114 protein-coding genes and 5 pseudogenes (1 of these 119 running past the window's edge) are annotated in these 115,343 nt (G+C 39.3%); 41 read left to right on the forward strand and 78 right to left on the reverse strand.

Translation table 11 applies throughout. The features are described 5' to 3' along the window. Positions 1-112: 112 nt before the first annotated feature. Positions 113-1,276: a tetratricopeptide repeat protein gene (locus B9T36_RS10290; RefSeq protein WP_086209397.1), complete on the reverse strand. Its 1,164-nt coding sequence runs from the start codon at positions 1,274-1,276 to the stop codon at positions 113-115. Positions 1,277-1,515: 239 nt separating this feature from the next. Continuing rightward, positions 1,516-2,460, reverse strand: coding sequence for a LysR family transcriptional regulator (locus B9T36_RS10295; protein ID WP_086209398.1), 945 nt, complete (start codon positions 2,458-2,460; stop codon positions 1,516-1,518). Between the two features lie 89 nt (positions 2,461-2,549). Between B9T36_RS10295 and B9T36_RS10300 the strand changes: the two genes are divergently transcribed. The 8 genes from B9T36_RS10300 to B9T36_RS10335 all read left to right on the forward strand — a co-directional run bounded on the left by B9T36_RS10300 (position 2,550) and on the right by B9T36_RS10335 (position 9,092). Continuing rightward, positions 2,550-3,191, forward strand: coding sequence for a hypothetical protein (locus tag B9T36_RS10300; protein ID WP_086209399.1), 642 nt, complete (start codon positions 2,550-2,552; stop codon positions 3,189-3,191). Between the two features lies 1 nt (position 3,192). Further along, on the forward strand, positions 3,193-3,828 hold the full coding sequence (locus B9T36_RS10305; RefSeq protein ID WP_086209400.1) for a LysE family translocator: 636 nt from the start codon (positions 3,193-3,195) through the stop codon (positions 3,826-3,828). A 268-nt stretch (positions 3,829-4,096) separates the two neighbouring features. Then, positions 4,097-4,852, forward strand: coding sequence for a hypothetical protein (locus B9T36_RS10310; protein ID WP_086209401.1), 756 nt, complete (start codon positions 4,097-4,099; stop codon positions 4,850-4,852). 12 nt (positions 4,853-4,864) lie between these two features. Further along, positions 4,865-5,914: a linear amide C-N hydrolase gene (locus B9T36_RS10315; protein WP_086209402.1), complete on the forward strand. Its 1,050-nt coding sequence runs from the start codon at positions 4,865-4,867 to the stop codon at positions 5,912-5,914. Positions 5,915-6,143: 229 nt separating this feature from the next. After that, positions 6,144-6,767: a LexA family protein gene (locus B9T36_RS10320; protein ID WP_086209403.1), complete on the forward strand. Its 624-nt coding sequence runs from the start codon at positions 6,144-6,146 to the stop codon at positions 6,765-6,767. Between the two features lie 19 nt (positions 6,768-6,786). After that, positions 6,787-8,082 (forward strand): Y-family DNA polymerase, encoded by a 1,296-nt coding sequence (locus B9T36_RS10325; protein ID WP_086209404.1) that lies wholly within the window; start codon positions 6,787-6,789, stop codon positions 8,080-8,082. Positions 8,083-8,152: 70 nt separating this feature from the next. After that, on the forward strand, positions 8,153-8,659 hold the full coding sequence (locus B9T36_RS10330) for a GNAT family N-acetyltransferase (protein ID WP_086209405.1): 507 nt from the start codon (positions 8,153-8,155) through the stop codon (positions 8,657-8,659). A gap of 85 nt (positions 8,660-8,744) precedes the next feature. After that, positions 8,745-9,092 (forward strand): hypothetical protein, encoded by a 348-nt coding sequence (locus B9T36_RS10335; RefSeq protein ID WP_086209406.1) that lies wholly within the window; start codon positions 8,745-8,747, stop codon positions 9,090-9,092. A 120-nt stretch (positions 9,093-9,212) separates the two neighbouring features. On the opposite strand, the gene B9T36_RS10340 is transcribed toward B9T36_RS10335, so the two are convergent. The 8 genes from B9T36_RS10340 to B9T36_RS10375 form a co-directional block, all read right to left on the reverse strand. After that, positions 9,213-9,755 carry a hypothetical protein gene (locus tag B9T36_RS10340; protein WP_086209407.1) on the reverse strand — a complete coding sequence of 181 codons (543 nt, stop codon included), beginning with the start codon at positions 9,753-9,755 and terminating at the stop codon, positions 9,213-9,215. Between the two features lie 264 nt (positions 9,756-10,019). Next, positions 10,020-10,334: a hypothetical protein gene (locus tag B9T36_RS10345; protein WP_086209408.1), complete on the reverse strand. Its 315-nt coding sequence runs from the start codon at positions 10,332-10,334 to the stop codon at positions 10,020-10,022. Positions 10,335-10,561: 227 nt separating this feature from the next. Continuing rightward, positions 10,562-12,544 (reverse strand): TonB-dependent receptor domain-containing protein, encoded by a 1,983-nt coding sequence (locus B9T36_RS10350; protein WP_086209409.1) that lies wholly within the window; start codon positions 12,542-12,544, stop codon positions 10,562-10,564. A 120-nt stretch (positions 12,545-12,664) separates the two neighbouring features. Then, positions 12,665-14,881, reverse strand: a complete 2,217-nt coding sequence (locus tag B9T36_RS10355; RefSeq protein WP_086209410.1) for a TonB-dependent siderophore receptor — start codon at positions 14,879-14,881, stop codon at positions 12,665-12,667. A gap of 515 nt (positions 14,882-15,396) precedes the next feature. After that, complete coding sequence (locus B9T36_RS10360) at positions 15,397-15,888, reverse strand: flavin reductase (protein WP_086209411.1); 492 nt, start codon at positions 15,886-15,888, stop codon at positions 15,397-15,399. Positions 15,889-16,066: 178 nt separating this feature from the next. Beyond that, positions 16,067-17,095: a methionine synthase gene (locus tag B9T36_RS10365; protein ID WP_086209412.1), complete on the reverse strand. Its 1,029-nt coding sequence runs from the start codon at positions 17,093-17,095 to the stop codon at positions 16,067-16,069. Positions 17,096-17,125: 30 nt separating this feature from the next. Beyond that, positions 17,126-18,118: a DUF1852 domain-containing protein gene (locus B9T36_RS10370; RefSeq protein ID WP_086209413.1), complete on the reverse strand. Its 993-nt coding sequence runs from the start codon at positions 18,116-18,118 to the stop codon at positions 17,126-17,128. 399 nt (positions 18,119-18,517) lie between these two features. Further along, entirely contained in the window at positions 18,518-18,949 is a 432-nt protein-coding gene (locus tag B9T36_RS10375) for a glyoxalase (RefSeq protein ID WP_086209414.1), read from the reverse strand. 302 nt (positions 18,950-19,251) lie between these two features. On the opposite strand from B9T36_RS10375, the gene B9T36_RS10380 reads away from it, so the two are divergent. Both B9T36_RS10380 and B9T36_RS10385 read left to right on the forward strand, forming a co-directional pair. Continuing rightward, positions 19,252-19,962: a hypothetical protein gene (locus B9T36_RS10380; protein ID WP_086209415.1), complete on the forward strand. Its 711-nt coding sequence runs from the start codon at positions 19,252-19,254 to the stop codon at positions 19,960-19,962. Between the two features lie 12 nt (positions 19,963-19,974). After that, a complete protein-coding gene (locus B9T36_RS10385; RefSeq protein WP_086209416.1) occupies positions 19,975-21,081 on the forward strand; it encodes an ImmA/IrrE family metallo-endopeptidase in 1,107 nt (368 codons plus the stop codon). Positions 21,082-21,121: 40 nt separating this feature from the next. Here B9T36_RS10385 and B9T36_RS10390 read toward each other — a convergent pair whose 3' ends face one another. The 4 genes from B9T36_RS10390 to B9T36_RS10405 all read right to left on the reverse strand — a co-directional run bounded on the left by B9T36_RS10390 (position 21,122) and on the right by B9T36_RS10405 (position 24,451). Then, positions 21,122-21,406, reverse strand: a complete 285-nt coding sequence (locus B9T36_RS10390) for a HigA family addiction module antitoxin (protein WP_086209417.1) — start codon at positions 21,404-21,406, stop codon at positions 21,122-21,124. 18 nt (positions 21,407-21,424) lie between these two features. Next, positions 21,425-21,706, reverse strand: a complete 282-nt coding sequence (locus B9T36_RS10395; RefSeq protein ID WP_086209418.1) for a type II toxin-antitoxin system RelE/ParE family toxin — start codon at positions 21,704-21,706, stop codon at positions 21,425-21,427. A gap of 109 nt (positions 21,707-21,815) precedes the next feature. Then, positions 21,816-24,005 (reverse strand): TonB-dependent receptor, encoded by a 2,190-nt coding sequence (locus B9T36_RS10400; RefSeq protein WP_086209419.1) that lies wholly within the window; start codon positions 24,003-24,005, stop codon positions 21,816-21,818. 152 nt (positions 24,006-24,157) lie between these two features. Next, positions 24,158-24,451, reverse strand: coding sequence for a hypothetical protein (locus tag B9T36_RS10405; protein ID WP_086209420.1), 294 nt, complete (start codon positions 24,449-24,451; stop codon positions 24,158-24,160). A gap of 27 nt (positions 24,452-24,478) precedes the next feature. Here B9T36_RS10405 and B9T36_RS10410 point away from each other — a divergent pair, with 27 nt between their 5' ends. Next, positions 24,479-25,009, forward strand: coding sequence for a hypothetical protein (locus B9T36_RS10410; RefSeq protein WP_228146995.1), 531 nt, complete (start codon positions 24,479-24,481; stop codon positions 25,007-25,009). Positions 25,010-25,094: 85 nt separating this feature from the next. Here the strand turns inward: B9T36_RS10410 and B9T36_RS10415 are convergent, their stop codons facing one another. Beyond that, complete coding sequence (locus B9T36_RS10415; RefSeq protein ID WP_228146996.1) at positions 25,095-25,499, reverse strand: hypothetical protein; 405 nt, start codon at positions 25,497-25,499, stop codon at positions 25,095-25,097. Between the two features lie 602 nt (positions 25,500-26,101). Here B9T36_RS10415 and B9T36_RS10420 point away from each other — a divergent pair. The 3 genes and pseudogenes from B9T36_RS10420 to B9T36_RS10430 all read left to right on the forward strand — a co-directional run. Beyond that, positions 26,102-26,388: pseudogene (locus B9T36_RS10420) on the forward strand (transposase); the annotation flags it as partial. A gap of 11 nt (positions 26,389-26,399) precedes the next feature. After that, positions 26,400-26,555: pseudogene (locus tag B9T36_RS19255) on the forward strand (IS982 family transposase); the annotation flags it as partial. A 522-nt stretch (positions 26,556-27,077) separates the two neighbouring features. Further along, the gene (locus B9T36_RS10430; RefSeq protein ID WP_086209421.1) at positions 27,078-28,376 is read left to right on the forward strand and encodes a dicarboxylate/amino acid:cation symporter; all 1,299 of its coding nucleotides are present in this window, start codon (positions 27,078-27,080) and stop codon (positions 28,374-28,376) included. Positions 28,377-28,431: 55 nt separating this feature from the next. Here B9T36_RS10430 and B9T36_RS10435 read toward each other — a convergent pair whose 3' ends face one another. Next, on the reverse strand, positions 28,432-28,932 hold the full coding sequence (locus B9T36_RS10435; RefSeq protein WP_086209422.1) for a Dps family protein: 501 nt from the start codon (positions 28,930-28,932) through the stop codon (positions 28,432-28,434). 409 nt (positions 28,933-29,341) lie between these two features. Here B9T36_RS10435 and ribA point away from each other — a divergent pair, with 409 nt between their 5' ends. Further along, on the forward strand, positions 29,342-29,944 hold the full coding sequence (ribA, locus tag B9T36_RS10440; RefSeq protein WP_086209423.1) for a GTP cyclohydrolase II: 603 nt from the start codon (positions 29,342-29,344) through the stop codon (positions 29,942-29,944). A 195-nt stretch (positions 29,945-30,139) separates the two neighbouring features. Here ribA and trpA read toward each other — a convergent pair whose 3' ends face one another. Together trpA and trpB are read right to left on the reverse strand one after the other, a co-directional pair. Beyond that, entirely contained in the window at positions 30,140-30,925 is a 786-nt protein-coding gene (gene trpA / locus B9T36_RS10445) for a tryptophan synthase subunit alpha (protein WP_086209424.1), read from the reverse strand. Then, positions 30,922-32,133, reverse strand: a complete 1,212-nt coding sequence (gene trpB, locus B9T36_RS10450; RefSeq protein ID WP_004981558.1) for a tryptophan synthase subunit beta — start codon at positions 32,131-32,133, stop codon at positions 30,922-30,924. The genes trpA and trpB overlap by 4 nt, the downstream gene beginning before the upstream one ends. 102 nt (positions 32,134-32,235) lie before the next feature. On the opposite strand from trpB, the gene B9T36_RS10455 reads away from it, so the two are divergent. The 4 genes from B9T36_RS10455 to B9T36_RS10470 all read left to right on the forward strand — a co-directional run bounded on the left by B9T36_RS10455 (position 32,236) and on the right by B9T36_RS10470 (position 34,983). Then, positions 32,236-33,117 carry a LysR family transcriptional regulator gene (locus B9T36_RS10455; protein WP_086209425.1) on the forward strand — a complete coding sequence of 294 codons (882 nt, stop codon included), beginning with the start codon at positions 32,236-32,238 and terminating at the stop codon, positions 33,115-33,117. 119 nt (positions 33,118-33,236) lie between these two features. Next, positions 33,237-33,809, forward strand: coding sequence for a nuclear transport factor 2 family protein (locus B9T36_RS10460; RefSeq protein ID WP_086209426.1), 573 nt, complete (start codon positions 33,237-33,239; stop codon positions 33,807-33,809). Beyond that, positions 33,785-34,285 carry a chalcone isomerase family protein gene (locus B9T36_RS10465; protein ID WP_032019161.1) on the forward strand — a complete coding sequence of 167 codons (501 nt, stop codon included), beginning with the start codon at positions 33,785-33,787 and terminating at the stop codon, positions 34,283-34,285. Before B9T36_RS10460 ends, B9T36_RS10465 begins: the two co-directional genes overlap by 25 nt. An 11-nt stretch (positions 34,286-34,296) precedes the next feature. Next, positions 34,297-34,983: a response regulator transcription factor gene (locus B9T36_RS10470; RefSeq protein ID WP_086209427.1), complete on the forward strand. Its 687-nt coding sequence runs from the start codon at positions 34,297-34,299 to the stop codon at positions 34,981-34,983. A 21-nt stretch (positions 34,984-35,004) separates the two neighbouring features. Here the strand turns inward: B9T36_RS10470 and B9T36_RS10475 are convergent, their stop codons facing one another. The 9 genes from B9T36_RS10475 to nudC all read right to left on the reverse strand — a co-directional run bounded on the left by B9T36_RS10475 (position 35,005) and on the right by nudC (position 44,116). Next, on the reverse strand, positions 35,005-36,327 hold the full coding sequence (locus B9T36_RS10475; RefSeq protein ID WP_086209428.1) for a sensor histidine kinase: 1,323 nt from the start codon (positions 36,325-36,327) through the stop codon (positions 35,005-35,007). Positions 36,328-36,361: 34 nt separating this feature from the next. Next, complete coding sequence (locus B9T36_RS10480) at positions 36,362-37,411, reverse strand: SAM-dependent methyltransferase (RefSeq protein WP_086209429.1); 1,050 nt, start codon at positions 37,409-37,411, stop codon at positions 36,362-36,364. 8 nt (positions 37,412-37,419) lie between these two features. Continuing rightward, positions 37,420-38,199, reverse strand: coding sequence for a DUF1295 domain-containing protein (locus tag B9T36_RS10485; RefSeq protein ID WP_086209430.1), 780 nt, complete (start codon positions 38,197-38,199; stop codon positions 37,420-37,422). A gap of 24 nt (positions 38,200-38,223) precedes the next feature. Beyond that, positions 38,224-39,429 (reverse strand): SAM-dependent methyltransferase, encoded by a 1,206-nt coding sequence (locus tag B9T36_RS10490; RefSeq protein ID WP_086209431.1) that lies wholly within the window; start codon positions 39,427-39,429, stop codon positions 38,224-38,226. Continuing rightward, complete coding sequence (locus B9T36_RS10495) at positions 39,426-40,214, reverse strand: DUF1365 domain-containing protein (RefSeq protein ID WP_086209432.1); 789 nt, start codon at positions 40,212-40,214, stop codon at positions 39,426-39,428. Before B9T36_RS10495 ends, B9T36_RS10490 begins: the two co-directional genes overlap by 4 nt. Positions 40,215-40,223: 9 nt before the next feature. Further along, complete coding sequence (locus B9T36_RS10500; RefSeq protein ID WP_086209433.1) at positions 40,224-41,507, reverse strand: NAD(P)/FAD-dependent oxidoreductase; 1,284 nt, start codon at positions 41,505-41,507, stop codon at positions 40,224-40,226. Then, positions 41,504-42,490, reverse strand: coding sequence for an acyl-CoA desaturase (locus B9T36_RS10505; RefSeq protein ID WP_086209434.1), 987 nt, complete (start codon positions 42,488-42,490; stop codon positions 41,504-41,506). The genes B9T36_RS10500 and B9T36_RS10505 overlap by 4 nt, the downstream gene beginning before the upstream one ends. A gap of 134 nt (positions 42,491-42,624) precedes the next feature. Continuing rightward, positions 42,625-43,173: a lipocalin family protein gene (locus B9T36_RS10510; protein WP_086209435.1), complete on the reverse strand. Its 549-nt coding sequence runs from the start codon at positions 43,171-43,173 to the stop codon at positions 42,625-42,627. 169 nt (positions 43,174-43,342) lie between these two features. Further along, on the reverse strand, positions 43,343-44,116 hold the full coding sequence (gene nudC, locus B9T36_RS10515) for an NAD(+) diphosphatase (protein ID WP_171264454.1): 774 nt from the start codon (positions 44,114-44,116) through the stop codon (positions 43,343-43,345). 375 nt (positions 44,117-44,491) lie between these two features. Between nudC and B9T36_RS10520 the strand changes: the two genes are divergently transcribed. Next, on the forward strand, positions 44,492-46,015 hold the full coding sequence (locus B9T36_RS10520; RefSeq protein ID WP_086209599.1) for a cryptochrome/photolyase family protein: 1,524 nt from the start codon (positions 44,492-44,494) through the stop codon (positions 46,013-46,015). A 3-nt stretch (positions 46,016-46,018) separates the two neighbouring features. Further along, a complete protein-coding gene (locus B9T36_RS10525; protein WP_086209436.1) occupies positions 46,019-46,153 on the forward strand; it encodes a DUF2256 domain-containing protein in 135 nt (44 codons plus the stop codon). 14 nt (positions 46,154-46,167) lie between these two features. Here B9T36_RS10525 and B9T36_RS10530 read toward each other — a convergent pair whose 3' ends face one another. From B9T36_RS10530 to arsC, 6 genes are all read right to left on the reverse strand, one after another. Continuing rightward, positions 46,168-46,422, reverse strand: a complete 255-nt coding sequence (locus tag B9T36_RS10530; RefSeq protein ID WP_058952279.1) for a TIGR03643 family protein — start codon at positions 46,420-46,422, stop codon at positions 46,168-46,170. Positions 46,423-46,770: 348 nt separating this feature from the next. Further along, on the reverse strand, positions 46,771-47,475 hold the full coding sequence (gene arsH, locus B9T36_RS10535) for an arsenical resistance protein ArsH (RefSeq protein WP_086209437.1): 705 nt from the start codon (positions 47,473-47,475) through the stop codon (positions 46,771-46,773). 5 nt (positions 47,476-47,480) lie between these two features. Further along, complete coding sequence (gene arsB, locus B9T36_RS10540; RefSeq protein WP_086209438.1) at positions 47,481-48,524, reverse strand: ACR3 family arsenite efflux transporter; 1,044 nt, start codon at positions 48,522-48,524, stop codon at positions 47,481-47,483. Positions 48,525-48,531: 7 nt separating this feature from the next. Continuing rightward, a complete protein-coding gene (locus tag B9T36_RS10545) occupies positions 48,532-49,005 on the reverse strand; it encodes an arsenate reductase ArsC (protein ID WP_086209439.1) in 474 nt (157 codons plus the stop codon). Positions 49,006-49,011: 6 nt separating this feature from the next. Next, a complete protein-coding gene (locus B9T36_RS10550) occupies positions 49,012-49,332 on the reverse strand; it encodes a metalloregulator ArsR/SmtB family transcription factor (protein WP_086209440.1) in 321 nt (106 codons plus the stop codon). A gap of 57 nt (positions 49,333-49,389) precedes the next feature. Continuing rightward, positions 49,390-49,824 carry an arsenate reductase (glutaredoxin) gene (gene arsC, locus B9T36_RS10555; RefSeq protein WP_086209441.1) on the reverse strand — a complete coding sequence of 145 codons (435 nt, stop codon included), beginning with the start codon at positions 49,822-49,824 and terminating at the stop codon, positions 49,390-49,392. A gap of 218 nt (positions 49,825-50,042) precedes the next feature. Here arsC and B9T36_RS10560 point away from each other — a divergent pair, with 218 nt between their 5' ends. Further along, positions 50,043-51,386, forward strand: coding sequence for a PepSY-associated TM helix domain-containing protein (locus B9T36_RS10560; RefSeq protein WP_086209442.1), 1,344 nt, complete (start codon positions 50,043-50,045; stop codon positions 51,384-51,386). Positions 51,387-51,433: 47 nt separating this feature from the next. On the opposite strand, the gene B9T36_RS10565 is transcribed toward B9T36_RS10560, so the two are convergent. From B9T36_RS10565 to B9T36_RS10580, 3 genes are all read right to left on the reverse strand, one after another. Continuing rightward, complete coding sequence (locus tag B9T36_RS10565) at positions 51,434-51,889, reverse strand: copper resistance protein NlpE N-terminal domain-containing protein (RefSeq protein ID WP_171264455.1); 456 nt, start codon at positions 51,887-51,889, stop codon at positions 51,434-51,436. A 71-nt stretch (positions 51,890-51,960) separates the two neighbouring features. Further along, on the reverse strand, positions 51,961-54,066 hold the full coding sequence (locus B9T36_RS10570; protein ID WP_086209443.1) for a TonB-dependent receptor: 2,106 nt from the start codon (positions 54,064-54,066) through the stop codon (positions 51,961-51,963). 287 nt (positions 54,067-54,353) lie between these two features. Further along, positions 54,354-54,737 carry a DUF2946 family protein gene (locus tag B9T36_RS10580; RefSeq protein ID WP_058952316.1) on the reverse strand — a complete coding sequence of 128 codons (384 nt, stop codon included), beginning with the start codon at positions 54,735-54,737 and terminating at the stop codon, positions 54,354-54,356. Between the two features lie 459 nt (positions 54,738-55,196). Between B9T36_RS10580 and B9T36_RS10585 the strand changes: the two genes are divergently transcribed. The 5 genes from B9T36_RS10585 to B9T36_RS10605 all read left to right on the forward strand — a co-directional run bounded on the left by B9T36_RS10585 (position 55,197) and on the right by B9T36_RS10605 (position 59,051). Further along, entirely contained in the window at positions 55,197-55,664 is a 468-nt protein-coding gene (locus tag B9T36_RS10585; RefSeq protein ID WP_086209445.1) for a DUF2946 domain-containing protein, read from the forward strand. A gap of 151 nt (positions 55,665-55,815) precedes the next feature. Continuing rightward, positions 55,816-57,249 (forward strand): cytochrome ubiquinol oxidase subunit I, encoded by a 1,434-nt coding sequence (locus B9T36_RS10590; RefSeq protein ID WP_086209446.1) that lies wholly within the window; start codon positions 55,816-55,818, stop codon positions 57,247-57,249. Continuing rightward, the gene (cydB, locus tag B9T36_RS10595; protein ID WP_086209447.1) at positions 57,246-58,250 is read left to right on the forward strand and encodes a cytochrome d ubiquinol oxidase subunit II; all 1,005 of its coding nucleotides are present in this window, start codon (positions 57,246-57,248) and stop codon (positions 58,248-58,250) included. The genes B9T36_RS10590 and cydB overlap by 4 nt, the downstream gene beginning before the upstream one ends. A 142-nt stretch (positions 58,251-58,392) precedes the next feature. Then, on the forward strand, positions 58,393-58,650 hold the full coding sequence (locus B9T36_RS10600) for a helix-turn-helix domain-containing protein (protein ID WP_078192112.1): 258 nt from the start codon (positions 58,393-58,395) through the stop codon (positions 58,648-58,650). Between the two features lie 92 nt (positions 58,651-58,742). Beyond that, positions 58,743-59,051, forward strand: coding sequence for a NifB/NifX family molybdenum-iron cluster-binding protein (locus tag B9T36_RS10605; RefSeq protein ID WP_004859482.1), 309 nt, complete (start codon positions 58,743-58,745; stop codon positions 59,049-59,051). Between the two features lie 78 nt (positions 59,052-59,129). Here B9T36_RS10605 and B9T36_RS10610 read toward each other — a convergent pair whose 3' ends face one another. The 8 genes from B9T36_RS10610 to B9T36_RS10645 form a co-directional block, all read right to left on the reverse strand. Continuing rightward, entirely contained in the window at positions 59,130-59,876 is a 747-nt protein-coding gene (locus B9T36_RS10610) for an SDR family NAD(P)-dependent oxidoreductase (RefSeq protein WP_228146997.1), read from the reverse strand. 62 nt (positions 59,877-59,938) lie between these two features. Further along, positions 59,939-60,559, reverse strand: coding sequence for a methyltransferase domain-containing protein (locus B9T36_RS10615; protein ID WP_086209448.1), 621 nt, complete (start codon positions 60,557-60,559; stop codon positions 59,939-59,941). Between the two features lie 24 nt (positions 60,560-60,583). After that, the gene (locus B9T36_RS10620) at positions 60,584-60,919 is read right to left on the reverse strand and encodes a carboxymuconolactone decarboxylase family protein (RefSeq protein WP_004988488.1); all 336 of its coding nucleotides are present in this window, start codon (positions 60,917-60,919) and stop codon (positions 60,584-60,586) included. Positions 60,920-60,974: 55 nt separating this feature from the next. Then, positions 60,975-61,370, reverse strand: coding sequence for a rhodanese-like domain-containing protein (locus tag B9T36_RS10625; protein WP_086209449.1), 396 nt, complete (start codon positions 61,368-61,370; stop codon positions 60,975-60,977). Positions 61,371-61,470: 100 nt separating this feature from the next. Continuing rightward, positions 61,471-62,253, reverse strand: coding sequence for a sulfite exporter TauE/SafE family protein (locus B9T36_RS10630; RefSeq protein ID WP_086209450.1), 783 nt, complete (start codon positions 62,251-62,253; stop codon positions 61,471-61,473). 65 nt (positions 62,254-62,318) lie between these two features. Beyond that, the gene (locus B9T36_RS10635; protein WP_086209451.1) at positions 62,319-63,191 is read right to left on the reverse strand and encodes an MBL fold metallo-hydrolase; all 873 of its coding nucleotides are present in this window, start codon (positions 63,189-63,191) and stop codon (positions 62,319-62,321) included. Between the two features lie 2 nt (positions 63,192-63,193). Continuing rightward, positions 63,194-63,610, reverse strand: coding sequence for a YeeE/YedE family protein (locus B9T36_RS10640; protein ID WP_004859462.1), 417 nt, complete (start codon positions 63,608-63,610; stop codon positions 63,194-63,196). Beyond that, on the reverse strand, positions 63,611-64,027 hold the full coding sequence (locus tag B9T36_RS10645) for a YeeE/YedE family protein (protein ID WP_086209452.1): 417 nt from the start codon (positions 64,025-64,027) through the stop codon (positions 63,611-63,613). Between the two features lie 110 nt (positions 64,028-64,137). Here B9T36_RS10645 and B9T36_RS10650 point away from each other — a divergent pair, with 110 nt between their 5' ends. After that, positions 64,138-64,464 (forward strand): ArsR/SmtB family transcription factor, encoded by a 327-nt coding sequence (locus B9T36_RS10650; RefSeq protein WP_086209453.1) that lies wholly within the window; start codon positions 64,138-64,140, stop codon positions 64,462-64,464. Between the two features lie 91 nt (positions 64,465-64,555). Here the strand turns inward: B9T36_RS10650 and zigA are convergent, their stop codons facing one another. Genes zigA through B9T36_RS10665 form a run of 3 tightly spaced genes read right to left on the reverse strand, consistent with a single transcriptional unit; the run spans position 64,556 to position 66,951 of the window. Beyond that, positions 64,556-65,788, reverse strand: coding sequence for a zinc metallochaperone GTPase ZigA (gene zigA / locus B9T36_RS10655; protein ID WP_086209454.1), 1,233 nt, complete (start codon positions 65,786-65,788; stop codon positions 64,556-64,558). Next, positions 65,781-66,212: a Fur family transcriptional regulator gene (locus B9T36_RS10660; RefSeq protein ID WP_086209455.1), complete on the reverse strand. Its 432-nt coding sequence runs from the start codon at positions 66,210-66,212 to the stop codon at positions 65,781-65,783. Before B9T36_RS10660 ends, zigA begins: the two co-directional genes overlap by 8 nt. After that, positions 66,205-66,951: a D-Ala-D-Ala carboxypeptidase family metallohydrolase gene (locus B9T36_RS10665; protein ID WP_086209456.1), complete on the reverse strand. Its 747-nt coding sequence runs from the start codon at positions 66,949-66,951 to the stop codon at positions 66,205-66,207. Before B9T36_RS10665 ends, B9T36_RS10660 begins: the two co-directional genes overlap by 8 nt. Positions 66,952-67,126: 175 nt before the next feature. Between B9T36_RS10665 and cysS the strand changes: the two genes are divergently transcribed. From cysS to B9T36_RS10705, 8 genes and pseudogenes are all read left to right on the forward strand, one after another. Then, the gene (cysS, locus tag B9T36_RS10670; RefSeq protein WP_086209457.1) at positions 67,127-68,560 is read left to right on the forward strand and encodes a cysteine--tRNA ligase; all 1,434 of its coding nucleotides are present in this window, start codon (positions 67,127-67,129) and stop codon (positions 68,558-68,560) included. Between the two features lie 61 nt (positions 68,561-68,621). Beyond that, positions 68,622-69,038 (forward strand): ferric iron uptake transcriptional regulator, encoded by a 417-nt coding sequence (fur, locus tag B9T36_RS10675; protein WP_086209458.1) that lies wholly within the window; start codon positions 68,622-68,624, stop codon positions 69,036-69,038. A gap of 101 nt (positions 69,039-69,139) precedes the next feature. After that, on the forward strand, positions 69,140-70,045 hold the full coding sequence (gene folE2, locus B9T36_RS10680) for a GTP cyclohydrolase FolE2 (protein ID WP_086209459.1): 906 nt from the start codon (positions 69,140-69,142) through the stop codon (positions 70,043-70,045). Further along, complete coding sequence (hisI, locus tag B9T36_RS10685) at positions 70,039-70,458, forward strand: phosphoribosyl-AMP cyclohydrolase (RefSeq protein ID WP_086209460.1); 420 nt, start codon at positions 70,039-70,041, stop codon at positions 70,456-70,458. Before folE2 ends, hisI begins: the two co-directional genes overlap by 7 nt. A 29-nt stretch (positions 70,459-70,487) precedes the next feature. After that, positions 70,488-71,048, forward strand: a complete 561-nt coding sequence (locus tag B9T36_RS10690; RefSeq protein ID WP_086209461.1) for a carbonate dehydratase — start codon at positions 70,488-70,490, stop codon at positions 71,046-71,048. Continuing rightward, positions 71,038-72,393, forward strand: a complete 1,356-nt coding sequence (locus B9T36_RS10695) for a dihydroorotase (protein WP_086209462.1) — start codon at positions 71,038-71,040, stop codon at positions 72,391-72,393. The genes B9T36_RS10690 and B9T36_RS10695 overlap by 11 nt, the downstream gene beginning before the upstream one ends. A 36-nt stretch (positions 72,394-72,429) precedes the next feature. Beyond that, positions 72,430-74,364 carry a threonine--tRNA ligase gene (gene thrS, locus B9T36_RS10700; RefSeq protein ID WP_086209463.1) on the forward strand — a complete coding sequence of 645 codons (1,935 nt, stop codon included), beginning with the start codon at positions 72,430-72,432 and terminating at the stop codon, positions 74,362-74,364. A 179-nt stretch (positions 74,365-74,543) separates the two neighbouring features. Next, positions 74,544-75,490: pseudogene (locus B9T36_RS10705) on the forward strand (IS5 family transposase). A 125-nt stretch (positions 75,491-75,615) separates the two neighbouring features. Here B9T36_RS10705 and B9T36_RS10710 read toward each other — a convergent pair. After that, complete coding sequence (locus tag B9T36_RS10710) at positions 75,616-76,248, reverse strand: haloacid dehalogenase-like hydrolase (RefSeq protein WP_086209464.1); 633 nt, start codon at positions 76,246-76,248, stop codon at positions 75,616-75,618. 279 nt (positions 76,249-76,527) lie between these two features. Between B9T36_RS10710 and B9T36_RS10715 the strand changes: the two are divergent. Beyond that, positions 76,528-76,803, forward strand: a pseudogene (locus B9T36_RS10715) (IS5/IS1182 family transposase); the annotation flags it as partial. An 89-nt stretch (positions 76,804-76,892) separates the two neighbouring features. On the opposite strand, the gene B9T36_RS10720 reads toward B9T36_RS10715, so the two are convergent. The 9 genes and pseudogenes from B9T36_RS10720 to B9T36_RS10760 form a co-directional block, all read right to left on the reverse strand. Beyond that, positions 76,893-77,762, reverse strand: coding sequence for an IS982 family transposase (locus B9T36_RS10720; RefSeq protein ID WP_139841362.1), 870 nt, complete (start codon positions 77,760-77,762; stop codon positions 76,893-76,895). A 183-nt stretch (positions 77,763-77,945) separates the two neighbouring features. Next, positions 77,946-78,691, reverse strand: a pseudogene (locus B9T36_RS10725) (IS5 family transposase). Positions 78,692-78,769: 78 nt separating this feature from the next. Next, positions 78,770-83,926, reverse strand: a complete 5,157-nt coding sequence (locus B9T36_RS10730; RefSeq protein ID WP_086209466.1) for a DUF4011 domain-containing protein — start codon at positions 83,924-83,926, stop codon at positions 78,770-78,772. A 156-nt stretch (positions 83,927-84,082) separates the two neighbouring features. Continuing rightward, positions 84,083-84,691, reverse strand: coding sequence for a DUF6088 family protein (locus B9T36_RS10735; protein WP_086209467.1), 609 nt, complete (start codon positions 84,689-84,691; stop codon positions 84,083-84,085). Positions 84,692-84,717: 26 nt separating this feature from the next. Then, a complete protein-coding gene (locus B9T36_RS10740) occupies positions 84,718-84,999 on the reverse strand; it encodes a hypothetical protein (RefSeq protein WP_086209468.1) in 282 nt (93 codons plus the stop codon). Between the two features lie 30 nt (positions 85,000-85,029). After that, positions 85,030-85,275, reverse strand: a complete 246-nt coding sequence (locus B9T36_RS10745; protein ID WP_086209469.1) for a type II toxin-antitoxin system HicB family antitoxin — start codon at positions 85,273-85,275, stop codon at positions 85,030-85,032. A 95-nt stretch (positions 85,276-85,370) separates the two neighbouring features. Continuing rightward, positions 85,371-85,754 carry a hypothetical protein gene (locus B9T36_RS10750; protein WP_086209470.1) on the reverse strand — a complete coding sequence of 128 codons (384 nt, stop codon included), beginning with the start codon at positions 85,752-85,754 and terminating at the stop codon, positions 85,371-85,373. 82 nt (positions 85,755-85,836) lie between these two features. Beyond that, positions 85,837-87,180: a CAP domain-containing protein gene (locus B9T36_RS10755; RefSeq protein ID WP_086209471.1), complete on the reverse strand. Its 1,344-nt coding sequence runs from the start codon at positions 87,178-87,180 to the stop codon at positions 85,837-85,839. Between the two features lie 26 nt (positions 87,181-87,206). After that, a complete protein-coding gene (locus tag B9T36_RS10760; protein ID WP_086209602.1) occupies positions 87,207-87,815 on the reverse strand; it encodes a hypothetical protein in 609 nt (202 codons plus the stop codon). A 1,110-nt stretch (positions 87,816-88,925) separates the two neighbouring features. Between B9T36_RS10760 and B9T36_RS10765 the strand changes: the two genes are divergently transcribed. Both B9T36_RS10765 and B9T36_RS10770 read left to right on the forward strand, forming a co-directional pair. After that, positions 88,926-89,267 (forward strand): hypothetical protein, encoded by a 342-nt coding sequence (locus B9T36_RS10765; RefSeq protein WP_086209472.1) that lies wholly within the window; start codon positions 88,926-88,928, stop codon positions 89,265-89,267. Continuing rightward, entirely contained in the window at positions 89,254-90,102 is an 849-nt protein-coding gene (locus tag B9T36_RS10770; RefSeq protein WP_086209473.1) for a hypothetical protein, read from the forward strand. The genes B9T36_RS10765 and B9T36_RS10770 overlap by 14 nt, the downstream gene beginning before the upstream one ends. 68 nt (positions 90,103-90,170) lie before the next feature. On the opposite strand, the gene B9T36_RS10775 is transcribed toward B9T36_RS10770, so the two are convergent. Continuing rightward, a complete protein-coding gene (locus B9T36_RS10775; protein WP_086209474.1) occupies positions 90,171-91,121 on the reverse strand; it encodes a MobA/MobL family protein in 951 nt (316 codons plus the stop codon). Positions 91,122-91,738: 617 nt separating this feature from the next. On the opposite strand from B9T36_RS10775, the gene B9T36_RS10780 reads away from it, so the two are divergent. Both B9T36_RS10780 and B9T36_RS10785 read left to right on the forward strand, forming a co-directional pair. Next, positions 91,739-92,437: a hypothetical protein gene (locus tag B9T36_RS10780; RefSeq protein WP_086209475.1), complete on the forward strand. Its 699-nt coding sequence runs from the start codon at positions 91,739-91,741 to the stop codon at positions 92,435-92,437. Between the two features lie 376 nt (positions 92,438-92,813). Next, a complete protein-coding gene (locus B9T36_RS10785) occupies positions 92,814-93,110 on the forward strand; it encodes a hypothetical protein (protein ID WP_086209603.1) in 297 nt (98 codons plus the stop codon). 22 nt (positions 93,111-93,132) lie between these two features. On the opposite strand, the gene B9T36_RS10790 is transcribed toward B9T36_RS10785, so the two are convergent. The 20 genes from B9T36_RS10790 to B9T36_RS10890 form a co-directional block, all read right to left on the reverse strand. Then, entirely contained in the window at positions 93,133-93,807 is a 675-nt protein-coding gene (locus B9T36_RS10790) for a phospholipase D-like domain-containing protein (protein WP_228146998.1), read from the reverse strand. A gap of 162 nt (positions 93,808-93,969) precedes the next feature. Next, positions 93,970-94,986 carry a tyrosine-type recombinase/integrase gene (locus tag B9T36_RS10795; protein ID WP_086209476.1) on the reverse strand — a complete coding sequence of 339 codons (1,017 nt, stop codon included), beginning with the start codon at positions 94,984-94,986 and terminating at the stop codon, positions 93,970-93,972. 502 nt (positions 94,987-95,488) lie between these two features. After that, entirely contained in the window at positions 95,489-95,986 is a 498-nt protein-coding gene (locus B9T36_RS10800) for a hypothetical protein (RefSeq protein ID WP_086209477.1), read from the reverse strand. Further along, positions 95,987-96,496, reverse strand: coding sequence for a lysozyme (locus B9T36_RS10805; RefSeq protein ID WP_086209478.1), 510 nt, complete (start codon positions 96,494-96,496; stop codon positions 95,987-95,989). Further along, entirely contained in the window at positions 96,486-96,764 is a 279-nt protein-coding gene (locus tag B9T36_RS10810; protein ID WP_086209479.1) for a holin, read from the reverse strand. Before B9T36_RS10810 ends, B9T36_RS10805 begins: the two co-directional genes overlap by 11 nt. Positions 96,765-96,841: 77 nt before the next feature. After that, complete coding sequence (locus B9T36_RS10815; protein ID WP_086209480.1) at positions 96,842-99,133, reverse strand: hypothetical protein; 2,292 nt, start codon at positions 99,131-99,133, stop codon at positions 96,842-96,844. A gap of 9 nt (positions 99,134-99,142) precedes the next feature. Further along, entirely contained in the window at positions 99,143-100,831 is a 1,689-nt protein-coding gene (terL, locus tag B9T36_RS10820; RefSeq protein ID WP_086209481.1) for a phage terminase large subunit, read from the reverse strand. Further along, positions 100,831-101,139, reverse strand: a complete 309-nt coding sequence (locus tag B9T36_RS10825; protein WP_086209482.1) for a hypothetical protein — start codon at positions 101,137-101,139, stop codon at positions 100,831-100,833. Before B9T36_RS10825 ends, terL begins: the two co-directional genes overlap by 1 nt. A 270-nt stretch (positions 101,140-101,409) precedes the next feature. Continuing rightward, a complete protein-coding gene (locus tag B9T36_RS10835; RefSeq protein WP_086209483.1) occupies positions 101,410-104,595 on the reverse strand; it encodes a hypothetical protein in 3,186 nt (1,061 codons plus the stop codon). Between the two features lie 70 nt (positions 104,596-104,665). Continuing rightward, entirely contained in the window at positions 104,666-104,935 is a 270-nt protein-coding gene (locus B9T36_RS10840; protein WP_086209484.1) for a hypothetical protein, read from the reverse strand. A 57-nt stretch (positions 104,936-104,992) separates the two neighbouring features. Continuing rightward, positions 104,993-107,800, reverse strand: coding sequence for a transglycosylase SLT domain-containing protein (locus tag B9T36_RS10845; protein WP_086209485.1), 2,808 nt, complete (start codon positions 107,798-107,800; stop codon positions 104,993-104,995). Then, positions 107,800-109,866: a methyl-coenzyme M reductase gene (locus B9T36_RS10850; RefSeq protein ID WP_086209486.1), complete on the reverse strand. Its 2,067-nt coding sequence runs from the start codon at positions 109,864-109,866 to the stop codon at positions 107,800-107,802. Before B9T36_RS10850 ends, B9T36_RS10845 begins: the two co-directional genes overlap by 1 nt. Further along, a complete protein-coding gene (locus B9T36_RS10855) occupies positions 109,866-110,294 on the reverse strand; it encodes a hypothetical protein (protein WP_086209487.1) in 429 nt (142 codons plus the stop codon). The genes B9T36_RS10850 and B9T36_RS10855 overlap by 1 nt, the downstream gene beginning before the upstream one ends. Continuing rightward, positions 110,294-110,779: a hypothetical protein gene (locus B9T36_RS10860; RefSeq protein ID WP_086209488.1), complete on the reverse strand. Its 486-nt coding sequence runs from the start codon at positions 110,777-110,779 to the stop codon at positions 110,294-110,296. The genes B9T36_RS10855 and B9T36_RS10860 overlap by 1 nt, the downstream gene beginning before the upstream one ends. A gap of 2 nt (positions 110,780-110,781) precedes the next feature. Then, on the reverse strand, positions 110,782-111,231 hold the full coding sequence (locus tag B9T36_RS10865) for a GNAT family N-acetyltransferase (RefSeq protein ID WP_086209489.1): 450 nt from the start codon (positions 111,229-111,231) through the stop codon (positions 110,782-110,784). A 2-nt stretch (positions 111,232-111,233) separates the two neighbouring features. Continuing rightward, positions 111,234-113,303, reverse strand: coding sequence for a carbohydrate-binding protein (locus B9T36_RS10870; protein ID WP_086209490.1), 2,070 nt, complete (start codon positions 113,301-113,303; stop codon positions 111,234-111,236). Continuing rightward, on the reverse strand, positions 113,303-113,866 hold the full coding sequence (locus B9T36_RS10875) for a hypothetical protein (RefSeq protein WP_086209491.1): 564 nt from the start codon (positions 113,864-113,866) through the stop codon (positions 113,303-113,305). The genes B9T36_RS10870 and B9T36_RS10875 overlap by 1 nt, the downstream gene beginning before the upstream one ends. Before the next feature lie 59 nt (positions 113,867-113,925). Further along, on the reverse strand, positions 113,926-114,288 hold the full coding sequence (locus tag B9T36_RS10880) for a Gp49 family protein (protein WP_086209492.1): 363 nt from the start codon (positions 114,286-114,288) through the stop codon (positions 113,926-113,928). Between the two features lie 71 nt (positions 114,289-114,359). Beyond that, complete coding sequence (locus B9T36_RS10885; RefSeq protein WP_086209493.1) at positions 114,360-115,262, reverse strand: phage capsid protein; 903 nt, start codon at positions 115,260-115,262, stop codon at positions 114,360-114,362. Positions 115,263-115,274: 12 nt separating this feature from the next. After that, positions 115,275-115,343 carry the 3' end of a hypothetical protein gene (locus B9T36_RS10890; RefSeq protein WP_086209494.1) on the reverse strand. The gene runs 612 nt beyond the window's last position, so only the last 69 of its 681 coding nucleotides appear in the window; its start codon lies off the right edge, out of view — the gene reads right to left on this strand; it ends in the stop codon at positions 115,275-115,277.

The raw sequence follows: 115,343 nt of genomic DNA on the forward strand, positions 1-115,343 counted from the left end.
AAATCTTAAATAAAAAAAGCACCCTTTGAATTAGACACAATGATCCAACTTCTGGGGTGCATTTCGTACTGGTACGGTTTATTCAGTTTAAGCCAATACGATGTTAAGAGACTTAGCGACTCACTCGCTGAATAGCCTCATCATAGGTCGCACTTGGCTTGTATTGATTTGCCAATTGGTAATGTTGTTTAGCTTGAGCATAGTCCTGATTATTTTCATAAATTTTACCAATATTGTAATGTGAATACGCTTTGGTATTGTCATTGGACGCTAAAGCAATCGCCTTTTGATTTGCCCATAATGCCTCAGATGAACGATTCAACTTTTGATAAGCAACAGCAAGATTGCTATAGGTCTGCCCGACATTCGGATTGTAGTCAATGGATTGTTGATAAATCAGTGCAGCTTGTTCAAATTGATTGTTTTTATACGCCTTATCTGCTCTCAAATTCAGTGCCTTAGCCCTTGCCTGTGCATTGGCTGAAACAGGAACATAATGCACCTGCATCGCTTGGCTTTGATAACTCGATACAGTTGAACCCACTTGGCTTGCCCCAATGGTTGTCCCCGAAATACGGTTAATATCTTGGATTTCACCCTCTGGACTAATGCGGAACAGAGTCCATAAGTTCCCTGTCAAACCCGTTGGAATATAGTAAGAGCGGATCAAAGACTCGCCTACATAAACCATAACTTTAGCTTGGCTATTCGACAAGTTCGCAGTATTGGGTTTCGCGCGGTCTGAATAATCATGCACTGAATAAACATAATATTGCCCATCTAAACGTTTATCAATCGTCACCGTTTCAGGGCCATAAGCGTCTGTGTCGTCAACATCTAAATTGACATCTTGCCCTTGTTTATTGTCCCAATACACATGTTGATTTGTATAACTTAAATGTGAGTCCAGATCTGAAGGACTCTGCCCCCAGTTTAAAACGATTCGCATACTGTTTAAGTCTTTCAATACAGGGCTTAAAGCATAGGTCATACCATCACAAGGACATTTTGCCACCAGTGTAGAATAGCCTGATTTTTTGATAATCAATAAATTGTCTGCGCCATTTGCACTGCTGCTGTTCACCGTTGCCCGACCGTCTGCGTTGGTTGAGGTTGATGCAGACTGTTCACCATTTTTTTGTAATATGACTTGTGCATCGGCAATATTTTGATCTTTTACCGTTGCACTTAAAACATGAATATTGGTTGTATCTGCATAGCTCAAAACAGGTATGCTTAAACCCAAGATAAAAGAATAGAGTAGATGTTTTTTCATTGCGTATCTCTTATTAAGATGCTTATCTCTTTTCAAAGTCTTTTTAAGCCTAGGACTTAAACGTTAAATTATACAAATTATGCGATACATTGGATGTATAGACGATGGCTTAAATCTTGATCTTCCGCTTAGGCTATTTTAAAAAATACTCTGCCCATTTTTATTGTTCAGCAACACTCTAGGTCAACACGAGTATTTATCATGCTCTCGCCATCTTTAAATAATCGTATATTAACAAATTAACTCTGTGTCTCTTCATTTTTCAAAACAGGTTCTAGGCTTAGTTTCTTTGCAATAAACTGGATAAAAACCTCGATTTTCGGTGCTAAGTAGCGTGTAGGCGGATAAAGCAACCAAGCATCCCCACTATAATAGGTCTTGAAATGCCAATCTGGTAATACTTGGATCAGTGCTTGGCTATTCAAAGCATGTCTCGCCATAAAATACGGCAAACTTGCAACGCCCATATGTTTTAAAGCTGCATCTAGACGGATACCCGTATGATTTGCTGAATAACGTCCTTTTACAGTTACACTGGTGGTTTTATTGCCTTTTTGAAATTTCCACTTTGAATCGCTGACTTGTTCACCTAAAAAAATACATTGATGTTGATTTAAATCACTCGGTTGCTGAGGCGTTCCATTCTTTTTTAAATACTCGGCTGTCGCCACTAAGACATGATCAATACGAATCAACTGTCGGCCCTTTAAGCCCAACGGCGGCTCATTAGTAATACGTATAGCTAGGTCAATTTCATCGTCAATAAAATCTATCAACCGATCTTCCAGTAACAGTTGAATATCTATTTGCGGATACAGTTCAAGAAACTCGGGGATATAGGGGTGAATCAGATAATGCCCTACGGCTTTTGGGACACTAATCCGAACGGTGCCACTCGGTTCAGTATTGAATTTGCCTGAATGCTCAATCACTGCTTGGGCGGCTCTGACCATCTCTAGACAATGATCATAAGTTTGTTTCCCACTCTCACTTAAACGCAGTTTTCGTGTTGTTCTTTCAAGTAGCCGTGTTCCTAAAGCCCGTTCCAATCGGCTAATGGCTTTACTCACTGCGGACGGTGTATTTCCAAGCTGTCGAGCCGTTTCTGAAAAACTGCCTGTCTCCACAACTTTGACAAAAATAGCCATTTCTTGGAGTAAAGCTATACTTTGATTTGTGCTCATGAGGAAAAAGTAATTTAATTTTTTACTAGATTATCATCAATAATGAAGCCTCATATAATCTTTTCTGTGAAATTTTGACAGAGATAATCATGACTCAAGCTTTATATCTATCCGACATCACTCAAGCTGAGGTAGAGGTTCTAAAGTGTGAACCCACTGAAGATGGTCGATTTGCCATTCAGCTCTCCAACACACCATTTCACCCGCAAGGTGGTGGCCAACCCAGTGATGTAGGTAAAATCAATGATGCAGATGTACTTCATGTTGTCATGCAAAATGATCAAATTATTCATTATTCTAATCACGCCACTACATTAGGTCTGGCGCAAGCACGAGTTGACCTCAACCGACGACGTTATCACAGTCGCCTACACTCCGCAGGACACTTAATCGGGCATGTAATGCAAGCCTTTGGTTGGGAACCGACCAAAGCACAGCACTGGCCAGAGGAATGCAAAGTCCAATTTGTCAAACAAGACCATTCTGAAGACAACGATTTAGAAACTTTAGAGCTTCTATGTAATCAATATATTTCAAGCCAACTCGTCCGACTGACTCAACAAAACGCTGATGGCTACCGTGAAGTCAGTTTTGGCGATTTACCTGCATTTCCATGTGGCGGAACCCATGTCCAAAATTTATCTGAAATTGGGACGCTCGAAATTACAGGCTATAAACTTAAAAAAGATAAATTAACCGTGAGCTATCGCGTTTCGGATGAGCATCAATAATATGTGGATGCAATATAGTTCAGAATTTTTAGCTTTGGCTTTGGTGCATTTTCTTGCGGTCCTTTTACCCGGCCCCGACTTCGCGATTACGGTTAGAAATAGCGTGCGCTATGGCTATGCGATGGGTTGCATCACGGCTATTGGAATTGGTCTAGGAATTTCCGTTCATGTTTTATATACCCTTATAGGCTTGGGCATTGTTATTCAACAAAGTCCGTGGTTCATGCTTATTTTGAGAATAGCAGGTGCACTGTATTTAATTTATTTAGGTTGGAGCTTATTACGTGCCCTCTCTATCAATATTGATCCTTCATTTGAACAGGCATCCAATACTCCATTAAGTCGAAGCAAAGCCTTTATGACGGGCTTTATGACCAATGCACTTAACCCCAAAGCAACTATTTTTTTTCTGGCTATATTTACTACACTGGTCAGCCCCACAACCCCGATGAAAGTGCAATTTGCTTATGGGGTATGGATGTGTAGCGTCAATGCACTTTGGTTCATGCTTGTTGCTGTTTTGTTTTCTCGCCCCATCATTCGACAGCAGTTTTTAAAAATGGGCAAAAAGTTTGAGCGAGTGATGGGACTCATATTAATCGCTCTGGCACTAAAGCTTTTATTTACCCATTTATGATTTTTTATAACTTCAACAGCTATCTAATTATTCAGATTGCTTAACTACCGACATCCTGAATAATTAGATAAAAGATAAGCAGTAAAGTTTTAATCATTAAATACGAAGTCATCTCGCTAGAATTTGGCTTCACTTTAATTTCTTATATTTTGAAAATGCCTTTTAAAATAAAAATCATTAAAATAAATCTGTACTAAAAATGATCAAATCAGCCATACTGTATTTTTATATCACGTGGTAAAAAATATACATAAAAAAAGGGGCTGACATGAAATTTAAAACATATTTATTTATTTCACTCGGTATTTTTCTAAGCCAAAGTACAATGGCAGAAAGCTTTACAGAGACCTTTCACGGCGTACCAAAACTAAATCTGAACCTATATGCCTTTGGTGCAGATGTCGATGGAAAAATAGGCCAAGGAAACTTGAGTTATAAGGTCGATCAACCTTTCAAGGAAACCATCAAGGAGCTAGATCATTCTTTTATGGCGCACGTTGACCTGAGTAAAGGTCGCTGGGGACTTTTTCTCGACCACCAAACGGTTGAAACCTCTCAAGAAAAAAGTGCGATGTCTGTGCCTGTTGCTCTCAGCACCAAGTTGAATCAAGCCAGCTATGGGCTTTACTATCAAGCTTATATCTCTCCCGAAACCACTACTCAGAATTATCCAAAACTCGTAATAGAACCCACCATTGGGATAAATCACACCAAAGCCGAAGCAAACTTGAGTGCTTTAAACCAAACATTAAATATGGATACCTCATGGAACGAATTTTTCTGGGGTTCTCGTTTTAAATACAACTTTGACTCAGCTTGGAACTTGGCATCAGAAATAACTTTTGGCGTTGAAAATACAATTTCTGCACATGCTTATTTGGGGTATCGCATTCCAATCATGAATCGAAACCTAAACATCCGAGCGGGTTATCGTTATTTTGACCAAGATTATAAAGCGAATAATTTTCATTGGGACATTCGACAACAAGGGCCAGTGATTGGCATTAATTTACCTATTTTCTAAGAGAGCATGATAATGAACAATGTATTAAAAAGAGTATTATTTGCCGCTGGAATATTTGTAGTAGCCGAAGCTGCTATGGCATGTACCCGTGTGGTTTATCTGGGCAATAATGATGTCATAACTGCGCGCTCGATGGACTGGAAAAGCGATGTTGGGACAAATTTGTGGATCTTACCCAATAATGTCAAACGTAATGGTATGGCAGGTCCAAAATCTATTCGATGGACATCAAAATATGGCAGTGTGGTTGCAACAGGTTATGACATTTCCACCACTGATGGCGTCAATGAAAAAGGGCTCATGGCCAACTTGCTATGGCTAGTCGAGTCTGAATATCCAAATGTACAAACCGCTAAAAAGCCACCCTTAAGTATTTCACTTTGGGCACAATATGTTTTAGATAATTATGCCACAGTGAATGAAGCCATTCAGGCACTCGAAAAAGAGCCTTTCATCGTTGTGACTGACCAAGTTCCGGGTGAGAAACGTTTAGCTACCCTACATTTATCTATTTCCGATGCCACGGGTGATAGTGCCATTATTGAGTATATTAACGGTAAACAAGTGATTCATCATGGTCGACAGTATCAAGTGATGACTAACTCTCCAACCTTTGATCAACAGCTCGCTTTAAATAGCTATTGGAAGCAGATTGGTGGCACAACCATGCTTCCAGGCACTAACCGCGCATCCGATCGTTTTGCCCGTGCTTCTTTTTATATCAATGCGATTCCAAAAAATGCGACCCCAGACCATTCGCTTGCCAGTGTATTTAGTGTCATCCGCAATACCTCAGTCCCTTTTGGCCTAAACACTGAAGAAGAGCCGAATATTTCCTCAACCCGTTGGCGTACGGTGGTCGATCATAAACGTGGTTTATATTTCTTTGAATCTGCCGTTTCACCAAATGTATTTTGGGTCGATTTAAAAGAGATTAACTTTAAAGATGGTCAAACCAAAAAGTTAGAACTTGGCCCAGACCAAGCGATGACCTATGCAGGCAAAGCCAATGCTTCTTTTAAAGTCACCAAACCGTTTGAGTTTTTAGGAACCAAGCCTTAAGTTTTTAGTTAGATCATAGGCTTAAAGATATAAACACTTCTCATAATAGCCCTGCTCAAAGGGCTATTATTCCCCCAAAACAAAGTTTCTTATACTTATCTTTCACGACCAGATTTGACGTAGCCTTATTTATTAGCTGTTTTAAAATTTGAATTTTGACTCACATCAGCATATTCTAAACAGACCGATTTCACTTCCAAACACGCCTTGTTGCGTAGGAGTATTTATCATGTCAAAGAAGTTACCCATCTACTTCTCGGACGACGCATGGTCGTCTTTACAAGATCTCATGGGCCCCGAAGGTAAACCCAGCCCCACCATCAATAGTATGCTTGAGCAAATTGCGCAGCAAGCCGAATTTGTGGATCAACTTGGGCTGACACCTATTTTGCCTCAGTCCAAAGTCTCCCTTCCTGTCTCTTTAGAACGCATTCCCGCAGGTCCAGCCTTCAGTACAAAAGATGAGCAAGGCAAAGCCATTGATCTGAATGATTTTCTCATTCAAAACCCAATTGCGACGTTCATGGCTTATGTAGACAGTGAGTCAATGTTAGGTGTAGGTCTTGAAGTAAATGATCCAATTATTATTGATCGGAGTATTGAAGCCAAACACTACGACATCGTGGTAGCTTTAATTGATAATAAAGATTCCACCATTAAAAGGTTGATGATTACAAACAAAATGTCAAAGTCGGACATCAAAGACATTTTTGGGGATGAAAATTACCCTTTGCCTCAAATGTGGCTGAAAGCTGAAAACCCCGATTATGAACATATTATTCCGACAGAGAATCAAACCTTTGTCATTTGGGGAGTAGTGACGTTTAACTTAAAACGTCTGTACCACCGTTAAAAAAATAAGAAGAAGCAACATGAAAAATGAAACTGAAATATTCGCGCTCGTTGACGTGAATAATTGCTATGTCTCGTGTGAACGTGTATTTAACCCAAAACTGAATGACCAGCCTGTCATTGTGTTAAGTAATAACGATGGTTGTGTCGTTGCTCGGAGTCAAGAAGCCAAGGATCTCGGCATTCGTATGGCGGTCCCTTTTTTTCAAATTCAAGAACTCGTCCAGCAGCATAATATTCAGGTATTTTCGAGCAACTACGCTTTATACGGTGCAATGTCTAGCCGCTTCATGCAGTTACTCGGGCAATATGTCGCAGCCGATGAACAGGAAATCTATTCCATTGATGAATGCTTTTTAAAGCTGACAGCCTATGAGCATTTATTCGATATCACTGATTATGCCAAAGATATGAAAGATAAAGCATGGCAATGGCTTGGACTTCCCTGCTGTATTGGCATTGGTCGTTCCAAAACAGAAGCCAAAATAGCCAATCATCTAGCCAAAAAAAATAAGGCTCTAAATGGCGTGTGCAATTTAGCACACATGGACCCGTGTACGGCTGAATACATGCTTGCACATGTGGAGGTCGGTGAGGTCTGGGGCGTTGGTCGGCAGAACTGTAAAAAACTAAATGCCATGGGCATTCATACCGTTTTAGACCTGATTGAGTCTAATCCCAGTGAAATCAAAAAGCATTTTAGTATTGTCATGGAAAAGACTGTCCGTGAGCTTCAGGGAACATCTTGCATTAATATTGAGAGCGATAAGATTGCTCATAAACAGATTATTAGTAGTCGTTCCTATGGACAGGCTGTTTATGATATTGATGACATTAAAGCCTCTGTACGCCTATATGTTGCCAGTGCAGTGAAACGTCTACGTCATGATCGCTCTATTTGTAAAATGATCGGGGTGTATATTCAAACTGGCCGTTTTAATCAACAGGAACGTTACTCGCCCTATACCATTATACACATGCATGAACATACCGATGATTTGCTCAAAATCACACAGGCAGCGATGAAGGGCATTGATCAAATTTACAAGGCGGGGTTCAAATACAAAAAGGCTGGCATTGTCTTGTTGGAAATTATGGATAAGACTCAATTTGTACATGACCTTTTTACTGACTATAGCCATCAAAATGACCGTGAAGTGCTGTCCAATACGATAGATGCTATTACAGAGCGTTTTGGCAACCATCTAATCTCATTAGGGCTATGCCATGAGAAAAAAGAACCCTGGCAAATGAATCAATGCAATCGCTCCCCTGCCTATTTGACCAACTGGTCTGAGCTGTTTAGAGTTGGTTAAAATCACTCACTTAAAGAGCAAAGACTAACGAGCATTTTCAGCTCAACCCTAAACCGAGAAGGATTTGTGAATGAACATCATAATTCGAGACGAACAGCCAGAAGACATTGAAAATATTAAAAAATTGACTCAGACTGCTTTCTTAAATGCAGAACATACCAGTCATACCGAACAATTCATTGTAAACAGCTTAAGAAAACATGGCCAACTCACAATTTCTTTGGTTGCTGTTGAAAATGGGGAAATCGTTGGTCATGTCGCTATTTCACCTGTATCTATCTCGACAGGTGCAACAGGTTGGTATGGTTTAGGCCCAATTTCTGTCTGCCCGACTAAACAAGGTTTAGGCATTGGGTCAAAGCTCATACAGACAGCACTTGAAAAATTAAAACAACTGGGTGCAAATGGCTGTGTGCTCTTGGGTGACCCAAATTATTATCATCACTTTGGTTTCCGTACCTCTCTAGAACTGACCCTTCCTGATGTTCCTAGCGAATACTTTCAAGCCCTGAGTTTCAATGGGGAAATACCTCAAGGTGTTGTCCGTTACCATGAAGCCTTTAATGCAACTATGTAAGGCAAATGTAAACGAAACTTTAAAACTTAAAATATAACAAATAGTATATATGTACACATGATTTATATAGAAAAAGGTAGACTTCATGAAAAATATATTAGCTGCAACACTCGTCACTTTGGCCCTAGTAGGCTGTACCTCTACACCAACCGAAAAAGTCACGCAAGAATCAATCGCTACGGGTACATCAACACAAGTGATTCACTTTGTTGGTCCCATGGATTTAACCATTGAACTAAAATCATCCGATAACTTCGAAACAGCAATGATGACTGATAATTCTGATCGAACTTATATGCTTAAACATGTACCTGCTGCAAGTGGCATCCTGATGACAGATGGTAAAGGCGTATCTATTCACTTCAAAGGTGCTGAAGGTATTGTCGAGTTTGTCAAAGACAAACCGATCCAAATTACTGAATTCAAAAAATAAAAAAACAGTCTTCAACACTAAGATTGACCGCATAGACTTATGCACCGAAGCCCACTTTTAACGTGGGCTGTTTAAAAACAGTACAGTAGTACTTCATATAAATCTTTCACTTACTAAGTGTTATTTCAATTGAATATCAGACGGGAAATCTGGGAAAAAAACTTTAAAATCTTCTGCACTAACAGTCTCTAAATAAGTGAATGTTCGCCACTTGTTACTTTTTAGACTTCTCACGAAGATCCAATCATTCGTACTGAACTCAATATCTCCAGAAATTCGCGTTTGAATTTCTACAGGAATCACACAAATCTCTCCCACCGAAATCAGCCTATTCGCCTTTATAGGCTGTAGTTTAAATCCAGTTACAGAGTAGTTTCCCTCCCTAACGAAATCCAACACATCGGCCAACCGCGATTCATATACCTCCCGTTCAATCCATTTACCATTCACATAATATTGGTCGTTATGCAGCCTATTAAAACGAGAAGAATAATTATATTTCTGATTGTATTTAATGAGTTGCTGAACATCACCATGCTTGAGAAGATCCAGTTCCTCTTGCATAAATTGTTTGAACAGCACTAAGTGGTTTGGGCACTCTAAATCTTGTGCAAATGATGTTGTCGAGATAAGTGCAAAAATGAGAGCACAGATTTTTTTCATTTATAAAAACCTTATAATATTACAAAATTTGGAAGTGCATTTTTCAAAAGATTGTGGGGTTTTAACCCATGAAGAAAAATTTTACAATATTATTTATTAATCAATGCATTAAGTTTGAAATACAGTAAAAAAAATATCAAATAATAGGCTTAATAATTCCCCTTAAAACAATGATTAACCTAAAAAATGGAGTATCTCAACTGATCTTCAATCCCCTCAATATTTCAGGCACAAGCATATAATTTTATTAAGTTCAGTGATCTATCAATAATGATACCCAAGAGGGTCAGACCTATCCCAGTACTGATTCAGTTGAAGATTCAATTCTTCTTCACAGATACCCTCAAGAACATAAAAGAGTTTTAACACCCCTTCTCTTTCAAGAATCATGAGTTTGTATTTATCAAATTCTGCAAGCCCAGGTCGAGCAATGACTCTTTGAAATCCAGCACTGTAGATCACAGGAGCCGTGGGTTTTTCGTATTCACATGCCCATTCTAATTCTGTTGAATTAAAACCCACTGCAATACTTTCCCTTACTTTTCCAGCAGCAACTCCACCAATAACCCCAATTTTCACGGATATCACTTTTTATACGTTGTACTAAACCATCTATAACAGACCCATTTACATATACAAGCTTTTTATCTTAAGTAATTTCTCAACTAAGTTCTATTGCCTACTCATTTGATCTTATCAATCAAATACTTCTAGGCTATTAGCTCAACACTTTTATAGATAATTCCTCTTATCAAATGGAGCGAAGGAAGCACCTAATGTGCTTCTTTAGCTCATAACCGTTTAAATCAATACTTAAAATTAAACCCGACAAAAGCCGTTCGGCCCATTAAAATGTAATCAATAGAACGTGCAACATCATCACGCTTGGTATTGGTTAAGTTTTTAATCCCCGCTTGCATAGTAAAACTTGGGTTAAATTGATACTGCCCACTTAGGCCTAAAACATGGTAATCATCTGATTTTTTACTCTTAGAAATGGCAGGTACATAGAGCATTTGGCTACCAATATATTGATAGTTCAGGTTCAATCCCAACGCATCATTCACACGCCAATCCAAAGCCATATTGCCTGTATGACGCGGGCTATAGTCGAGTTCTTTGTCTGTATCTTTATTTTTAGCATCTGAATAGGTGTAATTAAACTTCACACCTAAAGCATCATTCACATCATACTGGCTCTCAAATTCTACACCTTTGACTGATGCTGAATGCACATTGGTATAAGTCATGACTTTAGGACGGTATCCCGCTCTCCAACCATCGCTTACAATCATGTTTTTAATGTCATTATCGAAGTACATTAAACTTGCATAAAACTGGTCATTTTCATACACACCACCAAACTCATAACTTGTTGCCGTTTCTGGTTCCAAGTCCGGGTTCCCCACTACCTGACACATGCCACGGCAGGCCAATACTGAATATGTAGGATCGGATTGTGACAGACTCGGTGCTTTAAATGATTTACCAATTCCACCTTTTAAATTAAATTGATCCGTGACTTGATAAACGCTATAAAAGCGTGGGCTGAACTCACTGCCAAAACTATCATAGTCATCAAAGCGCCCAGCAAAGGTCAGAGCGAGTCGGTCAAGTTTCCATTCATCTTGTAAATAAAATGCTGTTTGATTTACCGATGCAGATCCATTCAAGTTTTGATTATGCTCTAACTCTGTTTTACGGAACTCGGCTCCGCCAGTCACTAAGTGTTGTTCTCCAATATGACCGCTCAATTGGGCATCAACCGTATGATTGGTCTGCTGAATATCTCCCGTCTTTTTATACAAATTGGTGATGATTTCTGAGTTATCCATCAAGTCCACGTTTTCATAGTAATAACGCAGTCTGCTGTTAATATCATTCCAATTTGCAGAATAAGTCAGCCCAACACTGGTACGGTCCATTTCTTGAATATTGGTCGGAAATGACAAACCATAGTTGTTCCATACCGCTTTACGGTCATCTGAACGATGGGTCAAGTCAATATCTAAAGTCTGGTTATCATTAATCAGCCAACTGACATTTGAAAGAATGCTAAAACCTTTACGTTTTTCAGCAGCATCTGTATTTTTATAGATGCTTTGTTCAGAACGCCAAGCCTGTTGATCTACCCCCTCAAGTACCAAATTTGCCAAGAGTTTGTTTTCTATCAGGCTGCCACCAATATAGGCACTTGCTTTATGAATTGCCCCATCATCCCCTTCAGTTGGTAGCTCATAACTATAGTTAAACGCGGTCTCTAATTGCTCACTTGGTTTCTTTAAAATAATGTTAACGACGCCGCCGAGGGCATCTGCACCATATATGGATGACATTGGACCACGCACCACTTCAATACGATCTACTGCAGCCAAAGGAATAGATGACAAATCAAAATCATTTGAATAATTAGAGGTTAATGCATCTCTAGAATTCACACGGCGTCCATTGACCAATATCAATGTGTAATCTGAGTCTAGACAACGAATTTTTATTTCTTTACGACCATACGCAGAGGACGTGTTAATATGGATACCCGCACTGTGTTGTAAAGCATCTGCTAAGTCATAAACAGGACGTTTTGCTAAATCTTCTTGCGTGATAACACTAATCGTTGCTGGTGCACTTTTTTGGTCATGCTCTGTTTGACTGGCTGTGACTGTAATTGTAGCTAACTTCTCTGCGATCACTTCATCTGCAAAAGCCGTAGTAGAAAGAATGCTCACCCCTAAAATACTTTGAATCGCAACACTCAAAACTTCCCGATTGAAAAAAATTTTATTTAACATGTTATTAAGCTCATAATTATAAGTGATAATCGTTCGCAATTATATTGATTGGTAAATATTTTGCAACATTTTTGTATAAAAAAACCGCCTTTTCAGGCGGTTATTTTTACTAAATAAAATTTAAAATTTTGCGCGGACTGTAAACGTTACGTTTCTTGGCTCACCCCAATATACGCCATTATAGAAGCCCACATTGAGATAGTATTTTTCATCAAACAAGTTATTAATATTTAAGCTTGCAGACAACTCATCACTAAACTTATAACTCGCAAAGGCATTTGCTAAATAATACGATTTTTGTACGACTGTTCCGCCATTATAAGCATTCTGTGGTGCGGTTCCCCAGTTTTGAAAAATTTCACTTTGCCAATTGACTCCGCCTCCAACAGTAAGTTTATTAGCCCCATTCCACCAATTTTCTGGCAATGTATAGCTGGTAAAAAACTTAACTTGGTTTTGTGGAATTGTGGTCGTTGAGTTTGATATTGCTGAACTCACACTATTCACATAGGTATAACCCGCACTTACATTCCAATTGTCTTGTAACTTACCAATAACTTCCGTTTCAAAACCATTTATTTTTAATCCTTTACCCGATGACATATAGGCTGTGTCTAAATCATCTATTTTCGGAACTTTGCCTTGGTCATATTCAACATCTGTAACGGCAAGATCTTTGACTGATGACCAAAATACTGCAGCGCTTGTTAATAATTGAGCATCAAAAAATTCAGCTTTAAGTCCAAGTTCTGTACTACTACCAATCTCTGGGTCCAAATAATTACCGTTTCTATCCCTTTTGCTTGAAGGTGTAAACATGTCGGTATAACTTGCATAAGCTGTGTAGCGATCATTGAAATCATAAAGTAACCCTACATAAGGAACAAACTGCTCAAAACTCCGAGGTTTTTCAGGTTTTTGGTTCATCAACCATGTCTTGGTTTTATAATCATAGGTATTAAAACGACCGCCTAGAATTAACTTGAGTGGATCGGCCAAATTTAAACGCAGGGTTGAATAATAACCAAATAGTTCAGTGGTGGTTTTACTCCCAGCCCCTGTTTTTACATAGGTCGGCTTTGGTAAATCTCCCGTCCAATCACGATAGTCTTGAATCACCGCTGGATAATCAATCTTTCGATCAACTTTTAGTGAGGTCGTCTCTGATTTAAAGCCACTGTAACCTACAATTAACTCATGTTCACGACCAAATAGCTGAAAAGGACCTGTTGCATATAAGTCTAAATTGAGTTTTTTACTCTCTGAGTAAGGTGCTACCTGTGTCCATATACTCAGACCTTTACCTGTTGAAGGATCTGGGAATCCACTTCCGCCGTAAGCAACTAACCAACTATTATCCGATGTACTATGTGCAGCAGCCGCTTTTACCATCCAACCGTTGTCAAATTGATGCTGAATATCTGCAAAAATAGTTTCATCTTTATGCTTAATTGCACTCCAGTCTGTTGTTAAACTAAAGTTTCGTGGCAAGTGAGCAAGACTACCATCCGCATTAAAGTAAGGAACGGTTCCCCACGTCGATCCCTTAGGGTCATTGTCCTGATACTGAAATCCAAGCGACGCGGTTGTATTATCGGTTAAATCTGCTTCTACAATGGCCATGGCCGCAGTTGACTTTAGCTCATAGAAATCCATATAGGATTCTTTATCCGTATATGCAGCCATTACCCTACTACGTACACTGCCATCTTGAGTCAAGGGAATCGAGACATCAGCTGTTACACGAGTATTATTCCAGCTTCCATAAGTTGAACTTACACTCCCGGAAAAGTCTTTATCTGGGCGTTTACGTACCATATTGATCGTCGCTGACGGATTCCCTGTTGAACCCGTTAAGCCACTCGCCCCTTTAATTACCTCAACACGATCAAAGAAAAAACTGTCTGCCCTTGGGCTATTATCGCCCACTGGCATGCCATCAATTTGTCGGTTGGTAATAGAAAAACCACGAGCATAATAACTTGAACGCTCACTATCTTGTTTGCTAACAGTGACACCTGGTGTCACAGCCAATACATCATCAATGCTCACAAGATTACGTTGCTCAATCTGTTCCTGCGTGACAACACTCACAGACTGCGGTGTTTCTTTTAAACTTAGATTTAACTTCGATGAAGATTTTGATTTATTTGCTTTAAAACTGCCTGTTCCTTCAGTTTGATCACTGATTGTTGCCTTGGAACTAATCGTCGCGAGTGTTGCTGTATCTGTGACTTGATCCTGCTCAATTGCCCAAGCAAAATGCATTACTCCTCCATAAATTAAGATGGATTGAACAGCAAAGCTAAGGGTCTTTATTCGAAATTGTGAATTCATAATGTAGATTGAGTTAACTTTTGTGAGAATAATAATTATTATCATTATAATTTGTGATGTAAACTGCTAATGCCACCTCACATGATTGATAAAAAAAATGATACTTTTTTTGATGTCATAAAAATACCGCCTACAAGGACGGTTTATCTATATATTTCAATCAACTATATGAAAAAAAATAAAGTGAAAATGTATACCATAATGCGGATATAAATTATAGATTTCTCATAATTACAAAATAAAATATGGTATTGGTACTATTTTTTTACGTTGATATCTATCTAAATAGCAATTCTAAAGTTCAACTTCCCTTTAAAATATACATATTAGACAATCAAATAAAAAACACATTATCTATATAAATAAGCTAATGAGTACTTCAATCATGATAATTACTCAACACACCGTCTATTATTAAGAAATACCTAAACAACAAGAAAAGGCTCATGTAGAAAACATAAAAGAAGTTTCATTTATGAATAAATCGTTTGATTGCATGTACAATAAAACCAAGTTTAAACATTTTCTGTCTGTCCCACCTGATGATAAGCACGATTAAAATAAACCAAGCTTTGATCCTGTTGGCTTTGCTGAATAGCGACAATACGACACATAAACACCGTATGCGTCCCAACTTCTTGAATGTCATCAATCTCACAATCAAAATTAACCAATGCATCCTTTAAAACAGGTGCCCCTGTTTCTAGCTCCGTCCAAATACCATGTTTAAAACGCTCTTCAGAAGTCATTTTGGATGCAAAGACGTTAGAAATATGCTGATGCTGTGCGCCTAAAACATTCACGGTTAAAATTTTATTATCTACAAAATGTACATGTGAACGAGAAGCTTTGTTCATACAAACCAATAATGTTGGTGGTGTATCAGTGACACTACACACAGCTGATGCGGTAAATCCATGACGATCAGACATACCCGCCGTGGTCACGACACTCACTGCACTGGTCAATAAAGACATCGCATTTCTAAAGTCTGTTGCTTCGATCATCATTTTACTCCTACACTGAACCGTACATTTTGTTTAGATTTGGTGATACCGTACTTCAATCAGATCGGCTATATCTAAAACTGTGACATAATGAAAATGAGGACTACCCGTTTGATCAACAAGGCAAAAACCTATCCGACAAATCAAAGTAGCCCTTTTTATCACTCGGCCACTAATACTAAGCCGATAACTCTTTACGGATGATTTCCGCACCTGCACTTAACGCATTCAGCTTGCCTCTCGCCACTTCACGAGCCAAAGGTGCCATACCACAGTTAGTCGAAGGATAAAGTTTATCCGCATCGACAAATTGAAGTGCTTTGCGTAGCGTATTTGCCACTTCTTCTGGTGTTTCAATCGTATTGGTTGCCACATCAATCGCACCAACCATGACTTTTTTACCACGAATCAGTTCAATCAAGTCCATCGGCACACGCGAGTTTTGGCATTCAAGTGAGATAATATCAAGCTTAGATTTTTGAAGTTTAGGGAATGATTCTTCGTATTGACGCCATTCATTGCCTAAAGTTTGCTTCCAATCAGTATTGGCTTTAATACCATAACCGTAGCAAATGTGTACCGCAGTTTCACATTTCAAACCTTCAAGCGCACGTTCTAAAGTTGCAATACCCCAGTCATTCACTTCATCAAAGAATACATTAAATGCGGGTTCATCAAACTGGATAATGTCAACGCCTGCTGCTTCTAACTCTAGTGCTTCTTGATTCAGAATCTTGGCAAATTCCCAAGCCAATTTTTCACGGCTCTTATAATGACCATCATACAACGTGTCAATCATGGTCATTGGGCCAGGCAACGCCCACTTGATTGGTTGTGTGGTTTGGCTACGTAAAAACTTGGCATCATTAACAAATACAGGTTGCTTACGAGATACTTCACCCACAACAGATGGCACACTGGCATCGTAACGATTACGAATTCGCATTGTTTCACGTTTTTCGAAATCGACACCTTCAAGATGTTCAATAAAAGTGGTCACAAAGTGCTGACGCGTTTGCTCACCATCAGAAACAATATCAATACCTGCTTGCAACTGTTCATGTAACGATAAGCTTAAAGCATCGCGCTTGGCTTGAAGCAGTTCTTCACCTTCAAGTTTCCATGCGGACCACAGTTTCTCAGGCTCAGCAAGCCAAGAAGGTTTCGGTAAGCTGCCAGCGGTTGATGTTGGTAATAAAATTGCCATTCTAAATCTTCTATCTCTATTTCAGGTAAATTAAGCAGCGCTACTGTCTACAGTGTAATTCGAAGCCCATTGCTCAAGGATGTTTTGATAAGGCTTGATAAAGTTTTCTTCCGTCCATTTACCTTGTTTTACCGCTAACTGACCACGTTCAACACGATCATAGACAATTCGTGTTAAGGAATAATCTGGGTATTCTAAACTTGCTTGATAGACCTGTGCTGCTGATGAATTTGCATTGTAAATTTCAGGACGATAAATCTTTTGGAACGTTTCCATCGTACTAATCGCACTGATCAGCTCAAAATCGGTGTAATCACGTAATAAATCACCCGCAAAATAGAATGCTAAAGGTGCAACGCTACCTTTCGGCATAAAGAAGCGAACCTGTAAGCCCATTTTATGGAAATACTCATCGGTACGAGAGTATTGGTCCTGTTTATATTCAACACCCAAAATAGGATGCTCATTGGTTGTACGCTGATAAGTTCTTGCTGTTGAAACACTCAAGCAAATCACAGGCTGTTGATTGAACGCTGCTTTAAAAGTATCTGAGTTGACGAGGTACTGATAAAGCTTGCCATGTAAATCACCAAAATTTTCAGGTGCGTACGAAGTTGAGTTTTCTTTATTATGTTCTTTAAGCACTACACTGAAATCATAGTCACGTACATAAGATGAGAAGCTATTACCAATCATGCCCTCAATACGTTGATTGGTGTGATGATCCGTAATTGTGCTTTTCAACATTTCAATAATCGGGAAAGCTTTACCATTACCTTCAATATCTAAATCGGCAGAAATGATATCAATTTCAAGTGAATAGCGATCACCATTTGGGTTGTCTGTTTGTGCTAAAGCATTGAAACGATTATTAATCATACGAAGTGTATTGCGTAGGTTCTGCTCACGGCTTTCACCACGCGCTAAGTTAGCAAAGTTAGTTGTTAGACGTGTGCTATCTGCTGGTTGATAGTTTTCATCAAAACGAATGCGTTTAATTGAACATGCAAACTCTGTACTCATGGCGACCTTTACCCTATTTTTGCAATAAAACCTGAATTTCTTTCATGCTCTTTTCAAACAGTCCAATTTTCTTTTGGTACACTTCTCGTTAACCACTATCCAGTGTTATCTATAGTCTGGCTAATAATTAACGATGAAGAATGTCTATCATTAAGAGCTTGGTGTAATTTATACCCGAAACTTCACATGAATAAAAATGATTTAATCTCACCCATAAGTGAGAAAAATTCATTTTAATAAATTTTATTACATCAAGAAAAAATTCCACCACCAATTCTGGTGCCATTTGTACTGATGAACTTCGTTATTTTTTGCGATAAAAGTCATCTGAATGCACACGGTATGCAAGAATTTATCTTTCAAGAAACTGATAAATAAAAGAATATAATCATAATCCAACTACTTAGATGAGCGTAACCATGGAGTTACCGTTAAGCCTGTCAAAACACCCTCAGGACTTAAAAAGCGAGTGACAGATTGTCCCCAAGGTTCTATACGATTATTGACAAGTAATTGGTAACCTTTAGAAACCATATAAGCTGAAGCTGTAACAATATCTTCTACCTCAAATTCAATCCAACTTTGAGGAATATTGAATTCTTCTGGCCACTCCTTTAGCCCAAAGCATGAATTCGCAGCTTGAGTCAAAGGCCAAAGTGCAAAATGTTTTACACCACCCAACTCACCATCATTCGTACTCATATAAGATTCATTTCCCTCCATCGCTTTAACTGGAAGATTAAGAATGTCGAGGTAGAAAGATTTACTTGCGTGATCTTCTTTGGTAATTGGTCCAAATCCAGCAACAAAAAGTATATGTACAGGATGCATTTCAATATCTCATTTTTTTTAAGTGATCTATTCTTTTATACTTAGAATTGTTTACTTTTCAAGCATAAAATTAAAAATGTGAGTTCGGTTAAATCCCCCCTATGTTGTTAGGCTCTACCATTTGCTGGGATCGTATTCAGGACAATATTTATGGTTAATGAATAAGTTACTCATCTACTCCCCTATAACATTCTTATTCTCAAGTTGTAGCTAAAGATAGCATACACTTATAGAAATGTCTTTTTTTAAACATCAAAAGATGTTATAAAAAAGACATTCGCTACTTTAGGATAATTTTTAAGATGAATTTAAATCTCCTTGATGAAGAATCAATCCAACCTTCTGAACCCACGCCATGTGATTTTTTCAACGGTGAAGATGCAGTCAAGAAAGCTAAACAATTAGGATTACCTGATCTCGAGTTAGTCAGAGACGCAATTATGATCGGTGATGCTGACTATAGAACAAATACTCACTATAACCGTGCACGCTTTATTGCACGATGGGGAAAAATTGGGGAACAAATTGCCTTACTGCTTCGACAATCTGATCCTGCTTGGGTATTTCACAATGACAGCCAACCAAGAATTGAAAATACTGCAAAGAAAATACAAATTATCTTTATGAGCGGGAATATCGCATTGGGGCTAGCCGACCAAGTTGTATCCGCACACTGTGAAAAAGGATTAATGACCTTAAATAATATTAAGGAGAATCAATCTGCTTATGATGATGAGACAAAATTACGGACATGGATTTTATACTTCCCTTCTGCTTCCCATCCAGCTTACAAGAATGTTGATATCCCAACAATTCCTTTTGAATTTGCATATCCAACTAGCTTTGTACAGAACTCAAAAGCTGAAAAAATCTCCATTTTACCTAGCAACCATACTTGCAGAATTGTATTTGAGATAGATAATACACTTCCTGTAAAAACTGATCCTAAGCCAATATTAGAACCATCTGATGAAATTAAACCTGATGATTTTGATATTCAGCTTGTAGTTTAATCTGAGGTTAATGTGTTTAATAAAGATCGTTTACGTATTGCTAAAGAGTTACGTGGCCTTAGCAATACCGATTTCGCAGACAAATTAAGTTGCTCTATCTCTAAGGTAAAGCAACTTTTGGACGTGGAAAAAGAAATCAATGAAAATGATCAAGATGAAATATGTCGTGCATTAAACTTACCTAAGTCTTTCTTCATTGGTAATGACACACAACCACATGAAACAGACCAAATCTTTTATCGTTCTGTTGCCCGTATTAAAGCGCAGCATAGAAAAGCTAATGAGGCATATACTCTTTTAGCAATCAACATTAACAAATACTTGAATCAAAAAGTAAAGTTACCTACTTTTCAACGTCCTGATTTGGATATCACTGAATTTTTGGGTGAATCTAAATATGCTGATCATCTAGCGTCAGAGTTGAGAGGTTTATGGGCTTTAGGTAATCAACCTATTAACAATATTGTTTCATTATGTGAGCTAAAAGGAATCCGTGTCTTTAGATTACCGACTGAAATTCGTGAAATTGATGCGCTATCTTTTTTTGATGATGAAAGTGGTAGCCCTTTCATATTTCTAAATACATTTAAGTCTGCCGAAAGAGCCCGCTTCGATTGTGCACACGAACTTGGCCATATCGTTATGCATACGCATAACAAAAAAATTCGTGTTGAGAAAGATAATCGTGTTCTCGAAACTGAAGCAGATCAATTTTCATCTGAATTTTTAATGCCAACAGATGCATTCCTTTCCACTGCTCCACGCTATTTCTCATTAGAAAATATGATTAAGTATAAAAAGATTTGGCGTACATCTTTGAAGGCCATTAACTATAAAGCTCACAAGCTGGGGTTAGTTAGTGATTGGGTTAACCGTAGTAACTCTATAAAGATCAATTCATTGGGTTATAACATTAACGAGCCCGAAGAAACTCATCGTGATGAAAGCTTAATGCTACCTAAAATTATCTCTGTATTAGCGTCCCAGCCTTCATTTGATAAAAATCAGATGCTTGATGAAATTGGAATATCTGAAGATGATTTTAATCAATTAACATTTGATGCCTTAGCTAAAGTTGAATCTCCGAAGAAAAAACACAGGTTATATCTTGTTGATTAATCTAAATTCTATATAAATAAAGCGCCACACGGCGCTCTACTTATGCAAAATCCTGAACCAATTTTTTTATGACTGGTCGCTGACGCTGACTTGCGTTCCATAAGTCATGCTGCATTTGTAAATTCAACCAAAACTCTGGTGACGTTTCTAAAGCCTCGCTTAAACGAATCGCCATATCTGCTGAAATACCTGTATGACCATTCAAAATACGAGATAGATTTGCTCGAGTAACACCTAGCGCTTGAGCAGCTTCAGTCACGGGGGTTTCACCTATATATTCCCGCAACATTTCGCCAGGATGTGGTGCATTAAACATCATATTCATAGTTCGTACTCCTACACCTTAGTGATAGTCCAGATAATCCACGATGTAGACATCGCCATCTTCAAATTTAAAAATTACTCGCCAATTACCGTTTACAGTGAGTGACCATTGATCTTGTAGGTTTCCACTGAGCTTATGCAATCGCCAATTGGGTGGAGTCCTTAAATCATTCACTGTAGATGCAGCATGTAATGCCGCAAGAATCAAACGTAATTTAGAAGAATGCGTTGCTTGGATACCTGCTGTTGTACCTGTTTGGAAAAAAGCCTGAAGACCTTTATGTTTAAAACTCTTAATCAAGCTTTAGCATCCATTCGTATAGCGTATATATACAATATACACCACTATGAAAAATATGTGTAGAGAGAAACCCCATATAAAAATAAAGCGCCTCATGGCGCTCAATTTCTTAATAATTAATTGTGTAACTTAATGCGAAAGTTCTCCCTTCAGCAGGAATCGCTAACAACGTATTCGCATTGGTCACTGCTGCCTGTTGAGCAAATACCGTTTTATATTGTTTGCCCCATACATTGTACACACCAAAGTCCACTCGACCTTTTGCTAACGGGAAATGTGCTAATACGTCCATCGTGGTATAGCCTTTAATCTCAGCCGCACTATTGGCATCAGTAATTCCAGCAGCTTTTAGAGCAAGGTCATCTTTATAGGCTTTATCAGTTCCTTTAATTGCCAACATTTGGGTACGTACACCATAACCTTCAGCAGTATTCCATTCCGCGAATAATGTACCTTTCATCGGTGAAACAGCAAAGGCATTTAACTCATGCCAATTATTGGCAGCGTCCTTATACTGGCCTCGCGTATAACCTAATGTACCGCCCACTTTGTAGTTCTCCATAAATGGATAACTTACTGTTGCTTCAGCACCATAAACTCGCTGATCTGTATCAACAACATTTACAGAGCGATCTGAGTTAAATTGAACGACTTTATCAGAGGTATTATAGAAACCTGTTAAACCCAAATTTAAACCTGTGTCTTGGTTTAAACGCCAGCCTAGTTCATAGCTATTCACCGTGATCGGAGCGATACCAGACGTGGTTAAGGTATATGCGGCAACATCACGTAACACACGTTGTACATCTGGGTAGCTATAACCTTGTGAGAAGTTGGCATAAATTTGCTGCGCATCCGTCAATTTATAGACCGCACCTAAATTAAATAGGAATTTATCAGAGTCTGTCGAATCAGCAGCCATTAAAGTATATGGTGTACGTGCAGTTAAATAACTATCTGTATCAGCCTGAACATATTGGTAACGTACCCCAGCTTGAATATTCAGCTGATCTGTTAATGCATAGTCCCCTTGTATAAAGGTACCAATATTCTGAATTTCAGTATCTGGTCCTGAGCCTTGTTTTTCGCCTGTTGGGGTATAGACTAAGCCATTATTGCTTGGCGTGTAGTAGTCCGCCCACTGATGGTCTTTTTCCCAGTCATAATCCAGACCATAAGTAAGTTTTAGATCTCGATCTACCACTTTCATATCTGACTGTAAGGTTGTACGAATACCCGCATAGTCCACATTCGACTGGCTTTGCTTAACATTCGTACCATCTTTTGAATAACCATAAGGTACAAAGCGTGACTTCTCATTACGATAGTATGCTTCGACATTCAAAACCTGTCCTAAGAAATCCTGATTTTGGTACTGAGTATTAAAAGCATAGCGTTCTGTAAAAGGCTGATTATCTAAACTCCAACCTTTGATCGCTTTATAAGATGGGGATGTTTTGGTCAGTAAATACGAATAATCTGGTCCATATTCTGTATCTTGCTCATCTTTATAATACTGAGCACCAAAACTTAAACTCTGATTATCAGTTAAATTAAAGTTTAAACGACCATTCACATCAATGGTGTCAGTATCCATCGTACTGCCTTGCCAAGGGCTTAATGAAATACGATCCCCATTACCATCAAATTGAGATCCACGATTGGTATAATCTATCCCAAGAAAACCATCGACTTTGTCATTTGCAAATGAAGCCGTTTGCCCAACTTGATAAGCGAGGCTGTCACCACGGAAATTATCGGCTGATGTCACGCCTAGTTTGGTCTGAAAGCTAACAGGCTCAGACTTGTCAGCACGTTTGGTAATAATATTGATAATCCCGCCTGTTGCACCAGAACCATAGATACTAGTTGCACCTGAAACCACCTCAATATGATCAATCATATTCGGGCTAATGCTATTCAGCTGACGTGCAACATCACGAGAACCTGTTTGTGATACGCCATCAATCATCACCAGTACATTACGACCACGCATAGTTTGGCCATAATTACTACTGGTTCCACTGCTTGGTGCTAAAGATGGTACAAGTTGAGCCAAAATATCGGCAACTTTACGCCCTGGTCCTGCCTGTTGAGAAATTTCGTCAGCTGAAATGGTTTGCACAGTTCCAGCAATTTCAGAAATGCTTTTTGGAGTACGTGTTGCTGTCATCACAATCGTTGGAAGTTGAGCTTCAGCATTTTGTGTTGTAGTACTATTTGTTACTGTGTCTTCAGCATAAAGTTGGGTACAAATAGCTACCGTAAGCAGGCAAAGACTAAAGTGTGACAAGCGCATTCTAATTTCTCAATGGTAAGCATTAATATTGATGCAAATAGTAATCATTAATATTATTAATGTAAAAACTTTTATTTGGATTTACTTTATTTCTACGATTTATATCGAAATGAGGCTTCTACCAAATTGTTCTACCTAAGGCTATCTCTAGACTACCCACCACTCAACCTTTTCATTGCTTCAATGCTCGTCTTAAATCCAACTGATTTATCAATGCTGTGAGTTGCTTGCTCGATAATCCAATCTCCTGTGATCCCCTCCCGAAACCCCACAAGAGTAAGTGGCTTCTCGGCCGTAATTTCTGGATTATCTGGTAAATTCAAACTTAACCGTTCTTCACCACGGCGTGATTGATCTAATGATGCTTGAGCTGCTGATTGTGCGCTTTTAGCATCCTGATAAATATGCCTGAGTCTTTTGACTGGCTCTCCATCACCAACTTTCACCTCATGCTTTTTGGCGCCCTTTTTATCATGCCAATATGCGATTGCAGTCCCGACACTATCACTTGTGCCGATCTGGTGGTAATGGAACGCTCAAGCATTAACATCAAAGACAACACCATGACCATACTTCAGCATAAATCGCTGAATTACGACAAACCTGTGTTTATTGAAGTGGATATGCATCCTGAGCTACGCGAAGTCGTATTGCAGTGTATAGAGCATTCTATGCGACTACGCTGCCCTTACCTGATTGCAACGCGACCAGACCACATTAACGAGCAAATCCGTAATGCAAAACTACATCCTTTTGCTGTGACAGAGGATCACATTACCAAGCAGTTTAAAAAGTATCGGGACCTGTCTGGTGCGTATGATCACTTAGAGCTAAACCAACGACCATCGCTACATGACTTACGTGCCTTAGGCATTTATAACATCACGCAGAAGTATGGAAAGAAGTACGCACAGGCGCTGGCTGGTCACGCAACTGTGAAGATGACGGATCACTATTTAGAGGGTCACGAAGCGCCTAAACCTGAGCGGATTAGCTATCGTTAGTCTTGCCAATAAAGCTGATGCTTCCATTTCATGGATCATCAGCTTTTGATTTCATATAATCGCCAGTTTGTTAAATAGAGTTCACTTATCTTTTAATAACATCATTAGGAGTTAGATAAATTTCTGATTCTTCACCTTGTACAGTAGCTTTTAACTTTTTTGATATATTAATCATTTTATCAATAGCTTCAGGTGTCGGGTTTTTCGTTAGTAAGTCACACGAGTTACGGTCATACCATAGAGAAAACTCTTGTTCATCAATGGATATAAGAAAGTCCTCTTCTGAATTTTGAAGATCTACCGTTATTGTTGGGTCTGTTTCTAAATATGAATTCCATTCTTGTTTAGTAATACATTCACCATCATTAAGATAAAATTCTTTTTTTGTTATATACACATTATAGCCAGCATAGGTAATTGGACTAATAATTAAAAGGATAGGAATAATAAGTCTGAACATTGAGTTAGTGATCTCTAAAGGAATTAACATTTAATTTTGCTAAAATTAACATAATACACGTTATACGTAATTCATTTTTTATTTCATATAATTCAATGTATTAATTGACTTGATGAACCCCAACCCAGATGTATTAGGATTTTTAATAGTTTATTATGTTCCACGATTACTTATTAAACAATGTTCCACGGTTTTGTATAGTCTCATTTAAGACTGAAACAGAAAAAATGTCCAGATGAAATAAGAATAGATGTCCAAGTAGTTATTGATTTAGCTACCATTAATCATCGTTTTTAAGTTTAAATGAACGAGTTTTCCACATTGGGGAATTACGCCATTCCCCGAAAACAAAAAGCCCACTTTTTGAGTGGGCTTTAATCTGTTAAAATATCAACGAATTTTGGTAGGTATATCCAGACTCGAACTGGAGACCTCTACGATGTCAATGGGTGGTCACATATGAAAAATCAACAATTTAGGTACTATTGGCGCCCATGTTTCGCCCATTTTTTTTGTTACAATTTAGTTTACCATTTACACAAAAATATCGATGTTTACTATCTATTGGTTCACTACTCGGCTTTGTTGTATAAAGCTATTCTTAAAGACTTCTTCAGTAATATAATTTCTAAATGAAGAAGCCTGCATCTAAAATCTATCGTACAACGAATTGGTCCTCTTATAACCAAACTCTAATCAAGCGAGGAAATATTTCAATTTGGTTCGATCCTCAGACTAAATGGCATGCTCAGCCATAAGCTAAGCATGGAAGAAATCAAACCTATTCTGATAGAGCAATTCAGTACTGTTTGATGATCAAATCTATCTTTCGACTTTCTTTGCGTATAGTCACAGGTTTTGTGCAAAGTCTAATTGAACTCAGTGGTTAAGTTGGACAACACCAGATTATTCCACACTTTGATGACAAAAGCAGATGAATACCATCTAAAACAACGCAATAAAATAGAAACTTTGTTCAGTTTTCTTAAAGGGGCTTACAATCTAGTGACGACTAGAGCGAGAAGTGTTGCAGGCTATTCAGCTGGTATTTATGTATCTCTGTTTGCTTATGAAATATGTCATTAAAACAAGCCGATGCTTCGTATTATGGAAATATCAGCTTAAGTAGAATTAGGGTTAATATAATCAAATTATCTCTATGCAACTAAAAAGTAAATCAAATTCTTAAATAGTGATTATCCTAAATAAAATATTTATTAAATTTAAGTAAAATAAACAAAAACACTTTAATTATTATGGTATTTACTTTCATTAGAAAAAATTACACAAAATAAATATAAATCAATATTTTACATATTCCATGTAATTTCCCAATATTGAAATGCACTATACTAGTGCAATATTATCTTATTTATGATTCATTATGGTGCAATAAATATTTATTAACTGGCTCTGCTTTGGTGCATTAATAATTAATTGTTTAGCATGTCTTTAATATATGGATTCCATATTAACATTTCGAAATCTTATGACCTGATTGTTGTTTTTTTCTATAAACTGCCTGCTCTTCTCAAACAGAGTGGTTTCATGCTTCAAATGTTGCATGGTTGCGTAATTTAAAATTTGATCTAAAAAGGTATATAGATAATGGAATTCAGTACCCTTGAACCAGAAGTTATAAAAAAGAAACAGAAGTTTCATCAAATATTATATGTCCAGGTAATATTTGCAATTATCTTAGGTATATTATTAGGTCATTTTTACCCTGAGTTTGGTGAAAGCCTAAAACCCCTAGGCGATGCATTTATTAAAATTGTTAAAATGATTATTGCTCCAGTAATTTTTTTAACAGTTGTTACGGGTATTGCTGGCATGACTAATATGAGTCGTGTTGGTCGTGTGACTGGTAAAGCGATGTTGTACTTTTTTACCTTCTCATCATTAGCTCTTATTGTAGGAATGGTAGTGGCGAATATTATTCAACCCGGTAAAGGTTTGAATATTGATCCAACTACATTAGCAAATGATAAAGTAGCTGATTATGTAGAAAAAGCACATGATGCGACTTTAGTCGACTTTTTCATGAATATTATTCCTAAGACACTAATAAGCCCTTTAGCTGAAGGAAGCATTCTACAAGTCTTATTTGTCGCAGTTCTATTCGGTATTGCTTTAGCTGCAATTGGTGACCGTGGTCGCCCAATTGTTGATATTCTAAATAATTTGACAGCTCCTGTATTTTATTTAGTCGGGATGTTAATGAAGTTAGCTCCAATTGGTGCTTTTGGTGCAATGGCATTTACAATTGGCGCATATGGTATTGAAGCTATAGGTAATTTGCTATTACTGATAATGACTTTCTATATAACATCGTTGTTGTTTATACTTATTATTTTAGGTGCAGTAGCTCGCTACAATGGATTTTCAATTTTAGCTCTCATTCGATATATTAAAGATGAATTATGGCTTGTATTAGGTACAAGTTCATCAGAAGCGGCCCTACCCACTTTAATGCAAAAAATGGAAAAAGCTGGTTGTGAAAAGTCTGTAGTGGGTCTAGTAATCCCGACAGGATATTCATTTAATCTTGATGGTACTAATATTTATATGACCATGGCAGCGTTATTTATTGCTCAAGCATGTAATGTAGACTTATCAATTGGTGAACAAATAGCTCTTTTACTGGTAGCAATGGTTAGCTCTAAAGGGGCAGCTGGAGTAACTGGTGCAGGATTTATTACCCTAGCGGCTACATTGTCTGTTGTACCAGCAGTACCTGTTGCAGGAATGGCATTAATTTTAGGTATTGATCGCTTTATGTCAGAATGCCGTGCATTAACCAATCTAGTAGGAAATGCTTGCGCAACAATCGTTGTTGCTCGTTGGGATAATGCTTTGGAGAAAGATGTACTAGATGAAGTTTTAAATAAACCAAAATCATCTTAATCTCTAGTTTATTCAAACCCTTGAATAAATATATATTCAAGGGTTTCTATATTTATTAATCCTCTAAAATACTTCTTAACATCCATGCTGTTTTTTCATGTACTTCAAGTCTTTGTGTAACTAAATCTGCTGATGGCTGATCGTTTACCTCATCGACAATTGGAAAAATTCCTCTTGCTGTTTTTGCAACAGTTTCGTGAGCATTAACTAATAAACCAACCATTTCTTGTGCTTTTGGAACACCCTCTACTTCCTTAATTGCGGTCAATTTAGCAAACTGTTTGTACGTACCAGGGGCAGGGAAACCTAATGCTCTAATACGTTCTGCTATAGTATCTAAAGCATTCCATTGTTCAGTATACTGATCCATAAACATGTTATGTAAACTATTAAACTGAGGCCCTGTAACATTCCAGTGAAAATTATGTGTCATTAAATATAAGGTATAACTATCTGCAAGTAGTTTTGACAGGCCAGAAACAATCTTTTCTCGATCATTATGAGAAATACCGATATCAATCTTTATTGCTTTTACTTCTTTTTTAGGACTAGCCATGAATCTCTTCCTTTTGTAATAAGTACATGATATTAAAAATTTAAAAAATGAGAACAAACTGAATGTAGAGCTTAACTATTAAGACTATCATACCAACCTACTCAGAAAGCAATTACGAGTAAAAAAAGTTACCATTTTTAAAATAGTCTATATCGTTCCTAATGACTGTTAATTTCGATCTTAGTTATTATGCATATAAAAATTGTATATTTAACACCCAACTAAAAAATAATTTTAGAAAACTTGTCAAATCTAAAATTAGAAGTAACTTATTGATTTTTTATTGAAATTTACTTCACACACTAAAAACTCTTGTGTTTTCACATAAATTTCACTATCTGAGAACTATTTTATCTGGAAAGTAATAGTTGCAAGTTTCTAAATTCTTAAAATACAGGGGTATAGTTAAATGGCTATAGAATTTGTTTCCAAATCAAAGTTACCTACTGCATTTGGCTATTTTGAAATTATAGCATTTCAAGATCAAAAGACTGGTGAAGAACATATCGCTCTTGCTAAAGGGATAAATGCTGCTCCCAATCAACTTGTATTGGTCAGAATACATTCAGAGTGCTTAACAGGTGATGCTTTTGGATCACTCAAATGTGATTGTGGTCCACAATTACACTCAACCATGAAGATGATTCATGATGCAGGTCAAGGTGTCATTTTATACCTTCGCCAAGAAGGCCGTGGCATAGGACTAACCAATAAAATTCGGGCTTATGCACTTCAAGACCAAGGACATGATACCCTTGATGCAAATTTATTATTAAACCTGCCAGCAGATGCCCGAAAGTATGATATGTGTACAATAATGCTTGATTATTTACAAATAAAAGACGTCAAATTAATTACGAATAATCCATTTAAAATCAAATCTTTGACTGATTTAGGTATTAACGTAGTTGAGCGTATTCCTTTGAAAGTAGGCTTAAATAGCTTTAATAAAAATTATCTCGAAACAAAGCAAAAACGCATGTCACATCTGTATGATAATAGTGATTTTTAAAAGGCACTCATCTTAGACACAACCTATCTGTTTATGTTTAATTTTTAACATCAGTGCTTTGTTTTATAAAATTCTCTGCATATGGAATAGCTAAAAATTTGCATTAAAACTTCCATCTCCCTTACGGGAGACAGTTTTATCAAATATGGTTATTATTAAATTAAGTTTAAAGATATTGATTAAAGAAACAGGATCTTATTTATTTTCTCTAAGAATTTGCGAAAAAACTGTGACTTTTTCTAAAGTCGCATTCATCCCCTTATTAAAAAAAGTATCGACAAGCGCTGAACCGATAACAATCAGATCTACTTTATTGGCTAAGGCTTTAACATGACTTTCATTTTTGATCCCAAAACCAATTGCAACAGGAATATTAAAAATAGGCTTAATTTCAGCAATCTTTTTCTCAAGATTAGACAGATTGAAGTCTCCTCCTGTTAAGCCATTTTCTGCAACATGATATAAAAAACCTGTCGCACGCGCTGAAATTTGTTCTAATCTTTCAACTGGGGTAGTCGGCGCTGTCATTGCAATGAAATGCATATTTTTTTCATTTAATTGCACTTCAAATTTTTCTCGATATCCATATGGAGCATCTAAAATCAATATTCCATCTATAAGATTTTCCGTTTCGGTCACAAGTGTGTCGAAACCATATTGCATAATCGGATTTAAATAAGTCATAAAAATTATTGGTGTTTTTTCATCATGTAGCCTGATTGCTTTTACCAACTCAATGGTTTGTTTTACCGTTTGACCTGCACTTAATGCCCTAAGATGTGCTGCCTGAATGATCTCACCATCTGCCACTGGATCTGAAAAAGGAATGCCAACTTCGATAATGTCAGCTCCAGCTTGACCTAATTGGCTCAACAGACGGTAACTTTCTGCGAAATTAGGATCTCCAGCAGTAAAATAACAGACCAGACCGCTTCGATTTTCCAGTTTTAATTGCTCTAATTTTTGATCTAGACGGTTCATGCTGTAGCTCCTGCAAGATATTTTTTTACCGTGTTTAAGTCTTTGTCACCTCTGCCACTTAAATTGACAATAATGATCTGTTCTGGCTGCATTTCTTGAGCAAGTTGAATCGCATATGCAATCGCATGAGAACTCTCAAGAGCAGGAATAATGCCCTCCTGTTGGCTTAAAAGCTGAAATGCATTTACAGCGTCTTGATCGGTTATAGCCGTATATGTCACACGTCCTGTTTCAAACAGAAGGCCATGTTCAGGGCCGACACCAGGATAATCTAAGCCAGCTGATATAGAGTGCCCCTCTAAAATCTGTCCATCTAAATCTTGTAATAAATAGGTTAAATTACCATGTAGCACACCGACTTGACCTTTGCAAATAGAGGCCGCATGTTCACCGCTATTTGTTCCTTTTCCACCTGCCTCAACGCCAAACATTTTGACATTCAGGTCTTCTAGAAAAGGATGCATCAACCCTAATGCATTTGATCCACCACCAACGCAAGCAACTAAAGCATCAGGCAGTTTATTTTCTTTGAGGAGTATTTGGTTTCTGGCTTCTAGACCAATAATTTTTTGAAATTCTCTGACCATGATGGGATATGGATGAGGACCTGCACCAGTACCCAACAGATAATAGGTTGTATCAACATGACTAATCCAGTCACGTAATGCTTCGTTCATCGCATCTTTTAAAGTCCTACGACCTTTTTGAACACTTCTGACTTCAGCACCGAGTAATTTCATGCGTTCAACATTCACTTGTTGGCGCTGAATGTCTGTTTCTCCCATAAAAATGGTACATTTCATCTTAAACAGTGCACAAACAGTTGCTGTTGCAACACCATGTTGTCCAGCACCAGTTTCTGCAATGATTCTAGTTTTCCCCATAAATTTGGCTAATAAGATTTGCCCAACACAATTATTGATTTTATGCGCACCAGTATGGTTCAAATCTTCTCGCTTGAGATATATTCGAGCACCTCCCGCATAAGCTGTTAGGTTTTTTGCATAAAAAAGAGGACTAGGACGACCAACAAAGTCCGTTAAAATCTGCTGATATTCAGCCCAAAATTCAGGTTTGTGCCGAACAGTATTAAAGGCTTGCTCTAATTCTCGAAGTGCTGGCATTAAGCTCTCTGGCATGTAACATCCGCCAAACTTACCAAAAAATCCCAAGTCATCAGGACCATTACCTGTATAAGGGGTTGTCATCTCATATCTCTTTTACTATCAAAATTTGTTTGATCTTAAAATATTTTCATTATTCTGATAATTGATATATTTTGAGCTAATTGTGTTAGAAAATTTTACAACATGAAACGTAGAACATTACCTCCCCTTAATGCTTTAAAAGCATTTGAAGCCGTCGCCAGAAATAAAAGTTTCAGCTTAGCTGCGGAAGAATTATGTGTCACCCATAGTGCGATTAGCCATCAAATAAAACAGCTAGAAGAATGGTTAGGAAAAAAATTGTTTATTCGACATTTCTCTACCATTTCTCTGACGGCGGATGCCGAAGAATTATCGCTAGTTTGTACGCAGCTTTTTAATCGTTTAGAACAATGCGTCTTTGAGTTAACTAATAAAACATCAGAAGTAGAAGTGGTAATAGGCGCTTCTCATAGTTTTATGGCAAATTGGCTGATTCCTCGATTAGAAAAACTCGAAGTCATTTACCCCAATATCCATATCAAATTAATGACATGTAATGACTTAAAATTGTTAGAAAAAGAGAAAGTTGACATATTTATCAATAGCATCAGTGAAAATCATACACTTCCCAACTTTTTGAATAAATATCTGTTATTTCCCGATAACATGGGGCCTATTTGTAATCGTGAAATAAATCCTCTTCACACAAAAAATGATCTTTTAAACTACCCATTACTTCATACCTACTCAAATAAAAGTGCATGGCATACATGGTTTGATCAGTCCAAAATTAACTTTTCCCCAAAAGCGAATGATCGTTATTTTGATAGTCTCAATTTAATGATAGAAGCGGCTGTTTCAGGCTTAGGAATTGCCATAGCTCCTCAAATTCTAATAGAAAAAGAAATATTAAATGGAAGAGTGATTGCACCTTTTGGTTTTATATATTGTGACTATAATTTTTATGCAATGGTCAGAAAAAATAATGAAAATCGTGATGTCATGAATATCATTAATTGGTTAATAGCTGGAGAAAAAGGTTAAAAATTATTTTTTGATTTAAAAATTCGATTCAATGTACTGTCTTTAGTATCTATCTTCACATTCTGTTCACTTTAGCCTCTCTAAAGTGGGGAGATAAACTGTGAAGATGGACAGTGAATATGAATCAAGTCAAAACGTTAATGGCAATTGCCTTATCCTTACCAGTGCTTTTCCTGTCAGGATGTAAAAGTGTTCCTCGTTATTCCTCTGATTATGCAAATGCCAGAGCGAGTATTCAGGGAATACCCTTAGATGATGCAAAAGCACTAGAAATCGGTACCCGCTTCACTTCGGCATTTAATACCTTGGGCACACCTAAATTCGTTGAAAATGCTGGAGCACTGTATGCAGATCAGCTTTTTATTAACGATACTCTGTCGCAATTTTCATCGCGTAAAAAACTGCTTGAACATTTTCAAGGTATGAACCAGCGGGTAAGTAATGTAACTGTCAGTCTATTAAATACTTCATATCATCAAGACTCTGCCTATGTGCATTGGCATATGGTTTATGATTTTAAAATGTTCGGCAAGACACGAACAATGGATTCATTTGGAATCAGTGAAATAAAGGTCAACCCAAACCATCAGATTATTTTCCAGCAAGATTTCTGGGACCCGGCGAATGGTCTGTACCGTTCCCTACCTTATGTTGGAGGGGCCTATTCATGGCTACTGCCTTTCAAAAAATAGCCATCAGTACCACGTTACTGATGGGATGTAGCTTCAGTCCATGGGCGCAGGCGCAAAGCTTGAATCAATGTGGCAATGGCCCGCTGATGGTGGGCCAAAAACAGGTCGGTATGGCCAGTTATTTTGCCCAAAACTGTAGCCAATCCTGGAAAGAGCAGACGATCCAGATGGACTTTTCCTATACACAGAATATTCCTGAATGGGCATTTAAGCGTGCAGCTACACATCTGCTCAAGCGTAATGTCAAAGACCCCAACATCCAGGCCATTTTCAATCCGATCAGCGATTTGTATCGTCCGGTCAGATCAGGTGATCTGTACCGCTTGAAATACAGCCATGCCACGCAAACCCTGAGTTTATCCCTCAACCGGAAAAATTTAGGGCAGCTGCAGCATCCGCTGGCCCAGCAATATTTTAATATATGGCTTGGTCCCCAGCCATTTAGTGCTAAATTAAAACAGCAATTATTAAATTAGTATCCGCGACTATGTCCAAACATTTTATCCTCATGGTTGAAGACCATTATGAACTGGCCTCTACCTTATGCGAGTTTCTGGAAGAGCATGATTTTGTGGTGGATCATGCCCGCAATCTGAATGCTGCGCGCCAGCTACTGAAACAGCAACGCTATCATATCTTGCTGTTGGATATTAACTTGCCAGACGGTTCCGGTTATGAACTGTGTGAATGGCTGCGTCATGAAGAAGGTCTGGACCTGCCAGTGCTGATGCTGACCGCTCGGGATACCTTGGACGACAAACTCAAAGGCTTCAATTCCGGCACGGATGATTATCTGGTTAAGCCGTTTGACTTTAACGAGCTAGTGGTGCGGGTCAAAGCTCTGATCAAGCGTTCGCTGGGTGAAGTGTCCAGTAGCCGTCTGCAAATTCACGACCTGATTTTGGACCCGGCAAGACAGCAGCTGACCCGGGCTGGGCAGAGCATTGAACTGCCTCCGATTCAGTTTAAATTGTTAAAATTGTTGATGCGTCATTCGCCTAAAGTCCTGACCAAACAGGAAATCATGATGGAACTCTGGGGTGATGAAGAGCCGGAAAGTGATGCCCTGCGTAGTCACATCTACAATCTGCGTAAAATGGTCGACAAGCCTTTTGAGCAAAAACTGATTCATACCATATCTGGTGTCGGTTTAAAGATTGCTTTAGAAACCTAATCTTTTTAGGCAGACAGAGATCTAGTTTAAATACACTACCACGATTAAGCCGGTCGTCATCTCCAGATCAACATCCTGATGGGTGCTGAGATAATACTGCCGGTCAAACAGCTCGACCCGCCAGCCCAGCTGCTTGCACAACTTCTGTACCAGTTGCAGGCCAATCCCGTGCCCTTTGATTTCCAGTTGCAGCTGCTGTCCAGATAGCTCCTGGACTTTGGCATTATTTGGCAAAGGAATACCGACTCCATTGTCAGCAATCAGTACTTTATTTTTTTGCAGAATCACATTAATTTCTGTGCCTTGTGAATAGTTCAGCGCATTACGCAGAATATTGCCAAACACCATTTTGGTCATTGACGGATACAGTTTACGTGGCTGTTCATCGAGGTCTTTTTGCAGATCAATCTGCATGCCTTTGGTGTGGCTGACACTTTCCAGATCCTGCACCAGATTTTCCAAACATTCTGAAAGCATGGTCGGTTCCGCGGTTAAAGTATTGGTGGTATTGCGGGCGATAGCCAGCAGAGTGTCGACCAGCAGCTGCATGTCTTCAATGGTGTTATGCAGGCGGGTAAACGATTTGTTGTCACCATAACGGGCCTGACATAACTGCACATTGCCTTTTAAGATGGTAAGTGGCGTGCGAAGCTCATGACTGACATCACCAGTAAATTCACGTTCACGCTGAATAAACTCGCTTAATACCTGATGATATTTTTCTAGCGCCTGCTTCAGATATTCCGCTTCCAGATTGGAGTCGGTACGGATGTCCTGAAACGGTGAAGCCTGATTTTTATAATCTTCCCAATCAATATGTTCCAGTGCGTTGGCAAGCCTTGTAATGGGAGAAAAATAGCGCCGGGCACGACGGTTCCACCACCATAACATACTATAAAGTACAAACAAGCTGACCATCAGTGGTGCCAGACCAAACAGCCAGACCAGTTTATTGACATTGCTTTCGCCAAAAACCAACAGCACATGCTGCCCGTCTTTTTCATCATAAACGGTCATGCGTTCCTTGCCATCGACAAAATGTCGTTTCACCCCTTGCTCAAGTGACATATTCTTAAATTGGGAGGGTGGCACAGTGTTCCAGCGGTAACCATACAGGTTTTTGGTATCGGGCAATTCTGCAGCAGGATTACGTTCTAATCGCTGCCAGTAGTGTGACATTTCCTGTTCTAGCGCCGTTCTGAGCAAAGAACCTTTAATCACCCAGGCACTGAAGCCAATCCCAATCACCACAGACAAGGCAATGAATCCGATTTGCAGCCAGTAGTAGCGGTTAAACACCTCACTCAGAGGATGATCACGTTTATCCCTAAATAGCTTTAACATTGATGCATTCCCGCTGGCCAATCCCACTGTTCAATTATAAGGCTTTCTTCTTTAACAGAAAGTGGCCAATGACCCACTCGCGTCCATTGTCATAACCAAATAGCTCGGCACAGGCCATAAAGAAAATCCGCCAGCGCTGCCACCAGATTGCGGCATCCGCGCCATAAGTTTTTTCAAATAAGGGCTTTAGCTCCACCTGTTTACCATCCATATTTTCTAGCCAAGCATTTGCGGTACGTTCATACTGCGTGCCCGCCCATTGCCAGTGCTGTTCTAGCTGTAAATGCTGCTGAAAATGTAGGAAAGTTGAGGCTGCTGGCATCAAACCACCACTAAAGAAATATTGCGACATCCAGTCAAACTCATTTTTAACTTCAAACGGATAATGCAAGAAACGATGACAGAAAATATGACACCACAATAAGCCATCTGGTTTGAGCCAAATACTAATATTTTCAAACAGTTTTTGATAGTTGCGTACATGCTCAAACATCTCCACCGATACCACACGGTCAAATGACGCAGGTTCAAGTTGCAATACATTGACATCACAAGTGATCACATTAAGGTTATCCAGTTTTTTTAAACGGGCTTGTTCCTGAATATACTCGCGCTGCGTTGAAGAATTTGACACGACTGTAATACGGGCCGTTGGATAATGCTCGGCCATATATAGACTTAAAGAACCCCAACCGCAGCCAATTTCCAAAATATCCTGCCCGTCTTTCAGTTGTGCTCGCTGGCAATAGCATGCAAGGGCAGCTTCTTCGGCTTGGTCTAGCGTCATATCGGCATGTTTAAATAGACTCGCGCTATATTTCAAACGCTTACCGAGTACTGCCTGAAAAAATGCGGTCGGCAGTTCATAATGCTGCTCATTGGCTTTGTCTGTCTCAATGGCAATTTCGCTGTTTTTCAGCATGGTCAGCACATCCATATAGCGCTGCGCTGCCAATGCGGGGTTAAACCGACCTTCTTGTGCCAAACGTTTTTTGCTTAAAGTACGAATGCCGGCCCGAATCAGCGGGTCAGGCACTTTGCCGCTTTCGATCAGTTTTAAAGATTGTTGAATCATAAAGTCCATGTATTTACCTATTCTTTGGGTGGCCACGGAATAAACATTGAAGTTCGTCGTTGATAGTCTTTATAGTTGTCACCACGGTGGGCGAGCGCCTGTTGTTCACTAAATGGAATACCTGTAAAGTAGTACAGGAATAGCCACATCAGCAGCGGATAAATCCATAATTCATAGCATCCTACTGCCAGACCGAGCACTGGATAGGCAAACCAATGTAGCCATTCAAAAAAATAATTCGGATGGCGCGAGTATTTCCACAAGCCCTGATCCATGGTTTGACCTTGATTCTGTGGATCTAGCTTAAAACGGTAAAGTTGCTGATCGGCAGTGCTTTCGCCTATCAAAGCGGATAGCATGATCATGCCCGCCACAATCACAGTGACCAAAGTCCAGTCATTCCACTGCTGGGTCGGAAGACTCAACAGCTTCAGCATTGGGTAAGAAAACAGTAGAGCCAAACCTGCCTGAAATATAAAAAATACCAGAAAACCAAGATGCTGATAATCCCCCATCGCTCGGCGCATGTTGGCATAACGCGTGTCTTCTTGGGTTTCATTGGCATAGCGCCGTAACAGATGCCAAGTCAGCCGTGAAAACCAGATCCCACTCGCCAGTCCCAGAAATAACCGAACCAACATCGGTGCACTGTCAATCGCCCAAGCGGCAATAATCACATTGAGGGCAATACTGAAACTCCAAGCGACATCGACCAGCCCTGCTCTGCGGTTATAGGTCACCAACACCCAGCTACAGAGCATGATGAAGACATTGAGCAAAAATAAATCTAGCAGCATGTCACCCTCCTGTTTTATTTCTGCTTAGTAAGCACTGGCTTCAAACAGCAAATGAACATCACTGATCACACCTTCCCTAAAACCACCTTCGCAATAACACAGATAAAAATCCCACATACGTATAAAACGCTCATCAAAATCAAGTTGCAGTACTTGATCACGCTGCTCCAGAAAACGCTGGCGCCAACACTTCAGGGTTTGTGCATAGCTTTGACCAATATCTTCCAGATGTTTGAGACGAAGTTTTTGCTCAGAAGCCGTTTGCGTCATCACACTGATACATGGAATAAAACTACCGGGGAAAATATAACGCTTAATGTAATCTACCGTATTTAAAGCTTTAACATAGCGTGCATCTTCAATCGTAATCGCCTGTATCAAGGCGAGACCATTCGGCTTGAGGAGCTCGCGGCATTTTCGGAAATAAGTTGGTAAATATTGCTCACCAACTGCTTCAATCATTTCAATGGACACCAATTTGTCGTATTTACCCTCGAGTAAACGGTAGTCCTGAAGCTGTACAGACACCCGATGAGACAGCCCTGCTTCAGCAACTCGGGCGAGTGCTTCATCGTACTGAGCTTTGGAAATGGTAATGGTGGTCACCTTACAGCCATAATGCTGAGCCGCATAAATGGCAAAGCCTCCCCAGCCGCTGCCAATTTCAACCAAATGGTCCATCGGTTGCAATTGAAGTTTTTGGCAGATCAGTTCTTTTTTATAATCTGAAGCTTGTTCCAAGCTCATACAAGGTTCTTTAAACACCGCACTGGAATACATCATGCTGGAATCTAAGAACAATTTAAAAAAATCATTGCTCAAGTCATAATGCTCAGCAATATTCTGACGACTACCATCAATCGAATTCTTGCGGGATTTATACCAAGCCTTGAGTACCAACTGGCTGGCTTTTGCCACTACATTTTGATTCATCCGATCAAGCACATCGCGATTACGTGCTAGAATACGAATTACGTTGACCAGATCTTCACTGCTCCAGTAACCACGAATAAAGCCTTCTGCTGCCCCCAGTACACCATTACGGAACAGCAAATCGATAAGGCGTTGGTCGTGAACTTGAATTACTGCATGCAAGTCACTGTAATTTTCCCCGACCAGCCCATTCCAGATACCTTTAAATATTAGCTGACCATGACGCAATTTCAGCAAATGCCGCAATATCACTGGCAGTGTGCTTTGTTCTCCCATGAATAGTGTTTTCATAGTCATGTCTTTCCTTTTTCTTTTTTAGGATGCCGATAAAACGGAATTTTCTTTTTCCATAAGCGCAAAGCATGTAGATAAATCCCGCTCACCATCCTAAAGGGCTCAAGAACTTTTAATACAGCATATCGATGTTGCTGTGAAGGAAGTGTGATGGCTTGCAGCTTAAATTTCATCGTGGCATCAAATTGCAATATTTCTTGTTCAAACAGCTGCATGTGAATCACATTTTGCTGTTCAGAAAAGCTAAAACGCCAACGGTAATCTAGTGACATCGGCATGAATGGTGACACATGAAAGGCTTTTTTAAAGTCAAATTGGTGGCTCTGGTAAGGTGCATGTTTAGTTACATTGTGCCGACAATCGTGAATGTACACCTGACGTTCATTCCACGGTGTATTGGTGATTTCACTCAGTATAAAAATCAGTTGATCGGTCGTATCAAAGATCAAATAAAACACCACAGAATTAAAACGAAAACCCAGTGTGCGTGGCAAAGCCAGTACACGAATAGATGCAGCATGTGGTAAATGATAGTTTTCGTTCTTGATCAGTAAACGTGCAACTTTCTGCCGAATCGAGCCATATTCCATGTTAAGAAAGTCACGCTCATCCAAGGTCAATAAATTCCAGCGACTAGAAGACCAGAACCAAGATTTTTGGGTAAAATTTGTCAGTTGATCCGGATCAAAGCATAAATAGCTAAGCTTTACCTCAAAAACATGTGATTTGGGAAAATAGCGACGATGGCGAATTTCGGTAGAAGCGATAGCCAGTGGATACATTTGCATTCTGTACTCCTAAGCCGCTTGCTCAGTGTGTTGCAGCAACTGATTTACAACCCATGAAGCACTACGCGCTCCATCTTCATGAAATCCCCAGCCCCAGTAGGCACCACAGTATGACGTCCGGTTCTGACCATTAACCTCAGCCCAACGTTGTTGTGCCTCAATCGCGGCAGCATCAAATACTGGATGACGGTAATATCGTTCTATCCATATTTTTTTCGGATCGAGGTTAAAGTTAGGATTGAGTGTGGCAAAGATTTGGATTTTACAATTCAGGTTTTGCAACTGGTTCATCCAGTAACTGAAACCATAATGCATGCCACTATGCTGGAATGGAGTTGATTCGGTTGCACGACTAGGTGTCACATGTACATGCCAGCTGGCCCATTGGCGTCTGGATTTGGGCATGATATGAGTATCGGAATGCACCACCATATGGTTATCCTGATAACGAAACTTACCAAGTACTTCCCTCTCTTGCGCTGACGGGTCTGTAAGTAAATTCAAGCTATCATCAGCATGGCTGGCAAAAATGACCCAGTCAAAACGTTCACTGCCCTGTCCAGTTTCAATCACTACATCATTGGCACTACGGGATACATGAAGCACACCTGTCTTGCGGAAAGTCATATTCGATTGGGCCTGAATGGCACGAACATAACGAGCTGATCCACCCTTGACCGTAAGCCACGAAGGTCGCTCTTTCAGCTGCAACATACGATGGTGCTGAAAAAAGCTCACCACAAATTTATACGGAATCTGTCCAGCTTGCTCTACTGGACAGGACCATAGCGCTCCGCACATCGGATAGAGATGTTCCTGACGAAAGGCTTCGGAATAGTCATGTCGATTGAGATATGCATCAATACTGAGCTGTGCATCGACCTGTTCAACATCAATATCTTTATTCGCCGCATAAAAACGGAACAGATCCGACAACATCATGCGAAAATCAGCGTTAAAGAAGTTTTGCGGTCGGAACAACAGCGAGAATTTTTTTGAAGGATTGTACTGCAAGCCAGTGACCTGATTGTTCACCGAAAAACCCATGTCACTGCTTTGCGATTGAATCCCGAGTTCTTTGAGCATTGCACAGAACAGTGGATAGTTATGCTCATTAAATACAATAAAGCCACTGTCCACTGCAACCTGTTCGCCATCTATATTCAACTGATGGGTATCGGTATGGCCGCCAAAGTAATTATTTTTTTCAAAGACCGTGACCTCATGTGCTTTGCTTAATTTCCAGGCCGCATACAAACCGGAAATACCTGAACCAATAATCGCAATTTTCATGGTGATTCCTTAGAATGAATAGTAGGTGCGCCTGTTTTGGCTGCTTTTCTCTGTTTTCGAGCTTGTGCAATTTTACTGACGTCATAGACCCGCGCTGGAATTGGCTTTAAGCCCCAGACTATCCCGAGCCAAGACATAATTTTTAGGAGGTAATAGGTCACATCAATCTGCCACCAGTAAAAGCCCTGTCGCGTACTGCCTGCATAATAATGGTGATTGTTGTGCCAGCCTTCGCCCAAGGTAATGATAGACAATAATAAATTGTTGCGGCTTTGATCATCAGTGTCAAAATCACGGCTGCCGTAATGATGCGCCAGTGAATTGATACATAAGGTCGCATGAATCAGCAATACAGTGGACACCACAAATCCCCAGACCAGTAATTGCAAGCCGGAAGTCCCCAGTTGCGGCCAAGCTATTGCCAACCATTCTCCTAGTGCATAAATCCCACACGCGGTCAACAGCACCACAATTAGACTAAACCGGTCTAGCCAGATTAATTCCGGATATTTCAGCCAGTCTTTGATGACTTCTTTACGCGTGGCAAAGTTATATTCATTCAGAAACCAACCCACATGGCTATACCAAAAACCGTGGGTAGATGAATGCGGGTCTTGTGAAGAATCTGTATAGCGGTGGTGATAACGATGATGGGCTGCCCACCATAAGGGGCCACGCTGTGCACTCATGGTGCCTAGTAATACAAATAGAAACTGCACTGGACGCGAGGTCTGAAAGGTTTTATGCGATAAATAGCGATGAAAAAAAGCCGTAATGGAAAACATACGAATCAGGTAGAACAGCAGCATAAAGCACACTGCAAACCACGACACTCCCACCCAGAACACGGCTAGACAAGCCAGATGCAACAGAATAAAGGGTAAAATCCGCTGCCACTGAATCTTGCTGTTTTCAGCCGTCAGTGTTTCGGGCGCTGTGGGTGTGGACCAGCTGTCTATCCATCGCATCAGAGTTTTCAACATGGACTCATCCTACTTTCGAGCGATTGTATTTATTCTATTTGATGAGTGTAATCAGTCAGGTATGAATTTTATGTGAAGTAAATAAAAAAACCGAACTGTTGAGAGATTTATCAGTTCGGCAAAAGGTTAACAGATTAATGAGGCAATTTGATAAGTTTTGTCACGTCATAGCCATAATCTTTCGCAGTGTCTATATATGACTGATAAGTTGCTTCATCTAGTTGCGGTTCACGTGACAAAATCCATAGGTATTTATTACTTGGGCCACCCACCAGTGCCACTTTATATTCCGGGTCTACTCGTAATACCCAGTAATGACCTTTAGTAAAGGGTATCCATCTTAAACCTTTAGGCAAAAAGCTGACCTTCAGTTTGCTGTTCCCCTGATTTTGCGCATACGCAACACCTTCAGAGCTAATTATTTCGCCATTGGCAATTCGGCAGCTATTCAATACCCCGATAGTTTGATCGGCATTGACACTATATTGTGCCGTGATATTGGCTATACATTTACGCTGAAAATACATCGGTAAATGCGCAATTTCATACCATTTACCAGCATACTTCTGGATATCTACCCGATCAACTGCCTGAGGCGCAGCAGTTTCTGCTTGAGTCGTTGTACTTAAGCTGATGATAGACAGTGCTATCGCTACAAAAACAGACTTAAATCGCATCTTCATTTTTTAGCCTTGTTGGGTCTCAGGATTAAGATAACCGAGTTAGATGTGAACAAAGCGTGAAGATCAAATGATACGATTCAGTTTTTCCAGATCAGGAAATGCCACCTGAATATTCACTACCTAGGGCGTTATTGCAGCTTATTTGAGAGACCCAAACAGAATTACTTTTTCAAAGCCATTCTTTGCTGTCATCTGCAACAGGTGTTCCATGCATCACATGCTGAATCATGGCATAGGCGATACTGCCCTTGAACGGAATCTCGGGTAACTGATCAAATTTGAAAAATTGCGCATCGCTGAGTTCATTTTCTTGAGTCTGAATTTCCCCTCCGTGATATTCTGCCTTGAAGGCCATCATCAGATTGCTAGGAAACGGCCACGGCTGACTGGCTAGATATTGAATATTTTTGATTTGCAGCCCCACTTCTTCCAGCGTTTCACGGCGTACTGCCTCTTCTAGGGTTTCCCCGACTTCAACAAAGCCTGCAATCAGGCTGTACATCTGGGTTTTGTTGCGAGCATTTTTTGCCAGCAGAATTTCATCTGTACCTCGGGTAATGATAGTAATGACACAGGGATTCACCCGCGGATACTGGTTAAAGCCACAGGATGGACAGATCATGGCATACTGGCTGACATGCTGCAGGGTGGCGTGTCCGCATTTACTGCAAAAGCGGTGGTTACGGCGCCATTCCAGTAACTGTACAGCACGGCTGGCCTGTTCAAACTGCGGTCTGCTCCAGACTTGCACCAGTTGCCGGATTGGAACCAGCTGATAACCTTCTGGCACCAGTTCGTCTTCTTTCAGGTCACGAGCAATGATCTCGCAATTTTCCGACAGGTTTAGGTCGTGCTGCAGTCTTTCAACCTGCGGCAACTGAAAATGCTCATCCACTAGTAATTGCTGCTGTCTAAAAATATACGCTTTTGAATGCATGCTCATGACAATTCCCTGATTAAAAAAATCCCATACAGAGGGGTGTATGGGACAAAACTAAGGAAGCTCACATGGAGTAACTTCAAGCCAGATACTAGGCGTGAGCTACTTAAATTACAACCATAATAATTTGTATCTTTTTGATTAAAATCACATAATTTTCACACTACTCATGTATTAAGAAATCATGTAAAGCGAGTTTCATCTTCTGGCTTTAGCATTGAAGGGATGAATATTTTGTTATAGCAGTACTCATGATTTCTGTGCGATGTCATCTGGTCGAGTTGGATTGATTCAACACGCAGGATGATCTTTATTTTCACAAAAAATTGAACTGTCTTGACTTACACTGCACTATCTTTCATAGGGTCGGGAATGGCTATGCGTTTTGGTTTAATTCTGGGTGACCAGCTTCATCATCAGCTTACTACGCTCAAATCGCTGGATCGTACCCAGGATGTGATCCTGATGGCCGAAGTTGTTGAGGAAGCTACTTATGTCACCCATCATCCGCAGAAAATTGCCCTGATTTTTAGCGCCATGCGTCATTTTGCCAAAGAACTCAAAGCAGAAGGCTGGCGTGTACGTTACCATGCTTTTCAATCTGATAGTCCGATTCGTAGCCTGCTGGATTTCGTAGAGTCACAGCAACAACTCTTACCAGTCACAGAACTGGTCATTACGCACTGCGGGGAATATCGTTTACAGCAGCAGATTGAACAGTATTGGAGCCAGCTGCTGCAACTGCCAGTAATGTGCCTGAATGATGAACGTTTTTTCTGTAGTCTGGAGCAGTTCCAACACTGGGCCAGCCACTACCAGACACTGCGTATGGAATATTTTTACCGGGAAATGCGCAAGCAGACCGGTTACTTAATGCAGGGGCAACAGCCGCTTGGAGAACAGTGGAACTATGACAGCGCCAATCGCAAGGCCTGGGCTGGCAATCCCCCTTTGCCTGCACCACTTCACTTTGAACACGATCAGATTGATCTGGATGTGCTTGAATTGGTTGAACGTGAATTTTCCCGTCACTCTGGCAGCCTTAACAACTTCCGCTGGGCCACCACACGTAGCAATGCTCTGCTTGCACTGGAGCATTTCATTACCCACAGTTTGCCTTATTTTGGTGATTATCAGGATGCTATGGCGCAGGGTGCAGACACGCTGTTTCACAGCCTGCTCTCACCTTATCTGAACTGTGGTCTGCTACTACCTAAAGAAGTCTGTGATGCGGCAGAAGCTGCATACCATGCCGGTCATGCACCACTGAATGCAGTGGAAGGTTTTATCCGACAGATTCTCGGCTGGCGCGAATATGTTCGCGGAATTTACTGGCTGTACATGCCAGAATATGCCAGCCGCAATACACTGCAGCACTCAGCACTATTGCCACAATTTTATTGGACTGGCCGTACTCGGATGAACTGTATGGCTGAGTGTTTCCGTAATACTTTTCAGCATGCCTATGCACATCATATCCAGCGTTTGATGGTGACTGGCAATTTTGCCTTATTAACTGGTATAGACCCTCAGCAGATCAGCGAGTGGTATCTGGCAGTCTATGCCGATGCCTATGAATGGGTAGAACTACCGAACACACTGGGCATGGTCATGCATGCCGATGGCGGCTTGATGACCAGCAAACCCTATGCCGCCTCAGGCAATTACATCCATAAGATGTCCGATTACTGTAAGCACTGTAGCTACAATGTCAAAACTCGCACCGAACTGGATAGCTGTCCGTTCAATAGCCTGTACTGGTATTTCATGATCCGGAATGAGGCGAAATTTCGTACTCATCCACGTATGGGCATGATCTATCGACAGCTAGATAAACTTAAAGATCGGCAGCAGATTATCAGCCATGCCCAGCAACTTCTTAGCCAGATCAATGAGTTATAAACGATGAAAAAACAGCATCTCCCTGAAAAAATCTGTATCCACTGTTTGCGCCCTTTTACTTGGCGCAAGAAATGGCACCGCTGCTGGGAGGAATTACAATATTGTTCTGAACGATGTAAACGTGAGTCTAGACGGTAATCAAAATCAAACACCTAGAAACGCTTGTATTGGCGTGAACAATAGGCCCGTATCACATCAGGTAAACGCAGCTGCAGATGCTTGGTTTTTCGGCCTGTGACACGTGCACGCCACATTTTAAAGCTACTGGGTTTCATATTTTGCCGCATCAAGCGTATCACCGCCGCTTCATTCAAACCAAACTCACATTGAATGGCTTCAAATGGGGTTCGATCCTCCCAAGCCATTTCGATAATTCTGGATAAGTCTTCTTCAGAAAATTGATTCATGCCATTCTCATTTTTAATTACTATGAAGCTTCAATAAGTTCTATCAACTCATTTACATAACTTGAGTCAACTTTAATTCAACTAAAAGCATAATAATACGATCATGAATTTTTTGTGATTTTTCTCTGGTTTACGGGCTCAGCACAAATAAAAGGGCTAGTTAAACTAGCCCTTTTAAATCTTAGTTACCTCTATAAGTAGAATATCCATAAGGACTTAGAAGTAGAGGAAATGGTCATTTATACCTCGATTTTCTTAAACTACTCCATAACAACCCTCTTTAACTTCCTAAGCCCCTATTCTATAGTTAGCTTAGAATACAGTGCTCATATTTATTTTCAGTTAATCCTATAGACTACGTTGATTGACACGCTTAGATAATTCTGCTGCCGACTCTTTTCGCTCTGAATAACGGTCTGTGAGGTACTGACTTTGCCCACGCGTCAGTAGCGTGAATTTATACAGCTCCTCCATGACATCAACAATTCGATCATAAAAAGCTGAAGGCTTCATACGTCCATCCTCTTCAAACTCTAAAAAAGCTTTAGGAATAGAGGATTGGTTTGGAATGGTGATCATGCGCATCCAACGGCCTAGAATACGCATTTGATTAACACTGTTAAAGGACTGCGAACCACCACTTACCTGCATCAGGGCCAAAGTCTTGCCTTGTGTTGCACGAATCGCACCACCTGCTAGAGGTATCCAGTCAATTTGCGATTTAAAAATTGAACTCATTGAGCCATGACGTTCAGGCGAACACCACACCATGCCCTCCGACCATGCCAAAAGTTCATGTAGTTCTTTGGCTTTTGGATGTTCCATATCCGCATCTTCAGGTAAAGGTAAACCTTTAGGATGAAAGATTTTTACTTCAGCGCCAAACTGCTCCAAGATACGCCCTGCTTCCATCACCGCCAATCGGCTGTATGAGCGCTCACGGTTAGAACCATACAGCAGCAAAATACGCGGTGGATGATCTAGCGCTTTAGCCTGTACTTTTTCTAAAGTCGGTTGATCGAGAAGATTCATATCTACATTTGGGAGAGTCATAGAAATTACACCTCTGCTTTAAAAAACTTTTTTCTAAGCCACAAAGACACGCTCACCAAAGCAATCAATACTGGGACTTCAACCAGTGGACCAATTACAGTAGTAAACGCCACAGGTGAAGCTAAACCAAAAGTTGCAATCGCTACAGCAAGTGCCAATTCAAAGTTATTTCCCGCAGCAGTAAAAGAAATTGCTGTGGTTTTAGGATAGTCATTCCCCATCCACTTGCTCATAAAGAAGCTGATGAAGAACATCACGATAAAGTAAATCGTCAATGGAATAGCAATACGCAAGACATCCATCGGTAAGCTCACCACATCGTTCCCTTTGAGGCTAAACATCGCCACAATCGTGAACAATAACGCCAACAAACTTAGTGGACTGATCTTCGGTAAGAAGACGTTTTGATACCAAACCAAACCTTTAGCTTTCACTAGAGTGAATCGCGTCATAAAGCCAAGGAAAAATGGAATTCCCAAATATACTAATACCGCATGGGTAATCGTCCAGAAATCGACATTGATCACTTGCCCTGCAACACCAAAATACGGTGGTAAGAAGGTCAAGAACAACCAAGCATAGGTACTAAAGAATAAAATTTGGAAGATACTGTTAAAAGCCACCAATGCAGCAACATATTGGTTATCCCCACAGGCCAAACCATTCCACACCAAGACCATCGCAATACAACGAGCCAGTCCTATCAGGATTAAGCCTGTCATATATTCTGGATAGCTATGTAGAAAAATAATGGCTAATGCAAACATCAATACTGGTGCTATCACCCAGTTCTGTACCAAAGACAGAGTTAAGGTTTTTTTGTCTTTAAACACTTGTGGTAGCGCTGCATAATCCACTTTTGCCAAAGGTGGATACATCATCAAAATCAAACCAATCGCAATTGGAATATTGACGGAATCCACACTCATTTTATCCAATGCCACTGAGGCTTGTGGAAAGAACACACCGATCGCAATTCCCAACCCCATCGCAATGAAAATCCATAGCGTGAGGTTACGATCTAAAAATGACAGTCTTTGTTGAGCCATGATGTTCTCATTCAATATCTGAGATGTGATTGATTGCAGCAATCAATTCAGGACGAGACATATGCGCTGTATCCAGTGCCAACAATGCATCTAAACGACGATTGATATGGTCTACAGTCACTTGGAATGCTTTGAGCTTCTCTTCTTTCGGCAAGTCTAAATGCGAAGGATCAGCCAAGCCCCAATGTGCCTTGATTGCTCCGCCTAAATACAGTGGACACGCTTCTTGCGCTGCCGAATCACAAACCGTAATCACCACGTCAGGTTGATATTGTTCACATTCATCAATGGTTTTACTCCACAAACCATCTGTTGAAAGACCTAGGTTTTCTAATGTTTCAATGGTCAATGGATGTACTTGCCCTGATGGCTTACTACCTGCACTGTATGCTTTCCAACCCTCTGGGGCACGACTATTAAACAGCACTTCTGACAGGATGCTACGGCAACTATTTCCAGTACACAAAAAAAGGAATTTCATCTTGTTCTACTCGCAATAACTATTGATTTGTTGAAATGATGGAGCAGCTTTTGGCTGTAAATCAGCATTTTTAAGGGTGTTAAGTACGTCTACGCACCAAATGGGTAAATTGGGATTGAGACTGTAATAGACCCATTGCCCTTGGCGTCGATCTTGTAAAAGACCAGAAGAGCGCAGTAAGGCTAAATGCCGTGAAATCTTGGGTTGGCTCAACTCTAGCTTTTCAGTCAAGTCGCAAACACACTGTTCATTATTTCCAAGAACCAACATGACGATGTTGAATCGCGTTTCATCAGCCAAACATTTAAAGAAATTGATTTGATCCATATTTTTACTCACTCAAACATATGGATATATCAATATTCACATATATCCATGAAATTTTTATTTCAATCGCTGCCCATTTGCATCCAGTACTTGTTCACCGTCTTCTTTAGTAAAAGTACCTTTTTGTGGGAGTGGCAGAATTTCTAAAACCAGTTCTGACGGACGACTTAAACGAGTTCCTAATTCAGTCACCACAAATGGACGGTTAATCAAAATTGGATGCTGAAGCATAAAGTGAAGCAATTGATCTTCACTCCAATCCTCTTGATCAATTCCTAAATCTGTATATGGAGCAACATTTTTACGGATCACATCTCTCACCGTTAAACCCGCATCCGCAATCATTTGAATCAATTCATTTTTAGAGGGAGGTGTTTCAAGGTACTCAATCACTTCAGGTTCAATATTGGCATTACGGATTAACGCCAAGGTATTACGTGATGTACCGCATTCAGGGTTGTGATAGATCTTCACTTTTGGAGTAGCAGTCATTTGCTCAAACTCAACAGAATCTTTGCATATATTTATATACGAATAAACATATATATGCAATTCCATATTTAAAATTTAATACTAAAAGTAACTATCCATCTAAATGATCGCAAACAACTACTTTTATTTTAAATATACCAAGAGCCGACCAATATTTATCTATATAAACATCAAGTAAGATTATTAAACTTATAACTGTTGAACAGCAACTTTAAGGAATAAATTTGAACTTCAATTTCTGGCAAACACTATTCCGTTTACTACACGTGTATGCTGGTATTTTTATTGCCCCGTTTATCTTTATCACTGCCCTAACTGGTTTTTTTTATGCAGCTACACCACAAATTGAAAAAAGTATTTATAAAGATGTTCTATACATCGAACAGACCAGTTCAAAAACACAGCCTCTAAGCTTGCAAATTGAAAAAGCTAAGCAGTTTTTATCCCCTACTTCACAAATAACTGAAGTACGTCCTTCGCTAGCAGTAAATCAGACGACACGGGTTATTATTTCAGATCCTGAATTAGGGTTGCAAAATGAGGCCATCTTCATTGACCCATATACACTTGAAGTAAAAGGTCAGTTAGCTGTATATGGCACAAGTGGCTTACTTCCGTTTAGAACTAAACTAGATCACTTACATCGAGATTTATTACTAGGAAGCTGGGGAAGATTTTATAGCGAACTCGCAGCAAGTTGGTTAACTATCTTGATATTTACTGGCTTTTACCAATGGTATAAACGCCGAAAAGCATCTAAGAAAAACCCAATCAAGCATAATAAATATATCCAAAAACACAGCACTATTGGCTTAGTCTTCTTCCCATTACTACTTTTTGTAGCAGTGACTGGCTTAACGTGGTCTGAATATGCGGGCGAAAATATTCGAATATTTCGCCAAGCGCTAAGTTGGCAGACACCTGTTCTATCAACATCTATCAAAGCCGAACCTACATCAAAAATGGTTATGCACCATAAAGATCATTCAATGGTACATAATCATGCTTCCGTACAAATCACTTCTGGTGATTTCGACATAGCATTAGATCTCGCTAGAAAGCATGGAATAGATGCTTCTCAGGTACAAATAAAACCACCTTTAGAAAAAGATCAAGTATGGAGTATTTCTGAGATTCAACGCAGTTGGCCTACTCAAGCAGATAGCATTGCAATCGACGTTTCAAACCACAGCGTAATTGATCAGCTTTATTTTGATGACTATCCTTTAATTGCTAAATTGACACGCTGGGGTGTCGATGCTCACATTGGAATTTTATTTGGTTGGATAAACCAGTTTATACTCATCATTTACTCACTAGCACTATGTATAATGATTCTTTATGCATATTTAGCTTGGTACAAAAGAACAAGCCTCAAACAGACGACAATACAGTTTTCAAATTTGTTCTTAAGTACGTGGAAAAGTGCAAAAACGCTTCAACGGCTGACACTAGCAACTATATTGATTATTCTTGGGCTACTACTGCCTTTATTTGGTTTAAGTCTAGTTGTAGCATTAGTCGCTATCTTTATTAGTCGCATTAAAAAGAAAAAAGCTTAACTGACCGTTTAAGCTCCTACCTTTTATATAAAAGTGGGAGCTATCCATTAAGTTTTCCTCGTTAATTCAAAATCTAAATAGGCTTCGTAAGATAGACCAGTCTTGGTATCAAGAACTTCCACAGAGTCCTGCTGCCATAAAACTGTATTCCGCTCAGATACTCCATTGAGCTGAATTTTAAGTTTCCCGTTATCAGTAAACACAAATTGTCCTTCGTGTACTTCGGGTTTATTGTGTCCACTATTACTGGCCCTAACCAATTTGAATGTCTGGTTTTCCTTAAGATACAAATCGACAGTCATACCTTCGCACCTTTCACAAAAAGAAGTACAAGCCGCACAAGGTAAAATGCCTTTATATTGACCCACCCATTTCTGTAATTCAGGATCAATTACTTTTATCGCTTTGGTCGAAGCTTCTCCTGATTTAGGGTCAGGGTCAGATTGACTACATCCGAGGCACAAACTAGCAAAAACAAAAGAACATAATAAGGTATTTTTCATAAGTTATATCTCTTAGCAACGATGAAGGAGCGGGCACGCTCTATGACCACCGCCCCTCCTGACTCCACAGACTAGAATTTCCAATTTAGACTGAGTGTTGCTTTGAGCGGTTCACCCACCTGCACCCAATAGTTTGTATAGCTTGCGACGTAGTAATCTTGATCAAAGAGATTATCAATATTCAGTTGCGCACGTAGGTCAGATCGTAGCTGTACATACCCCCCAATATTAACGATAGTAAAATCAGGAAGAGTGGTTCCATTATCAATATAATTTGCACTGCGTTTACCGTAGTAATTAATATTGCCAACCAAGCCTGCATCATGTCCTGCAAGGTCAAATTGATAGTCAGCACTTAAGTTTGCCGTATGTTTAGGAATATTTTTAAGCCTTGCGCCCTTATCCTCAACTTCACTTTCTACAATTTCGGCATCTGTATAAGTACAGTTAGCATTAACACGTAGCTTGTCAGTGAATTGATGTTGTAGTTCTAACTCAACACCACGGCTTTGTACTCTTCCGCTATCTACATAGCTATCAGTAATGCCTTCAGTGAGCAGATGTTGTTTTTGCATATCAAAATACGTTAGACCGAACCAACTTTGCGGTAAAAACTTATATTTACCACCGACTTCCCAGCTTTCTGTTTTCTCTGGTTCATACAGTTCATTGTCCTTATTCAACCCTGTATTCAGTTCAAATGCCTTCCCCCAGTTACTGTAAAAAGACAACTGCTCAGTGGGCTGATAATTTATCCCTGCACGTGGCGTAAATGGTGTGAAAGCTTGCTTTGATGTCTTTCCAGTTCGATGATCATCAATTTGTTGTTCCAAACGATTAAAACGACCGCCTATCAGTACATTCCATTGATCATTCAAGAAAATTTGATCTTGAACGTTAAACCCAAACATATCTTGAGTTTCTTTTGTATCTTTGGTGATTCGGGTTAATGGCAAAATATTCTGACCGTACACGGGATTATAAATATCAATCTGACTCGAAGCTCCAACAGCACTCCGACGTTGCAGTTGATCAATCGTATAATGACCTGCTTCGACATTTGTAACCAGTTCATGTCTGATTACCCCAGTATCAAACTTACCTCTTAAGATAGATTGAAAGTTTGTGGTGTCTGTCCCAAATTGACGGGAGCGACGGAAGCGATTTGCTGTTCTTCCATCTGATGCAATGGACGAAATTTCGGTTGAAGTACCTGCACGTTCGCCATGACTATATGTGATTGCCGTTGTATTGTTCCAATCCTCATTAAATTCATGGTTTAAACGCAGTTGATACATTTGATCTTTAATCTCAATATCACCATCGCTTGGCTCACCTAAAAAGGTTTTCTTATTGACTGGAAGTTTTCCATTGACCATCGGTACGCCACGATCGAAAACGCCGTTAGACTCTGAAAATTCAGTATCAATATTCAACTGGGTTTGCTCAGAAATTTTCCATGCTAATTGTGGTGCAATGTAATAATGCTGATTATCAACATGATTACGGAAGCTTTGATTATTTTCATAGGCTAGTCCAAGGCGATAAGCCAGATCCTGATTAATCGCGCCCGTGGTATCTAAGGCTGCTCGATATTCTTCAAGCGTACTTCCGCTCAGACTTAAATTACTTTTTTTCTCCCATTCAGGTTGCTTAGTGGTGATATTCATAATCCCCCCTATGGCACCTTGCCCATACATCGCGGCCATTGGGCCTTTCAAGAAATCAATCGCTTGAATGTTCACCATATCTCGTGCGGTATGGATACCATTCACAGAACTCAAACCATTACGCATATAAATCGTACCCATATTCGGATCGGTACTAAATCCGCGAAATGAGTAATTGTCCCAAAAACCTCCACCATAACTATCTTGATAAACCACACCATTTACAAACGAGAGCGCATCACTGATACGTTGAACATTATGGTTTTGGATATCTTGTGCTGATACATGTGATTTAGTAAAAGGTACTTCTAACAAGTCATGATTAAACTGCGTAATCGCTTGTGAAGAACTATGTCTTTCATCCTGCTTTTCTGCAGTCATCGTGATACTCGGCAGTTGAGCTACAATTTGATTTGAAGTAGATTCATTTTCGGCCGACACAGCGTGGGTTGAAAGTTGAACAAGTAAAATACTCCACGTCAGTGGATGAAATAAAAATTTAGACATAAGTGACTCTGAATGTGTATATGCTGATATAGGGTTATGAAATCTGGTGCTTAAAATTTAAATGTGACGCCAAGTTCGACACTTCTTGGTGTACCAATATAAATTTGCTTCGCGGAGTAACCGGAATACTCACCATAAAATTCATCGGTCAGGTTTCTGTCCAAAGAAATAGAATGATTCCCTTTTAAATAAGGGTTCAATTTGAATTGAGGCATTTCAATTCCTTTTAAGCATAAGTTTCCATTGGAACATTTCATCCATGTTCCATTTACATAAGAGGTTGGAATCTAAGCAAATAAAGGAGGTGCACGCCCCTGAGGCGTTAGAAAAAGTCGCTGGAGAACAAAATAGACATGTTTAAATGCTTTCTGAAAAGACATTAAACGAATTTGAATACGATCTAAAATAGGGTTTAGATCAATCTCTAAATTTGCGACCAAATGACCATATGCAGTACAGAACATACATTGATGATCTAACTGATGATGATGTGCGGTTTTTGCAGTTTCTAACTTAATAGCATCAACATCGTGATGGTGTGATACATGTTGATGCTGTAGTTCTTGATTTTGTATCTGAGCTTTTAAATCGGAAATAGTTACGCATACCAGTGAGAATTGAAATTTCTCTGGTAGTAAAGGTTGCATAAAAACGGTTATTTGCAACAACATCGCAACTATCGCAAGGACAAATGCAGCTCTCAATTCAATATATAAATTGTAAAATCATAATTAACAATACCATTATTACTTTAAGATATCTAATGAGTAAAACTGATGAAATAATTCAATTTTAAAAAATCGAAAATCTTAAAGCACAAAGATTTAGATAATAATCGAATGTGTAATAAATACCCCTACAATGTAGGGAAAATATTATCAACTACTTTACTTTATAAATTTTAATCATTATTTTTTAAAAGCAAAATTAATCATGCAAGATTTCAATATGAATTAATTCCGATTAAAATCAACCACTTAATTATATAAAATCTATTTTTAAAATACTTTAATTAGACAAATTAAATAAAAATCAAAGTCTTCAAATTTAATACAATGTACTTTTAATAAATATATATTCTGCTACAATCCATTTTCCTTACTTGGATAATTGAGACCATCTAAGTGATCATGGTTTTAGGAAGATTGCTAGTATTCTCTGCAATCTTGTTACAGATTGCTGTTTTTCTACAGCCTTTACTTCCAGAGAAATATCAAATTTCTCCTGTCTGTGAAACTATTGTCCATGCACTTCAATTAGATACTTCTCACCATGAGCATAGCTCAAATCATTCTACGCATAATCACTCTCATCAAGAGTTGGATTTAGCTAATCATGATACTGAAAAGCTTAATCATGCATATCTCAAACAAAAATCTTCATCTAGCCATCATCACGATGCAAATCATCAATGTCAGTACTGTGTAGTTTACGCACATGTCGTTCCACTACCAGACATGGGTGTTAAAGAAGTAGTCGTGAGAATTCAAGTTCGGTTATTAGCTTTTAAAGAAGCTTTCTTTCATATCTTCTTTCTTTTAAAACAATTATTTCTGATCCCTCAAGGTCGAGCACCTCCTGTCTCTTTTGCTGTGTAAATTTATTGGCAATTCCTTATTGTTTGAAATTTAATTAGTTGAAGAGACTAATCGCTATGTTTTTACTTTTAAAAAATGCACATATCTGTGTAGGCACACTCATATCAGAGCATATGCAATCTAGAGCATGCTTCGGATGTGGAGAGTTGCTATGACCTTAGGTTTTACGGCACTTGAGTTAGCACGTATTCAGTTTGCATTCACGGTGTCATTTCATATTATTTTCCCTGCGATTTCTATTGGGCTGGCAAGTTTTCTTGCTGTTTTGGAATGGCAATGGCTTAGAACAAACGACTCTATTTATCATGATTTATTCAAATTCTGGGTGAAAGTATTTGCATTGTCATTCGGCATGGGTGTCGTTTCTGGTGTCGTAATGAGCTATCAGTTTGGAACAAACTGGAGTGAATTTTCTCGATTTGCAGGAGGCATTACAGGCCCCTTACTAAGTTATGAAGTTCTAAGTGCCTTCTTCTTAGAGGCTGGATTTTTAGGCATTATGCTTTTTGGATGGGGTCGAGTCGGCAAAAAAGCACACTTTTTTGCCACATTAATGGTCGCTATCGGTACATGTATTTCAATGTTCTGGATTTTGTCTTCAAACAGTTGGATGCAGACACCTCAAGGCTTCACCATTGAAAATGGAATTGTAGTACCTCAAGATTGGTTTGCTATTGTTTTTAACCCGTCCTTTATCTATCGCTTATTCCATATGGCACTTGCAGCCTTTTTAGTGGCAGCTCTTCTTGTTGCTGCTACTGCTGCTTGGCACTTACTCAAAGGCCGTAGAGATGCATTAGTCAAAACATCATTTTCTATGGCACTTTGGTTAATCCTCATTTTAGCTCCCCTCCAAGTTTTTATAGGTGATGCCCATGGTTTAAATACCCTAAAACATCAACCAGCCAAACTTGCTGCTATGGAAGGCCATTGGGAAACGAACCATGATCATGGGATGCCCTTATATTTATTTGGTATTCCTGATATGCAAGAAGAACGCACGAAATATGCGATTTCAATTCCACATTTAGGAAGCTTAATTCTGACCCACTCCATGAATGGGACGGTGAAAGGATTAAAAGACTTTGCGCCTGAAGATCGCCCAAATTCAACAATAGTATTTTGGAGTTTCCGTATCATGGTTGGGCTAGGTATGCTTATGCTCTTCCTTGCAGTCACTGCCCTATGGCTCAGAAAAAAAGGCAGCCTCTATGAGAGTAAGTGGTTTCATCGCTTTGCAATCCTGATGGGCCCTTCAGGCTTCATCGCCTTACTCGCAGGTTGGTTCACCACAGAAGTAGGACGTCAGCCATGGATTATCTATGGCGTTATGAGGACAAAAGATGCCCTTTCTCCTGTTTCGGCGGAACAGGTTGGATTAACTCTGATTATTTTTGTGATTGTGTATTTCATTGTTTTTGGTGTGGGCATTTATTACCTGCTCAAACTCATGCATAAAGGACCTGAGTTTTTACATAACGCACCAGAAGAAATTGGAGGTGTTGGCCATTTCAAAACACCAATGCGACCTCTGAGTGCCATTGATGAAAAAATTGATGATCAGGATCAAGGAGCATCTTCATGATTGATTTATCTTTAATCTGGATTGTCATTATTGCAGTTGGTGTTTTTATTTACGTTGTACTTGATGGCTTTGATTTAGGTATAGGGATTTTATTCCCCTTTATTAAAAATCAGCAGGAACGTGATGTCATGATGAACACCGTTGCCCCCGTTTGGGATGGTAATGAGACATGGATGGTTTTAGGTGGTGCTGGTCTTTTTGCGGCTTTCCCTATCGTCTATTCAGCGGTTCTGTCAGCCTTATATTTACCTATCATCTTGATGGTAATAGCTTTGATTTTTAGAGGCGTGGCTTTTGAGTTTCGTTTCAAAGCCAATCGAACAAAGTACATTTGGGATAATGCATTTATTTGGGGCTCTATTGTTGCCAGTTTCTTACAAGGGGTAATCTTAGGCGCTTATATTCAGGGTATTGATATTGTTGATAATCGCTACGCTGGTGGTGGCTTTGACTGGTTAACACCTTTTTCATTATTTACAGGTTTGGGTGTTGTAGTTGTTTACGCAGCATTGGGATGTGGTTGGCTCATCATGAAGACTGATGACGTACTACAAAAGCATATGTATAAATTAATGCCCAAGCTTTTGATTGGCTTATTGGTTATTTTCATTGCTGTCAGTATCTATACGCCAATCGCACATCCACAAATTGCTGAGCGTTGGTTTAATCCCACTCAATTGATTTATTTTAGCCCAGTACCTTTACTTGTTCTAGTTTGTACCGTTTTAGCAGTGCGATCATGTATTAAGCAAAATCAAGCTATGCCCTTTTTATATACCTTAGGACTCGTATTTCTGGCTTATACAGGATTTTGTATCAGTATTTTTCCATACATTATCCCGCCCTCAATTACCATTTGGGATGCTGCTGCACCTGCCAATAGCCAGCTTTTCGCACTGATTGGGGCACTGATCTTGATTCCAATCATACTGCTCTATACCGCCCTATCATATTGGGTATTTAGAGATAAAGTTCGTGTTGGAGATGAAGGTTATCATTAAAGGAATTGCTAATGAAATTATCTAAATTTCAATGGTTCATCTTGTTATGGCTAGTCGGTTTCTTAAGTTTATTGGTGATTGCTATGAGCTTTAGATTCTTACTTCAACTTGCTTATTAGGTCCTTGGAAAGAAGAGGATATTATGCATCTACTTCAACAGCACCATGTGAATTTCAATCATGATTTCCCTTATATCGTTAATTTAACATTAGCTCAGGAAATCATTAGGGCACGTAAAAAAATGAATATCTCTCAACAACAGTTAGCATCTAAACTTGGCATATCCCCAAGAACGCTGGAAAGTTGGGAACGCGGAGTTCGCCATCCATCAAGTTCAGCACAGGCTTTAATCAAACTGTTTATTAAGTCACCTCAGTTTGTATTGGAAAATCTTTCCTGAAGAGCCTGAGCCATATTTTGAGTGATTTAAAAATCGTTAAGAACCGATACGAACCTGCAAAAAGATAACCGTATCGGTTTGGAGAAATTTTCATGTTTATTGTGATTACATCTCAGAACCGGCGTCATATTACGCCCCATGCGGGAAAATGTCGGAAATTCTGGAAATATGAATTAAAAGATGGAGAAGTGACTGACAAACAACTTATCGAAGTTGAAAAGGAGCAATCCTTTTCCCAGTCTGGAGAAGTGCTCGAAAAACTGCTGCCTATGGATATATTCGTAACTACGGGAATGGGCGATCGATTACGAGAAAAACTCAGAAATATTGGTGTTCATGTCATGGTAACGGCAGAAATTGAACCAGAACAATTTATCTGCAGTTTAATTTCAGCCAAATAAAATTCTGGATGGAAGCTGTAATTTATCATGAACAAAATAAGAAAACCCTGCAGATGCAGGGTTTTCTTATTTAATTTATTATTGTGAAGTATAAGAACCATCAACAGTATATTGACTGCCGGTCACAAATGAAGCTTCATCAGATAATAGAAAAGCCACTACTTGAGCAACTTCTTCTGGTTTACCCAATCGGCCAACTGGATGAAGTTTCACTAATTCTGATTCCTCAAATTCTCCAATTAATGGGGTTTGGATATAACCAGGATGAACGGAATTAATGCGTATACCTTGATCAGCGTACTCCAATGATGCAGTCTTTGTCAGACCAGTCACACCATGCTTCGCCGCAACATATGCTGAGATGTTCTTTGTCCCGACTAAACCTAAGATTGATGCGGTGTTAACAATCGCTCCACCACCTGACTTAAGTATTACTGGAATCTGATAATGCAGCCCATAGAAAACAGCATTCAAATTAATATCTATGACTCTACGCCAGGCCTCTATACTCAACTCAGCAATCGGATTGACGTCACCTAAGATACCCGCATTATTAAAGGCTAAATGCAGAGCCCCAAAGCTTTCCACGGCAAACTCAACAGCTTGCTTCATTTCCTCAGGATGAGATGTATCTGTTTTATTCGCAACAGCATGGCCGCCAGCAGCTATAATTTCAGCTGCAACTTTCTCAGCCGCATCAAGATTAATATCTGAAACAACAACTTTTGCCCCTTGTTGAGCAAGAAGCAGCGCTGTACTTCGCCCAATACCCGAACCTGCACCTGTAACTAAAGCCACTTTATTATTAAAACGTGTTGACATCATAAACCTCTCTTTTTTATAAAATGAGCATGTGAGCCATGCCCGTGCTTGAACCGTTTTACGCTCTATTTCTTCACTTGGATTGCAAATTGAATTACATGGCATTTTCCGTTATGTAACTTGCCTTCATGACGTTCCTGCTCACCCACATAAAAATGATAAAGATGATCATTTTTAAATACTGATAGAAACGACATTGGATCGTACAAATAGTTAATATCTTTCGGGCCACCGGTTTGATAATCAATCTGCTCTTTAGAATAAAGCTCTCCAATAAACCAGCCATTGTTTGTCAATGCTTGACGTATCCCTGTGAGAACATTAAATTGAGTATTTTCGTCAAAATGCCCATACACACACATCACATTTTGATAACACTCTCTTGGCCATTCGACATCATTGAGATCAATATTTCTAAGTGTGAAGTCAAAACCAGCTTGTTGGTTTTTTGCAGATAAGTGTTGCAAAGCAACTTTTGAGTAATCCCATATTTCTGCCGAAAATGAATCATTTTGCTGTTTCGCTTTATCAGCCAAATAAAGGATATTTCTCCCCTCACCCTCTGCTATAGCAAGAGTTTTTCCCACAATTGGAACCTGATCTGCTATCTGTTGAATAAAATGATTGGGCGAAATGCCATACAGATCCTGTGTTTGCGAATAAAGATTATCCCAGTGCTGATTCATATCGTTTCCCAATGATTGAAAAAATTAAGCTGTGAATTCTTTAAATGCTTCCAATGCATTAGCGGCATACATCAATGAAGGACCGCCCCCCATATAAACTGCAACACCAAGCACTTCCTCTAATTCTTGCAATGTCATTCCCATTTTGACTAGGGTTCTGACATGAAAACCGATACATCCATCACATCGTGCTGCAACACCAATCGCTAAGGCAATCAGTTCTTTGGTTTTAGGATCAATAACACCATCTCGCATTGCAACTTGTGACAATTGATTAAAACTTTTCATTAAATCAGGAGAATCCTGTGCTAATGTTTTTAAACTGCCTGAAATATTTTGAGTTAATTCTTTGTACTTCATGATTTTCTCACTTGAATATCTATAAACTTAGATTAGACTTAAAATAGGAATCTAGTTATTTCTCTACTGGATAACCCTGATCTAGCCATGCTTGAAATCCCCCCTGAACAGATTTCACCTGAGTAAACCCCATATTCTGTAAAGTATCTGTAGCCAGAGCTGATCGTCCACCCGTCCCACAAATCAAATAAATCGGCTGATCTTTAAGATGTTCTAGTGCTTGCAAGGTATCGCAATGATGGCTCGCCACAGGATGCTGGTGAATTCTCATTTCTAAAACACCACGAGGATAGTTCACAGCGCGATCAATAGATGCTGTTTGAAACTCTTCAGGCTCTCGAACATCTATCAGGATCGTTTTATGGTTTTTGATTGCATCAAATAAGTCATGTACACTGACTTCTTGAATTCGGCTTTTTGCCATTGAAATTAATTGATCTGCTGTTTTCATTACTTTTCACCTCTTCCGATCTATAGAAATCTGGTCTCTGATTAAACGTTCATGTCTTTAAAATGCAGTTTTTAAATTTGGCTCTAATCTCTTGCTTGTATTAAGTTATGATGACTGTAGAAATTAAATAAAATGCTACGCTTATGACAGTTATGGCAAAAATCTTTTGGATTTGACTATTCTTAACTAGAGGCATCAAACTTCGACCAAGCAACATGCCGGCCATGCAAGCTAAAACGAAAGTCAGCGTGACCGAAACGGGGTATTGAAAACCATCTAAAATATGAGCTGAAATACTGACACCACCTATCAGGAAAATAATCATCAAGGAGGTCGCAACAATACTTCGCATATCAAGATCAGTTACTTTACTCAGTGCTGGAACAATCACGAAACCACCACCCACTCCAAGCAAGCCGGTTAACAAACCTGCCACCATACCAATAATACCGAGAGACAAAGCAGTCTTCATATTCCAGATCAGGCGACCTGTAGTTTGATTAACCTTGCACAGCGCATTTTCATGATCATGGACTTTATTAAAGAATATCCGGTAAGCAACAACGAGCATGACTAAACTGAATGCCAAGGTAAGCCATACAGGAGAAATGATTCCTCCCAGATGCACACCATAACGTGCTGAAGGAATGCTGATCAGTGCAATCCAAAGCGCAGCCCGATAACGTACTATCTTCTTAAATAAGCCTTCAAATGTTCCAACCAAGGCAGATAAAGTGACTGCAAGCAAGCCCACAGGTGCAGCTTGTGCGACCGTCCATCCTTGACTTGCCATCAGTGCGGGTACAGCCAGAATGCCACCACCTGCACCTGTTAACCCTAGCAAACCACCGATGACTAAGCCTTCAAGTATTAGCATCCACATCGCTACTGTCACCCTCTCTTACCAAACCAATTAAACAAAACTTGTGGTTTAATTTTAAAATTTGCCTATTTGAAGTAATTAAGTGGAAGCTTTAAATAAGAAACACCATTCTCTTCTGGTTCAGGGAATTGTCCTGCTTTCATATTGATCTGTATCGAAGGTAAAATCAGTTTGGGCATACTTAAACCCGCATCGCGTTTATTACGCATTTCAACAAAATCATCTTTGGTCGTGCTATCGTGAATATGGATGTTCTGATTTTTTTGAGTCTGAATATCCGTTTCACACATATAGGTATCGCGCTTTTCTGGCAAATAATCATGGCAGAGAAATACGCGTGTTTTCTCAGGCAATTGATATAAGCTTTGTATTGAATCAAAAAGAATTGACGCGCTTCCCCTTGGGAAATCACAGCGTGCCGTACCATAATCCGGCATAAACAAGGTATCGCCCACAAACACGGCATCACCGATGACATAACTCAAGCAGGCTGGTGTATGTCCAGGAGTGGGAATGTTATATGCTTCGATTGAACCAATTAGAAATTGCTCATGATCATCAAACAAATAATCAAATAATTGCTGGGTATTCCACTGTTTGATATCCAAATGATAGATCGCAGCAAAGGTCTCTTGTACCGCAGCAATTCTCTGACTCATGGCGATTTTTCCGCCTAATTCGGTTTTGAGATATTGTGCAGCAGTTAAATGATCGGCATGAACATGGGTTTCTAAAATCCACCCGACTGTTAAACCCTGCGCTTTGACATAGGTAATGATCTGATCGGCATGTGTGGTAGAAGTTGTGGCTGATGCAGCATCATAGTCCAGCACACTGTCAATAATTGCACATGACTGGGTAGCTGGATCACTCACCACGTAACTGAAAGTGTTCGTATCTTCATGAAAAAAATCTTTTACAACAGGGGAATTTGACATGATTAAGCTCCTGTCCACTTACGGTGAAGCAAGACGCCTGCAAGCATCGCGACAATAAAATACAGAACCTGATAATGCCCAAGACCAATCAAGGTAAAACTGGGTGCAGGACATATCCCAGCAATCCCCCAACCAATACCAAATAAAAGACTGCCCGAGATCAGTTTAGGATCAATTTCATGATTGCCTGGTAATTCAATTGGTTCATTAAATACGGTTTTGGGTGCTTTACTTCGTACTGCTTTTTGAAAAGGAATAATTGCAACCATGATCGCTCCAATCATTACGAAAGCCAGACTCGCATCCCAATCACCAAACAAATCTAAGAAGTTTAGAACTTTTTCTGGATTAGACATCCCAGAAACCATCAAACCTATAGAAAATAAACCGCCGAAAATGAAAGCCAGAAAATTCTTCATTTAGAAAGCTCCTGTGACATGGCGAATCATGTAAACCGTAACAAATCCAGCGAACATAAAACTCATGGTGGCTAAAATAGAACGTTTAGATAAGCGACTGATCCCACAAATGCCATGACCGCTGGTACAGCCTGAACCTAAGCGTGTCCCAAAACCCACCAATAGCCCAGCAATGATCATCATCAACGGACTGGCATTCAATTCAATTTCAGGCTTTATCCATAGTCCATATACAAATGGCACAGTAGTTAAGCCCAATAAGAACCAAATAGCAGGCGTCTTAAATATCGTTTGAGAGTTTAGAATTTGTGCAACTAATCCACTAATTCCAGCAACACGACCATGTACATATAGGTAGGCAACTACAGCTGCACCTAGCAATAATCCCCCCGTAAAGGAAATCAAATAGTCAGACATACAATTCAAATCACGCTAACAATATACTTATTAATATTATATAATTAAATAATACACAAGTGTTACTTTATTTTTTTGTATAATAATAAGATGATTTTTAGGATACGCTTATGAAAACCAATGAATTAAAAATGAAAATAGATCTTTCAAAAGTCGACCTTGTCACTGATTGTCTAAAAGTCTTATCGAATCCTGATCGTCTTAAAATTTTATGTGTCTTAATTGATGGTGAGCTGAATGTTCAACAAATTGAAAAAACCGCTCAGGTATACCAACCAACATTGTCACAACAACTAACGATACTCAGAAAAAGTAAAATGGTATCGACACGCCGCGAAGGCAAACAAATCTTTTATCAATTTAGTGATATGAGAATATTGCAAATCATGCAGACCCTATACGGCTTATATTGTATGGAGAATATGAACTTAGACTAGAAATGTTCATTCCTTAAAATATTTCGTATTTGGAATAACAGACTCTTCTGCTCACTTTTCAAGCAAAAAAAGTCTGTTACTTTTTTTCAAATCAATTATCTGACGATTGCTCTAAGTTCTCCCACTCAGGAAATGGATTAACCATAAGCTTCCACTGCTCAGGTCCTCCGACAATTTCCACATCCGTCAGTAAACATTGGTCAAACTGTTGGATTAAACCCTGTTCATCCATATCCATTCCAATCATTACAATTTCCTGTCGTGCATCCCCAGTACGTTCATCCCAATTTCTGATGATTTCATCACGGCTTTGCTGATCTTCTGGCCAATGCTCGTCAGGAACCGTTGCCCACCAATAGCCGGCAACACCATGTCTAGCCATTGCACCCGCTTGTGACCAAGAAGCAGCAAACTCAGGGTTTGAGGCCAGCCAAAAATAGCCTTTCGAACGAACCACACCTTTCCATTCGGAATTGATGAAATCATAAAAGCGTTGAGGATGAAATGGTCGTCTTGCTCGATACACAAAACTTTTAATCCCATATTCTTCTGTTTCAGGTGTGTGTTCACCACGCAATTCTTTCAGCCAACCTGGAGCTTGAGAAGCTTCGTTAAAATCAAAAAGCCCTGTATTTAAAACTTTATCTAAATTGACTTTACCAAATTCAGAAATTTCAATTTTTGCTCGTGGATTAAGTTTATTTAGAATTGCAAATAAACGTTGTTTATCATCCTCATTAATCAAATCCACTTTATTTAGGATAATGACATCACAAAACTCAATTTGATCAATCAGCAGATCTACCACAGTACGTTCATCTTCCTCACCAAGTGATTCACCACGTTGTTGTAAGCTGTCATACGAGCTGTAATCTTTTAAAAAGTTAAAGGCATCAACGACCGTCACCATGGTATCCAATCGCGCAAACTCACTCAGTGACACTCCATTTTCATCTTCAAAAGTAAAGGTTTCTGCAACAGGTAAGGGTTCAGAAATCCCTGTTGACTCAATCACCAATTGGTCAAATCGGCATTCTTGTGCAAGGCGACGAACTTCGACCAGTAAATCTTCTCGCAAAGTACAGCAGATACAGCCATTACTCATTTCTACCAGTTTTTCATCAGTACGGGAAAGTTCTGCACCACCATCTCGTACTAAAGCAGCATCAATATTTACCTCCGACATATCATTAACAATGACCGCGATACGACGACCTTCACGGTTATTTAAAATATGATTGAGTAACGTCGTCTTACCTGCACCGAGGAATCCCGACAGCACAGTTACAGGTAATTTGGCTGGAGTGGCTAAAGAATTATCCATTGGCTTTCTCACTTATCTTAATAAAAGGCTTGTTACGTTTGGAAAAACATAAAGCACATTGACCTAATAGCTCTAAACAATGATGTTTAGGGCTAAAATCCTGATGAACAAGTGACTGTTCAAATACCTGAGTAAACTTAGGTGAATCAATAACTTGAACTGTATGAAAATCAGTACAAATTGTGATGAATAAGTAATTTTGTTTATTTTTCAATTCATACGCTAAATATTTATTCAATGTATCAAGTCTAAGTATTAAGCCATAGCCTGACAATTTTTTTAAAATACGGTAAATTTGTACTGGAGATTGCAAGCCGTAAGGTTTTACCTTTTCTAATAAAGCATAAGCACTTATTGCTTTCTGCTCATTTTGCAAAATTGTTAATACCCTTTGCTGTATCGCACTCAGTTTTAATTCACTCATCTATATTTCCTTTATCATTTCGATTAGACAAAAGCTGAGTGATACAGGGAGATGATGTACTTTTATGATCGGGTCCCCATGTGCGATATCCAGCACTATCAATATGAATTTGACCAGAAGTATATACCCCAAGTCCCATATTCAAACGATCACCATTTTTGACCCAAAATTGACACAAATTTGTTTTTGTTTGCTGAATCATTGTAAGTTCTTCTGGTATTGGTTGTTCTGGACCAATCCTAAAATCAAGCGCAGCATTAACAACATGTTTGGAAGAATCTGCTCCTTTCGCACAGCGATTTAGGGCAGAGTTACGGTAAACAGAAGTAACTGTAAAATCATCAATCACATTATCATTAATTAATTCCTTCAAAATATTTAAAGTCGGTACGATATTGTTCCAAATTTCTTGCGGTGGAATTTCATATTCTGATGCATGGCAGTTTTGCCAATCTCTTGCTGTTTGAAACAACTCAAATTCAGGCACTACAGTCTGTAAGCCTTTATTTTTTAAAAAATGTTGATAACGAAGAACTTGATTTTTATTAAAAGGTTGAGATAACCAGTTCTGATATGAAGCAGGTGTAATTTTCTGAAATGTTGGACGAGACTGTACAGATTTATGTTTGAATGTGTCATCTTCTTCCGAAGAGTAGGGTTGCGAAACAAAATGCCGTATTGGTTTTTGACTACATGCGATAAGACAAAAAAGTACCCCGAAAATTAAAAAATGTTTCATCACTCATTTATACCCTAATATCACAGCTCTCAATCTCATTGAGATTGCCTCAATATTTGTTATGTTATAACATAACAAATATATTTAAAAGCTGTTCTTCTTAATTTAAGTAGGAGGAATGAGATTTTATTTAATCATGTTATGCAATTTATAGAGGGTTAATAAGGAAAAAATAATGTCTGATTTGTATGTTTATAACGCTGAAACTCGCTCAAAAGAGCACTTTGAGCCCATCGTAGCAAACGAGATCAAGCTCTATGTCTGTGGAATCACCGTTTATGACTACTGTCATATTGGACATGCCAGAACCATGATTGCATTTGATTTGATTGTGCGCTTTTTAAGATCACAGGGCTGGAAAGTAAAATACATTCGTAATATTACGGATATCGATGACAAGATTATTCAAAAAGCACAAGACAACCACGAATCCATCGGTGAATTGACGGATCGCTTTATTCAATCAATGCATAAAGATTTTCAGACTTTAGGCTGCCTCTCTCCTGATGCAGAACCTAAAGCAACTGATTTTATTCAATATATTCAAACTATTATCCAAACCTTATTCCAAAAAAAATGCGCCTATCAAACATCAAATGGCGATATTTATTTTTCCATTGAAAGCTATCCTGACTATGGACGATTATCTGGTCGAAAATTAGCAGATATGCAAGCAGGTGCTAGCCAACGCATCAACATAGAAACTGAAAAACGTCACCCTTTTGATTTTGTGCTCTGGAAAGCTTCAAAACCCAATGAACCTTTTTGGCAATCGCCTTGGGGAAATGAGCGACCAGGTTGGCATATTGAATGTTCGGCAATGTCAATGTGTCATCTTGGCAACCATTTTGATATTCATGGCGGTGGGGGTGATTTAATTTTCCCACATCATGAAAATGAAATTGCGCAGAGTGAAGCTGCAACTGGAGAAAAATATGTGAATTACTGGTTGCATACAGGCTTCATCAATGTCAATGGGGAAAAAATGTCGAAATCATTAGGTAATTTTCTCACCATCCGCGATGCATTCAAGACTTATCATCCTGAAGTCATTCGCTTATCAATGATTAGTTCTCATTATCGGAGTCCTATTGATTTCTCTGATCATATTTTAAAAGACACACAAAAAGTATTGTCTCGATTCTATCAAGCAATTTACCACGCACAACCTTTTATCACATCAAAAGATGATGCTATTAAAACAGAACTAAACAGTAATCCTTTTATACAAAAATTTAACCAAGCCATGAATGATGACTTTAACACCCCTGAAGCACTCGTCATTTGTTTTGACTTATTGAAGCAGTTAAATATAGCCTTAAAAGAAGAGAACCAAGAAAACGTTATTAAGAATTATCAGTTACTTCTTTGGATCGGCAATATTCTAAATATTTTTCAGTATGATCCTGAGAAAATATTAAAGTACTCAGCTAGCGAACAAGATTCACCCCTTTCCGACCAGGAAATCCAAGAAGCGATTCTGGCAAGAAATACAGCACGAACCAATAAACAATATGCTTTAGCAGATCAAATTCGACAGAAATTACTTAAAAGTGGCATCCTTTTAGAGGATACCCAGACACAAACAATTTGGAGACTCAATCAATAATGAATGATGTTTACTTATTAAGATTCATCCTCCCCATCTTTATCAAATACGGATTACACATATGGCGATTAGCAATCAAGACCTGAGAAAAGCAGGACTAAAAGTCACTCTTCCGCGAATAAAAATTTTAGAAATATTGGAAAACTCAATTCCTCACCATCTGAGTGCCGAGGATATTTATAAAAAACTATTGGAGCAAGATGAGGATGTTGGACTAGCAACGGTCTATCGTGTCTTAACTCAATTTGAAATGGCAGGTATTATTCAACGCCATAATTTTGATCACAATCATGCTGTATTTGAGATAAAGCAAAATACTTCGCACGATCATCTTGTCTGTCAAGAAACAAACCAAATCATTGAGTTTAAGAATGAAGAAATTGAAAAATTGCTTCTAGATATTGCAACAACACATGATTTTCAACTCACAGGACATTCTCTGATCTTATTTGGATATTGTAGAAATTCAACTGAGTAAAATAAAAATCGACTATTTATCAGTTCTTATCACAAGCATACTAGAAACAACACCCGTTAAATGTTATGTTATAACATAACATTTAACACTTACTTTCAATTATGAATGCCTTGCAGCTCCCAGATGTCTCATCTGAACCTTTTCTGAATATGCATGCCTATCCTCTCGATTGGGTCGGAATGGAGAATATCGCCTTACCTCTTCAAATTCAAAATACACTGTGCGCCAGTAAAGTGAATGCCTATGTCAGCTTAGATGATCCTCAGGCTAAAGGTATTCATATGTCTAGACTGTATACTCGACTGCTGGAACTCCATGCCCTACCTGACCTAACTTTAAGTAAAATTTATCAAGCGCTTCAAGATTTTTTAGCGAGCCATACTGAGCTCTCTCAACAAGCCCGCCTTGATATTCAAGCGGAGTTTAATTTAGAACAACCTGCTTTAGTCAGCGCACTATCGGGCTGGAAAAGTTATCCATTTAGCTTATCCTGTAAGTTAAGTGAGCATACTTTTGAAGCAGAATTAGCAATAGAAATCACCTACTCCTCAACATGTCCTTGTTCTGCTGCTTTAGCACGTGACCTCATTCAAAAAAGCTTTCAAGATGCCATTGATACAAAAAAAATAAATCCACAAAACACCGATGAAGTTATGGCGTGGTTAGGTACAACAGATGCAATTGTAGCAACTCCACACAGCCAAAGAAGTTTTGCTCAGCTACGTTTTAAATTAGACCCTTGCTTACAGTCCATTCCAATTCGGCAATTCATTTCATATGCAGAACAAGCCTTGACAACACCCGTTCAAACAGCTGTCAAACGCGTAGATGAGCAAGCATTCGCATTAGCAAATGGTCAAAATTTAATGTTCTGTGAAGATGCTTTACGTCGCTTATACCACGCATTTGTCAACTACTCAGGTATTTCGGGATTTAACTTCAAAGTCATCCATGCTGAAAGTTTACATGCTCACGATGCAGTCGCTCAGGGATCATGGCAATGGTAGATTCAACAGTTTTTCTAGACATTGAACAAGGAAAGATGGGGCAATGTTATGAACTGAAAAGCATTATTGATGCTATTCCCTGGAACAAGGATGGACTAATCACTGCCATTGCCCAAGATGGACAAAGTAAAGATGTCTTAATGCTTGCTTGGATTAACCGTGATGCACTACTTGAAACCCTAAATACAAGACAGGTTTGCTATTGGTCTCGCTCGCGGAAGTGCTTATGGCGAAAAGGTGAAAGTTCAGGACATCGTCAAAAACTCATTGAAGCCAGACTTGATTGTGACGGTGACAGCATCCTTTTTTTGGTCGAGCAAACTGGACCAGCCTGCCACACTAATCGCCCCAATTGTTTTTATCTTGGATTAAACACACAACACGCCACAATTTTAACTCAGCCCATCATTTAGCTAATTTATATAACATTGAAGACATTACCATGATTCGTAAAAATCCAACTGGTCATCTCCCTGTCATTGACCAATCCGCTTATATTGATCAGACCGCAATTGTTTGTGGAAAAGTCATTATTGAAGCGAACGTATTTGTCGGTCCTTATGCGGTGATCCGTGCAGATGAAGTGGATGAAAATGGCGACATGCAACCCATCATCATTGGTGAAAATTCAAATATTCAAGATGGTGTTGTCATTCATTCAAAAGCAGGTGCACAAGTCACGATTGGAAAAAACTCATCCATCGCCCATCGTTCGATTATTCATGGTCCATGTGTGGTTGGTAACCGCGTATTTGTCGGCTTTAACAGTGTCTTATTCAACTGTAAAGTCGGTGATCATAGTGCCATCCGTCATAATGCAGTTGTCGATGGTCGCGATTTACCTGAATCATTTTATGTCCCTGCGATGAGCTATATCAATGCCCGAACCGACTTAAGCATGTACCCACCGATCGATATTTCTATCAGTGAATTTTCTGAAAGTGTGGTGAGCACCAATATTGAGTTAGTACAAGGTTATAAGGCATTACAAAATGAATTTTAGACAACTCCCAAATCTCATCATACGTAATGCGAATATAGTTAATGAGGGCCAGCAACAAATCGGTGATGTCCTTATTCAGCAAGGCCGTATTCGTAAAATACAATCTAATATAACGGGTATCCACAATGCCAAGAGCATCGAGGCTGATGGCACATGGTTACTCCCAGGCATGATTGATGATCAAGTCCACTTCCGCGACCCAGGCTCACCACAAAAAGGGAGTTTTGCCTCAGAATCTTTGGCAGCTGCGATAGGTGGAATTACCAGCTTTATGGATATGCCGAATACCAATCCTGCTACATTGGACTTAACTGCACTACACGATAAAAAAGCAATTGCAGCTCAACATAGCATAGCCAATTACGCATTTCACTTTGGGGTAAGTGCACAAAATTTAGATATTGTTGAAGCGCTTGATCCTAAGTTGGTTAGCGGCGTGAAAGTTTTTATGGGAGCATCAACGGGTAATATGTTGGTTGATGATCCAAAAATTTTAGAGCGCTTATTTGCAAATGTGCCCACTATTTTATTAACACATTGCGAGTCCACGCCACGGATCAAACAACTGCAAGAGTTTTATCGTGATCAATATGGCGAAGATATTCCAGCAAACTTACATCCTAAAATTAGGGATAAACAAGCCTGTTTTGAAAGCTCTCGATTAGCCGTATCACTCGCTGAGGAATTTGGTACACAGCTACATGTGTTGCATCTGACGACAGCAAAAGAGCTTTGCTTATTTAAAAATTTACCATTGGATAAAAAACATATTACTGCTGAAGTATGTATACATCACTTAACTTTTGATGAGTCTGATTATGCAGATTTAGGACATTTAATTAAATGTAATCCAGCAATAAAAACTGCCAGTGACAAGCATACCCTCATTGAAGCCGTCGCCAATAGTGAGCGTTTAGATATTATTGGCACAGACCATGCACCGCATAATTGGCAAGAAAAACAGCAAACTTATTTTAAAGCCCCTTCAGGATTACCGCTAGTTCAGCATGCCTTACCCGCATTATTAGAATTAGTGGCAGATCAAAAACTATCAATTGAAACGCTGGTAAGAAAAACTTCTCATCAAGTTGCCGATTTATTCCGTATTAAAGATCGAGGCTATATCCGCGAAGGCTATTGGGCTGATTTAGTCCTCATCCGCGAAAATCAAAAAAAACAATCAGTAGCTGAACAGACTAATTTTATGCGTTGTGGCTGGACACCTTTCCAAGAGAAAACGTTCCGCTATCTGGTGGATACAACCATCATTTCTGGTCAACTCGCATGGCACCAACAGCAACCTTATCTTAACTGTCAGGGTCAAGCCTTAGAAATTGACCGCTAATCTGCAATAACCCAACCTGTATCTAGACGACTCTACATGAATATCCAGCTTAATTTCCTTGGTTCAACACAGCATCTTCAACTTGAGCAACCAATGTCGATTTTTGAAACCTTGTCCCGTTTCAAAATTCAAGGCTATAAAAAAGCTTTTCTCGCCAAAATTGATGCTCATTTCGTTGATTTGCATCATGTCATCCAACATGACTGTCACATCGAACTTTTCAGTCTGAACGATGACAATAATTTAAATCTACTACGACACTCCTATGCTTATTTATTAGCACAGGCTGTCCATCAGTTATACCCTGCTGCTCAACCTGTAGAATATCAAATTACCAATCAAGGTATTTATTATGATTTCGCCGATACGCCGCATTTTAATCAGGATGATTTACAACACATTGAACTGAAAATGCATGAGTGGGTACAACAACATTTAGATATTCGCACTGGAAAGATTACAGCCGATCAAGCCGCTGATTTTTTTAAACAGCAAGATTTAGATTTTAAGTATCAATACTTAAAAAATACGAGTAACTCAAGCGACTTATTTTTCCATCAAAATAATGATTTCTCAGACGTTTACTTAAATCCACTTGTTCCAAATACTGAATTTTTAGAATGTTTTAAAGTGACTCATGTTTCTGGTGCATATTGGCAAGGCGACGCTACACAACCGATGTTACAGCGGATTTATGTCACATGTTGGGCTGACCAAAAACAATTAAAAAAACATTTAAAGCAAGTTGAAGAAGCCGCAAAACGAGATCATCGTAAATTAGCACAACAACTTGATTTACTACATTTTGATGATAAAGCCCCAGGTGCGGTGTTCTGGCATTCCAAAGGCTGGAAGTTATTTCAATTATTAATAGATTATTTACGCAAGCAACAAGATGATGTGGGTTATATTGAAGTTAATACTCCCGATGTCATGGATCGTGAACTTTGGGAAATTTCGGGACATTGGCAAAACTATCAGCAGCATATGTTTACCACAGTCACTGAAGATCAGCGAAGTTATGCGCTTAAGCCTATGAGTTGTCCTGGCGCAGTTTGTCTATATGCACATGAATTAAGAAGTTATCGAGACTTACCCTTACGCATGGCAGAATTTGGTAAAGTTCATCGCTACGAGCCATCTGGCTCTTTACATGGATTAATGCGTGTTCGTCATTTTACCCAAGACGATGCACATATTTTTTGTACTGATAACCAGCTTTTATCTGAATGTAAAGATACTATTGCCCTCATTTATAAAATTTATGAGCAATTTGGCTTCAATGAAATTTCGCTTAAATTATCTACAAGGCCTAATCATCGTTTCGGCACGGAAGAAATCTGGGATTTCTTAGAAAATACACTAAAACAATCTCTCGAACAGCTTAATATTCCTTATAGCTTAAATATCGGTGAAGGTGCATTTTATGGTCCTAAACTTGAATTTACGTTAAAAGATGCCATTGGTCGTGAATGGCAATGCGGAACAATTCAGGTTGATTTAAATTTACCAGAACGTTTTGATATTCATTACATTGATGAAAATAATGAAAAACAACGGCCTGTAATGTTACACCGTGCTTTATTTGGATCTCTTGAGCGCTTTATTGGTATTTTAATTGAACACTATATAGGACATTTCCCATTTTGGCTTGCACCAGTTCAAATCGTAATTTTACCGATTACAGATGCACAACATGATTATGCCAAACAAGTTCAAGAATCACTTAAACAATATGGCTTTAGAGCAACATTAGATTTAAGTCAATCAAAATTGAACTATAAAATCCGTGAACATACACTAAAAAAAATACCTTATCTGATCATTGTTGGGGAGCAAGAAAAGCAACAATCATCTGTTCGAATACGTGCACAAAATGGGCAAGATCTAGGCGATGTTCAATACTACGAAATACATAGTTTTTTCACTTCATTATATTCTGCAACAAGCTGTAAAGAGGTTTTGAACTAATGAAAAATGGTTTGAATACTTGATGCTATGATAGCTAAAACCTATAACATCAAATACATTGTAACTTTTAGTATAAACAATACTATTCGGATTATTTAGACTAGGGTCTGTTGACATTTCATAAAGGCTTTGTTGCACAAAGCTATTCTTGAAGGCTTCTTCAGCAATATAATTTCCAGATGAAGAAGCCTGCACATAAAATCTACCGTACAACCAATTGGTCCTCGTATAATCAAGCTTTAATCAAGCGAGGGAATATTTCAATCTGGTTTGATCCTAAGACCCAATGGTATGCACAACCACAAGGCAAGCACGGACGAAATCAAACTTATTCCGATACAGCGATTCAATGCTGTTTAATGATCAAATCTCTATTCCGTCTTTCTTTACGTATGGTCACTGGCTTTGCTCAAAGCCTGATTAAACTCAGTGGCTTAAATTGGACAGCCCCGAATATCAGTGATATTCGTACTCCACCCTCTGTAGACGACAAAAGCATATTGATATTGCGATAAGCTATCAGAAAAGTCGTGATGGGTTACACCTACTCGTCGACGCTACGGGTTTAAAATTTTTAGGTGAAGGTGAATGGAAGCGTAAGAAACATCAGCCTGAATACCGTCGGCAATGGCGTAAACTGCATATTGCTATAGATGCTGAAACACTGCAAATACGTGCCGTTCAGCTTACGACAAATAATGTCAGTGATTCACAAGTACTAGGTGATTTAGTGGATCAAATCCCACTAGATGAGCGAATAGATTCTGTCTATACCGATGGGGCGTACGACACGAAGTGCTGCAGACAATTGATTTCAGATCGTCAAGCACATGCCATAATTCCTCCAAGAAAAAATGCAAGGCCATGGAAAGATAAGAAATTGGGATCTTTAGAGAGAAATGAATTATTGAAAACAGTCAAACATCTAGGAAGAATGCTTTGGAAAAAATGGTCGGGCTATCACCGTCGCAGTTTGGTGGAAACCAAGATGCATTGCATCAAATTATTAGGAGATAAGCTGACGGCAAGACATTTTCAAAGTCAGGTCAATGAAATTCATGCGCGTGTGGCAGTTCTGAATAGATTTACGGAATTAGGTAGACCTCACACCCAAGTTGTCACTTAAATTTGAATGGATTGGGGAAAACTCAGCTTTTGAATGTTTATGCAACAAAGCCGTTGTCCACTCATAAGGTTCGCTCCTATGCAAAAAGATGGACTGCTCCCAGTATCCTAGACATCGAAGTAGCCTCATTTTGAAGCTGCCTCTGCGTCAAATGAGGTCATAAAGCCATCTTCATCAACTAAGTAAGCTTTATCACAAAGAGTTAAAATTGGAAGATCACTTAAACTATCAGAGTAGCCATGGCTAAAATTTAGAACAGAGTTAAATCGATTATTTAACATCGTCTTTTTATTTTTATAAATGCACCTTTCATCTAAATAGAAGGAACCAAAATTTCTACGTGTGATTGAGCCAATTACCTCAAGGTTAGTTGTATTGAAAAAACTAGGATAAATCTGCTTGATGAATTCTACTGGTGTGCCACTAATAAAAATAACTTGATCACCATTCGCTTTGTGAAACTCTAATTGTTGAAGCACACTATCAAAAGGTGTCATGTTTAGAGAGAATGATTTGCAAAATTTCTCAGTAAGGGTGTCTAACTGCGATTCTGAAATGCCTAGAAAAAGGAAAAATAAGATAAAATTTAACTCGAACTTACCCTTTGTATTAACACGATAAATAAGAAATGAGATAAAAATAATCGGAAGAAATATAACAAAATTGAGTAATCTTTCTTTAATTGAAAACTTGATGAACTCTAAAAAAATACCTTCCTTGTGTAAAGTTCCATCAATATCAAAAAAAACATAATCCATTAATTATTTCCTAAATAAAAATTTGATAGCTCGAACACTTTAACTAAAGAGAGATAGAGAGCTTTTAGATTGCCTCTTTGCTGATCGTAAACTCGCAAGCCATCTAATACTCTGTAATAGGAATACTTAGAAAAGTTTGAACGTGATAACTCCTTTGGAACATAGGTACAACTATTCTCAATGATAGGGTCTGAAATTACCTTAAAGCCCATTAATGTATATACATCGACTATATTGTCAATGGCTGAGATAGGATACAGTCGATATTCCGAATAGCCGAAAAAAGCGAAGCCTTGGAAGGATACAAAAGTTCATTCGCTAGAGTGAAATGAATTACTTCGTACTGTTAAACGTTTAGGCAGGACACTATGGAAAAAATGGTCATGCTATCATCGACGCAGTTTGGTCGAAACCAAGATGCACTGCATCAAATTATTAGGCGATAAATTAATGGCAAGAAGCTTTTCTAGTCAGGTGAATGAAATTCATGCTCGTGTAGCGATCTTAAATAAATTTACAGAAATAGGCCGATCTCATACCCAAGTTGCCTCTTAAATTTTAGTAACTTAGGACAGCTCTGCTTTTAAAGGCATTATGCAACAAAGCCTGAACGTATTCAAAATGCTAATTAACCAGAATCCTGTTTAAGCCAATGATTCCATAAATTGAATTGTTGGCTTATTTGGATGGGTTAATTGATAGGCACATAAAGAGGCATAAATACCAGCTAAATAGCCTTCAACACTTCTAGCGTTACTTGTTACCAAATTATATTTCCCTTTGAGCAAACTAAATAACGTTTCTATTTTGTTGCGCTGCTTTAGGTAATATTCATCTTCTTTTGACAATTGAACTGCCTGCATGTTTCTACGATGATATGTAATTAAATCAATATCTTGTTCTTTAAGCCTAGCTTTCAGTTCATGACTAATATAGCCACGATCAGCATAAAGCTTTGCTTTTAATCCTTCTACCAACTGTTTAACCATTTTGATGTCTGCTGTATGTCCATTAGATAAAACTGAGTTCACAATCTCACCTGATTGATTCATCAGTAAATGTAGCTTACAACCAAAGAACCATCCCATTGAGCTTTTACCACGCATTGCAATTGATGATATGGATTTATGTCGCTGAATACGCTGATTTTTACAGACTGACAAAGTAGTTGAATCAATCCATAAATACGAACTTTGATGAACTTTCATCACAGCGAAATGCAAGGCATGTAAAGCGAGTTGATGTGTATTCACTAAATGAATCATGCGCTGATAACAGGGTAAACTTTTAAATAAATGGCTTTTGTCTTGTTTCAATGATGAGAAGAATACTTTGAAGTTATTGAAATGAGAACATTTATACCAAATCGCAATGAAGATGATTTCTGAAATATTCAGTTGAGCGGTTCGAATTCTTAGACAATGGTGACATTCTTTAAGAAATTTCCAGTAAGTCGCTTCAAATTTTAAGAAGAAATCATCAATTACACAAAATAATTCTGTACTATCGAACATAAGGACTAGAGTTGTGGGTTTGGTGTGGTAACTCAACTGATAGCTCGAGTTCTTTTCTTTTTCAAGCCTATTTCTTATCCATGATTCGGGTTAATTACAAAAATTTGAATTTAAAATGGAAAGACCCTAGAATTATTACTCACAGTGCTCTTCCCATATTTGCGATAAACTTAGGGCGTGTCATCAATTAAGCCATATCATGATTGAGGCAAGGTAGATCGCTGACAGGAAGTTCTGAGCCAATTTATCATAGCGCTTAGCAATACCTCGGTACTGCATGAGCTTGGCGAAGAAGTTCTCGATCAGATGTCTTGCCTTATAAAGATGTTGGTCATAATCACGCTGATCAATCGCGTTACCTTTGGACGGCATCACGATCTGACCATTGATCTTATGGATTGGATCAATCACCCTATTCTTGGAATTGTACTTTATCCATGAGCCAAGTCTGACTTAACGATAAATCCAGCAGCACGTCAGCACCATTTAAGTCATGAGCCTGCCTGGCGGTGACATAAAATCCTGTTGGGTTGCCTAAAGCATCAGTACGGGCATGAATTTTGGTACTTAAGCCACCTTTACTGCGTCCGATTGCCTGATCTTTTTTTTCCGGCACTGTGTTGATGAGCGAGCACAATGGTTGAGTCCAGCATGGCATATTCATGATCACTTTCATGTGATAGCACTTCAAAAACTTTCTGCCATATGCCTGCTTTAGCCCAACGGCTAAAGCGAGTGTGCACGACTCTAAAATCACCAAAGCGTTCTGGTAAGTCTCGCCACGGAATACCTGAACGATACCGATACAATACTGCTTCAACAAATAATCGGTTTTCTTTGGCGGTTACTCCAACAGTACTTGCCCGTCCGGGTAACAGATCCTTTATCTGTTCCCATTGATCGTCTCTTAATGCATAGCGTTTAGTCATGAAAGAATAATGAGGACAGGTGAAATTTTCTCAAGCTAATTTATGATAGGCCCTAGTTCATCCCTTATTTATAAAAATTTAAGCGACGTTTTGGTTCATTTTTATCTCTTCCAACGCTTTTACCAATTTGGTTAAATTCTGGTCTGGATCCAGCCACCAGTCAACTGTCCACACAGATAAAACCTGCCAGCCTAATCCATTTAATACCGTTGCTCTAAGCTGATCACGGTCTCTTGCTGTAGCTGCTTTGGCATAATTTTCCCCATCTACTAAGATACCTGCAATATAGCTATCTGCATTCAAGTCATCTTTAATGGCTAAATCCACACAACTATCACCCTGACCTATTCCAAGGTTCACACTCCAACCTTGTTCTTGCAGCTTATTTTTCAGGTACTCTACAAGTTCTTTTTTAGTCTGCTGTTTACTTTGATCTGTATAATTTAAATGCAGCTGGCCACTACGAGCAAAAATCAAGAAGTCTTTTAGATCCCTTACGCCTTCACTATTGGTACGAGCCAAATTAATTTCTTCTGGACTCAAGGCAGAAAAAACGTGTAAACCTTGACGAGCACGAGTAATGGCGACATTTAGACGACGCTGCCCACCTTGACGGTTAAGCGCACCAAAATTCATTGATAAACGACCATCCTGATCTTTCGCATAAGTAATTGAGAAAACGATGATATCCCGTTCATCTCCTTGTACATTTTCAAGGTTCTTCACGAATAATTGCTCGATACCAGATTTACTCAACATCTCCAACTCAGGATGAGCTGCTAGTTCATTGTCTAACATGTCCTCAATCAGCTTTTGCTGGGTCATGTTGAATGTTACAACCCCCAAGGTCAGGGGATTATCTTGTCCTAACTGAGATTGCAAATGCTGAATAATAAACTCAACTATAGCCTTGGCTTCACTAGCATTAGTACGTGTATCGCCTTTATCATAAACACCATCAACTACATGCAGTTTTACAGCAGTATCCTTGGCTATAGGTGCAGGAAAAGTAAATAAACTACCTTTATAATATTTCTGATTACTAAACTGAATGAGACTTTCATAACGACTGCGATAATGCCAGTTCAATGCCAATTCAGGTAATTGAGCTGCAAGGCATTCATCTAGAATACTCTCCAGATCTTCGGTCACCTCCTCATCAACTTCCTCTTCAGCATCACCTTTACCAAAGAAACTGGTTGGTGGCATTTGTTTATTGTCACCAACCACGATTGACTGTTTGCCTCTCGCCAATGCACCTATCGCATCCCATACAGGAATTTGTGATGCTTCATCGAAAATTACTACATCAAATTTTGCTTCAGTATCCAGATATTGAGCAACTGATAATGGACTCATTAATAAGCATGGCTTTAACCCTACTAATACGTCAGGAATCTGACGCATTAATTCACGTACAGGAATATGACGACGCTTCTTGCCAAGCTCTTTGTTTAGAACAGTCCATTGTGCCTTATGTTGATTCTGTTCAGAAAAAATATCATTCCAACGGTGAATAATTTCTCGACTTGCAGCAAACTGATGCTCCTTATCCTGCTGGGTAAAAGATTGTATTTTCTGTTCATGTTGCTGGCTGTTGAATTGGTTTAACTCTGGATGCTGGCTAAATTGATGTGTAATCCAGTGTCTTGCCAAATTAATATTCAGACGTTTTAGGGCAGCATCTCGCTCTAATGGAGCATTTAAAAGTTCAAATGCTAATGGTTTCAGTCCATTTTTGATTAACTGGCTTTTAACTGTCTGCCAGTTTAACCAATGTCGCCAAGCTGAGACATATTGCTGCAACTGCTGTTGTCTATCTAAAATTTCATTAAAAGTTATATCTTTATATTGCATGATTTGAGTATCATTTTGTAGCGTATGGTCATTCAGCAATTGACTGAATGTACTCTCCACCTCGGCAATATTTTGTGTCAATTCCTCTAAACTATGATTTTTACTAAACTCCACGGCTTGGAGTAATGTTGCTTGATCAGTGATTTTTGATTCAACGACCTGTTTGATTTCTTGCCACTGAATATGCATATTTTCAAAACTTTGCCATGCACTCTCTTCACCCTGCCAATAAGAACCAAGCTTATCCGCTAAATGATTTTCACACTCAGCAAATTGTCTTTGTTGACTTTGGATATGTTGTAAGATTGGCAAATCATGAGTAACGGCCAAAGATGTAGGGCGTTGAGTTGAATTTTGATAAGTTTTGATCAAGTTTCTCAACTGGAACTTGGTAAACCAAGAGAATGGAAAAATTTTGGATTCTGCTTCACGCCACTTTAAGGCTATTTGATTTAAATCTGCTTGATAAACTTGCAATTGGTATTGTGCAATTAACTTGGAACGCTGCTGTTTTAGATCGTGAGCTAACTGTTTTGCCTGAGTAAGGGATCTTAAATCTATATTTTTAATAATAGCTAATAGTTTTAAATCTGTTTGCTGAACAAGATCGGATATTGTCTCAAAAATGGTGGCATCGTGTTTAATCTCACTTAGTTTTTGCTTTTCACTAAACCCAAAAGCTTGTTGCCAAGCAGAAATGGACTTTTGCAGTTGCTGTATCTGCTTTGCAAGCTGCTCCTGTAATATTTGATATTGTTCCTGCCATGCCAAGCTCCAAATTGGCTCAGACAAGCCCTCTGCAAAACCATCTAATACATCTTTAGTATTTTCATTCAGGAGCTGACGTAAACTTACGGCTTGAGTAACAGTCTCATTCAGAAGCTCACGATTTTCTGTTGTCAGTGTCGCAATATCAATATCAGGGAAACGTAAAAGTGGTGTATCCCGATAACGAAGTTCATCACTCATTGCCATATACAAACTCCAACCAATCATATGTGAGGTATGGAGATTTTTTACATGCAAATTCAGTTCATCACGAGTCTGAATTAATCTGTCTGAGAGTTTCTGCCATTCTGTTATCTTGGATTGAGTACTTAAAAAGTAAGGATCATTGTTTTTCTGTGCCCTTTCTCGCAGTTGATCCAACACTTCCATTTTCTGGGCTTTAGAGGAATGTAACTGTAAGCACAATTCACTCAAGCCAATCTGTGTCAGACGACGGTAAACAACTTCAAGAGCAGCCATTTTTTCAGAAACAAATAATACAGATTTACCATCTGCCAAGCACTGCGAGATCATATTGGTAATGGTCTGAGACTTACCTGTACCTGGAGGACCTGATAGTACAAAAGTACGCCCCAATGCTGCTGACATAACCGCAGCTAACTGCGAGGAATCAGAGGATAAAGGCGTGAATAATTGTTCTGGTTTATAGTCTTGATCGAGTTGAGCGGGCTGTGGAAATTCATCCTGTTTAATAAATGGTTCTCGTGGAGATTCAATAAGATGATTCACAACAGCTTGATTTTTGAGCTGATCCATACGTGATGAAAGATCAAGCCACATTAAATATTTTGAAAACGAGAACTGACCAATGGCAGCCTCAGCCTTTACTTCCCATCCTGGGATATTCACGATAGCCTTACGTACAATATGTAGGATCTGATTGACATCAACTCCGGAATCATCTGTAGGTAATGGATTTAAGCCCGTAATATCAAGCTCAAAATCCTGCCTTAATAACTGTAATAATGTTGAGTTAAAACGTGGTTCATCATCATATATAAATAGTCGATAACCTGTTTTAGCAGTCTCACGGGTGATCTGCACAGGAATAAGCAATAGAGGAGCTTTGAAGGTGCGTTTCGAACGCTCTGATTCTTTCCACTCCAGAAATCCAATCGCAAGAAATAGTGTATTCGCTCCGCCCTCTTCCAAAGCAGTACGTGAGGCACGGTAGACTTCGATAAGGCGCTTTTCTAACAAGGGTGTATCGAGTGGACTAAACAATAATTTTCTGAACAGGCTCTCATCAACGTATTGATTAATATGCTGGCTTTCATTGTCACGCTGAACATCTTTTAGCGAGATACTATCAACACCCTTGAATAAGAAGCCCTCTTGATTTGCCAACGCATCCTCAAGTTTACCCAGTGTTAGCTCAGAACACTGTAGTGGAATGCTGTAACGATTGTCTTTAAAGTTTAAGAGCTTGTTACGGAGACTTAGATCTAGTAAACGACGCAACCATCGGTCAACCCGTGTAGCTTTACTTTCAAGGGGGCGTTCAACATCATAAACAGGAATAGATGCGGGCGCCCAGTCAATCTCTTTTTCGTCCAGATGGTTTTTCTTTTCCTGATGTGCGGAGATCGGTTTAATGCCACGTAAGCGAGACTGGCGAACATCAATCGCAATATAAAACTTATTCTGTCGGGATTCATCCTTAATGTATTGTTTTGCTGTTTCAAGCGCTGAAGCAAACTTCGCCTGTTGTGTGAGCAGCGTTGTTTCTATAAAAACAATCTCACCCAGATCATAACGTTTTCTTAATGCCTGAATATCATCAATGATTAAGTCAACATTCGGCGTCTCATTCAACCAGACACCGAGATAGGCATGCCCCTCTTCAATAATGATTAAGGTATCCAAGCCAATTTGTTCAGCCAAAGCACTTAACAGCATTGTTGTATCTAAACAGCACGCCAATTTTTCTTCAAAAATCTGTTTTGCTAAACGTACCCGTTGTCCTGATTTTACAAAACTTGCTGGACTCACAATGTAATGAATATTTTGTAATAATAAGGACTCCCATAGTGCATTCAACTGAGACAAGACAGAATCTCGATCTCGGTCTAGATATCCACTTAATGCACCCTGCTGTTTCATTTTTAAAATTTCACTGGCCTTAACCAAAATTGGGCTGAGTGCTGAAGCATTAGGTTGTGAAAAACTCGCCAACAATTCTATGGGTTGGCATTCTCCACCCCATGTATTAACAGTTAATAAATCAATTTCTACCTGTTGTTCTGCCAGCACTTCATCTCTTTCAGTCAACCAAACTACTTCAATGCTTCCTTTAATATTTTCAGGTAACTCTTGCAATTGTTTTGTATCAAACACTAATTTTGGCTTATCAAGAGCTAAAATTTGATTAGCCTCTAAATTTGCAATATAAATCGTATGTTCCTTAAAGCATTCTGGATTAGAACGGATCAGTATCCGGGAATCAGAAATTATTTCAGTGGAAGATATTAGGATTTGTCGAATCAGGGGAACTGAATTTTGCTGCAAAACAAAATTCAAAGCTGAAGCACAATCAACATGTAGTGAATATTCAGAATGAGGCTGTTGTTTATTTTCAACTTCTAACATTATTTTCCCCTTCTCAATTTTATTGAATCTAATAAAAGTTATGTTTGAAGAACAAAAATACATGATTAAGTGATTTATGTCTTATTTAAAAAATCTAACTTTAAGTCACAATTAACTTCATCCCAAAATTTAGTATCCTAACTATGTTGGTGGTCTTTATGAATTTTCAAAATCACTCATCAGCTTTTTGATCCATTTCGGCAAATCCGCTGAAAGTAACTTTTCATAATCTTCAGGTGATAACTCATTTTTGATCGCTTTGATGATCTTATAATTTACGATATTAGGTCCTAAATAGTACAACGCCGAGATCGCCATACCGACTCTTTGACCTGCGTATTGGAGCAGTCGTTGATCACGCGTGTGTCTTAGTACCACATCCCCCCCAGCCAGTTTGAATCGCCTTGAACGACCACTTGTATGTAAGACATGATATAGCGGCACTTGGGTGCTTAGTCCTAAACGATTGGCACAATAGCCACCACTATGTTGAAACGTTTCACCCGTTAATCGAGTTATCGCAGCCAATACATCGTAGAGATCAGGAGGTAAAGCCCTTGGGGGATTAAAAAGTTTTGAGAATTTAACTTTATAGTAAATGTTAGGCACAACCCGACTGACCTCCCCCTGATCCAAATAGGGAGATAAAAAGCTTAAAAGCTGCTGCTTGGAAAGCGTGACACTGAAATCTTGAATAGAAAACACTGAGCCTGCTGCTAAGTTTTTCAATTCAGCGTCCAATCGTCTTTTAATAGATTCATCCATAAGCCAAACTCATCATTTTGACATCTTTATTTGCGACCAAACTTTTCTAATGCAGCTTCATTAAAATCATCATTAAACATCTGCCTCACCCGATGTTCTCTTTTTAACGTTGCGAGAGTCGCGAAGAAACACGCCTCACATAAAAACAGTTCATAGAGTTCTCCCTCATGCTTCGACCCTTTGCTCCAATATGAGGACAGTACGCCATGGTTCAGTTGCGTGGATACCAGACATACATCACATGAAAAATCTATCACTTGCAATAGCTCTTCATCTTGTTCTAAGTCTTTATATTCTTTGCTTTCCACATTTGCCTCCTCATTTTTTGTTCTCTGTGATTATTTTAGTGCCTGATGCAAAGCAATCAGGATCTCACCCTCTTGGCATTCACTGGGTGGAGGTAAAGTCCGATCCTCTTCACGATAGAAGTCCACACTGGTAAACAGTGCATCTTTGGCCATCTGTAACGCATCCTCGAAATTGTCACCACAAGTCATTGCTTCTGGAATATCACGAAAAGAGACGTTATAAGCTTGCCCTTCTTGTTCGAATTTTGCTGGATAAAACACTGGATTACACACCATGATTGAATTCCTTTAAATACTGATCGAACTATTCATTTCTTGCTGTTAAACCCCTGCCTGAGCAAAGGCTTAGTATGTTCATTGTTTTAATGGCCTTATCTAAAATAATAACCCAGCGTATCGTCTTTTGAGTCTCCCCACCCTGTCCAGATCTGAATGAGTTCTACATAATCCTGATTGATGCTTTTGACCTTGTATAAAAAGCTACGGGGTGGAGAGGTCTCATTGAGGCGTACTTTTTCAATTAAGATAAAGGTCTTGTCATCCAACCATCTGACTCTAAGTGGCATCGGATCCTGACATTGTCCCAGTTCTGCATACATCGCCGCATCTTTCCCATTTTTGGAGAAGGACAAGCCGGCACATTGAACATCAGGGATATCCATCACCAGACGCTTCCCGATCAGGCTTTCTTTGGCGCCCGCACAAGCCCAGCTTGAGAGGCTGAGACAGAGTCCTGCTAAAAATATTTTTTTCATGACGTTACTCTTTCTTTATTGAGTTGAAGCGGCTTAGAACACATCGCCAATAAAGCCACACTGTAATATGTACTGTGACGGATCAATTGGATGCTTCTCCTGAAGAGCGTTGTTCACTAGACTGATCATCAACTTTAAACCAGTAGGTATAATCCTCAACTTTTCCATCCACCAATACATTCTGCACCTGAACGTCATAGATCACGTTGTATTCCATTGCGCTAAAATGGAATTGCAGATTATTGGCCAATAAACCATAGCTGATATTGTCATACTGGATGTTGCTGATCATTTGGATTTGCTGATTGTCCCGTCTCGTCACGACCAGCTTTGCCTGTGAAAAATCCACCGTATTGTTGGCATAGGCATTTTGTGGATTGACTAAAATCGACAGGGATAAAGGTTCAGTTTTTGAAAAGAATTTCTTCGGATACACATGATACGGATAGGCAATCACCCCTTTCGGCATCGTGGTGCTTAAGCTTTGTGATGCATAGGGATAGACCACTTTCATGGCCGCCCCTAAGATGGTCGCTACGCTTTTAGCCTCAGTATTGGAGACCTCGCCATAGGCGGTTTTGCTCAGAAATGGGCTCAAGATATGACGTCGATGGCCAATACTGCTCGAGTTTTTTTCAATCAACCAATTGATCACATGGGTATCTGCACCGTAGCTGACTAAAGGCTGATAGGCTTGAATAAAGTTCAAGTTGGATGTTGAAGTCCCTTGATAGCCAATATCACTAAAACAACGCCACGTTCCATCTGGATAATGTGAAGTCTTTTCATTCACCGCCAGTAACATAGAGGCTTGCATCATCTGGTCTTCATAAGCCTGGTCATAGCGAACTTTCGGCAGATGGTGTAAGGCACGAATCTCATTCAATGTATTGATAAACAGTTGCCGCTCCGCCTCACTGGGTCTTCCTGCCTGACAGGCATTCAGATCTTTATGTTCCTCTGCTTGCGCCTCGATGACATCCACCACCATTATGCTATTCAGAGGCAGAATCTGTGATGTTCCCGCCTGTGTCAGTTTTAAACTACATTTGCCCACATCAAGGACTTTTAACTCGCCTTGTGCAAAGTCACAAATATTCGGACTTTCACTGCTAAAACGAATAGTCAGATCTTGATCCGTCTTCCGATTGAACTGATAGGTCTGACCTTTGAGAAAGCGATGGATCTGTAAGGGTTCAAAGCGTTGTGCTGTCTTGTTTTTACAAACTCCTTCTTGCAGATATTGCGTTTCAGAACACGTCACAGGTTGAGGTGATGTACCGCCATTGTTTGAATCCTCTGCTCCACCAGCACCTCCACTAGAACTTGAACCACCACCGCCACATCCGATCATCGCCATACTGATGGCCAGCATCAAGGTGTTGGCTCTAATGGATGGCGTCCACTTTTTTGAATGTTTCATCATTTTATTCGCCCTCTTATGCTTAGTTTTTATTGGTAATGATCAGCCGATAGCAGTTGGCGGATTTCGCTGGCCATTTTAGGGCTACGCCAAGGAAACAACACTTTGAGGCAGTAATGCGGTTTGAATGGGTCGCGTGTTCCAATATTGACTTGGTATTCTCTTTTGACTGGGCTGCGATGTTCGTGATGGCGAATATGCGTTCCTGTCATCGGATTGCTGGTGACTGTGCTGGAATAAGACACTTTGTCTTCAACTAAGTTGAAGTGGCCAACCGAAGTAATATAGTCAAATGGGTATTTCACTAAGCGTTGTTCTGGTTCATCAAACAGAATGATGGTTTTATGCTGACTGTTAATCCAGACTCCACGATTGTGATAATTAAACTGTTCACCTTGGCGCGTCAGTTGCTCCGTCATACCTGCAAAGTAAGTATTTCCATATGTATAGAAGTAATAAGTGATCACAAACCACAACAGCCAGATGCCAAAGAATAGATAGCCAAACCAGCCAAAGGAAAACACTTTAGCAATAATTAAAAAGATGACGATCGGCACCACGATGCACTTTACAAAGACTTTGGATTTTGGTGGGCGATTTTCGATTGGAATGATTTTTGGTTGAGTGAATTCAGACATCATTGTTCCCCGCATGTTCAATGCAATTGACAATCACCAGGGGATATAAAAATAAGTATTTTTTTATAGGCGTGATTGAGCCATCCACCTTAGAGATTGTTCGTATAAAAATGTTTTTTAATACCGCTTAAAAATTAAAAGCAGTGCGGTATGCCCTGTTGAATGACACAACAAGGTTGAGTGGGTGCGGCGACACAATATAGAAAAGATGGGTACAGCATGAGAAGCTCCTAGATGTAATAGAAGTTCTACCAAATTACTGCTAAATAATGGTGGCAGAACGAAAAGGGGTTAGCAGACTGATCATCTAGGAATCAGCACACCCGAAAGTGTCCCCCTTCCGTCCTACCATAGAAAAAAAGGGGGGACGTGAAGATTCCCACATTCAGTTTATATCCAAAAATATAAACCTCATGTGCTAGATGAATCGGTCTGCTAAAACCGACTGGCAATGTAGGCCAGCGAGCTCATATTAGATTTATCCAGCGCTTTAGTCAATTTCGCGATACGATAAAATTCACATGATAGGCTTGAATGAGTTCAGTTAAGTTGTTGATTTCGTCCATAAGCTCAAATTAAAACCATCGATGGGCTCATTTTGATGCTATGGATCAGTCTAAAATGAACTGTTCTTCTTTAATAAAATAAATGAATAAAATGATTGAATAGATCTTCACCAAACATTCATTTTTTTAAGTGGATCTGAAGCAAAGCCCTGCTGGATCAAACGACATACTACTGTTCATCATAGGTAAACCCAGCCGTCAGACTTCCCCAATAACTAAAGCTTAATCAACGAATTAATGAAATGTTGCGTTTTGTAAAAATAATCAAATACAGCATTGACAGTTCAAGGGATACGCAGATAAGCTTATAAGACACAGCAAAATCTGTGTTCAGGCGTGAGAACCTGATACAATCTAGGTGCAAATTAATGTCGCACTCGCGGCTATTTTTTTGTCTACTGTTTAGCAGTCGTTATGGCAGCTTGATAGGGCAACCGTAAGGTTGGCTGATCCTAGATTCAGTATTCTCACCCCTGTCTCGCTGCCACCATTACCGTGAGAAGTAATGCTGGTAAGTATTCAAAACTTATCTAGGACCACTGCTATGAACGCTACTTTTCATGGTGCATACACTTGCACATCTAAAAAACAAGCCTCTCAACTGATTGTTGAACTCGCCAAAAGCATTTCAAATCCCCAGCGTCAAACTTTAACCCATCTTTATCAAGCACTCGATACTGCAGACTCCTTGCTGACCGAGCTTGAGCATGCGCATCAGATTATTCGTCAATGCATGCGCCAGATGAATGATGAACAAATCGCTGAAGTCGCAAAACTCAATCAAAATAATCATACCCCTTCGCTCTGGGCATTCCGTACCCATCAACGTCAAAACCTGATTGAACGTGCTGAGCGTCTTTTGGGAGCACGTTATGTCCAAGCATAATCAGCATATTCTGCTGGCTCCCTCGGACTACCCTTTAATTGCTTCGCCTACGCTTGCAAAAGCGTATGGCGTCGCAGCCGCGACTTTCTTACAAAAGCTGCATTACTGCTTAGAAAATAGTGATGCTCAAGTCCACAAAGGAAAAAAGTATTGGTTTCATAGCTATGAACAATGGCAACAAACCCTCGGGATTTATAGTCTCTCAACCATTAAACGGATCGTCGCTAAATTAAAACAGGCGGAGATTTTAGTGATTAAAAAGCTCTCCAAAAACAAATGGCTTCAAACCAATTTTTATTCGATTAACTATAAAAAGTTAAAGCAACTGATCCAGCCGAATACTAAAACCCAAGCTCAAGCGCAATCGTCGGTGCAAAGGACAAATACAACTGGTACAAAGCCTGCAAGAAGTACAAATGCAGTTAAAGACACTCAAGCTGATACACTAACGCTGTCAATTCAACAGGCGTTTCACACTCTCAAAGCTCAGACAGATACACCCACGCAGTCATTAAAATCAGCGAAAATTTCCGCACAGCCAAACCTTGTAATCTCAGAATATACGATAGCACAAGGATTGAGTCAGCCACTCTCTCCTATTGCCACACATGAAGTTTTGAAAAATATGAACCCTGATTATCGTCATTTTTATCAAGCACTGTTGCAGCAGCGCGTTGATATTCATTATGCCGATCAGCGCATTCAGCATTTACTCAAACAGCAGAAACACGTGATTCGACATATTGCTTATCTTAAACAGCATTTTTCTGGCCAAGATCGCTACAAGTGGTATGCACTTGAGCAATTGCAAATCGACAGCTATTTAATCAAGTAAGCAAGTTCATCTTATCCAGATTGAACTTGCTTATTAGAAACGATCCTTACACTGAGAATCAAAATAAATCAAAAGTCGAAATCATTAGATTTTGGCTTCTGAGCAATCTCATTATTTTCATATTGATACTGATTTTTTCTGGACAATTCAAGCTGATACTCAACTTGATGCAATTCATATAAATTCGCTTCTCGAATCTCTTTAACTGTTTTTCTAACTATTTGAATTTTTTCTTGAATATCAGGATCTTTACTATGTAAATAATGGCGAGGTATTTGCGGAATATCTTTTAAATTTGTCCCATGTTTTTTATTATAATCTTCATTCGATAAACATGAGACCTTATTTTCAACTTGTAGTTTCACACCATAAATTTCAATTTCTTTAACGGGTGCATATTGTTCTAAATATTCATTTAGGACATTTTCTGTGATTTTTCGATAATGATTAATTTGATGACGACCGAGCCCAAGTACATCTGCGGTTAGTTTCTTGGCACCGCCACGCTCAGGATTCTTTGGACAGTGTCTTTGAAAATACAGTTCTGGTGTTCGTTCAATTCCATCATAAATACTTCGCTCTGAATATAATAAATGTAGGTGTGGTTGTTCATAACGCCCATCGAGGGTTGACACATGATTATGAATTGCAAAGCTGTAGGGCATCTGATATTGACCGCAGAACTCATGTATCAGTTGATTTGATAACTCTATGCGCTGCATATAATTGAGTTCTTTCGGCAAAGCCACGGTAATATGTGTAGATGTTCGCCCATTCATACTTTCATATTGATCCGCTGCATTCCAAAATACTTCGGGGCTATCAGCTGCCCATGTTGGCATATTGGCTGATGCTGTATATTCAAGCTCTTCAATATCTTGTTTATGCGTTGAGAAATATAATGTTCGCGTAATGTAGTAATAACCCAACTCTGAAGAATGTCTAAATTTGTCTTTACGCAAATTTTTATGCTGAATTTTTAGTTCTTTGACATTATGACGTAAATCAAAATAATACATATATACATCCGAATTCAAATAAATAAAATGGATCATATAAAATTATTCAAAAATTTTATTCGTTTGATGCAGAAAATGAAAAATAATGCGATTTTTTTATAAAAAATATATCAACGACATAAATTTACGCACTTTTAACGTGTAACACCGATCAAACTTTAATCATTCAAACATGTAACAGCCAAAATTTTAACGTGTAACACCGCACAAAATTTAAGCAAAAAAACATGTAACAGCCCCCATTTTTAACGTGTAACAGACGTTTGTGTGATTTTTAGCCATTTCAAATAAATTTTCGAATATTTAACAAATAATATCGTTTAAATACAATCACTTAAAAACTAAAAGTGCTCCGCAGGACGAGAAGTAGTGTTCATTAAAATTTTCTGAAAGAAAATTTTAATGAACACGGAGACGAGATAAAAATCTTTTTTTTGCATTCGCAAAAAATGATTTTTATCGCTCATCACTAACAGTCCAAACTAACAGCAAACTAAAAGTGACTAGCAGGGAGCAGAAAAAAAAGCAGAACTTTTTTTGAATATTTAAACTTTTCTCAATTTTTAAAATTGACATGTGATATACATTTTTTATTTTTTTAGTGAGAAAATATCACGATGGCTCGTACAGCTTTAACAACACAAGATCACATTATTGAAATATTAAATTTTGCAAGAGAAAGAGCTGCATTCGAAAGATCACATTATGATGTCATTCAATTAATCGAACGCAAAGATTCAGAATACTTTAATCAAAAAGAAAAGCAATTAATTAGAAAAACATATTTATATACAAAAATAAGAAAGACGTATGATAATAAGATTCTTTTTATATCTAAAAAAGATCCAAACTCGATCACAAAAATAGAAAGAGATATTTTAGATTATAGTTATTTCGGAGAAGATATTCCTCCTGTGCTTGAGCATTATTTTTTAGCTGAGAAAATGTTAGATAATTATATGTCAAAATTACCAGATAATATGAAAATAAAAATTCATCAAAATATCTTAGACACGGAGGATTCTTTAGAAAAGCAAAAAAATACTAAAAAGCGAAATAGAGAGAATCATAAAAAGTTTTTCCTCGGTGGGACATTACTGTCGCTACTTAAATTAAACGATGTTGATGATGATCAACTTAATCTATTATTTAAGATCATAAAACTTTATCTAATGCAGGATTACTTCAATAAAGAAGCTTTCTCTGACATCGAAATAAATGAGTTTAATATCTCTGACATTGGTAGAGAATTTAACAACAAAAAGAATGCAACTTTACTCAACTTAAACAATCCTTTCAAAATCTATGATGAGTAAATAATTAAAAAACTAAAAGAAAAAGCAGTATGCGTTAATAGCCGACCTTTTTTCAAGGTCGGCTAAGTCGTGTGCGTTTCTAAAAATTCAATTCTCTTATTTTATAATAATATTTTTTAATAAATCACTTTACAAAACAGAATTACACATTTCACAAAACCCCATCTAAATAAACTTAAGATTATTTTACTGATATAATAAATTAAAAAATAAACCTTTTTTTTGTTTTTTCAAACTTTTCTCATCTTTTTTTTAAATATTTTGATAATGTGCATTTTAAGTTTTTTATTCTGGTGTTCTTGCGAAGTGATCATATAGCTGACCCTCTGTGATCATTTCCTAAGAACACCAGTTTCAATAGGATAATAAAATGGGCATGAATAAATATATCGTTATCGTCGAGGCGGAACATCCTCCGCAAGTCTTCCTACATGATACTATTCCAAATGTAGGCAAGGTTTTGGAACTTAAAGCAGAGGAATTGCCAAATCGAGTTACAGCTGCATGGCTAGCGCAGCGTTTTAACCTTTCTCGTAAAACCATTATTGAAAAGATTGGTGCTTTTAATAAAGGTGACGATAATAAGCATCTATATGATCCCAGGGAGGTAATGCCCATCTTAGAAAATTTCAACGTGATAGCTTCAAAACGTGGAGCACGGCGTAAAAATTAAAAAAATGGGGGCTTAGTGCTCTCTATCTTCTTGGTAAATCTTTGATGAGCTTTATAAATTCGTCCGCATATTTCTCAGCTTGATCTTTTTGTTCAATCACAGTTATATTTTCATTACTAAATGATGCTTTCACAGTCCAATTAAAAGAACCCGTAATAACTTTCTTGAAATCAATAACACAAAATTTATGATGCATTAAATTATTGAAATTGCCATTTTTAGGTGAGATTTTATAGTATTCGATCTCAGATTTTTCAAAGCGTATTCCCTTGCTTTCAGTCAAACTATCATCATTCACTATAATTCTTATGTTAACCCCTTTTTGATGTTGCCTATAAAGTGCCTCAGCTATCGGCTTAGAAGTAATCCATGCAACCGCAACCCATACAGAATACTTACTAGTTTTGATATGTTCTATTATTTCTTTCTCTATTTTTTCAAAAACAGGCTTGAGCTGTAAATCCTCTTGAATAGATTTTCCACCAATTTTATAGATTTCACTCTCAGTTTTATAAAGCAACAAACCATCATGTTTCAGTATTTTATTGAGTTCACATGCAATCTCATCAGGATTTTGGGTTTGGCGATCATCAACCAAAATCTCGATCAAGGAAATTAATTTAAAAGTTCCATTTATCTCAGCGAGCTTTTTATTTGTGAAGTCCCTTCTACTACCAAATTCCCCTTTTTTATTCAACTCTCAATAATCATCACTGAAGCCCAAGTAATTAAATAGTTTTACAATATCAGGGCCAGATCTCCTCTCTGAAGAAAATTTGCGCAAAATTACTGTTGTTAATTCATTTAATGATAAATCAGAAATCTGCATAATAAAAAGCCCCATTCAATGGGGCATATCTTAAGCAGCATTTAGCATTTTTGCTATCTCAGAAGCCGTTGGGTTGTAGTATGTGTTCACAAGAACCCCAATGATTTTATGCCCAGTCAACTTAGCTAATATCTCTACAGGCAATTTTTGGTTATTCACAAAGCGGGTAATGGCCTCATGACGTGAATCATGGAACGTAAATGCCCCAGCAAGTCCGACACGCTTTAAATTACGCTGCCAAAGCAATCTAAACGAATTGGAGTTGTGTTCGACAAGTAACCCTTCGCGCTTAGGCAGTAGATCTAATAGTGCTCTTGCCTTTGTCGTTAGTGGGACATCTCGTGAGGTACCATTCTTAGTATCAGGCAAATGAACATAATCAGGAAAGACATGTTGGCATTCAATTCCCAATATCTCACCTTTACGCATAGCAGTTTCCAATGCAAATAGAAAACTCCAAGCTACATAGTGCGCTGGTGTTTTCGGTACCATACCTTCTTCATAATTATCTAAACCCACCAAAACCATTTTGATTTGATCTTGGCTTATACGGTTCTTTCGTGCAGGTGGTTTAATTGGCTTCTTAACCAAATTAAATGGATTAGAAGGCAGTAAGAATAGTTCTCGTACGGCAAAGGTGAAAACAGAAGATCCAAGGCTCATTTCTTTATGAATCGTCCCTGCTTTCACAAACTGCAGTCGTCTTTCTCTATTTTCAGTGATTAGCTTTGGAGTGAGATCATAAATAGAGTATTCGGTAAGTTTGCCATAGTACCGCTCTAAATATTTGATGTGATTTTTGATGTATACTTTGCTTTTAGTAAATTGCCCAATTTTTTCGTAATAGATATTAAACAGCTGCTTTACAGTGTATTGGGGTTTATCTAAATTTTTGAGCTGCTTTTCATACTCGAGCTGTAATTCCATGAGTCGCTTGTGCGCCCATTGAATACATTCTTGTGAGGTATCTTTAGTTGCTGCATCACGAAGATGCTTGTATTTGACTTGGATGCGCCAGGCATTGCCACGTTTGACAGGTTTTTGCATATTAATAAACTCTCAATATTTGGTGCCGAAAACGGGCGCCATCCATCTTGAGATACATACGACCATCTCAAAATGGCGCCCGAAAGCGAAATATAAAGCAGTTTTTAATGCAAATTTTGGGTATTTTGATTCCCCAAAGCTGACCTATTTGACAATAAAAACAGGGTAATATCGCTACAATATTACCCTTAAAATATTGATTTTACTCAATATATATCTTGGTAGGTATATCCAGACTCGAACTGGAGACCTCTACGATGTCAAGGTGCGGAAAATTAATATTAAACAATATCTTAATTAAATTTGGCGTAAGAATGGCGAAAACACCAACTTATCCACAGTTTTTTTAATAAAAAACCGATTTAGTTTTGTACTATAAATCGGTTATAACTGACACAAATATAATTCAAATAACAGAAGTTAACAATAAAAGCGATTCAGGTGATCAGCAAAGTATGCTACTTGGCATTTTTCTTTGCTGATCTAGATAAACAATAACATTTTATTCAGGCCATACCTCACTCAATCGTTCGACATCAATTGCGTGGCCATCTGCTTTTTCTGCCATACTTCGATATTCTGCTGTGCAAGCTTCGAGTAACTCACTGTTGGTAATGGTGTACTCAATGATGGTTTCTCGGGGAGCTGTGGACAGACGCTTGTTTGCTTCACTGAGTTGCTTTGACAACCCACTAGCAGCCAAGTCAGCACTACGAGCGGCAGCATTCGCATCTTGTATTTTTTTAATCGCATTTTGTTCTACCTCAATATATTTGTCTGACCAAGCCTTTTCAGTAATGGCTTTCTGTTCTTTTGCTTTTGAGATTGCTGTTTCATAAGGCGCAATTGCTTCCGCGACACGCACGTCACAACTCGCTTTTGCTTTATTCAAATCACCTGCCAGTGAATTGGATTGCCATGTTTGAAACAAGGCATAAATCAAAAGCACAATGATTAAGGTCCAGCGTTTGTTATTCCATATCAGTAAAAGTAATGGCATCTAGTTTTCCCCCATGCATTTTTCATAACGTGCTTGTTGCCGAGTCCAAACGCCATAACAATTATTTGAACGGATTGAACAATCGCGCTTAGCTGCATACTTCCACTTCAATAGCGACTTGCAAGCTTGCACATAGTTGCGTGATTTCAAGTTCCGAAGCATTGATGACTGTGACCAGGCACTAGTGCCAAACTGGTATGTGAAGTCCATATACAAGTCATACTCAGCTTGAGAAAGCGGAATACCAACAAGCGTTTTATTGAAAATCTTGGCATCCTTATTCATATGGAATTGCAGATATTCAGCCGCTTGTTTTTTGGTAATCGGTGGGTCGGTAATTTTGACAGCCTTGCCATTTGGATAGACCGTTGTCCCTGTGCCAATAGTTGCTACTTTGACACTGTCGTAATAAGGATTAAGTACAGTTCCTTCACGGCTTTGTGTCCAGGCAACACCGCCCAGGCTAATCACAGTCGCCATAGTTACAGCTATCTTGGTTTTATTCGACATTGCATTCACCCTTTGCTTTTCGTAGCGCAATTTGATGTAGTTGATCTGCACGCTGATCTTCTTTTTTCTTGTAATGCCAGTTAATTAAGAAACTTAAAAAACTGACCAATAAGCCACCTAAACCAATGCAAACACCAAGGACTGTCATTGGATCAAGACCTGCTAACCACCCAACAAATGAAACCCCACCCCCAGCAACTGCAGTTTTTGAAGAAGCACTTGTGATTGCTGCACTTGCTTCAATTGCCGTTTGTGCATGATCTGCCATGCTCCCCCCTTATTTTTGGTAATAAAAAACCCTGATCTAATTAAAGATCAGGGTCTATTGGGCTTTGTTGAGTGATATTAGAAAGCAGATGCGCCAACTTTAAGCCAACCAGCGCCATAAACAAAAATGTAAATATTGCCAGCAGAATAAATCATTTGACCGTGCCAACCTGGTGCAGACGTAGCACTTGGTACTTGTGTTGCAATCATGGATGTGCCCTCTGATATTCCAGTGATTCGACAAGCATCACTGTTATAACTAAATAGCGAAATAGAGCCACCGTAAATCAAATGTGTTGTTTCACCTGTAGGTGTAATCAATGTCATTCCATGTTCAAGTTTTACATTAAAGCCCTCGATAACAACTTTAAATTCTTTGCCGATATGCCCCTGTACTTTGATTTTTTTAATAATGGAACCATCTGGAACAATTGCACGTGTTATTTGATAGAGAGAGCCAGATGATGGTGCTACATTTAAATCTAGCTCACCAGTCAAGCTATTGAATGTCGCTGAAGTTGAAAAGTTAAAACCATCTCGCACCAAAGCATTAGTTAAAATCATGTCAGAAGATACAATTACTTTTGTAAAATCATTTGTGATATATGAAGATGTGAATGCTGTTGTTGAAATATTCGCAACTTTAACTTTTCCTGCCACCTCAGCATCATTTTCAAAATGTACAAGCGGAGCTGTTTGAGTCAACCAAGGTAAAATATAGCCAATTTCTGTAAAAGCTGTAATTCTGCCACGATTATTTTTCTTGATACTCAATACAGGTAAGCTGTCATTCGGTGCAGTACCCGTTGTTTCAGCTTGTGTGATCGTTGTGCCACCACTCAGTGTGAAGCCCTGTACACCTGAAATTTCAATTAAGCCTGTAAATTCTGAGTCAGCAACAACACGTGACTGAAGATCACAAGCATTGATATCTACGCGACTTATCCCCTCAATACTAAAGAATCGCTCACAGTTCATGTGAACGCCTGTAGTGCGAAGCAAAGGTGGGTAATAAGCTGTATTATCCAACTGATCTAAAACTTTAATGCCTGTTTTACCGAAGTACTCCCCGCCTTTAAAGTTAAAGCCTTCACATGCAAGTTGACCCTCATTAATCAGAGTGACTGCAGTATCATCAGCATGCAGAAAACAGTCATTGACTTGGTTACCCATCGCGTGGGCTTGTTCGTCGGAATTTTCAGAAGAGTTGGTAAGACAATCTTTTGCTTGAATCACACTATCTTTGATAATCGAATAATTTAAGCCGACCGCATCAATCCCTTTTGCAAAAATCAGATCATCTTTTTTATAAACATTGAAGTTTGAGAAACGCAGGCTTTTACCTAAGGTTGTACTTAAAAACTTAAACACAGAAACATTTGAGGCATCTGCTTCAATCGGCCAATTTGGATAGAGTGATGCACCATTTCCGCTTATGTTTAAAGTATGATTGCCGAAATTTATATCAAAAACATCAACCGCATTATCAACATTGATTTTGACATTCGTGCCAAAAACTAAAGCAGTGCTATCAGTTAAAGTTAAGTTAGCTGTTGTTTTTACGGAGTATGTATTATCAGGAATAAAAATGGTTCTGAGTTTATTTGTTAATTGCGCATGTGCTATTTCAATAGCTAAACCAAGGTCATTAACTTCACTATAGAATTTTAAGATATTTAGACTTTCACTTCTAACAAGTGTATTAAACTCATCTTGATTTGAACCTGAGCTATCAACAATTGACTCTGCCAAGTTTCCAACCAATACCCACTCACTGATAGAGTCATCATATTTGAAGTTAGCCACACCTTTTACATATACGGTTCTACCATCCCACGTCGATATAGAATCTAAATCCGAAATCGAGTCCACAGTGGTAATCGCTAAAGCGCTAACAGCACCATTTGCAATAGCTTCTTCAAGCATTGCATTAGTATTTTTCTCTAAGTTGCCTAGACTGTTGAAAAAATCGTCACGCGTTTCATCATTTAGAGAATTGACATAAATACCAAGATTCTTGATATCTGTGTCGGTAAGCCAATTCGTTACCCCAAGTTCTTGTAGTTTTCGCCAAATCGTATCAAAGTCACTATCTACAGGTGCTGGACGAAAAGAATTATCGTAACTTTTGTAAGTTGTTGATCGCTTAGTTGGTGTATTGCGCTGTATTACGATCTTTGAATCTATTACGGGTGCATTGATAAAGACCACTTTTTCATCTACCAAAGACCACGCCCCCACAACAGGCATTTCATCATTAACTTTGACAATCAAATGATCTGAGTCTTCACAATCAAAAGTGAGCGGAAATACCTTAGAGACCCCATTTCCGTCATATTCTATATATGGTGTTTGTTCAGGTACTGCCATAGCTTACCCCTAATCGTTAAAATCTAAGGTGGCTTCTACAACACCACCGTCTGTTCTCCAATTAGGACGCTCATTCACTTCATTAGTTCTGTGTATTTTTCCGACTCGTTCAGGTTGATCGGTAATTGCGCCCGCTGCTGAGTCTAAGTAGTCATCAGGTTGACTTGAAACTGCTGGGTTCCATTCCCGCATTTGCTTTGCAACTGCCGAATCTTCTTCGTCACCATTTACACCAGTCCTAACCAAAACAGAGATATGAGCCCATAAAAGCCCAGACATTAATGGCCCCTCAAGGGCATCAAGAATCCGTTTGTTTTTATTCGATGTTGAGGGCCTTTCTTCTACACCACAACGTAACTTTCTCTTCTTCAAAGCTGCCTTGAGTGAAGATCCAGCAAAGCCACCAATACCATTGGTTTCTATCACGATCTTTGGAACATAGTATTTTTCAACAAGATCACAAAGTTGCCAAACTTGTCCCCCAACAATTTCACCATCATCATTAGTAACAATATCGGGACCAGTTAAAGCAATTGACCGATGCCAATACTTCGTCCCTAAGTCGTCATGTAAAAATAACGCAACAGAAGAAATATCCGATTTAAGCTTACCGCTAGATGGGTCCCATTTCGCTGACATACCCACGATACGGCGCTCCCCTAGCATCATGAGATATTGACCATTCGCACGTCTCAACACTGGCTCACAGTCATAGGCAAGGATTTTGTCAGGATCAAGACGAACATCACCAATTGGCTTGGCATGCATCTGATACTGTGAATCCCACTCGTTCAGGGTTTTACATTCTTCACGGCGAAATTCCATTTCTTCAGGCGTAAAGCGTTCTTCCCAAATTCCCTTAGAATAAAAATCGACAATGTAATTTGATTCTAAAAAGGTGACTTCCCAAGCATTATTTAATTTTCTGCATTCGTAGTTTTCACCTTTTCTTAGGTATTTCGCACCTACACCAATGCCTGAAAATGCATGTATCGGTTCAAAATCAAGTAATACCTTTTGACCTTTGACGCTGTCCTCAACACGTTTTTCATTTTCAAACATTTTAAGAATCAGCTTACTAACTTTTCGCTGCTTCTTAATTTTTTCATAAAGTGAATCATGGGTGTGCGGTGTACCGATCCAAAGACGCTTTGCACCAGGAATAGCAATATGCGTTTGCTCAGAAAGCTTTTTAGGTAGCTTCTCACGCTGTTCAGGATTTGCCGTGGTCTGTGGTGTCTCAACGTCATCGTTTTGAATGAAATGAGCACGATGCCCTGTAACACCTGACAAGATGCCTTTTGCTAGCATAGTGCCGTAACGAACGTCTGGCGTGCCTTCTACAAACCAGCGTTCAATCTCGCCTTGGCGAATAGCGACATTAGGATTACTAATACATAAAGGATGTCTCTCAAGAACATCACGTGTACCTTTTGAACACTTATAAGCATCCGCATCTGTGGTGCCTTGGTGCAAGATTTGAGTGTTAGGCCAGCAGTAAATCACCCACGCATTAAATACGTCCAATATGGACGATTTAGAGTGTCCACGCGGAAGCATGAGCAAGCCTGTACGCCCATTGAGATAAAACTCTTCAAGGAAAATACAGACTTGAATATGAAAAGTGGGTATCTTCCAACCCTGTAGCTCAGCCCAAAGTAGGAAGAACGCTAAAAAGCTGATCTTCGGTTTAGTCATTAGCTCATACGCTGTTTAAGTTTCGCGGCATTAGCTTCAGCTTTTTTAATTAAATTTTGTTCGTACTTTTCCTGAGTTGCTTTTGTTGCACTAATTGGTGGAATTGCTCCTGATTTAACATCAAGTACACGCTGAATTGTTGCAAGCACCCCTGCTTGATTCTTTATCATTCCATATAAGAATGCTTTGTCTCCACGTTCTTGCTTGGATTTCAGGCCAATATCCATTGCAACACAAGCTGTATCAATCATGTCATCTGCTATTTCCTCAGAAAGCAGTTTAATTCGTTCTACTTGATCATCACGCATAAAAAATCCCCCTGTATAAGTGATATATACAAGGGGATAAATTGTGGTTTGTTGGGTAAGTCTAGTTTGTTTTTTTCTTCTTGATTTTTTCGACAATTGTAAAAATAGGCCATAGGATAAAAGCAGATGTAGCTACAGCGAGAAAGTAATAAGTTAAAATTCTATTCACAATATAATCTTGATCACCACTTAGTAGCAGTAAAAATGCAACTGGTGTGGCAAACAATGAATAAAGGTAAATTTTAAAGAATATCTCCCATATTTCTTTCATCATTCTACAACTCTCTCAAAATTAGGCGCTCTAGCCTCATCAAAACCCGAACCCCAATTAAAATCTCCTAAAAAGCGTGTGCGATCTTGTTCACGCTCAGCTTTTCGTAAAAGCTTTTCTCGATAACCGGGTGCAATCATATCTTGCATTTCATCAAAAATCATTCGGTTAGTCGCAGCTTTGGTGTACCAAAGGTTTTGGGCAGGGATTTTGTTTTTAAAAAGTTTGAAAGCTTCGTTTGCTGCATTCGTATCTTTACCCTCGTAATACTGAGTGAAGTTACCTACCGTTAAACCAAGTACAGCTTTGACATCTGAACCGAAAGGACCAACCATAAAATCAGAAGCGCTACGCCCACTGGTGTCAGTACCCGCCACAAGGATATCGCCAAGGATTGATAAGCCACCACCTTGCACTGCTGATCGAGTTAGGAAGTTCACTGTCTTTTGTGGGTCGTCACTATCCCACATCGTTTGTGGGTCATTACCATTTGCTAGTTCTTTAAGCTGGACAACCAAAGCACCTAACAATGTAGTCATAGCAAAAATTGAAATCCCATAGCCCGCCTTGCTCATTTTAGTTGGTTGGCTCATTGCACGGCTACCATGGCGCATAAGAAATGCTGCTGGAAACGATTTAAACTGCAGCATGGATTTATATATTTCGCCCGGAACAGTTCCTTTCTTTTGCCCTGCACTCATGAACGTTCTTTCACGTAATCCAGCCTCAACAACTGCCATGCCTTGTTCATCTAGTAAATGAGCTTGAAAGCTGGATGCAATCTCATCACGAATACGCTGTGCTAATGCTGCTTTTTCACCATCAATACTGCCAGCCAAACGATTCATAACATGCTCACGCTTAGTTTGTCTTTCAGCTACTTTGGTTTGGTAATCTATAAACTCTGCATCCAAATCATTCACACGCCTATCAAGTTCTTTGAATTTTTGGTTAATTGCTTTATTTGAACCACTATCTGCTTTACGCATTTTTGCACGCAATTCAGTAATACGGCGTTCTGCATTTCCAAGGCGATAACCCAGTGACTCAGCTTGATTCCCATATTGACGCGCATTTCGCTCAACGTTGCTACGCGTTGATTCGGATATTTTGTCAGAATGACGACCATCTTCTACTTGCTGTAAAAAATCCTGAATACGGTTTGCTTGCTTTTCGGTTTGTAGATACTTATTAATATCAGATTGAGCAGCCACAGCTTCCTTTTGCGCATCTATCAGGTCAATGCGATCTTGCAGTTCTTGCTTTTCAATTTGCGCTTGAGCATCCTTGCGATTGGCGTAATCTAAAAGCCGCTGCGACAATTGACGCTTAATATCATCTACTTTCTGCACTCTATTAGCGATGCGTTGGTCATCAATTGCGTTCCGGCTATTTAGATCATTAATTTGTGAATTAATCTCTCCTACCACTCTCTTAACATCACCATCCATTGCTGCCAATAACTTTTCATCCGGAATTTCATAGATAGAACGTGCGGACATCAACTGATTGCCTTTGCGATCGACAACAGGTTCAGCCAAGCGCATAACGTCCCAAACACGCTCACTCAGTCCAGTTTTCTGCATGAGCTCTCTGTCTAACTCGCTCAACTCAGACCATGCTTTAGATCGGCTCAAACGTCCGTATTTCTCCATAAGCATCTTAGTGAAACCAACTTTTGAAGCTGCTGTAAGTGCATTTAGACCAGACACACGCATAACTTGAGATGCTACGGCGCTCGATACACGTGCAAGTTTTTGGCTTTTTCCACTAACAGACGTTAGCCCATCATCCGACCAACGTGCGATTGAACCTAGCATTTCTTCTGTTGCTAAACCCAAGCTATGCGCAAGCTCTCGATCTTCTTTATTCTTAGGGTTTAGCTGACTGATCAACTCACCAAAGGTTTTACGGTAGGCAATACCATGAATAGACGCAGTTTTTGCAATCATGGCCTGATCAGTGAAGCTCGATAGAGTTGTACCACCAAGCATAGATGCTACGTTCATAGAGCGATATGCCAAGCCCAAATTGGCAAGTACTTCGCTTTCAGGTGTATTCGCCCCCATGAACTCATCAAACATGGTCTGTGCGCGTTTACGTGTTTTTCCTGTGGTGCTTGCATCTACACCTTTCAGCCAATCTTTCTGTTCTGCTGCATCCATGAGAATACGCATAGCATTCTTTGGATTACTCCCTAAATTTTCTACCAAGGCTATATCTTTAGAAAGGCCATTAATATGCGCTTCTACAAGGTCAACAAAAGGCATACCGCCAAATTCGGCCTGATATTCAAGCCATGCATCTGCATCCTTAAAATGTAGTACCCCGCTTTCACTATGTCGTGATGTAATTTTCGATGAAACACCTGCAGTCGATTGACGACCTACTTCAGTTTTGTTTGCACCATTACTGCTAAGTGTGTCGTATGAGTATTCGAGTAATTCTCGTATCTGCTGTTGTGAATAATACGAGCCATCATCATTTACATATTTTTCCGTATTGATTAATTGCTCAGCTTTCTTTACCCACGCTTCTTTCCCTGCTTTTACAATCTTCGCTAAGTCGTGTGTTTGCGGTAGGCCCCAGTCATCAAGCTTTCCGATATCACCGCCTGAGCGGTTGAATCGTTCTCGCATACCCTCAAAGACTTCGCCCATCTTGTCACTAATTTTTTTAGCAACAGGATCGCCAGTGTTGTCACCAAAACGCTCTCGCACAATATTTGTGACCATCTCCTTATCCGTGAATACACCCATTCCACCTTTTACATTGGTGTAAAAATCTACAAGCTCGCCACGGTAGATAGAAGCAATTGCACGTGATTTAGTGTCGATAGATTGAACCCCCGACATATCTCCATGTGGTGCAACTATGCGGTCTACAACTTCACTCGATGAAAGTGTTGGATGATCCAAAGCGGCAAGGTTTTTACTTTGAGTGAGAATGTCCCGCGCCGCTATAGCATGCTTACGTTTGAGCTGATCCTGAATATCCTGAGCAACGAACTCACCTGCTTTGGTGAGCTTTTCTGCATCCGATAAATTGCGCCAATTATTAATATCCTTCTTGGCCAAAGACTTCATTGCGTCTTTAATGCGCTGTTCAATCTGCTGTGCTTCTTGCTGATTCAGGGATGCTTTACCAAGCGCTTTGGCTACAGCAGCCTTGCATTGTTCTTTCATAATAAAAATGCCCAGATATTTTCTATCATCTGAGCATCTTTTTAAATTAGGTTTGTTGAGTAATGAGTTATCAATCTGACTCTATAGGTCTACTCGAAACTGATGTTTCATACTCTACTAGGTACTGTTTGCCAGTATCATAAAGCTTGGCAACATCTAATAAAAAATCATCGAGAGGTGAAACAAATTTCTCTATTTCCCCAAAGTCTTTAAATCTTTTAGCATTGTCAGGACGGGAATCATAAAGCGTTGTAATCATTGCATCGCCATTATTTATACCAATCACAAAATCTTCTTTTTCAGGGTGAATTAAAACAAACCCCAATAATTTTTTAGCCATCTATAAATCCTTACTTTTCAATATTTATAATTTACATAAGCAAACCAATTAAACGATTTATTCCCCAAACTGTAAAGCACAACTAATGGCTATTTCAGTGGTAAAAATATCGGTCTGCGCCTGTTTAGCTTCAGCTTCCAATTCATCTAATCGTTCACGCAATGTCATGGTGATTTCTTCAGGATTACCGTCAGGATCATATCGAGTTACACTGATATGCTGATCAGGATCTTGCATGATGATATCGAGTGCCGCTGACTCTTCAGGACCATCACCAAATAATGAACCTTGGCGCGGATCACCAAGCGCATCAATGCGATTGATTTCACTTTGTATATTGTCAGAAATAGCTTTAGCACTGCGCTTATTCGTATCAAACACATTTAAAAACTGTTTCGCACCATCACTCAAACCATCATCAATGAGCTGAATCTGATTTAAATAATCATCTACAGTTTGACCATTGGCCTTTAAATCACTGAGCTTTTGCGCGGCTTGAGATAAGTCCTTTGCCAATGTGTTTGTATGTCGCCCACCTTGTTTCACCAATGCACTCAATTGTGCCAACTGTGGAGCTGCACGAAGCAAGGCGTTTAAAACGGTTTTACTATCATCGTCGATGTTTTCATATAGTCTCGTCACAAGACTAGAATCATCGTACGCACTCTGCATAATTGCCGATTCAATACGCTGTTTCCCGCCTTGTGACAAACGTCCGTCATCAGTCAGGATATTTGGCTTTTCAGACTCCGGGAGTGAATTTACAAATCCTCGAATGAAGTCCATAGAACCATCTAGGTTGATCGAGCCATCATTATTGATTTTGAGTAATGATGCATCGGGTAAACGATCTACGTCACTGGTTGCACGCTCAGACGCACTGTACTGCGCCACATCAGCTTCATTGGCTAACTTTGTGAATTGCACACGATCTGTATCTGTTAAGCGTGTACGGACTAATACAGGTCTATCAATGCCTGAAATATCCCAACCTTTCTCAGTAGCATATTTTTCAATATACGCTCGGTAATCGTCTGCTTTTCCTGTTTCATATGCACGGGTAATTGCCAATGTACGACCATTGCCCGATTCAACAACATTGTCCACCCCGATAATTGGTGCACCATCTGAAAGCTTAGCCGACTCTCCTAACCATTCAGGATTTAAATCATCTGCCATACTTTCAATTTGTTGGCGTGATGCTTCACGTGTTCGGTCGCGTGGTTGTAAATCGGCTGGGTATAGTGGGTTCACGCCATAGGCTGCATCATTTGATGCAATTAACTCGCCTAAAGATTTAACCTCGTATGCGAAGTCATAACTTGAACCATCCATGCCCATTGCAGTAGACACATTATTACCAGTGTAATTTTTATATTTACCAGTATTGATGAAATCCTTTACCCGATTTACATAATTGATGGTTTCAGTGGCTTTAGGTTTACCATTTTTCTGCATGGCTTTACCATTCGCAAAACCACCGTTGTAGTGTGCAGCTAATACAAATGGGTCTTTGGTTTTGTATTGTTCAGACATTTCACGAACGAGATACAAGGCCATTTCAGTGGCATGTTCTGGATTATTAATATCCCATTTCTTCTTGTAAGTACGCTCTAGCCCTGCCTGTGTTTCAGGCATGATCTGCATAATTGACTGAGCACCCTTAGGTGAAACTTGATTGTTATGTGATTTCTCACCAGCACGGCGTACAGCCGTTAAAAGTGGTACGGCCCACTCCATATCCATAGACTTTGCTTTATTGCCTAATAGCGCATCTAAACGCGGATCGTCATAGCGGATATTTTTATATTCACTTGGGCTTATCGTTACTGGTCTTTGCTTTTCCTCACCCTTAACAACGTGCTGTACGTTGACTGGTCGCCCGATACGCAAGTTGTTTTGAGCTTCATCCATATTCTTGAAATGGTTGTTGGCCTGCACTGGGTTTGACGGTTTAACAGGTGAAGCGGCATTATCAAATTCAACCTCATTCGCAACCAATGTTGATTGCACTTGAGTTGTGTCTGCTTCTATCTGTTCAGGTGTACGGTTTAAATAGTGACTAGCCCCACGTGCAGCGCCAAACATCAGCGCATTCAACACTAAATCCGTACCGACACTTTCCCCTGTAATTTCATACTTTTTGGCCTGTTTATCATAGCCCTCAGACTCAAGCACCTGACCGCTTGCGTATTGGCCCGCAGTTGATAATGCCGTTGCTCCACCTACTGATAGAGCTGCATCTTTAACAACTCCACCAGTGCCTTTGAAACCATAGCTGATTGGCAATATTGTTGAAGCTGCTGCAACACCGCCATCAATCAATGCTGTAGTAGTTGCGGTATCTTCATCAACTCCCTTATGAATTAATTCATCTCGGCTGTAGTTTGTTTCAGATAAACCTGTAAGTGCTGCAGCACCAGCTGGACCCGCAATTAAACCACCACCCAAAGCACGTGTACCCATATCAGAAATGCCAAAAAGCATATTACCGACGAAACCTGAGTTCTGTGCATCTTGCAGTTCTTCAACCTGCATCACTAATGCGTCACGGCGATCTTTGTTCTTTTCTTCATGTACATCTGAAAATGACTTTTCACGTACATCCAATGCCCCATCTAGGCCGCCATTCCGTACATCATCAATAGAGTACTGCAAATGGTCAGCAACACGCTCAAAAGGCTTCTTAGCTGTGTCATAAACCTTTACTGCACCTGCAGCAATACCGCGTGGAATAGCAGTTGCAGCACCATCAAATAAACCTGCTTCTTTTTTAGGTTGCTTGGGTGCTTTGCCTAAACCCTGAGCATTCATTTCATTGATAGATTGCTGTTCGCTATCGTCAATTTCACTGAGCCAGTTCATTATTTAGTCGCTCCATTAATCATGATTCGCCAATTAACACCATCAATCTGCAATGGATTGCCACGCTCATTAAGTAAATCGTACTGAATTTCCCCCTTTTTGCTTCGCACTGGTGATTGTCGTAAACGTAAGGTTTTTAGCTCTGCCTCGGTCATGCCTGTGTGCTTGGCCAATGACGCATAACCTGCATCAAGACGACTTTCAAAAGTGTCATCAGTCATTCCGTATGGCATAGCTACCTTCCAATCCTGTAGCTTTCCACCCATATAATTCTTTAGCGAGCCTGACTGTTGATGTACACCGCCAGTGGCAAAAGCTAAGGCAAACTTCAGCACGTCTTTATTTGGCTGCTCGTCTGCTTTGTCATGCTGTAAATTTCTTGCCTCCATGGTATCGGCATACACAGCGCGAAAAACGTTATATGCATTATTGGCACTGGTACCTGAAACTGTATTGCCCACATAACTGTTAAATGCGGCTTTTAATTCAGCATCCTTGGGCATGATTAACTGTTTGTTTTTTAAAATTTGCGTGCCGTTGACGATAGATGTAGAAAGCTTACGCCCCTCTGTGCTTTGAAATTTATTCATATCTGCAAGGCCAGCAGCAACATAGTTCTGATCACCTGACCCTAGCTGACCTAACACTGAACCCCAAATACGTGATCCATTTGGATGCCCTTTGGATTTTGAGATTAAGCCACTAATAAAATTTAGTTTTTCATTTACTCCCATACCATCAAAGGCTTTCTTTGCTTCGGGTAAATCTTCCTCAGAAATTGGCTTTAATGTGATGTTGGCATCTTTTAAAGACAATTGACTAATACCGTTATCAACTGCTCCATCAATCCACGCACTAGGATTCGATTTAAGCGTGTTTCCACCTAAGCTATGCACTTGCAAGCCTGCTTCACGAACAACTTGATTTGGGTTGGTTTTAGCTGTCTGTAGCTTAGATTTATAAATATCCTCGTAGGCATTCAAAATCTTTTCTTCATCTGCTGCATTTGCAGATGGCGTGTTTTTCATCTTGGCTTTTTGTTCATTGATTAGTCTTTGTTGTTCAGATGTGGACTTATTTGCAAAACGTTGAAAATTTACAGACTGCTTTTGAAGAAATTTAAACTCAGTTTCGCTTTCAGTTCCCGCTACAGCCTTACTCACATTGTTCTCATATTCTGAGTCTTGTGCACGGCCTGTAAGCACATTCGCTTTATAGTCATTCAAAAGCTTGCTTGCTTCTGAATTGCGCTTATTTTCTTCAACACGAACTTGTGTATCAATCGCATCAATACGGCTTAAAACCTGATTTTTCTTTTGCTGTAATGTCTGTCCATCGGTATAGCCAAATCCACCGTTATCCATTTTGGTAATCAACTGGTGCAATGAATTGGTGTCTTTACTCTCTATAGCACTGGAAATAGCTCCCTCAATTTCGAGAATATCTTGCCCTGATTCAAAGGCATTTACACGAGCTTGTATATCCGCTGCAGGTAGATTCAAACTAGCAAGATTGGATTCTAAATATGCACGCCCTTGCTTACGATCATAACGTGAAGCAATGTCGCCATAGCGATCCGCTAGAACAACACCTTTTTGCATATCTGCACGCAATTGCAACGGCAATAAACCTGATGCCTGACGATTCACATTGTCACGCCAGTAGTTGTTTAAATCTGGACGCGCAAACTCAGGGAGTTCTGATTCAATTTGCTTGTAACGATCCTCTGACCATTTGTTTAAAGCCTCTTGACCAGCCTTGGCATTGTAATCACCATTAGATACACCATTTTTCACAAGCGTAACTTGCTCATTCATTTCAGTGGTCATGATGTCATCAAGCTTTACTTTCGCTTCTTGCTTGGCTAGATCATTGTTGAATAACTCTAGGCGTTTGGCACTTAGTTCAGCTTCTTGCTGTGCCTTGTCTTTAGTATCAACATATTGACCAATTGTTTGAGATACCCCCTCTAAACCTTGAGCAATAGCATTACTCTGCTGTGGCATCTGGATACGCTGAACCTCTGGCATTGCTTTACCAAAATTACCCATAGGGATTCTAGCCATTATTTCCACCCTCCCCGCGAACCATAAGTTGAAGCACCTGAACTCGCCGCACCTAATGCACCTCCAATCAAAGCAGACTGTGCATTATTTTTATGTACACTCGCTTCACCGTTTAATCGCTGTGATGCGTTATAACCTGTAATTTCTGCCATAGCAGCATCGTATTGACCGTCTTTCTCAATCTGATCATTAATCACAACCGCTGTGCCTTCGTTCACATCAAGTCCATTTTCTGCAGCTGCTGCACGTGCGGCAGATTGCTGTTTTTCTTTCTCCTTACGAATGCGCTCTGCTTCTAAACGCCCCTGTGCCGATACCGCTTTTGCGTCTGCTTCAGCTTGTTTCTCTTGGTACTTGCTATCTTCGTGCTGGGTGTATCCAGTATATGCTGCTGATACTACCGCTACTGCAACTGCTGCCCATGACATTACTCAATCTCCTTACACTGGCTTTGAAGTGATGCAAGAAATTGATTAATCTCTTCTTCGGGAACAATTACCTGCTTTTCAATTTCTTCTAAATCAGTACTAATGGTGGGGTGAACTGTCATCCAAGACGTATCTTCATGAAAGTAACCAATACGTTTTGTACCCGGCATGGATTTAATCACGGCGGGTGCTTTTAAATACTCAATGCCATTTTCGGTGGCCACTGTAAGTGATCCACGTAATAGAACATTCATGTGCTCTGTTCGGTGCATCTTACTCACAACCAAAGTACCTGCTTTTGCATCCATCTGGCGCATATAAACACCTGGTGCAAAATGGTGAACCACTGGCACATCAATCAGCTCAGCATGATCTGTAATTTGCTCTTGAATATCTCGTACAACATCAATGTATTCACGGTTCTGAGCTTCCCCAAGGATTCGGGCCAACAGCTCTTTATTTTCATGCGGGATAATCTCGTTCATGCTTATAGCTCCATATCCAATAAAGTGCCGTATTCCCGAAAACCGAAGCGCTCATACAATCGCAAACAGCCTTTTGTATTAATGCCAGTTGTGGTACCACATTGAATTCGGCTTGCTCCCATGTGTTTAGCCCAATTCACAAAAGCATCAATCAAAAAAAGTGGCACACGGCTAGCACGGTATTCTGGTTGAACATAAAAGACTTGCTCAAATGCAATCACATCATTGTTAAACCAATCCTTAGTTGTTAAGCAGACAATTCCACCGATGATCTTTTGATCACTTTCAACAACAAAGACCGCCCCCTGTCCACTGATCACACCCTCAAGATTCCGCAGTAATGCATCTGCATCAAAGTCACGGCTTGAATAGTTAGGAGCTTCTTGAATAAATGATTTCCCCAATGCAACCAAAGCGGGTACATCGGGGAGTTTTGCTGTACGTACTAGCATCACTATTTCTCGTTAATTGATAACTGCATAGTGATAGCTTGCAAGTGAAATGGCAGGGGTTTGCTGTGTGTTATGACTAAAGGGATTCTATGTAAATCTTCCCATGATCCACCTTCTTCCAAGTGATAGCCTGTATGCGGCTTTCGTGGTGCAAGTGGGTTATCGTCATAGGTGAAAATTTCAATCATTTCACCATTTAATTCGGGTGCAATAGTGTTGTTAAAAAAGAATGCTGTACGATCGACCTTAGCTTTGTGCAACATGCTAGACAGTGGCGCTTGATTTAATTCAGGCGGAAATAGTTCAACAGTACAATGGATCGGCTGACCGACTTTAATCGACTCTCCGTTTAATTCATCATCAAAAACTAAATTGTCTCCATCCTCTTCGAAGTTGGCTTGATATATAAAATCATCCCCTTGGTGATATGCCACAACATCTTCGAGCAGATTAGGCTTTAAAACTTGCCCACCCTCCACGACCAATGTGCGTTCTGAGTCCACATAAGCATCGAAAGTTACTTGCTCGAAACAAGTCGTTCCATTTCTATTAATCAGCATAAAACATAGGTCTGAACCCAATGCTGTTGGTATAGAGCACATGCTAATTACCTTGCCACCAAAGTCATGCTGTGCCCACGCAATAACTTCTTGGTCTCGATTGAAAGTAATGGATGCCACCATGCCATCACCTAAAACACACCAAACTATACTCTCAGGTTCCTGCTGGTAGCTGATTTCACTAATACCGTTGTGCAATTCACCGATATGTGAAGACAATGCGCTGATCTCAGGGGATACCAACCCGTCAACTTCATAACGATAGGACAATGCACGTAAGCGCTCACCGCCACGCTGAATGAAAAGTAACTCATTACCCACCCGACAAGGTCTTGTAACTGGATACGCTCCATACGCTGTGTGCTCATTAATATTCACTGTAGTCGGGGTAAGAGCCCCATCGGAATCCACCATATATTCACCACCCGAAGTCAAACAAACGACCCCGCGCTGTGCTTCCAAGAATAAAATACTGTTGGCAAGTCCTGATGCTGACACAACACTAAATGCGTCTGAATCCTCTGTGGTCTCTAAAAAGTTAGCGTTACCACCAACTGCACTAAACCAAATCTTATTAGGTGATTTTTTTGTATTTGCCAATACCAAACGCTGTTTAAAATATGTGCAACAACGTGGATAACCATCCGTACTGTTAAAGGCAGGTGATAATATCGTCCAAGCACGCTCGATCGCTTTCACATCAGACTCTAACTCGACCAAGACTGTTCCATTGATCAGTGCAGCGCTTACATACTGAGTAACTTTGATAACACCGCCATTGATCTGAACATAATTACCTACATCCGTTGATAAAAAACCACCTGACGTTGCTGTAACAACAGCCCAATATGATAAAGAAGTGTCAGGTTGTTGCCCCGTATTGTCTGCTGTAGCTTGATAAACAATATTATTTGAGTAACGAACAACATCACCAGTTAAGTAAGCTGTCCCTGCTACCCATTCGCTAATCACATCTAACTGTATTGATACAGATGCCCCCACGTCTTTGCCTGATGGCTTTGCTTTTCGAAACGGAGAACGCGCATCATCATCGTCTGTGGGCGCATTCGTAAAGACAAACTCGCCTAAATCCCAATTCGTAAAGTCAGTCGATGATCTAAAACGCTGAATAGCTACATCACTATGGGCTAAGAAAATTTCATAGCGATACTGCACAAACTGAACGTCAGGCACCTGTTCTGCGGTATATGGAGTGGCAACAGTCGCCACAATTTCTTGACTGCGCGGGTTGTATATATCAATGCTTAGTGGTTTAAAGATCAGTAAGTAAGACTTGTCGGAATTAACAACAAATGGAATTAAACGAATTGCGGTTGATGCACTGTTTAAAAATAATGTTCCTGGTCTTTTTCTAACGCCACCCTCAACAAGAGGGATAACATTGGTTAGTGTCTTTGCACCATTTGCGTACTGTTGAATATCCGTGCGTGTATACAATGTTGGAGCAAGCTCACCGGCACTGAAATTGTTTTTCATTACAACTTGCTTCATTAGTAACGTACTCCAATCAAATGGGGCGTGTACTCTGCTGCAAAGTCTTGTGCTGGTCGTTCTTGACCATTGATAGCACGTGCTTGTTTCAGCATATTCTGTAGCTTCTGCCATGCACTATCAGCTTCGGCATTGCTACCTGTGATCGGCTTTGCAAGCTTGCTCACCAAATACAAGGACATGCACTCAGAAAATAATGAATCCCAAAGCTCTTCATTATCTTCATCACGGACATAGACCAAATTAATAAGATTTGCGTTGGCTAGAATGTGACGACCTTCCATTTCATATTCAAGTTGGGCTGAATCGTATAAACGCACAAAGTCCTTGGGTAGTGGAAATGCATTGCTATAGCCAAAAGCTGGATGTGTGCTCACAGGTGCAAGCTGTACGCGCTTCTTTGCGAATGACCAAGGGTGCATGCGCAATAAACCACGGCGTGTAGAGTCATAAATCGAAGCACAACGCCGTGCATTTTCTGTATTGTCCTCAAAAGATTGGATTGATTTAGCGCCAATCATGCTTAGCGCTTCATTGCAGATAGATATTGATGTTGCTGTCATAGAAAAAGCCCTCAAGTTTTGATTAGCTTGAGGGCTTTTAAGAGTGGGTTTGTTGGGTGTTAGAGTTGTGCTTTGTGAAGCTTTTCTTTCAACAAATAACCTTCAAGCACCCAAATCTTTTCACGTGCATTGTTATAGGCAATTTTACGGCCCATTTCAGCATCGAAGTTTTCAGGACTTGCACATGCTGACTCACCTGTAACTGTAAATCCATTCTCTAATGTAAGAATACAGAATGTTAATGTCTGTAGTGAAAGCGGCGCATCAAATACCTCTACACCATTATCGCGCTTGCAAACTTCACGAGGCAGGATGTATTCAACTGCTTTGATTTTAGAATCAATATGATCGGGCGTTAAACGTGGTGCATTTAGCCCTTTGGCTTGAATTCTTTTTTCGATTTTCTGTTCTAAGTTACTCATCTTAATTTTCCCATTTAGATTAAAAAGAGACCCCACGCCCTGCTCGTAAAGCGTGAGGCCAAAGCTACGACTTATGCTTCAAAATCAATTGCAACCACTTTTAATTCATTAGCGCGACCCGCGCCGAATGAATGAACACCACCAACTTGTTTGATATTTTTCTTGTCTGGTCGAGTAGAAATATCAAATCCAGTAATCGGAGCATCACCAAAATGGACAGCTGATCCACAATAAGCCACTGTACGCAATTCACCTGCAGTAGCACCTTGATTTAATTTTTCATACGGAATCCAGTTAAAACCCATCCATTTGCCACCCACGCCACCTTCTTGCAGCATCTTACCCGCCATGTAGTCAGCCGATGTTAAAGTGGTATCCCCTAAAATATCCTCCAACATTGTTGATGTATAAAGGATATAAAGCGTTTCGCCGTTATGCTCATCCACTTCATTTTTACGGAAAAGCGCTTTAGCTTTGGCCAGTTTTTCTTTCAATGTACCGAATGTTGAAAGAATGATTTGCCCTACTGGTAAATTAACCGTTACAGCAGATTTCGCACCCGCATCATCGACCGTAGTGCGTATCACACCACCAACCAGCGCCTGATAAATAATGTCATCAGTTTTACGGTTTCGCGCACTGATTAAGTTCTTCATGTATTTATCATTTGGTGTTGCTTTGAGCTTAGGTAAATCACGATTTTCAATTGGAATGAAGCAGTCAAAATCAGACATTAAGGCAGTACGAACACCAGTATCTGGAATTTGCCACTCGGTATCGCCGAAACGATCACCAGAGGGCTGCATTTCCACCTGCCCCATATCGTTGATCGTGAATGACTCACCTTCAATCGACCCACGATTTACAGAAGTCTTTAGCAGACGTGATTCATTTTGCATTGCAGCAACTTCATAAGTGTTATGAAACTGCTGTACAAACGCTGCTGTAATTTTATTTTGGTTCACTGTAGCCATTGGCTATACCCCTTATGTGTTTGCCTTTGCAAAGTGTTTTTCAACTTGGGCATATACGCGCTTGTGGTCAGGATGACGTTC

Origin of the sequence: Acinetobacter sp. ANC 4204 (assembly GCF_002135205.1) — a bacterium.
Taxonomy (GTDB): Bacteria; Pseudomonadota; Gammaproteobacteria; order Pseudomonadales; family Moraxellaceae; genus Acinetobacter.

Coding starts and splice junctions, on each gene's coding strand:
- B9T36_RS10290 (WP_086209397.1), bottom strand. CDS start 1,276: ATGAAAAAACATCTACTCTATTCTTTTATCTTGGGTTTAAGCATACCT.
- B9T36_RS10295 (WP_086209398.1), bottom strand. CDS start 2,460: ATGAGCACAAATCAAAGTATAGCTTTACTCCAAGAAATGGCTATTTTT.
- B9T36_RS10300 (WP_086209399.1), top strand. CDS start 2,550: ATGACTCAAGCTTTATATCTATCCGACATCACTCAAGCTGAGGTAGAG.
- B9T36_RS10305 (WP_086209400.1), top strand. CDS start 3,193: ATGTGGATGCAATATAGTTCAGAATTTTTAGCTTTGGCTTTGGTGCAT.
- B9T36_RS10310 (WP_086209401.1), top strand. CDS start 4,097: ATGAAATTTAAAACATATTTATTTATTTCACTCGGTATTTTTCTAAGC.
- B9T36_RS10315 (WP_086209402.1), top strand. CDS start 4,865: ATGAACAATGTATTAAAAAGAGTATTATTTGCCGCTGGAATATTTGTA.
- B9T36_RS10320 (WP_086209403.1), top strand. CDS start 6,144: ATGTCAAAGAAGTTACCCATCTACTTCTCGGACGACGCATGGTCGTCT.
- B9T36_RS10325 (WP_086209404.1), top strand. CDS start 6,787: ATGAAAAATGAAACTGAAATATTCGCGCTCGTTGACGTGAATAATTGC.
- B9T36_RS10330 (WP_086209405.1), top strand. CDS start 8,153: ATGAACATCATAATTCGAGACGAACAGCCAGAAGACATTGAAAATATT.
- B9T36_RS10335 (WP_086209406.1), top strand. CDS start 8,745: ATGAAAAATATATTAGCTGCAACACTCGTCACTTTGGCCCTAGTAGGC.
- B9T36_RS10340 (WP_086209407.1), bottom strand. CDS start 9,755: ATGAAAAAAATCTGTGCTCTCATTTTTGCACTTATCTCGACAACATCA.
- B9T36_RS10350 (WP_086209409.1), bottom strand. CDS start 12,544: ATGTTAAATAAAATTTTTTTCAATCGGGAAGTTTTGAGTGTTGCGATT.
- B9T36_RS10355 (WP_086209410.1), bottom strand. CDS start 14,881: ATGAATTCACAATTTCGAATAAAGACCCTTAGCTTTGCTGTTCAATCC.
- B9T36_RS10360 (WP_086209411.1), bottom strand. CDS start 15,888: ATGATCGAAGCAACAGACTTTAGAAATGCGATGTCTTTATTGACCAGT.
- B9T36_RS10365 (WP_086209412.1), bottom strand. CDS start 17,095: ATGGCAATTTTATTACCAACATCAACCGCTGGCAGCTTACCGAAACCT.
- B9T36_RS10370 (WP_086209413.1), bottom strand. CDS start 18,118: ATGAGTACAGAGTTTGCATGTTCAATTAAACGCATTCGTTTTGATGAA.
- B9T36_RS10375 (WP_086209414.1), bottom strand. CDS start 18,949: ATGCATCCTGTACATATACTTTTTGTTGCTGGATTTGGACCAATTACC.
- B9T36_RS10380 (WP_086209415.1), top strand. CDS start 19,252: ATGAATTTAAATCTCCTTGATGAAGAATCAATCCAACCTTCTGAACCC.
- B9T36_RS10390 (WP_086209417.1), bottom strand. CDS start 21,406: ATGAATATGATGTTTAATGCACCACATCCTGGCGAAATGTTGCGGGAA.
- B9T36_RS10400 (WP_086209419.1), bottom strand. CDS start 24,005: ATGCGCTTGTCACACTTTAGTCTTTGCCTGCTTACGGTAGCTATTTGT.
- B9T36_RS10410 (WP_228146995.1), top strand. CDS start 24,479: ATGCCAATATGCGATTGCAGTCCCGACACTATCACTTGTGCCGATCTG.
- B9T36_RS10415 (WP_228146996.1), bottom strand. CDS start 25,499: ATGTTAATTCCTTTAGAGATCACTAACTCAATGTTCAGACTTATTATT.
- B9T36_RS10430 (WP_086209421.1), top strand. CDS start 27,078: ATGGAATTCAGTACCCTTGAACCAGAAGTTATAAAAAAGAAACAGAAG.
- B9T36_RS10435 (WP_086209422.1), bottom strand. CDS start 28,932: ATGGCTAGTCCTAAAAAAGAAGTAAAAGCAATAAAGATTGATATCGGT.
- ribA (WP_086209423.1), top strand. CDS start 29,342: ATGGCTATAGAATTTGTTTCCAAATCAAAGTTACCTACTGCATTTGGC.
- trpA (WP_086209424.1), bottom strand. CDS start 30,925: ATGAACCGTCTAGATCAAAAATTAGAGCAATTAAAACTGGAAAATCGA.
- trpB (WP_004981558.1), bottom strand. CDS start 32,133: ATGACAACCCCTTATACAGGTAATGGTCCTGATGACTTGGGATTTTTT.
- B9T36_RS10455 (WP_086209425.1), top strand. CDS start 32,236: ATGAAACGTAGAACATTACCTCCCCTTAATGCTTTAAAAGCATTTGAA.
- B9T36_RS10460 (WP_086209426.1), top strand. CDS start 33,237: ATGAATCAAGTCAAAACGTTAATGGCAATTGCCTTATCCTTACCAGTG.
- B9T36_RS10465 (WP_032019161.1), top strand. CDS start 33,785: ATGGCTACTGCCTTTCAAAAAATAGCCATCAGTACCACGTTACTGATG.
- B9T36_RS10470 (WP_086209427.1), top strand. CDS start 34,297: ATGTCCAAACATTTTATCCTCATGGTTGAAGACCATTATGAACTGGCC.
- B9T36_RS10475 (WP_086209428.1), bottom strand. CDS start 36,327: ATGTTAAAGCTATTTAGGGATAAACGTGATCATCCTCTGAGTGAGGTG.
- B9T36_RS10480 (WP_086209429.1), bottom strand. CDS start 37,411: ATGGACTTTATGATTCAACAATCTTTAAAACTGATCGAAAGCGGCAAA.
- B9T36_RS10485 (WP_086209430.1), bottom strand. CDS start 38,199: ATGCTGCTAGATTTATTTTTGCTCAATGTCTTCATCATGCTCTGTAGC.
- B9T36_RS10490 (WP_086209431.1), bottom strand. CDS start 39,429: ATGACTATGAAAACACTATTCATGGGAGAACAAAGCACACTGCCAGTG.
- B9T36_RS10495 (WP_086209432.1), bottom strand. CDS start 40,214: ATGCAAATGTATCCACTGGCTATCGCTTCTACCGAAATTCGCCATCGT.
- B9T36_RS10500 (WP_086209433.1), bottom strand. CDS start 41,507: ATGAAAATTGCGATTATTGGTTCAGGTATTTCCGGTTTGTATGCGGCC.
- B9T36_RS10505 (WP_086209434.1), bottom strand. CDS start 42,490: ATGTTGAAAACTCTGATGCGATGGATAGACAGCTGGTCCACACCCACA.
- B9T36_RS10510 (WP_086209435.1), bottom strand. CDS start 43,173: ATGAAGATGCGATTTAAGTCTGTTTTTGTAGCGATAGCACTGTCTATC.
- nudC (WP_171264454.1), bottom strand. CDS start 44,116: ATGAGCATGCATTCAAAAGCGTATATTTTTAGACAGCAGCAATTACTA.
- B9T36_RS10520 (WP_086209599.1), top strand. CDS start 44,492: ATGCGTTTTGGTTTAATTCTGGGTGACCAGCTTCATCATCAGCTTACT.
- B9T36_RS10525 (WP_086209436.1), top strand. CDS start 46,019: ATGAAAAAACAGCATCTCCCTGAAAAAATCTGTATCCACTGTTTGCGC.
- B9T36_RS10530 (WP_058952279.1), bottom strand. CDS start 46,422: ATGAATCAATTTTCTGAAGAAGACTTATCCAGAATTATCGAAATGGCT.
- arsH (WP_086209437.1), bottom strand. CDS start 47,475: ATGACTCTCCCAAATGTAGATATGAATCTTCTCGATCAACCGACTTTA.
- arsB (WP_086209438.1), bottom strand. CDS start 48,524: ATGGCTCAACAAAGACTGTCATTTTTAGATCGTAACCTCACGCTATGG.
- B9T36_RS10545 (WP_086209439.1), bottom strand. CDS start 49,005: ATGAAATTCCTTTTTTTGTGTACTGGAAATAGTTGCCGTAGCATCCTG.
- B9T36_RS10550 (WP_086209440.1), bottom strand. CDS start 49,332: ATGGATCAAATCAATTTCTTTAAATGTTTGGCTGATGAAACGCGATTC.
- arsC (WP_086209441.1), bottom strand. CDS start 49,824: ATGACTGCTACTCCAAAAGTGAAGATCTATCACAACCCTGAATGCGGT.
- B9T36_RS10565 (WP_171264455.1), bottom strand. CDS start 51,889: ATGAAAAATACCTTATTATGTTCTTTTGTTTTTGCTAGTTTGTGCCTC.
- B9T36_RS10570 (WP_086209443.1), bottom strand. CDS start 54,066: ATGTCTAAATTTTTATTTCATCCACTGACGTGGAGTATTTTACTTGTT.
- B9T36_RS10580 (WP_058952316.1), bottom strand. CDS start 54,737: ATGTTGTTGCAAATAACCGTTTTTATGCAACCTTTACTACCAGAGAAA.
- B9T36_RS10585 (WP_086209445.1), top strand. CDS start 55,197: ATGGTTTTAGGAAGATTGCTAGTATTCTCTGCAATCTTGTTACAGATT.
- B9T36_RS10590 (WP_086209446.1), top strand. CDS start 55,816: ATGACCTTAGGTTTTACGGCACTTGAGTTAGCACGTATTCAGTTTGCA.
- cydB (WP_086209447.1), top strand. CDS start 57,246: ATGATTGATTTATCTTTAATCTGGATTGTCATTATTGCAGTTGGTGTT.
- B9T36_RS10600 (WP_078192112.1), top strand. CDS start 58,393: ATGCATCTACTTCAACAGCACCATGTGAATTTCAATCATGATTTCCCT.
- B9T36_RS10605 (WP_004859482.1), top strand. CDS start 58,743: ATGTTTATTGTGATTACATCTCAGAACCGGCGTCATATTACGCCCCAT.
- B9T36_RS10610 (WP_228146997.1), bottom strand. CDS start 59,876: ATGATGTCAACACGTTTTAATAATAAAGTGGCTTTAGTTACAGGTGCA.
- B9T36_RS10615 (WP_086209448.1), bottom strand. CDS start 60,559: ATGAATCAGCACTGGGATAATCTTTATTCGCAAACACAGGATCTGTAT.
- B9T36_RS10620 (WP_004988488.1), bottom strand. CDS start 60,919: ATGAAGTACAAAGAATTAACTCAAAATATTTCAGGCAGTTTAAAAACA.
- B9T36_RS10625 (WP_086209449.1), bottom strand. CDS start 61,370: ATGAAAACAGCAGATCAATTAATTTCAATGGCAAAAAGCCGAATTCAA.
- B9T36_RS10630 (WP_086209450.1), bottom strand. CDS start 62,253: ATGTGGATGCTAATACTTGAAGGCTTAGTCATCGGTGGTTTGCTAGGG.
- B9T36_RS10635 (WP_086209451.1), bottom strand. CDS start 63,191: ATGTCAAATTCCCCTGTTGTAAAAGATTTTTTTCATGAAGATACGAAC.
- B9T36_RS10640 (WP_004859462.1), bottom strand. CDS start 63,610: ATGAAGAATTTTCTGGCTTTCATTTTCGGCGGTTTATTTTCTATAGGT.
- B9T36_RS10645 (WP_086209452.1), bottom strand. CDS start 64,027: ATGTCTGACTATTTGATTTCCTTTACGGGGGGATTATTGCTAGGTGCA.
- B9T36_RS10650 (WP_086209453.1), top strand. CDS start 64,138: ATGAAAACCAATGAATTAAAAATGAAAATAGATCTTTCAAAAGTCGAC.
- zigA (WP_086209454.1), bottom strand. CDS start 65,788: ATGGATAATTCTTTAGCCACTCCAGCCAAATTACCTGTAACTGTGCTG.
- B9T36_RS10660 (WP_086209455.1), bottom strand. CDS start 66,212: ATGAGTGAATTAAAACTGAGTGCGATACAGCAAAGGGTATTAACAATT.
- B9T36_RS10665 (WP_086209456.1), bottom strand. CDS start 66,951: ATGAAACATTTTTTAATTTTCGGGGTACTTTTTTGTCTTATCGCATGT.
- cysS (WP_086209457.1), top strand. CDS start 67,127: ATGTCTGATTTGTATGTTTATAACGCTGAAACTCGCTCAAAAGAGCAC.
- fur (WP_086209458.1), top strand. CDS start 68,622: ATGGCGATTAGCAATCAAGACCTGAGAAAAGCAGGACTAAAAGTCACT.
- folE2 (WP_086209459.1), top strand. CDS start 69,140: ATGAATGCCTTGCAGCTCCCAGATGTCTCATCTGAACCTTTTCTGAAT.
- hisI (WP_086209460.1), top strand. CDS start 70,039: ATGGTAGATTCAACAGTTTTTCTAGACATTGAACAAGGAAAGATGGGG.
- B9T36_RS10690 (WP_086209461.1), top strand. CDS start 70,488: ATGATTCGTAAAAATCCAACTGGTCATCTCCCTGTCATTGACCAATCC.
- B9T36_RS10695 (WP_086209462.1), top strand. CDS start 71,038: ATGAATTTTAGACAACTCCCAAATCTCATCATACGTAATGCGAATATA.
- thrS (WP_086209463.1), top strand. CDS start 72,430: ATGAATATCCAGCTTAATTTCCTTGGTTCAACACAGCATCTTCAACTT.
- B9T36_RS10710 (WP_086209464.1), bottom strand. CDS start 76,248: ATGGATTATGTTTTTTTTGATATTGATGGAACTTTACACAAGGAAGGT.
- B9T36_RS10720 (WP_139841362.1), bottom strand. CDS start 77,762: ATGTTCGATAGTACAGAATTATTTTGTGTAATTGATGATTTCTTCTTA.
- B9T36_RS10730 (WP_086209466.1), bottom strand. CDS start 83,926: ATGTTAGAAGTTGAAAATAAACAACAGCCTCATTCTGAATATTCACTA.
- B9T36_RS10735 (WP_086209467.1), bottom strand. CDS start 84,691: ATGGATGAATCTATTAAAAGACGATTGGACGCTGAATTGAAAAACTTA.
- B9T36_RS10745 (WP_086209469.1), bottom strand. CDS start 85,275: ATGGTGTGTAATCCAGTGTTTTATCCAGCAAAATTCGAACAAGAAGGG.
- B9T36_RS10750 (WP_086209470.1), bottom strand. CDS start 85,754: ATGAAAAAAATATTTTTAGCAGGACTCTGTCTCAGCCTCTCAAGCTGG.
- B9T36_RS10755 (WP_086209471.1), bottom strand. CDS start 87,180: ATGATGAAACATTCAAAAAAGTGGACGCCATCCATTAGAGCCAACACC.
- B9T36_RS10760 (WP_086209602.1), bottom strand. CDS start 87,815: ATGTCTGAATTCACTCAACCAAAAATCATTCCAATCGAAAATCGCCCA.
- B9T36_RS10765 (WP_086209472.1), top strand. CDS start 88,926: ATGAACGCTACTTTTCATGGTGCATACACTTGCACATCTAAAAAACAA.
- B9T36_RS10770 (WP_086209473.1), top strand. CDS start 89,254: ATGTCCAAGCATAATCAGCATATTCTGCTGGCTCCCTCGGACTACCCT.
- B9T36_RS10775 (WP_086209474.1), bottom strand. CDS start 91,121: ATGTATTATTTTGATTTACGTCATAATGTCAAAGAACTAAAAATTCAG.
- B9T36_RS10780 (WP_086209475.1), top strand. CDS start 91,739: ATGGCTCGTACAGCTTTAACAACACAAGATCACATTATTGAAATATTA.
- B9T36_RS10785 (WP_086209603.1), top strand. CDS start 92,814: ATGAATAAATATATCGTTATCGTCGAGGCGGAACATCCTCCGCAAGTC.
- B9T36_RS10795 (WP_086209476.1), bottom strand. CDS start 94,986: ATGCAAAAACCTGTCAAACGTGGCAATGCCTGGCGCATCCAAGTCAAA.
- B9T36_RS10800 (WP_086209477.1), bottom strand. CDS start 95,986: ATGCCATTACTTTTACTGATATGGAATAACAAACGCTGGACCTTAATC.
- B9T36_RS10805 (WP_086209478.1), bottom strand. CDS start 96,496: ATGTCGAATAAAACCAAGATAGCTGTAACTATGGCGACTGTGATTAGC.
- B9T36_RS10810 (WP_086209479.1), bottom strand. CDS start 96,764: ATGGCAGATCATGCACAAACGGCAATTGAAGCAAGTGCAGCAATCACA.
- B9T36_RS10815 (WP_086209480.1), bottom strand. CDS start 99,133: ATGGCAGTACCTGAACAAACACCATATATAGAATATGACGGAAATGGG.
- terL (WP_086209481.1), bottom strand. CDS start 100,831: ATGACTAAACCGAAGATCAGCTTTTTAGCGTTCTTCCTACTTTGGGCT.
- B9T36_RS10825 (WP_086209482.1), bottom strand. CDS start 101,139: ATGCGTGATGATCAAGTAGAACGAATTAAACTGCTTTCTGAGGAAATA.
- B9T36_RS10835 (WP_086209483.1), bottom strand. CDS start 104,595: ATGAAAGAACAATGCAAGGCTGCTGTAGCCAAAGCGCTTGGTAAAGCA.
- B9T36_RS10840 (WP_086209484.1), bottom strand. CDS start 104,935: ATGGCTAAAAAATTATTGGGGTTTGTTTTAATTCACCCTGAAAAAGAA.
- B9T36_RS10845 (WP_086209485.1), bottom strand. CDS start 107,800: ATGAACTGGCTCAGTGAAATTGACGATAGCGAACAGCAATCTATCAAT.
- B9T36_RS10850 (WP_086209486.1), bottom strand. CDS start 109,866: ATGGCTAGAATCCCTATGGGTAATTTTGGTAAAGCAATGCCAGAGGTT.
- B9T36_RS10855 (WP_086209487.1), bottom strand. CDS start 110,294: ATGTCATGGGCAGCAGTTGCAGTAGCGGTAGTATCAGCAGCATATACT.
- B9T36_RS10860 (WP_086209488.1), bottom strand. CDS start 110,779: ATGAACGAGATTATCCCGCATGAAAATAAAGAGCTGTTGGCCCGAATC.
- B9T36_RS10865 (WP_086209489.1), bottom strand. CDS start 111,231: ATGCTAGTACGTACAGCAAAACTCCCCGATGTACCCGCTTTGGTTGCA.
- B9T36_RS10870 (WP_086209490.1), bottom strand. CDS start 113,303: ATGAAGCAAGTTGTAATGAAAAACAATTTCAGTGCCGGTGAGCTTGCT.
- B9T36_RS10875 (WP_086209491.1), bottom strand. CDS start 113,866: ATGACAGCAACATCAATATCTATCTGCAATGAAGCGCTAAGCATGATT.
- B9T36_RS10880 (WP_086209492.1), bottom strand. CDS start 114,288: ATGAGTAACTTAGAACAGAAAATCGAAAAAAGAATTCAAGCCAAAGGG.
- B9T36_RS10885 (WP_086209493.1), bottom strand. CDS start 115,262: ATGGCTACAGTGAACCAAAATAAAATTACAGCAGCGTTTGTACAGCAG.